Origin of the sequence: Allobosea sp. CCNWLY174 (assembly GCF_037120455.1) — a bacterium.
In the GTDB taxonomy this organism is placed as follows: domain Bacteria; phylum Pseudomonadota; class Alphaproteobacteria; order Rhizobiales; family Beijerinckiaceae; genus Allobosea; species Allobosea lupini.
The window spans coordinates 168,972-282,915 of record NZ_JBBBBQ010000007.1 but is presented as its reverse complement, the minus strand read 5'-3'; the positions used below and the strand labels follow the sequence as shown (position 1 = coordinate 282,915).

99 protein-coding genes and 1 tRNA gene (2 of these 100 only partly in view) are annotated in these 113,944 nt (G+C 67.2%); 54 read left to right on the top strand and 46 right to left on the bottom strand.

Going from position 1 to position 113,944, the window contains the following annotated elements:
* Positions 1-88, bottom strand: partial view of a branched-chain amino acid ABC transporter permease gene (locus V7S63_RS20670; protein ID WP_091833196.1) — the beginning only. The gene continues 785 nt to the left of window position 1, outside the view; the window shows 88 of its 873 coding nt (coding positions 1-88); its start codon is at positions 86-88; its stop codon lies beyond the left edge, outside the window.
* Positions 89-273: 185 nt separating this feature from the next.
* Positions 274-1,410, bottom strand: coding sequence for an ABC transporter substrate-binding protein (locus tag V7S63_RS20665; RefSeq protein ID WP_336531588.1), 1,137 nt, complete (start codon positions 1,408-1,410; stop codon positions 274-276).
* 223 nt (positions 1,411-1,633) lie between these two features.
* On the opposite strand from V7S63_RS20665, the gene paaG reads away from it, so the two are divergent.
* Genes paaG through V7S63_RS20645 form a run of 4 tightly spaced genes read left to right on the top strand, consistent with a single transcriptional unit; the run spans position 1,634 to position 4,829 of the window.
* The gene (paaG, locus tag V7S63_RS20660) at positions 1,634-2,434 is read left to right on the top strand and encodes a 2-(1,2-epoxy-1,2-dihydrophenyl)acetyl-CoA isomerase PaaG (protein ID WP_442896489.1); all 801 of its coding nucleotides are present in this window, start codon (positions 1,634-1,636) and stop codon (positions 2,432-2,434) included.
* Positions 2,431-2,877 carry a hydroxyphenylacetyl-CoA thioesterase PaaI gene (paaI, locus tag V7S63_RS20655; protein WP_336531586.1) on the top strand — a complete coding sequence of 149 codons (447 nt, stop codon included), beginning with the start codon at positions 2,431-2,433 and terminating at the stop codon, positions 2,875-2,877. The genes paaG and paaI overlap by 4 nt, the downstream gene beginning before the upstream one ends.
* Positions 2,878-2,915: 38 nt before the next feature.
* Positions 2,916-4,226: a phenylacetate--CoA ligase PaaK gene (gene paaK, locus V7S63_RS20650; RefSeq protein ID WP_336531585.1), complete on the top strand. Its 1,311-nt coding sequence runs from the start codon at positions 2,916-2,918 to the stop codon at positions 4,224-4,226.
* A 6-nt stretch (positions 4,227-4,232) separates the two neighbouring features.
* The gene (locus tag V7S63_RS20645) at positions 4,233-4,829 is read left to right on the top strand and encodes a TetR/AcrR family transcriptional regulator (RefSeq protein ID WP_336531584.1); all 597 of its coding nucleotides are present in this window, start codon (positions 4,233-4,235) and stop codon (positions 4,827-4,829) included.
* A 7-nt stretch (positions 4,830-4,836) separates the two neighbouring features.
* Here V7S63_RS20645 and paaZ read toward each other — a convergent pair whose 3' ends face one another.
* From paaZ to pcaF, 8 genes are all read right to left on the bottom strand, one after another.
* Positions 4,837-6,897: a phenylacetic acid degradation bifunctional protein PaaZ gene (paaZ, locus tag V7S63_RS20640; RefSeq protein ID WP_336531583.1), complete on the bottom strand. Its 2,061-nt coding sequence runs from the start codon at positions 6,895-6,897 to the stop codon at positions 4,837-4,839.
* Between the two features lie 63 nt (positions 6,898-6,960).
* Positions 6,961-7,728 carry a Phenylacetic acid catabolic protein gene (locus V7S63_RS20635; RefSeq protein ID WP_336531582.1) on the bottom strand — a complete coding sequence of 256 codons (768 nt, stop codon included), beginning with the start codon at positions 7,726-7,728 and terminating at the stop codon, positions 6,961-6,963.
* Positions 7,718-8,791, bottom strand: a complete 1,074-nt coding sequence (gene paaE / locus V7S63_RS20630; protein ID WP_336531581.1) for a 1,2-phenylacetyl-CoA epoxidase subunit PaaE — start codon at positions 8,789-8,791, stop codon at positions 7,718-7,720. Before paaE ends, V7S63_RS20635 begins: the two co-directional genes overlap by 11 nt.
* Entirely contained in the window at positions 8,791-9,294 is a 504-nt protein-coding gene (paaD, locus tag V7S63_RS20625) for a 1,2-phenylacetyl-CoA epoxidase subunit PaaD (RefSeq protein ID WP_091833171.1), read from the bottom strand. The genes paaE and paaD overlap by 1 nt, the downstream gene beginning before the upstream one ends.
* Positions 9,295-9,304: 10 nt before the next feature.
* Positions 9,305-10,084 carry a 1,2-phenylacetyl-CoA epoxidase subunit PaaC gene (gene paaC, locus V7S63_RS20620; RefSeq protein ID WP_336531580.1) on the bottom strand — a complete coding sequence of 260 codons (780 nt, stop codon included), beginning with the start codon at positions 10,082-10,084 and terminating at the stop codon, positions 9,305-9,307.
* The gene (gene paaB, locus V7S63_RS20615; RefSeq protein WP_038360406.1) at positions 10,084-10,368 is read right to left on the bottom strand and encodes a 1,2-phenylacetyl-CoA epoxidase subunit PaaB; all 285 of its coding nucleotides are present in this window, start codon (positions 10,366-10,368) and stop codon (positions 10,084-10,086) included. The genes paaC and paaB overlap by 1 nt, the downstream gene beginning before the upstream one ends.
* A gap of 25 nt (positions 10,369-10,393) precedes the next feature.
* Positions 10,394-11,398 carry a 1,2-phenylacetyl-CoA epoxidase subunit PaaA gene (paaA, locus tag V7S63_RS20610; protein WP_336531579.1) on the bottom strand — a complete coding sequence of 335 codons (1,005 nt, stop codon included), beginning with the start codon at positions 11,396-11,398 and terminating at the stop codon, positions 10,394-10,396.
* Positions 11,399-11,426: 28 nt separating this feature from the next.
* Complete coding sequence (gene pcaF / locus V7S63_RS20605; protein ID WP_336531578.1) at positions 11,427-12,632, bottom strand: 3-oxoadipyl-CoA thiolase; 1,206 nt, start codon at positions 12,630-12,632, stop codon at positions 11,427-11,429.
* Between the two features lie 432 nt (positions 12,633-13,064).
* On the opposite strand from pcaF, the gene V7S63_RS20600 reads away from it, so the two are divergent.
* On the top strand, positions 13,065-13,976 hold the full coding sequence (locus V7S63_RS20600) for a cell wall hydrolase (protein ID WP_336531577.1): 912 nt from the start codon (positions 13,065-13,067) through the stop codon (positions 13,974-13,976).
* A 38-nt stretch (positions 13,977-14,014) separates the two neighbouring features.
* On the opposite strand, the gene V7S63_RS20595 is transcribed toward V7S63_RS20600, so the two are convergent.
* The gene (locus V7S63_RS20595) at positions 14,015-14,353 is read right to left on the bottom strand and encodes an SDR family oxidoreductase (protein ID WP_336531576.1); all 339 of its coding nucleotides are present in this window, start codon (positions 14,351-14,353) and stop codon (positions 14,015-14,017) included.
* A gap of 185 nt (positions 14,354-14,538) precedes the next feature.
* Between V7S63_RS20595 and V7S63_RS20590 the strand changes: the two genes are divergently transcribed.
* Complete coding sequence (locus tag V7S63_RS20590; protein ID WP_336531575.1) at positions 14,539-15,303, top strand: HpcH/HpaI aldolase family protein; 765 nt, start codon at positions 14,539-14,541, stop codon at positions 15,301-15,303.
* Between the two features lie 89 nt (positions 15,304-15,392).
* A complete protein-coding gene (locus V7S63_RS20585) occupies positions 15,393-15,578 on the top strand; it encodes a hypothetical protein (protein WP_336531574.1) in 186 nt (61 codons plus the stop codon).
* A 51-nt stretch (positions 15,579-15,629) separates the two neighbouring features.
* On the opposite strand, the gene V7S63_RS20580 is transcribed toward V7S63_RS20585, so the two are convergent.
* On the bottom strand, positions 15,630-16,502 hold the full coding sequence (locus V7S63_RS20580) for a flagellar motor protein MotB (RefSeq protein ID WP_091833156.1): 873 nt from the start codon (positions 16,500-16,502) through the stop codon (positions 15,630-15,632).
* Between the two features lie 65 nt (positions 16,503-16,567).
* The gene (motA, locus tag V7S63_RS20575) at positions 16,568-17,425 is read right to left on the bottom strand and encodes a flagellar motor stator protein MotA (RefSeq protein WP_336531573.1); all 858 of its coding nucleotides are present in this window, start codon (positions 17,423-17,425) and stop codon (positions 16,568-16,570) included.
* Between the two features lie 358 nt (positions 17,426-17,783).
* Between motA and V7S63_RS20570 the strand changes: the two genes are divergently transcribed.
* Positions 17,784-18,347: an aromatic amino acid lyase gene (locus tag V7S63_RS20570; protein WP_336531613.1), complete on the top strand. Its 564-nt coding sequence runs from the start codon at positions 17,784-17,786 to the stop codon at positions 18,345-18,347.
* A gap of 4 nt (positions 18,348-18,351) precedes the next feature.
* Here V7S63_RS20570 and V7S63_RS20565 read toward each other — a convergent pair whose 3' ends face one another.
* The 7 genes from V7S63_RS20565 to V7S63_RS20535 form a co-directional block, all read right to left on the bottom strand.
* Positions 18,352-20,835 carry a glycosyl hydrolase 2 galactose-binding domain-containing protein gene (locus V7S63_RS20565; RefSeq protein ID WP_336531572.1) on the bottom strand — a complete coding sequence of 828 codons (2,484 nt, stop codon included), beginning with the start codon at positions 20,833-20,835 and terminating at the stop codon, positions 18,352-18,354.
* A gap of 3 nt (positions 20,836-20,838) precedes the next feature.
* A complete protein-coding gene (locus V7S63_RS20560; RefSeq protein ID WP_336531612.1) occupies positions 20,839-21,852 on the bottom strand; it encodes a DUF1839 family protein in 1,014 nt (337 codons plus the stop codon).
* Positions 21,853-21,857: 5 nt separating this feature from the next.
* On the bottom strand, positions 21,858-22,778 hold the full coding sequence (locus V7S63_RS20555; RefSeq protein WP_091833143.1) for an amino acid--[acyl-carrier-protein] ligase: 921 nt from the start codon (positions 22,776-22,778) through the stop codon (positions 21,858-21,860).
* Positions 22,779-22,782: 4 nt separating this feature from the next.
* The gene (locus V7S63_RS20550; protein WP_336531571.1) at positions 22,783-24,018 is read right to left on the bottom strand and encodes an acyl-CoA dehydrogenase family protein; all 1,236 of its coding nucleotides are present in this window, start codon (positions 24,016-24,018) and stop codon (positions 22,783-22,785) included.
* Positions 24,018-24,263: an acyl carrier protein gene (locus V7S63_RS20545; RefSeq protein WP_091833139.1), complete on the bottom strand. Its 246-nt coding sequence runs from the start codon at positions 24,261-24,263 to the stop codon at positions 24,018-24,020. The genes V7S63_RS20550 and V7S63_RS20545 overlap by 1 nt, the downstream gene beginning before the upstream one ends.
* 286 nt (positions 24,264-24,549) lie before the next feature.
* Entirely contained in the window at positions 24,550-25,806 is a 1,257-nt protein-coding gene (locus tag V7S63_RS20540; RefSeq protein ID WP_336531570.1) for a UDP-phosphate alpha N-acetylglucosaminyltransferase, read from the bottom strand.
* Positions 25,803-27,794, bottom strand: coding sequence for a GumC family protein (locus tag V7S63_RS20535; protein ID WP_336531569.1), 1,992 nt, complete (start codon positions 27,792-27,794; stop codon positions 25,803-25,805). Before V7S63_RS20535 ends, V7S63_RS20540 begins: the two co-directional genes overlap by 4 nt.
* A 425-nt stretch (positions 27,795-28,219) precedes the next feature.
* On the opposite strand from V7S63_RS20535, the gene V7S63_RS20530 reads away from it, so the two are divergent.
* The 9 genes from V7S63_RS20530 to V7S63_RS20490 all read left to right on the top strand — a co-directional run bounded on the left by V7S63_RS20530 (position 28,220) and on the right by V7S63_RS20490 (position 40,739).
* Positions 28,220-29,446: a glycosyltransferase family 4 protein gene (locus V7S63_RS20530; RefSeq protein ID WP_336531568.1), complete on the top strand. Its 1,227-nt coding sequence runs from the start codon at positions 28,220-28,222 to the stop codon at positions 29,444-29,446.
* Positions 29,443-30,825: a lipopolysaccharide biosynthesis protein gene (locus tag V7S63_RS20525; RefSeq protein ID WP_336531567.1), complete on the top strand. Its 1,383-nt coding sequence runs from the start codon at positions 29,443-29,445 to the stop codon at positions 30,823-30,825. The genes V7S63_RS20530 and V7S63_RS20525 overlap by 4 nt, the downstream gene beginning before the upstream one ends.
* Entirely contained in the window at positions 30,822-32,606 is a 1,785-nt protein-coding gene (locus V7S63_RS20520) for an alpha/beta fold hydrolase (protein ID WP_336531566.1), read from the top strand. Before V7S63_RS20525 ends, V7S63_RS20520 begins: the two co-directional genes overlap by 4 nt.
* Positions 32,603-33,631 (top strand): glycoside hydrolase family 5 protein, encoded by a 1,029-nt coding sequence (locus tag V7S63_RS20515; protein WP_336531565.1) that lies wholly within the window; start codon positions 32,603-32,605, stop codon positions 33,629-33,631. The genes V7S63_RS20520 and V7S63_RS20515 overlap by 4 nt, the downstream gene beginning before the upstream one ends.
* Positions 33,628-34,779: a glycosyltransferase family 4 protein gene (locus tag V7S63_RS20510; RefSeq protein ID WP_336531564.1), complete on the top strand. Its 1,152-nt coding sequence runs from the start codon at positions 33,628-33,630 to the stop codon at positions 34,777-34,779. Before V7S63_RS20515 ends, V7S63_RS20510 begins: the two co-directional genes overlap by 4 nt.
* A gap of 124 nt (positions 34,780-34,903) precedes the next feature.
* Positions 34,904-35,611, top strand: coding sequence for a GntR family transcriptional regulator (locus V7S63_RS20505; protein ID WP_336531563.1), 708 nt, complete (start codon positions 34,904-34,906; stop codon positions 35,609-35,611).
* Positions 35,612-35,693: 82 nt separating this feature from the next.
* The gene (locus V7S63_RS20500) at positions 35,694-37,277 is read left to right on the top strand and encodes an ABC transporter substrate-binding protein (protein WP_336531562.1); all 1,584 of its coding nucleotides are present in this window, start codon (positions 35,694-35,696) and stop codon (positions 37,275-37,277) included.
* Between the two features lie 66 nt (positions 37,278-37,343).
* Complete coding sequence (ggt, locus tag V7S63_RS20495; RefSeq protein ID WP_336531561.1) at positions 37,344-38,939, top strand: gamma-glutamyltransferase; 1,596 nt, start codon at positions 37,344-37,346, stop codon at positions 38,937-38,939.
* 96 nt (positions 38,940-39,035) lie between these two features.
* Complete coding sequence (locus V7S63_RS20490) at positions 39,036-40,739, top strand: IlvD/Edd family dehydratase (RefSeq protein ID WP_336531560.1); 1,704 nt, start codon at positions 39,036-39,038, stop codon at positions 40,737-40,739.
* Positions 40,740-40,842: 103 nt separating this feature from the next.
* Here V7S63_RS20490 and V7S63_RS20485 read toward each other — a convergent pair whose 3' ends face one another.
* From V7S63_RS20485 to V7S63_RS20455, 7 genes are all read right to left on the bottom strand, one after another.
* A complete protein-coding gene (locus V7S63_RS20485; RefSeq protein WP_336531559.1) occupies positions 40,843-41,811 on the bottom strand; it encodes an ABC transporter ATP-binding protein in 969 nt (322 codons plus the stop codon).
* Positions 41,804-42,787 carry an ABC transporter ATP-binding protein gene (locus tag V7S63_RS20480; protein ID WP_336531558.1) on the bottom strand — a complete coding sequence of 328 codons (984 nt, stop codon included), beginning with the start codon at positions 42,785-42,787 and terminating at the stop codon, positions 41,804-41,806. The genes V7S63_RS20485 and V7S63_RS20480 overlap by 8 nt, the downstream gene beginning before the upstream one ends.
* The gene (locus tag V7S63_RS20475; RefSeq protein WP_336531611.1) at positions 42,784-44,247 is read right to left on the bottom strand and encodes an amidohydrolase family protein; all 1,464 of its coding nucleotides are present in this window, start codon (positions 44,245-44,247) and stop codon (positions 42,784-42,786) included. Before V7S63_RS20475 ends, V7S63_RS20480 begins: the two co-directional genes overlap by 4 nt.
* Before the next feature lie 38 nt (positions 44,248-44,285).
* Positions 44,286-45,485 (bottom strand): amidohydrolase family protein, encoded by a 1,200-nt coding sequence (locus V7S63_RS20470; protein WP_336531557.1) that lies wholly within the window; start codon positions 45,483-45,485, stop codon positions 44,286-44,288.
* Positions 45,486-45,516: 31 nt separating this feature from the next.
* Positions 45,517-46,449 (bottom strand): ABC transporter permease, encoded by a 933-nt coding sequence (locus tag V7S63_RS20465; protein WP_100962892.1) that lies wholly within the window; start codon positions 46,447-46,449, stop codon positions 45,517-45,519.
* Positions 46,439-47,431, bottom strand: coding sequence for an ABC transporter permease (locus tag V7S63_RS20460; RefSeq protein WP_100962893.1), 993 nt, complete (start codon positions 47,429-47,431; stop codon positions 46,439-46,441). Before V7S63_RS20460 ends, V7S63_RS20465 begins: the two co-directional genes overlap by 11 nt.
* Positions 47,432-47,587: 156 nt before the next feature.
* Positions 47,588-49,156 carry an ABC transporter substrate-binding protein gene (locus V7S63_RS20455; protein ID WP_336531556.1) on the bottom strand — a complete coding sequence of 523 codons (1,569 nt, stop codon included), beginning with the start codon at positions 49,154-49,156 and terminating at the stop codon, positions 47,588-47,590.
* A gap of 242 nt (positions 49,157-49,398) precedes the next feature.
* On the opposite strand from V7S63_RS20455, the gene V7S63_RS20450 reads away from it, so the two are divergent.
* The 3 genes from V7S63_RS20450 to V7S63_RS20440 all read left to right on the top strand — a co-directional run bounded on the left by V7S63_RS20450 (position 49,399) and on the right by V7S63_RS20440 (position 52,141).
* Positions 49,399-50,106, top strand: a complete 708-nt coding sequence (locus V7S63_RS20450; RefSeq protein ID WP_336531610.1) for a GntR family transcriptional regulator — start codon at positions 49,399-49,401, stop codon at positions 50,104-50,106.
* Complete coding sequence (locus tag V7S63_RS20445) at positions 50,103-50,807, top strand: flavin reductase family protein (protein WP_336531555.1); 705 nt, start codon at positions 50,103-50,105, stop codon at positions 50,805-50,807. Before V7S63_RS20450 ends, V7S63_RS20445 begins: the two co-directional genes overlap by 4 nt.
* 89 nt (positions 50,808-50,896) lie before the next feature.
* Positions 50,897-52,141, top strand: coding sequence for an aminopeptidase (locus V7S63_RS20440; RefSeq protein WP_336531554.1), 1,245 nt, complete (start codon positions 50,897-50,899; stop codon positions 52,139-52,141).
* A gap of 128 nt (positions 52,142-52,269) precedes the next feature.
* On the opposite strand, the gene aptA is transcribed toward V7S63_RS20440, so the two are convergent.
* Together aptA and V7S63_RS20430 are read right to left on the bottom strand one after the other, a co-directional pair.
* Positions 52,270-53,610 (bottom strand): omega-aminotransferase AptA, encoded by a 1,341-nt coding sequence (gene aptA / locus V7S63_RS20435; RefSeq protein ID WP_336531553.1) that lies wholly within the window; start codon positions 53,608-53,610, stop codon positions 52,270-52,272.
* A gap of 77 nt (positions 53,611-53,687) precedes the next feature.
* The gene (locus V7S63_RS20430) at positions 53,688-54,569 is read right to left on the bottom strand and encodes a GntR family transcriptional regulator (protein WP_336531552.1); all 882 of its coding nucleotides are present in this window, start codon (positions 54,567-54,569) and stop codon (positions 53,688-53,690) included.
* Between the two features lie 84 nt (positions 54,570-54,653).
* On the opposite strand from V7S63_RS20430, the gene V7S63_RS20425 reads away from it, so the two are divergent.
* Positions 54,654-55,796 carry a C45 family peptidase gene (locus V7S63_RS20425; RefSeq protein WP_336531551.1) on the top strand — a complete coding sequence of 381 codons (1,143 nt, stop codon included), beginning with the start codon at positions 54,654-54,656 and terminating at the stop codon, positions 55,794-55,796.
* Between the two features lie 56 nt (positions 55,797-55,852).
* Positions 55,853-57,412, top strand: coding sequence for an ABC transporter substrate-binding protein (locus tag V7S63_RS20420; RefSeq protein WP_336531550.1), 1,560 nt, complete (start codon positions 55,853-55,855; stop codon positions 57,410-57,412).
* Here the strand turns inward: V7S63_RS20420 and V7S63_RS20415 are convergent.
* A complete protein-coding gene (locus tag V7S63_RS20415; protein ID WP_336531549.1) occupies positions 57,409-58,059 on the bottom strand; it encodes a GntR family transcriptional regulator in 651 nt (216 codons plus the stop codon). The genes V7S63_RS20420 and V7S63_RS20415 overlap by 4 nt on opposite strands.
* Before the next feature lie 152 nt (positions 58,060-58,211).
* Between V7S63_RS20415 and V7S63_RS20410 the strand changes: the two genes are divergently transcribed.
* The 6 genes from V7S63_RS20410 to ggt (V7S63_RS20385) all read left to right on the top strand — a co-directional run bounded on the left by V7S63_RS20410 (position 58,212) and on the right by ggt (V7S63_RS20385) (position 65,965).
* Positions 58,212-59,096 carry an alpha/beta hydrolase family protein gene (locus V7S63_RS20410; protein ID WP_336531548.1) on the top strand — a complete coding sequence of 295 codons (885 nt, stop codon included), beginning with the start codon at positions 58,212-58,214 and terminating at the stop codon, positions 59,094-59,096.
* A 60-nt stretch (positions 59,097-59,156) separates the two neighbouring features.
* Positions 59,157-60,701 carry an ABC transporter substrate-binding protein gene (locus tag V7S63_RS20405; protein WP_336531547.1) on the top strand — a complete coding sequence of 515 codons (1,545 nt, stop codon included), beginning with the start codon at positions 59,157-59,159 and terminating at the stop codon, positions 60,699-60,701.
* A 34-nt stretch (positions 60,702-60,735) separates the two neighbouring features.
* Complete coding sequence (locus V7S63_RS20400; protein WP_336531546.1) at positions 60,736-61,680, top strand: ABC transporter permease; 945 nt, start codon at positions 60,736-60,738, stop codon at positions 61,678-61,680.
* Positions 61,677-62,495, top strand: coding sequence for an ABC transporter permease (locus V7S63_RS20395; RefSeq protein WP_336531545.1), 819 nt, complete (start codon positions 61,677-61,679; stop codon positions 62,493-62,495). Before V7S63_RS20400 ends, V7S63_RS20395 begins: the two co-directional genes overlap by 4 nt.
* The gene (locus V7S63_RS20390; RefSeq protein ID WP_336531544.1) at positions 62,492-64,138 is read left to right on the top strand and encodes an ABC transporter ATP-binding protein; all 1,647 of its coding nucleotides are present in this window, start codon (positions 62,492-62,494) and stop codon (positions 64,136-64,138) included. Before V7S63_RS20395 ends, V7S63_RS20390 begins: the two co-directional genes overlap by 4 nt.
* A 213-nt stretch (positions 64,139-64,351) precedes the next feature.
* The gene (gene ggt / locus V7S63_RS20385; protein ID WP_336531543.1) at positions 64,352-65,965 is read left to right on the top strand and encodes a gamma-glutamyltransferase; all 1,614 of its coding nucleotides are present in this window, start codon (positions 64,352-64,354) and stop codon (positions 65,963-65,965) included.
* A gap of 6 nt (positions 65,966-65,971) precedes the next feature.
* On the opposite strand, the gene V7S63_RS20380 is transcribed toward ggt (V7S63_RS20385), so the two are convergent.
* Positions 65,972-66,472, bottom strand: a complete 501-nt coding sequence (locus tag V7S63_RS20380) for an Lrp/AsnC family transcriptional regulator (protein ID WP_091833046.1) — start codon at positions 66,470-66,472, stop codon at positions 65,972-65,974.
* Positions 66,473-66,680: 208 nt separating this feature from the next.
* On the opposite strand from V7S63_RS20380, the gene V7S63_RS20375 reads away from it, so the two are divergent.
* From V7S63_RS20375 to V7S63_RS20350, 6 genes are all read left to right on the top strand, one after another.
* Complete coding sequence (locus V7S63_RS20375) at positions 66,681-67,913, top strand: 3-methyl-2-oxobutanoate dehydrogenase (2-methylpropanoyl-transferring) subunit alpha (protein WP_091833043.1); 1,233 nt, start codon at positions 66,681-66,683, stop codon at positions 67,911-67,913.
* A gap of 2 nt (positions 67,914-67,915) precedes the next feature.
* The gene (locus V7S63_RS20370) at positions 67,916-68,932 is read left to right on the top strand and encodes an alpha-ketoacid dehydrogenase subunit beta (RefSeq protein WP_100962906.1); all 1,017 of its coding nucleotides are present in this window, start codon (positions 67,916-67,918) and stop codon (positions 68,930-68,932) included.
* The gene (locus tag V7S63_RS20365) at positions 68,932-70,245 is read left to right on the top strand and encodes a dihydrolipoamide acetyltransferase family protein (protein WP_336531542.1); all 1,314 of its coding nucleotides are present in this window, start codon (positions 68,932-68,934) and stop codon (positions 70,243-70,245) included. Before V7S63_RS20370 ends, V7S63_RS20365 begins: the two co-directional genes overlap by 1 nt.
* Before the next feature lie 16 nt (positions 70,246-70,261).
* The gene (gene lpdA / locus V7S63_RS20360; protein WP_336531541.1) at positions 70,262-71,659 is read left to right on the top strand and encodes a dihydrolipoyl dehydrogenase; all 1,398 of its coding nucleotides are present in this window, start codon (positions 70,262-70,264) and stop codon (positions 71,657-71,659) included.
* Between the two features lie 112 nt (positions 71,660-71,771).
* Positions 71,772-73,265 carry an amidase gene (locus tag V7S63_RS20355; protein WP_336531540.1) on the top strand — a complete coding sequence of 498 codons (1,494 nt, stop codon included), beginning with the start codon at positions 71,772-71,774 and terminating at the stop codon, positions 73,263-73,265.
* Between the two features lie 86 nt (positions 73,266-73,351).
* Complete coding sequence (locus tag V7S63_RS20350) at positions 73,352-74,938, top strand: ABC transporter substrate-binding protein (protein ID WP_100962909.1); 1,587 nt, start codon at positions 73,352-73,354, stop codon at positions 74,936-74,938.
* 122 nt (positions 74,939-75,060) lie between these two features.
* Here the strand turns inward: V7S63_RS20350 and V7S63_RS20345 are convergent, their stop codons facing one another.
* Both V7S63_RS20345 and V7S63_RS20340 read right to left on the bottom strand, forming a co-directional pair.
* Positions 75,061-76,662 carry a gamma-glutamyltransferase gene (locus V7S63_RS20345; protein WP_336531539.1) on the bottom strand — a complete coding sequence of 534 codons (1,602 nt, stop codon included), beginning with the start codon at positions 76,660-76,662 and terminating at the stop codon, positions 75,061-75,063.
* A 97-nt stretch (positions 76,663-76,759) separates the two neighbouring features.
* The gene (locus tag V7S63_RS20340) at positions 76,760-77,596 is read right to left on the bottom strand and encodes an endonuclease/exonuclease/phosphatase family protein (RefSeq protein WP_244543791.1); all 837 of its coding nucleotides are present in this window, start codon (positions 77,594-77,596) and stop codon (positions 76,760-76,762) included.
* Between the two features lie 188 nt (positions 77,597-77,784).
* Here V7S63_RS20340 and V7S63_RS20335 point away from each other — a divergent pair, with 188 nt between their 5' ends.
* Complete coding sequence (locus V7S63_RS20335; RefSeq protein WP_336531538.1) at positions 77,785-79,332, top strand: phospholipase D-like domain-containing protein; 1,548 nt, start codon at positions 77,785-77,787, stop codon at positions 79,330-79,332.
* Positions 79,333-79,356: 24 nt separating this feature from the next.
* On the opposite strand, the gene V7S63_RS20330 is transcribed toward V7S63_RS20335, so the two are convergent.
* Positions 79,357-80,607: an ROK family transcriptional regulator gene (locus V7S63_RS20330; RefSeq protein ID WP_336531537.1), complete on the bottom strand. Its 1,251-nt coding sequence runs from the start codon at positions 80,605-80,607 to the stop codon at positions 79,357-79,359.
* Positions 80,608-80,773: 166 nt separating this feature from the next.
* On the opposite strand from V7S63_RS20330, the gene V7S63_RS20325 reads away from it, so the two are divergent.
* The 7 genes from V7S63_RS20325 to V7S63_RS20295 are packed head-to-tail and all read left to right on the top strand — an operon-like array spanning position 80,774 to position 88,397.
* Positions 80,774-82,033 (top strand): extracellular solute-binding protein, encoded by a 1,260-nt coding sequence (locus V7S63_RS20325; protein ID WP_427362120.1) that lies wholly within the window; start codon positions 80,774-80,776, stop codon positions 82,031-82,033.
* A 55-nt stretch (positions 82,034-82,088) separates the two neighbouring features.
* Positions 82,089-83,015, top strand: coding sequence for a carbohydrate ABC transporter permease (locus tag V7S63_RS20320; RefSeq protein ID WP_336531536.1), 927 nt, complete (start codon positions 82,089-82,091; stop codon positions 83,013-83,015).
* The gene (locus V7S63_RS20315) at positions 83,015-83,851 is read left to right on the top strand and encodes a carbohydrate ABC transporter permease (protein WP_336531535.1); all 837 of its coding nucleotides are present in this window, start codon (positions 83,015-83,017) and stop codon (positions 83,849-83,851) included. The genes V7S63_RS20320 and V7S63_RS20315 overlap by 1 nt, the downstream gene beginning before the upstream one ends.
* 5 nt (positions 83,852-83,856) lie before the next feature.
* Positions 83,857-85,374: an argininosuccinate lyase gene (argH, locus tag V7S63_RS20310; RefSeq protein ID WP_336531534.1), complete on the top strand. Its 1,518-nt coding sequence runs from the start codon at positions 83,857-83,859 to the stop codon at positions 85,372-85,374.
* Complete coding sequence (locus V7S63_RS20305) at positions 85,374-86,429, top strand: ABC transporter ATP-binding protein (RefSeq protein WP_336531533.1); 1,056 nt, start codon at positions 85,374-85,376, stop codon at positions 86,427-86,429. The genes argH and V7S63_RS20305 overlap by 1 nt, the downstream gene beginning before the upstream one ends.
* Positions 86,426-87,385: a carbohydrate kinase family protein gene (locus V7S63_RS20300; protein ID WP_336531532.1), complete on the top strand. Its 960-nt coding sequence runs from the start codon at positions 86,426-86,428 to the stop codon at positions 87,383-87,385. The genes V7S63_RS20305 and V7S63_RS20300 overlap by 4 nt, the downstream gene beginning before the upstream one ends.
* A complete protein-coding gene (locus V7S63_RS20295) occupies positions 87,378-88,397 on the top strand; it encodes an SIS domain-containing protein (RefSeq protein ID WP_336531531.1) in 1,020 nt (339 codons plus the stop codon). Before V7S63_RS20300 ends, V7S63_RS20295 begins: the two co-directional genes overlap by 8 nt.
* A gap of 7 nt (positions 88,398-88,404) precedes the next feature.
* Here the strand turns inward: V7S63_RS20295 and V7S63_RS20290 are convergent, their stop codons facing one another.
* The 8 genes from V7S63_RS20290 to V7S63_RS20255 all read right to left on the bottom strand — a co-directional run bounded on the left by V7S63_RS20290 (position 88,405) and on the right by V7S63_RS20255 (position 96,343).
* Entirely contained in the window at positions 88,405-89,679 is a 1,275-nt protein-coding gene (locus tag V7S63_RS20290) for a TRAP transporter large permease (RefSeq protein WP_336531530.1), read from the bottom strand.
* Positions 89,680-89,687: 8 nt separating this feature from the next.
* Positions 89,688-90,185 carry a TRAP transporter small permease gene (locus V7S63_RS20285; RefSeq protein WP_336531529.1) on the bottom strand — a complete coding sequence of 166 codons (498 nt, stop codon included), beginning with the start codon at positions 90,183-90,185 and terminating at the stop codon, positions 89,688-89,690.
* A gap of 190 nt (positions 90,186-90,375) precedes the next feature.
* The gene (locus tag V7S63_RS20280; RefSeq protein ID WP_336531528.1) at positions 90,376-91,368 is read right to left on the bottom strand and encodes a sialic acid TRAP transporter substrate-binding protein SiaP; all 993 of its coding nucleotides are present in this window, start codon (positions 91,366-91,368) and stop codon (positions 90,376-90,378) included.
* 78 nt (positions 91,369-91,446) lie between these two features.
* Positions 91,447-92,121 (bottom strand): GntR family transcriptional regulator, encoded by a 675-nt coding sequence (locus tag V7S63_RS20275; protein WP_091832988.1) that lies wholly within the window; start codon positions 92,119-92,121, stop codon positions 91,447-91,449.
* 10 nt (positions 92,122-92,131) lie between these two features.
* Positions 92,132-93,028: a dihydrodipicolinate synthase family protein gene (locus V7S63_RS20270; protein ID WP_100962921.1), complete on the bottom strand. Its 897-nt coding sequence runs from the start codon at positions 93,026-93,028 to the stop codon at positions 92,132-92,134.
* A gap of 78 nt (positions 93,029-93,106) precedes the next feature.
* Positions 93,107-93,925: a carbohydrate ABC transporter permease gene (locus V7S63_RS20265; protein WP_336531527.1), complete on the bottom strand. Its 819-nt coding sequence runs from the start codon at positions 93,923-93,925 to the stop codon at positions 93,107-93,109.
* The gene (locus V7S63_RS20260; protein ID WP_091832977.1) at positions 93,925-94,854 is read right to left on the bottom strand and encodes a carbohydrate ABC transporter permease; all 930 of its coding nucleotides are present in this window, start codon (positions 94,852-94,854) and stop codon (positions 93,925-93,927) included. The genes V7S63_RS20265 and V7S63_RS20260 overlap by 1 nt, the downstream gene beginning before the upstream one ends.
* A 139-nt stretch (positions 94,855-94,993) precedes the next feature.
* Positions 94,994-96,343: an ABC transporter substrate-binding protein gene (locus V7S63_RS20255; RefSeq protein WP_336531526.1), complete on the bottom strand. Its 1,350-nt coding sequence runs from the start codon at positions 96,341-96,343 to the stop codon at positions 94,994-94,996.
* Positions 96,344-96,527: 184 nt separating this feature from the next.
* Between V7S63_RS20255 and V7S63_RS20250 the strand changes: the two genes are divergently transcribed.
* The 3 genes from V7S63_RS20250 (at position 96,528) to V7S63_RS20240 (ending at position 98,979) form a co-directional block, all read left to right on the top strand.
* On the top strand, positions 96,528-97,550 hold the full coding sequence (locus V7S63_RS20250; protein ID WP_336531525.1) for an aldo/keto reductase: 1,023 nt from the start codon (positions 96,528-96,530) through the stop codon (positions 97,548-97,550).
* Positions 97,551-97,554: 4 nt separating this feature from the next.
* Positions 97,555-98,394 carry an amidohydrolase family protein gene (locus tag V7S63_RS20245; protein WP_336531524.1) on the top strand — a complete coding sequence of 280 codons (840 nt, stop codon included), beginning with the start codon at positions 97,555-97,557 and terminating at the stop codon, positions 98,392-98,394.
* Between the two features lie 129 nt (positions 98,395-98,523).
* Positions 98,524-98,979, top strand: coding sequence for an RbsD/FucU family protein (locus V7S63_RS20240; protein ID WP_336531523.1), 456 nt, complete (start codon positions 98,524-98,526; stop codon positions 98,977-98,979).
* Positions 98,980-98,984: 5 nt separating this feature from the next.
* On the opposite strand, the gene V7S63_RS20235 is transcribed toward V7S63_RS20240, so the two are convergent.
* From V7S63_RS20235 to V7S63_RS20225, 3 genes are all read right to left on the bottom strand, one after another.
* Complete coding sequence (locus V7S63_RS20235) at positions 98,985-99,371, bottom strand: DoxX family protein (protein ID WP_336531522.1); 387 nt, start codon at positions 99,369-99,371, stop codon at positions 98,985-98,987.
* Between the two features lie 150 nt (positions 99,372-99,521).
* Entirely contained in the window at positions 99,522-100,013 is a 492-nt protein-coding gene (locus tag V7S63_RS20230; RefSeq protein ID WP_336531521.1) for a DUF3617 domain-containing protein, read from the bottom strand.
* A 119-nt stretch (positions 100,014-100,132) separates the two neighbouring features.
* Positions 100,133-100,217, bottom strand: a tRNA-Leu gene (locus V7S63_RS20225).
* Between the two features lie 220 nt (positions 100,218-100,437).
* On the opposite strand from V7S63_RS20225, the gene V7S63_RS20220 reads away from it, so the two are divergent.
* The 8 genes from V7S63_RS20220 to V7S63_RS20185 all read left to right on the top strand — a co-directional run bounded on the left by V7S63_RS20220 (position 100,438) and on the right by V7S63_RS20185 (position 112,374).
* Positions 100,438-101,049 (top strand): YqaA family protein, encoded by a 612-nt coding sequence (locus tag V7S63_RS20220; RefSeq protein ID WP_326872592.1) that lies wholly within the window; start codon positions 100,438-100,440, stop codon positions 101,047-101,049.
* Positions 101,050-101,057: 8 nt separating this feature from the next.
* Complete coding sequence (locus V7S63_RS20215) at positions 101,058-101,588, top strand: disulfide bond formation protein B (protein WP_336531520.1); 531 nt, start codon at positions 101,058-101,060, stop codon at positions 101,586-101,588.
* Between the two features lie 461 nt (positions 101,589-102,049).
* On the top strand, positions 102,050-102,826 hold the full coding sequence (gene bcsN / locus V7S63_RS20210) for a cellulose biosynthesis protein BcsN (protein ID WP_336531519.1): 777 nt from the start codon (positions 102,050-102,052) through the stop codon (positions 102,824-102,826).
* 22 nt (positions 102,827-102,848) lie between these two features.
* Positions 102,849-105,032, top strand: a complete 2,184-nt coding sequence (bcsA, locus tag V7S63_RS20205; protein ID WP_336531518.1) for a UDP-forming cellulose synthase catalytic subunit — start codon at positions 102,849-102,851, stop codon at positions 105,030-105,032.
* Entirely contained in the window at positions 105,029-107,485 is a 2,457-nt protein-coding gene (locus V7S63_RS20200) for a cellulose biosynthesis cyclic di-GMP-binding regulatory protein BcsB (RefSeq protein WP_336531517.1), read from the top strand. Before bcsA ends, V7S63_RS20200 begins: the two co-directional genes overlap by 4 nt.
* Positions 107,482-108,501, top strand: coding sequence for a family 8 glycosyl hydrolase (locus tag V7S63_RS20195; protein WP_336531516.1), 1,020 nt, complete (start codon positions 107,482-107,484; stop codon positions 108,499-108,501). Before V7S63_RS20200 ends, V7S63_RS20195 begins: the two co-directional genes overlap by 4 nt.
* Entirely contained in the window at positions 108,492-110,675 is a 2,184-nt protein-coding gene (locus V7S63_RS20190) for a tetratricopeptide repeat protein (protein WP_336531515.1), read from the top strand. Before V7S63_RS20195 ends, V7S63_RS20190 begins: the two co-directional genes overlap by 10 nt.
* 148 nt (positions 110,676-110,823) lie before the next feature.
* Entirely contained in the window at positions 110,824-112,374 is a 1,551-nt protein-coding gene (locus V7S63_RS20185) for an ABC transporter substrate-binding protein (protein WP_336531514.1), read from the top strand.
* Between the two features lie 170 nt (positions 112,375-112,544).
* Here V7S63_RS20185 and V7S63_RS20180 read toward each other — a convergent pair whose 3' ends face one another.
* Positions 112,545-113,468: a LysR substrate-binding domain-containing protein gene (locus tag V7S63_RS20180; protein WP_336531513.1), complete on the bottom strand. Its 924-nt coding sequence runs from the start codon at positions 113,466-113,468 to the stop codon at positions 112,545-112,547.
* Positions 113,469-113,558: 90 nt separating this feature from the next.
* Between V7S63_RS20180 and V7S63_RS20175 the strand changes: the two genes are divergently transcribed.
* Positions 113,559-113,944 carry the beginning of an NAD(P)/FAD-dependent oxidoreductase gene (locus tag V7S63_RS20175; RefSeq protein ID WP_336531512.1) on the top strand. 733 nt of this gene lie beyond the right edge of the window, so the window shows 386 of its 1,119 coding nt (coding positions 1-386); its start codon is at positions 113,559-113,561; its stop codon lies beyond the right edge, outside the window.

Below are 113,944 nucleotides of genomic sequence, written 5' to 3'. Positions count from 1 at the left end.
TGTAGATCAGGGTGAAGCCGAGCGCGACGAGCGCATAGACAGCCCCAACCGTCACGCCCGACAACAGGTATTGGAGAAGTTCGGGCACTCTAGGCTCCCCGTGGCGAGATCAGATGCTGAATGCCAGTCCAGCCCGTCATGCTCGCCCTTGTGGCGAGCATCCACGTCTTGAACGCCGCCTTGCCCGAGGGAAGACGTGGATGGTCGGGACAAGCCCGACCATGACGCAAAGGGCGTCGCTCAGCGACCGCAGACGCGCCCCATTCCGGCGCCCTACTGCACCAGTGCCCAGTTGCCGCCCTTGATCTCGAGCATACGGAAGGCGGAAAGGTCGAGGCCAAGATGGTCTGATGCCGCCATGTTGAAGGTGCCGGTGACGCCGACGAAGCCCTTGGTCCCCTCGAGCGCGTCGCGGATCGCCTTCGGCTCGGCCTTGCCGGCACGCTTGATCGCATCGACCAGCAGCCGCAGGCCGTCATGCGCATAGCCGCCGAAGGTGGAGGCGGGCTGGTTGAACTTCGCCTGATAGGCGTTCGTATAGGCCGAGACGACCGCCTTCTGCGGGTCGTTCGCCGGCAGGAGGCTAGCGACGAGGACGGCGGTGCCTGGCAGGCGCACGCCTTCCGAGGCCGGGCCGGCGAGGTCGATAAAGCTCTTCGAAGCGACGCCATGCGACTGGTAGAGCGGCGTCTTGATGCCGAGCTGGCCGTAATTGCGGGTCACGATCGCCGGGCCCTGGCCGAAGCCGGGATTGAGGATCGCCTGCACATCGGCCTTGGAGCGGATATTGGTGAGCTGCGGGGTCATGTCGGCGTCGTTCGGGCCATAGGTCTCCTCCGCCAGCACGGTGATGCCGAACTCGCCGATGACCTGCAGGCACTGCTTGCGCATCGAGGCGCCGAAGCCGTCAGAGCCTGAGATCAGCGCGATCTTGCTGAAGCCCTTGGCCTTCATGTCCTCAAAGATCTTGCGGCAGGCCATCCGGTCGGTATGCGGCGTCTTGAAGACGAAGGGCTTCACGGGATCGACGATCTCTATCGCACCCGCCAGCGAGATGAACGGGATCTTGGCGTTCTCGACGACCGAGATGATCGACATGGTGGTGCCGGTGGTCGAGCCGCCGACGATGGCGACGACCTCGTCGTCCTCGACCAGGCGGGTGGCGAAGGTGCGCGCCTTGTTCGGATCGCCGCCATCGTCATAGAGGACGAGCTTGAGCTTCTGGCCGAGCACGCCGCCGGCGGCATTGATCTCGTCGACCAGCAGCTTGAGGGTCTTGGCCTCGGGGTCGCCGAGCGAGGAGGCCGGGCCGGTCTCGGAGACCGAGGCGCCGATCTTGATGTCGGCGAAGGCCGGGCCAGCCAGGCCGAGCGTCAGCGCGAGCGCGCCGCCGATTAGTCCGAACTTCATCGTTTCCTCCACCGTCCCAGGCGCTTTTTTGTCGAAGCGCTTTGTGGCTGTCGCCGCGCCGCCGAAGGTTCGGAGCACAGTCCTTATCGTTCCCCGCAGACTCGATCGGCTTGGATCGGGCGGACCCATCCAGCTTGCTCGCGCCTGTGTTGAGTTAATAATTGACCGACCGTTCGGACTATGCAAGGAATTTTTTGGAGCGACGGCCCAAGGCCGCGACGATATGGGAGGACGGCGCGTGTCCGACACGGTCAAGATCGAGCTCGCCGACGGCCTGCTGCGGCTGACGCTCAACCGCCCCGACAAGCTCAACTCCTTCAATGACGAGATGCATCTGGCCCTGCGCGTCGGCTTCCAGCGTGCGCATGACGAGAGCGACATCCGCGCGGTGCTGCTCACCGGCGCCGGCCGCGGCTTCTGCGCCGGCCAGGACCTCGGCGATCGCGATCCGCGCAACGAGACGGCGCCGGATCTCGGCCGCACGATCGAAAGCTTCTATAATCCGCTGATCCGCCAGATCCGCAGTCTCGACAAGCCGGTCGTCTGCGCGGTCAACGGCGTCGCCGCCGGCGCCGGCGCCAATATCGCGATCGCCTGCGATATCGTGCTGGCGGCGCGGTCGGCGAAGTTCATCCAGGCCTTCTCGAAGATCGGCCTCATCCCCGATTCCGGCGGAACCTGGAGCCTCGCGCAACTGCTCGGCGAAGCCCGCGCCAAGGCGCTCGCCTTGACCGCGGAGCCGCTGACGGCGGAAACCGCTGCCGCCTGGGGCCTGATCTGGCGCGCCGTCGACGATGCAGAGCTGATGAGCGAGGCCGAGGCACTCGGCAAGAAGCTCGCCGCCGGCCCGACCTTCGGCCTCGGCCTGATCAAGCAGGCGATCCAGGCCGCGGCCGGCAACACCCTCAACCAGCAGCTCGATCTCGAGCGCGATTTGCAGCGCCGGGCCGGCCGCAGCGCCGACTATGCCGAGGGCGTGCTCGCCTTCCTCGACAAGCGCCAGCCGAAGTTCAGCGGACGATGAGCCTCGACTTCTCCGATCCGGTCGCCGTCGCCCGCGCCTCGGCCGCGGCGATGTGGGAAAAGGACCTCGCTTCCCGCAGCCTCGGCATGAGCCTCGATGCGGTCGGGCCGGGCGAGGCGCGGCTGTCGCTGACCGTCACCGCCGAAATGACCAACGGCCACAAGACCTGCCATGGCGGCTACATCTTCACTTTGGCGGACTCGGCCTTCGCCTTCGCCTGCAACAGCTACAACCAGAACACCGTCGCGCAGCATTGCTCGGTGACCTTCCTGCGCCCGGCCTTCGCGGGTGACCGGCTCAGCGCGAGCGCGCGCGAAGTCTCGCGCATCGGCCGCGGCGGCATCTACGACATCACGGTGACGAACCAGAACGGCGAGCATGTCGCGGAATTCCGCGGCCATTCCCGCACCGTCAAGGGCACGCCGATACCCGTACCGGACTGAACGCGCCGGCTGAAACAAGACTGAAGCGGAGGAGACCCATGGAAGACCTTTCGCCCCGCCCGGGCGAGCTCGACCCCATCGAAACGGCCTCCCGCGACGAGATCTCGGCGCTCCAGCTCAAGCGGCTGAAGACGACGCTCGACCATGCCTATCGCAACTCGGCGCATTACCGAGCGACGTTCGACGAGGCCGGCGTCCATCCGGATGATCTCAGGACGCTGTCCGATCTCGCCAAGTTCCCGTTCACGGTGAAGAAGGACCTGCGCGACACCTATCCGTTCGGGATGTTCGCGGTGCCTCGAGAAAAGGTCGTCCGCATCCACGCCTCCTCCGGCACGACCGGCAAGCCGACAGTCGTCGGCTACACCCAGAACGACATCGAGATGTGGGCGACTTGCGTTGCCCGCTCGATCCGGGCGGCGGGCGGCCGGGCCGGCGACATCTGCCATGTCGCCTATGGCTACGGCCTGTTCACCGGCGGGCTCGGCGCCCATTACGGCGCCGAGAAGCTCGGCTGCACGGTCATCCCGATCTCAGGCGGCATGACCGAGCGCCAGGTCTGCCTGATCCAGGATTTCAAGCCGCGCATCATCATGGTGACGCCGTCCTACATGCTGTCGATCCTCGACGAATTCCGCCGCCAGGGCATCGATCCGCGCAGCTCCTCGCTCGCCGTCGGCATCTTCGGCGCCGAGCCGTGGACCAATGCCATGCGCGCCGAGATCCAGCAGGATTTCGACATGCACGCCGTCGACATCTACGGCCTGTCCGAGGTGATCGGCCCGGGCGTCGCCAGCGAATGCGTCGAGACCAAGGACGGCCTGCATGTCTGGGAGGACCATTTCTACCCGGAGATCATCGATCCCGAGACCGGCGCGGTCCTGCCCGACGGCGAGATGGGCGAGTTGGTCTTCACCTCGCTGACCAAGGAAGCGCTGCCGATCATCCGCTATCGCACCCGCGACCTGACCCGGCTGCTGCCGGGCACGGCGCGGGCGATGCGCCGGATCGAGAAGATCACCGGCCGCACCGACGACATGATCATCCTGCGCGGCGTCAACATCTTCCCGACGCAGATCGAGGAGCAGTTGCTGAAATGCGGCGGGCTCGCCCCGCATTTCCAGATCGAGCTCGTGCGCGCCAGCCGCATGGACGACATGGTCGTGCATGTCGAGGCGATGCCGCACGCAGCCGATGCCGACGCGCGCGCTGCGTCAGCCAAGGAGCTTGCGCACCACATCAAAAGCGTGGTGGGGGTGAGCACCAGGATCGAGGTCGGCGACCCCGATTCGGTCGAGCGCTCGGCCGGCAAGGCCAGGCGCGTCGTCGACAACCGGCCGAAAGGATGACAGGCGATGGCCCGCACCAGGGCTGCGGATTTCGACGAGAAGCGGCGCAGCATCCTCGACAGCGCCGCAGCCGTCTTCGCCAAGCTCGGCATGGAGCGCGCCTCGATGGCGCAGATCGCCCAGGAGAACAACGTCTCCAAGGCGCTGCTCTACCATTACTATCCGAGCAAGGACCTGCTGATCTTCGATATCGGCCGGACCCATCTCGTCGAGCTGGAGGCGGCGATCATCGAGGCCGACCGGCCCGATCTCGAGCCAAGGGCGCGCCTGCGCCATCTGATCGGCGGCGTGCTCGAGAATTATCGCACGGCCTCGAACTTCCACCAGGTCCTGCTCAACGGCACCGGCTCGCTCACCGACGCCCAGAGGCTGGAACTGCGCGAGATGGAGCGCCGCATCGTCAAGGCGTTCTCGGACGTGCTGGTCGACATCAACCCGGCGCTGGCGAAAAGCAGCGCCGGTGTGACGCCGGTCACCATGTCGCTCTTCGGCATTCTGAACTGGGTCTACACCTGGTTCCGGCCGAGCGGCGCGCTCAGCCGCGAAGGCTATGCCGACATGGTCACCGCGCTGTTCCTCGACGGCGCCAGCGCGATGAAATAGACAGCGCTCACGCCGGCCAGGTCTTCGCCACCATGGTCAGCACATCGTATTGCGCGACGAGCTGAGCCTCCTGGTTGCTGACCGCACAGTCCCACCGTACCTCGCCATAGTTTTCCGTCTCGCGCGGATTGATCTGCTTGCAGGTCAGCGTCACCTGCAGCGTGTCGCCCGGATTGACCGGGGTGAGGAAGCGCAGCGCATCGACGCCGTAATTGGCGAGCACCGGGCCCGGCGCCGGATCGACGAAGAGGCCGGCGGCGAACGACACGATCAGGTAGCCGTGCGCAACGCGCCCGTCGAAGAACGGGTTCGCCTTGGCGGCGTCCTCGTCCATATGGGCGTAGAAGGTGTCGCCGGTGAAATGGGCGAAATGCTCGATGTCCTCCAGCGTCACCGTGCGCGAGGCCGTGACGAGCTGGTCGCCGATCTCCAGTTCGGCGAGCGACTTGCGGAAGGGATGGATGCCGTCCTGCCGTGTCTTTGCACCCTGCATCCAGCGCCCCGTCACCTTCGACAGCAGCCAGGGCGCGCCCTGCACGGCGGTGCGCTGCATATAGTGCTTGACCGAGCGCATGCCGCCCAGCTCCTCGCCGCCGCCGGCGCGCCCGGGGCCGCCATGGACCAGCACCGGCAAGGGCGAGCCATGGCCGGTCGAGGACTTGGCGCTGACGCGGTTGCCGAGCATGACGCGGCCATGCCAGGGGCCGAGCGCCTCGACGGCCTCGCGTGCGAAGCCGGCGTCATTGGTGAAGACGGAGGCGACGAGACTGCCCTTGCCGCGCCGTGCCAGCTCCGCGGCCTCCTCGGCAGTCTCGTAAGGGATGATCGTGCTGACCGGGCCGAAGGCCTCGACATCGTGCACGGCCTTGGCCAAGCCGGGCTTGTCGCAATAGAGCAGCACGGGGCTCAGGAAGGCGCCGGCCTCGGCATCGCCTGACGTCAGCTTCGGCTGGCTGGGATCGCCCGCGACGATCTCGGCATCCCCTTGCAGCTCCGCGATGCGGGCGCGCACCTCGTCGCGCTGCGCCAGGCTGGCGAGCGGACCCATGCGCGTCGCCTCCTCGCCGGGATTGCCGAGCGCGGTCTTGGCGAGCCGTTCGCCGAGCGCCTTGATCAGCGGCTCGACCGTGGCGCGCGGCGCGATCACGCGGCGGATCGCCGTGCATTTCTGCCCGGCCTTCACCGTCATCTCGCGGGCGACCTCCTTGACGAAGAGATCGAACTCCTCGGTGCCGGCGACCGCATCCGGCCCGAGGATCGCGGCGTTGAGCGAATCCGCCTCCATGGTGAAGCGCACGGAGTGCTCGATGATCGCCTTGTGCGCCCGAAGCTTGCGGCCGGTGGCGGCCGAGCCGGTGAAGGTCACGACATCCTGGCAGTCGACATGGTCGAGCAGGTCGCCAACCGAACCGCTGATCAATTGCAGCGCACCCTTGGGCAGGATGCCGGTGGCGATGATCCGGCGCACCATCAGTTCGGTCAGATAGGCGGTCTGGCTCGCCGGCTTGACGATCGCCGGCATGCCGGCGAGCAGCGTCGGCGCCAGCTTCTCCAGCATGCCCCAGCACGGGAAGTTGAAGGCGTTGATATGGATCGCGACGCCCTCCAGCGGCGTCAGGATGTGCTGGCCGGAGAAGCTGTTGTCACGCGAGAGCGCTTCGACATCGCCATCGACGAGCGTGCGCGTGTTCGGTAGCTCGCGCCGGCCCTTCGAGGCATAGGACAGCAAGGTGCCGATGCCGCCCTCGATGTCGATCCAGCTATCTGTGCGGGTCGCGCCGGTGGCGGTCGAAAGGGCGTAGAACTCCTCCTTCGCCTCCATCAGTGCCTGGCCGAGCGCCTTCAGCATCAGGGCGCGCTCATGGAAGCTGAGCTTGCGCAGCGCCGGCCCGCCCTCCTCGCGGCCATGGTTCAGGGCGCGCTTCATGTCGAGCCCGCTCGCATCGATCAGAGCGACCTCGGCGCCAGTCGCCGCATCGAGCAGCGGCACGGCCTTGCCGGCGCCGCGGACCCAGTCCCCGGCGATATAGGATTCGAGCTGGCGGACGGTCTTCACTGGCGCGTTCATCCCTTGAGATCCCTTGTCGATCGCGGTGTGCGGCTTGTCGCCGTCATCGGTTGAATGTGCTGGTCAGGCCATGCCGATGGCGTGCAGCAGCTTGCCGACCTGCCGCTCCCAGGCGGCGGCGAGTTCGGCATTGCCGGTATGGCGCAGGCCGAACTTCCTCTGCGTTTCGAAATGCGCCGAACTGCCGCGGCCGAAGCTCGCGGCGACGCGCGGGCGCCAATAGGCCAGCGCAGCGGCGACCTGCGGGCGGTTGCCTGCATCCTCAAGTAGCTTGCGCAAACCTTCCTCGCCCAGCTCGGTGTGCCGGCGCTCTCGCGGCAAGATGGCGCGGAAGATCTCGGCCAGCGGCTGGTAGGAAAGCCCGGCGAATTCCTCGATCTGGATCACCACGGCCTGGCCCATCAGCACGTTCATCACGACCGCGTCGAGCCAGCCCTGCAGCGGATAGTGCAGCACGGCAAGCCGCATGTCGGCGCCGTGGCGGGCAGCACCGAGATCGCTGTCGCGCGCCACGCGCTCGGCCCAGGGATGGTGGTTGGCATAGCGCGAGATATCGGCGCCGAACTCGCCCATCACGGCGAGCACGCGCTCGGCATGGTCGAGCTTTTCCAGCACGATGCGGGAGGCGGCGATGCGCTCCTTGATGCCGGGCCCCTGGTTGATGATGTCCGCGAAGCCGGCGGCGCCCGCGAGCTCGCTGTCGACGAAGGTCGCCATCAGCCTGAGCAGTTCGCCGCGATAGCGCGGCGGCGCGTTCTCGGGCGTGGTCAGCTTGCCGCCCTGCGCCAGATAGTCCTCGAGCGGCATGGTGTCGGTGGTGTCACTGGTCATAGGTCACCACCACCCGGTCGGAGAGCGGATAGCACTGGCAGCTCAGCACATAGCCCTGGCGGACCTCGTAATCCTCGAGGGCATGGTTGGTCGCCATCTCGACCTCGCCCTCGACGACCATGGCGCGGCAGGTCGAGCAGACGCCGGCCTTGCAGGCATAGGGGGCATCGAGGCTGGCACCGAGCGCCGCCTCCAGGATGGTCTGGCCGGTCTTGGCCATCTCGATCACCCGCGTCATGCCGTCGAGGGTGATCGTCGCGGTGCAGGTCGCGGCCTTGCCGTTGTCGACAGCACTCTTGACCACATGCTTGCCGCGGCGCGGGGCGGAGGCGAACAGCTCGAACTTGATCTGGTCGTCGCGCAGGCCGTGCTCGCGCAGCGCCGCCGCGATCGCCAGCATCATCGGCTCGGGCCCGCAGATGAAGGCCATGTCGATGGCGGCGATGTTGATCCAGCCCTTGAACAGCCTGGCGCATTTCTCGGCGTCGATGCGGCCGGAGAAGAGCTCGACCTCCTGCGCCTCGCTCTCCAGCACATGCACCACGTTGAAGCGGCCGAGATGGGTGTTCTTGATGTCCTCCAGCTCCTCGCGGAACATGATCGAGTTGATCGAGCGGTTGCCGTAGACCAGCGTGAAGCGCGAGCCCGGCTCGCGCGCCAAGGTCGTCTTGATCAGCGAGAGCACCGGTGTGATGCCGCTGCCGCCGGCGAAGCCGAGATAATGCCGCTTCTCCTCCGGCTTCAGCGGCACGTGGAAGGCACCCATGGGCGGCATCGTCTCGACCACATCGCCGGGCTTCAAATCCTCGTTGGCCCAGGTCGAGAAGGCGCCGCCATCGACGCGCTTGATACCGACCTTGAGCACGCCCTCGTCCTTGCCGGCGCAGATCGAATAGGAGCGGCGCAGCTCCTCGCCCTCGAACTCCCTTCGGAACGTCAGGTACTGGCCTTGGGTGAAATCGAAGGCGGCGCGGTCCTCAGGCCGCGGCGCGAGCGTGACGACGACCGCATCGCGCGTTTCGCGGCGGATATCGGCGACCTCCAATGGAAAGAAGCGTGCCATCAGATGCTCTTGAAGTAGTCGAAGGGTTCCAGGCAGTCGGTGCAGCGGAAATGCGCCTTGCAGGGCGTCGAGCCGAACTGGCTGATGCGCTCGGTCCTTTGCGAGCCGCAGCGTGGGCAGGAGACCTGAAGCGGCACCAGCGCGCCGGCGCAAGCGGCCGTGCCCTCGACTGGCGGAGCGATGCCGTAGTCGCGCAATTTGGCGCGGCCCTCAACGCTGATCCAGGCGGTGGTCCAGGCCGGCGACAATTGCCGCTTGAGCCTGAGCTTCTCGATGCCATGCTCGCGCAGGCCGCGCTCGATCTCGAAATTGATGACGCCGGTCGCCGGACAGCCGGAATAGGTCGGCGTCACCGTCACCTCCAGCAGGTCATCGACCCAAGCGACATCACGGATGATGCCGAGATCGACCAGCGAGATCACCGGGATCTCGGGATCGGGAATCTCGCCGAGCCAGGACCAGATCTCGGCGACGGCCGGGCGGGAGATGGTGGCGGCGTCCATCAGCGCCTCCTCACCAGCTGGCGCCGGGATAGGCGCGCTGCAGGAACTGCATCTCGGCGAGGATGTAGCCGAGATGCTCGGAATGGACGCCGCGCCGGCCGCCCTTCTGGACGAAGCTCTTCTCCGGCGCCTTCAGCGTCGCCTCGGCGAAGGTGCGCGTGACATGCTCCTGCCAGGCAGCCTTGAGCAAGCCCGGCTCCGGTGCGAGGCCCGCCGACGCCAGCTCGTCGTCGACCGCATCGGCGAGGAACATCTCGCCGGTATAGGGCCAGAGGAAATCAACGGCCGCCTGCATGCGGGCATGGCTTTCAGCCGTGCCGTCGCCGAGGCGCACGACCAGATCGGCGCTGCGCTCGAGATGATAGGCGACCTCCTTCGAGGCCTTCTCGGCTATCTCGGCGATGCGCCTGTCGGCCGAGCCGATCAGCGCCTTCAGCAGCGGCAGATGCCAGGCGTCGAACAGGTATTGCCGCATCAGCGTGCGGCCGAAATCGCCATTGGGCTGCTCGACCAGCAGGAGATTGCGGTAGCCGGAGACGTCGCGCAGGAAGGCGAGATTGTCGGGCGTGCGGCCTTTGCCCTCGGCCTCGCAGGCGAGCCCGAGCCAGAGCTGGGTCTGGCCGATCAGGTCGAGCGCCGTGTTGGCGAGCGCGATATCCTCTTCCAGCGCCGGGGCATGGCCGCACCATTCCGAATTGCGATGGCCGAGGATCAGGCAGCTGTCGCCCATGCGCAGCGCGAACTCGGCGACCGCCGCAGAAACCGCAGAGGAAGAGGCCGGGGCGCTCATCACATGTGCCCCACTTCGTCCGGCACGTCGAAGAAGGTCGGGTGCCGGTAGACCTTGGCGTTGGCGGGATCGAACAGCGGGCCCTTGTCGGAGGGCGCGCTGGCGACGATGTCGGCCGAACGCACCACCCAGATGCTGACGCCCTCGTTGCGGCGCGTATAGACATCGCGGGCATTGAGGATCGCCATTTCGGCATCCGGCGCATGCAGGCTGCCGACATGGCGGTGGTTGAGGCCGTGCTGGCCGCGGATGAAGACCTCCCAGAGGGGCCATTCGCTCGACATCATCAGCTCCTTCCGCTGCGGCGCGTTACTCGGCGGCGATCCTGGCGGCCTGACGCCGCGCCGCCTGCTTCTCCGCATGGGCGGTGAGCCCGTCGCGGAACCAGGCGCCGTCGTTCCAAGCCTTGCGGCGCGCTTCCAGCCGCTCGCGATTGCACGGGCCCTCGCCGGCGATCACAGCGAAGAACTCGGTCCAGTCCGGCTCGCCGAAATCATGGCCGCCCTTTGCCTCGTTCCACTTCAGCGCGGGATCGGGGACGGTGAGGCCGAGATACTTGGCCTGGGGCACGGTCTGGTCGACAAATTTCTGGCGCAGCTCGTCATTGGAATCCTGCTTGATGTTCCAGGCCATCGACTGCGCCGAATGCACCGAGGCGTCGTCCGAGGGGCCGAACATCATCAGCGACGGCCACCACCAGCGGTCGAGCGCGTCCTGCGCCATCGCCTTCTGCTCCGGCGTGCCCTTGCTGAGCACGGTCATGATGTCGAAGCCCTGGCGCTGGTGGAAACTCTCCTCCTTGCAGATGCGCACCATGGCGCGGGCGTAAGGGCCGTAGGAGCAGCGCTGCAGCGGCACCTGGTTCATGATCGCCGCGCCGTCGACCAGCCAGCCGATCGCGCCGATATCGGCCCAGCTCAGCGTCGGATAGTTGAAGATCGAGGAGTACTTGGCCTTGCCGGAATGTAGCTGCTCGTACATCTGGTCCCGGCTGATGCCGAGCGTCTCCGCCGCGCAGTAGAGATAGAGGCCATGACCGGCCTCGTCCTGGACCTTGGCGAGCAGGATCGCCTTGCGCTCCAGCGTCGGCGCGCGGGTGATCCAGTTGCCCTCGGGGAGTTGGCCGACGATCTCGGAATGGGCGTGCTGGCTGATCTGGCGGATCAGCGTCTTGCGATAGTCCTCCGGCATCCACTCCTTCGGCTCGATCTTCTGGCCGGCGTCGATGCGCTGCTGGAAGGCGCGCTCCTGCGGCTCCATCTCGTCGAGGCTGCGGACCCGCTTCGCCTCGGTCTTGACCATCTGGGCATACATCGGCTCGCCTCCTGTTCCGCCTCGCGCGTCAGACGCGCTCGAGGATCACTGCAATTCCCTGCCCCACCCCGACGCACATCGTGCAGAGGGCGTAACGCCCGCCGCTGCGTTGGAGCTGCCACATCGCCGTCGTCGCCAGGCGGGCGCCGCTCGCCCCCAGCGGATGGCCGAGCGCGATCGCGCCGCCATTCGGGTTCACCTGCGGAGCGTCGTCCGGCAGGCCGAGCTCGCGCAGCACCGCCAGCCCCTGCGCCGCAAAGGCCTCGTTCAGCTCGATAACGTCCATCTGGACGAGGTCCAGCTCGGCGCGCTGCAAGACCTTGCGCACTGCCGGCACTGGGCCGATGCCCATGATGCGCGGCGCAACGCCGGCGGCCGCCATGGCGACGACACGGGCGCGCGGCGTCAGGCCGTTGGCTTTCGCGGCTGCCTCGCTCGCGACAATCAGCGCCGCCGAGCCGTCGTTGACGCCCGAGGCATTGCCGGCAGTGACGCTGAGATCGGGGCCGTTGACGCCCTTGAGCTTGGCCAGTTGCTCCAGCGTTACATCCGGACGCGGATGCTCGTCGCGATCGACGATGAGTGGATCGCCCTTCTTCTGCGGCACGGAGACCGGCGCCATCTCCTCAGTGAAGCGGCCGGCGGCCTGGGCCGCGGCCCAGCGCTGCTGGCTGCGCAGCGCGAACGCGTCCTGGTCGGCGCGCGAGACGCCGAAATCGGCGGCGACATTGTCGGCCGTCTCGGGCATGGAATCGATACCGAAGGCCTTTTTCAGCTTCGGGTTGACGAAGCGCCAGCCGATCGTGGTGTCGTAGACCGCATTGGCCCGCGAGAAGGCAGACTCGGCTTTCGGCATGACGAAGGGCGCGCGCGACATGCTCTCGACGCCGCCGGCGAGCATCAGCCCGCAATCGCCGGCGCGGATCGAACGGGCGGCAAGCCCGAGCGCATCGAGGCCCGAGCCACAGAGCCGATTGACCGTGGTGCCGGGCACATCGACCGGCAGCCCGGAGAGGAGGACGGCCATGCGCGCGACATTGCGATTGTCCTCGCCGGCCTGGTTGGCGCAGCCGAGAATGACGTCGTCGACTTGGCTCCAGTCCACGGAGGGATTGCGCTGCATCAGCGCCGTGAGCGGGATGGCTGCGAGATCATCGGCACGGACGCCGGAAAGCGCCCCGCCATAACGGCCGACGGGCGTGCGAACCGCATCGCAAATGAAAGCGTCCGCCACAATGTCTCTCCCCGCGTTTCGCCGCTTTGTTTTTATCAACCGACCGGTCGGTCATTTAATTGCACGAATTCGAGGAGAGATCAACCGGCCGGACGGATTGCCGCAACAGCCCACGCTATAGGTCTAGAAGCCAGGCCCCGAGGCGCGACGTCGATGAGAGGCTGGCCGCCTGCCACCATGCCGGTAAAGCGCCGATGGGAACCGAGATCAATGCCCGTATCCTCGCCCACGGCGCGGAGAGCACGCAACGGGACAGGGCTCGGCTGCGCGCCGCTGAACGGCCTGCGGGGTCCACTGCCGCCACTTTCGGCCGTGTCATCTTTGCCTCTTCCGTCCGAAATTAACTTTCTGGTAAGAGGTTCGGGTTTCCTTGCCGGTGACGATGGCTCGCTGATTGCGGCAGCCGAGATCCCGTAATCAGGAGGTCACCGCATGAAGCGGACCGCGATCGCTGCAGATGCCGTTCGTTCTCTCGACAAGAGCCGCTACGGCCGCACAGCGATCCCGCTTCTGATGGCTCTGGCCGCGCCGGCGCTGGCCGCCTGCAGCACCGCCCCGGTCCAGACCGCTTCGACGACGACGGCCGGCCCCGGGACGACGACGAAGCAGGCCCACGAGACCCGCAAGCGCGCGATCGAGCTGGCCAAAGCCGACCCGCGCGAGCGCGAATGCCTTGTCCGCGCGATGTATTTCGAATCGAACCGGTCGAGCGAATCAGGCCTGCTTGGCGTCGGTACCGTCGTGATGAACCGGGTCGGGGCGCCGCGCTACCCCGAGACGATCTGCGGCGTCGTCGGCGCACCGCGCCAGTTCGCCCCGGGCGTGCTGACCCGCCAGATGGTGGCGCGCGACCTGCCCAAGGCCGAAGCCGCCGCCGACGCCATCCTCGCCGGCAAGCGCAACGAGGCTGTCGGCAATGCCAAGCATTTCCACATGGCCGGCCTGCGCTTCTCCTACGCCAACATGCATTACGTGACGGTGGCTGGCGGCAACGCCTTCTATGTCAAGGGCGAGCGTCCGGAGCGCCGCCGCATCGAGGAGCCGAGCTACCAGCTGGCCGCGGTCACAGCGCCGGCGCCAGTTGCCGCCAATGCCTCGTCCGTTCCGACCTCCTTCGCCAATGCGCCGCTGGCCTTCGCTCCGGAAGCCCCTGCTGCCGCCGAACATGCCAGCCAGTCCACACATATGGTCAGCAAGGCGACGTTGCCGCCGAGCCGGCCCTTCGATCTCGACATGCCCAAGAGGCTGGCGCGGACCTTCATCGCGCCGCCGAAGAGCGACGCCCGGATCGCGGCGCTAATGCCGAGCCCCCGCGGGCTGCGTGGCAGCGTGGCTCAGGACTGAGCTGTACTGCGGGTCTGGCAACCGACTGGCCGGCCGGATCACATCCGGCCCGCGTCGACCTTGATGCGCTCGGAGGTGATCGAGGAGGACTGGTCGCTCGCCAGGAACAGGGCGGCGCGCGCCACCTCCTCCGGCTCGACCCAGCGCTTCAGCGCCGCCTTGTCGGTGTAGTTTGCCCGGACGATCTCCTCCGCCGGCCGGTTCTCCTTGGCGGCGCGGGTGGCGATGACGCGCTGCATCAGTTCCCCATTGACCGCGCCTGGGCAGAGCGCGTTGACCCGGATCCCGTGGATGCCGACCTCCTGTGCGACGGCCTCGGTGATGCCGATCACTGCGAACTTCGTCGCGGCATAGGCGCTGCGCAGGCAAGTCTTCATTCGGATACCCTCCCCCGAGTGTCGTATCCGACGTTTCCCCGTCAGATCCCAGAGCGATCCTGACGGCTTTCTGACGCGGGGAGCGCGCGCCTCTGCTGATTTCGAGATGTGAAACGGCGGGACTTCCGGCCATATCCGGGAACGGGAGTGCCATCATCCGATGATCGACATCGGCACGGCAGACCATGCAGACATCCGCCCAGTCCAGCTTTCGCAAGCGCCTCGTCAGCGGCGCCTTCCTGGCGGGGAGCTTCGTCAAGACGCCGAGCCCGCATGCCACCGAGATCCTCGGCAATAGCGGCTTCGACTTCATCGTCGTCGACCAGGAGCACGCCCCCTTCGACCGCGTCACCACCGACCTCGTGCTGCGGGCGGCGCGGGCGGCCGGCATCGCCGGCGTCGTGCGCGTCCCGACGTTGACGAGCGACGCGATCCAGGCCTCGCTCGATTGCGGCGCGGTGGGGATCCTCGCCCCGCATGTCGCTAGCGTCGCGGATGCGCCGGCGCTGGTCGCCGCCTGCCGCCATGGCGGCAGTAAGATGTGGGATCTCGTCGACGCAGCCGATGCGGCAGTGGCAACGATCGCGATGATTGAGGATCCCCCGGCGCTGGCCGAGATCGACGCCATTCTCGCGGTCGAGGGGCTTGACGCCGTCTTCATCGGCCGCGGCGACCTCACCGTCGCGCTCAGTGCGCCGACCCGCGACGCGCTCGAAGTCCGCGACGCCGTCGATGCGATCCTGCGGGCCGCCAAGAAGGCCGGCAAGAAGGCCGGCAAGCCGGTCTGCGTAATGACCGACAATGGCGAGGAATCCGCGGGGTTCGCCGAGCGCGGCGCCAGCGCCTTCATCCTCTCGTCCGACCAGGGTTTTTTGCGCAAGGCGGCGAGCGAAGCTCTTGGGCAGATGCAGGCAGCCAGGAGCCGGGTCGAGAACCCCGGCGCGCGCTAGGAGAAACGGACGCGTGAGCTATCCCTCCAGCGATCCACGCTCAAAGCTCGCCGCTCCGGCCGCGGCGAAGGCCGCTCCGGTCAAGGCCTATGCCGGCGCCGACTATGAACACCGTGCTCTGCTCGGATCTCGGGCTGGTAGGCTCACCGCGCCCGATCGACGGCTATCGCAAAATCGTCGGCCATCTGCTCGACCTGCAGTTCACGGAGGCCGAGATCAAGCGGCTGACCGGCGGGCATGCGGCGGAGTTGCTCGGGTTGGAGACGGCCGCCTGATAGAAAGCCCACGGAACTGGTGGGGAAGTCCGCTCGCGCCCTTGCGGGCACTCAGCGAACGAGGTTCGGGGGCAATGGCGGCTCTTCGCTGAGCAGCGTGATCCTCACCCGTCGGTTCGGCGAGATGTAGGGATTGTCGGGGAAGACCGGCTCGGTGTCGGCGCGCCCCACCACGGAGGCGAAGCGGTCGTTGGGGAACCCTGCACCCGACAGGATTTCGCGCACGGCGAGCGCGCGCCCGGTGGTCAGGCTCCAGGGATCGACGCCAGCCACCGCGCCCGGGCGCGTGGCGGCCGTGTGGCCAGTGATGGCCAAGCGGTTGGGCAGGCGGCGCAGAGTGGGCGCGAGCGTCTCCAGCACGCGACGGGTGCTCGGATAGGGCTGGACGGAGCCCTCGGGGAACATGGAGCGGCCGGACTCGTCCATGAGGGCAACATCCAACCCCTCCTTGGTCGGCTCGATGACGATACTGCGCGACAGATCGGCGATTTCGGGCATGCTCTGGAGCGCCTGCCGGAGGCTGGCGATCGCGCTGTGGCTGGCCTGCTGGCCGGCGGCCGAGCGGTTGATCTCGCGGTCGCCGGCGCCGCCAGCGCTGGCCCGGCGCACCTTGTCGTCCGGCTTGGAGGTCCCTGTCGCCACCTCGCGCGGCGGCGACGGCTTGCTGCCCGATTTGTCGAGCGCGGTACCCCACAGCATGCCGCCGGCGCCACTGGTGCTGGGGCTCAACGACCCCGGCGCGAAATACTCCGCAAGGCCTTCCTTCTGCTCCTGCGTCGTCATGCTGATCAGCCACATCAGCAGAAAGAACGCCATCATCGCGGTCACGAAGTCCGCATAGGCGATCTTCCAGGCGCCGCCATGATGCGCATGAGCGGCCTTCTTGACCTTCTTGACGATGATCTGCTGGGCGGGCTTGCTCATCTAAGTCCCTGCTTGAGATTGGGCCGGTTCTAGAGACTGTTAGTGACCATGCGAACGAACAGGCTTTAGGCGGCCAGTTTGGCGGTTGCCGCTTCCACTTCGCTGAAGGTCGGGCGGACGTCGCTCATCAGGGCCTTGCGGGCAAACTCGACCGCCATCACCGGCGGCTGGCCGCTGATATGGGCGAGGAGACCCGCCTTGAGCGACTGGAAGTATTTGGCTTCCGCCTCGAAGGTGCTCTTGAGCGACGCCGCCATGGGCGCGAAAAAGCCGTACGCGACGAAGACGCCGAAGAAGGTGCCGACGAGCGCGCCGCCGATCAGATGTCCCAGTACCTCCGGCGGCTCCTTGATCGCCCCCATCGTCTTGATCACGCCGAGCACGGCGGCGACGATGCCGAGCGCCGGCGTTCCGTCGGCGAGCGACTGCATAGCCGAGACGAGACGCTCCTGCTCCTGGTGGTGCGTCTCCAGCTCCTCGTCCATGAGAGCGTCGATCTCGTGGGCGTTGTTGGCGCCCAGCGTCAGCATCCGCATGTAGTCGCAGACGAACTCGACCGCATGATGGTTCGCGGCGAATGTCGGGAAGGCGTTGAATAGCGTCGATTTCTCGGGATTATCGATGTGTTCCTCGACGGCGAGCATGCCCTTCTGCTTCACGAGCTTGTACAGGGAATACTGCATCCCCAGCAGCTCGACATAGCATTCCTGCTTGTACTTGGAGCCCTTCATGATCGTGCCGAGCATGGACGGCACGGCCTTGAGGACCGGCGCGGGATTGCCGATGACGAAGGCGCCGATCGCTGCACCGAGGATGATGACGAACTCGAACGGCTGCCAGAGGACCAGGACGTGTCCACCCATGGCCGCGTAACTGCCGAAGACGCAGACGAAGACAATGATTGCGCCGACGATCAGCCGCATGGTGTGTCACCCTCGCACCGCAGCAGCTACAGCCCGCGCGAAGCCACCACTCCCTTGAAGGAAATGACTGATCAAGGTTAAGGGCGAGTTAGGGGCATGGCAGGCTTGGGGCGACAAATTGGCCCAGGGGTGCAAATCGGTCCGATCGCGACATTCGTCACGTCAGGCAACCCGATCAGCCAAAGCCGAATGGAAGACGGGAGCACGGCCCAGGCGAACCCGGGCCAAGCTCTGCAGCGATTGTCCGGACACTAGGCAGGGGCGGTGCACCTCCCTCGGGAAAGCGCCGCCGATCTGCAGCGCAGCCTCGACCTCTGGAGCCTGATCGGCGCGTTCAGCATGGAGGGAGGAGCGCTCGCTGGTCTCGGTCGCCAATTTCGACACGGTCTCGCTCTCGATGGCGCTCGATATAGCCCGCCTCGCCTTCGCGCCGGTGGTGACGGCGTCAGCAGAGCGCGTCGCCAAGCAGGTCGATTCCTTCTGGTCGGGGCTGACGGTCGGGCTGATCGAAGAGGATGGCGTCGGCCTGCCAGGCTTCAACGGCCTCGCCCAGTTCCACAAGGCGATCACCTCGGAGGCGCGGCTGGCGACGGCTCCGGTGGTTCAGGAGCTCGCCAGCTCGAGCCATTCCAACGGCAATCTCGACCGGGCGGGCATGGCGACCTTCGCGGCGCGCAAGACGATGGAAGTGGCGGGCCTGTGCAAATCGATCGTCGGAGTCGAGCTGATGGTCGCGGCCCAGGCGACCCAGAGCCGCAAGGCGACGCCGCTCGGCGAGGCCACCGGCAAGCTCTTCGCCTTGGCGCGCGAGGCCGTCCCCTTCGCCGCGGCCGCCGACCGCGTGCCGCATCTCGATCCGCTGCTGCGGCATGTCGAGGCGAGGCGCAAAGAGATCGACGCCCTTGTCGGCGCGGATGGCTGAGCGTTCACGCCCCCACGGCGTAACTGGCGTGGTCGATCGCGTTGACGGCGCGAACCTCGCCGGAGGGCTCACTGCTGGTGCCCGGACGGCGATTTAGGCGGACCCGCCGCGGCTCGCCGGGCGCGAGATGGAACCAGCTGTGTTCCGGCCGCCAGCCGTGATCGACGATCTCGACCGATTGCGCGAAGCGCCGAGTCGAGAGCACGAGGCTCCAGTCGTCGCCTTCCCGCTCCAGCTGCGCGACGAGCCCGCAATGATGGCGTTCATGGCCGCGCCCGAGCGGGAAATGAAAAGCCTCGGCCAGGACCTTGCCACTCGCAGCATCGCGCAGCACCGCGGAGGTCACGTCATGGCCGGGCGGGCCGAAGCGATAGGCATAGGCGATGTCGAAGAAGCGGCCGATCAGCTCGAAGGCCGGGAGCGTCGTCGCCGCGCGTGGCGCGAGCGCGACCTCGCGCTTCGCCTGGACGACAGCAACTTCACCGGCACGCCAGCAAGTCAATTCGACGGTCGCAGTCAGCGGCTCCGGGCACTCGTTCAGGACATGCAGGCCGAGGCCGTTGACGCCCTCGTCGGTCAGCGCGAGCTGGACCGGGCGGAAGGCGCGGGCGAGCCCGTGCCAGGCCGATTTCGGTTCGCCGTCGCTGGCGATCACGCCCCAGCCGGCGCCAGGTTGCAGGTCCTGCAGGAGCCAGACCAGCGCACCCCGCGTGGGCGAGGCCGGCCGGCGCCATTCGGCGAAGGTTTCCTCCATCACCTCAGCGACGACCGCCCGCGACAGGGCGAAATAGCGCTCCGGGTCCTCTCGCCGCAAACGCGCCGGTTCAAGCCCGTAGAGCCGCTCGAGATAGTGGTCGCGCACATCCTCGAAATCCCAGGAGGCGCCGGCATCACGCGGGACGGCACGCTTCCAATCGGGATGATGGGTGATCGCCGGCGGCTTGCCGGCGCGCAACGAGACCTCCTCCGGCACATTGGCGAAGGCGAGACTCTCGGCGGCGAAGCGGACATTGGCGCGGCGGGCATCGTCGAGCCCGCGCATATAAGCGCCGACCCCGTAATAATGCGTCACGCCGTTGTCGGCGACGAAGGGCAGCGGCCCGCCAGAGGGTGAGTTCGGGACATAGGCGATGTCCGGCCTGAAAGTGGCGACCGCCTCCGGCAGGACCTCGTCGAAGACAGGGCCGGACCAGGCTTCGGGCGGCGCGCCCAGCATCGCCGACTGCTGGAAGACCTCGCTGCCGCCGCAGAGCACGGCGAGACTCGGCGAGCCCTGCGTCCGGCCGAGCAGCGCCTCGACCTCCGCCGCGATCGCGGCGCGGAAGCCGGCATCGCCCTGCGGATAGTCGAAATTGGCGAGCATCATCTCCTGCCAGACCATGATGCCGAGTTCGTCGCAGAGCGCGAAGAAGGCCTCGCCCTCATAGGTCATCACGCCGGGCACGCGGATCATGTTCATGCCGGCCTCGCGCGCCAGTCGGAGCCACGGCTCGTAGGCCGCGCGTCCGCCGGCCAGCGTGGTGACGTCGGCATTGCTCCAGCAGGCGCCACGGCAGAACACCGGCACGCCGTTGACGATCAGGCCGAAGCCCTCGCCATCATCGCCGCGATCGACTTCGAGCGAGCGGAAGCCGATGCGGCCGAGATCGACCGTCTCGCCATCGAGCGTCAGCGTGAGAGCATGCAGCGCCGGCTCGCCATGGGTATGCGGGAACCAGGGCGCGATGCCGGGCAAGGACAATGTGCCGGCTAATCGACTGTCACCATCGGCGTGCAAGGCCGCTTCGTCGCCGGCGCAGCGCATGATCGCCCGAGCCGGCAACGCCGCGTTCGTGGCCAGCGTGAGACTGAGCGTGATGGTGCCGGTCTGCCCATCATAGCGCGTGCGCAGATCGACGGCTTCGAACCTCGGCGCATTCGCCTCGCTCTCGATCCGCAGCACCGGACGATAGGGGCCGGTCGGAAGGCCGGGCGGGCACCAGCCCGGCATCGAGCCGAGTGCGCTGGTGCGGAACCAGCGCAGGCCATTGGGCTGGATCATCGCCGGGCGCCAGCGGGACCGGCGCGGCGCGACGGCCAGCTTCGGCGCAAGAGCACGGAAGCAAAGCGCGATCTCGGTTCCGGCCGGGCAATCGACGGCAAGCTCGACGGGCGCGAACATCGAGGCATTGTCGGCCTGCTTGACGCCGCTGACCCAGATCTCGGTAACGGTCGCCAGCCCCTCGAAACGCAAGCGTCCATTCAGGGCTTCCGTCAGCCGCGTGCGATACCAGTGATCCTGCTGGCCGATCGCATTGGCGCTGGCATCGTCGAGCCGGCCGAGGGCGCGCAGCGTCCCGGCGACCGTGCCGGGTACTGCGGCCTCCTGCCAATCGCCGGCCTCCGGCAGATCGGCGGGCGTTGCGGCGGCATCGGCAGCCGTCGCGAGCCAGGACCAGCCTGCGAGCGGCTCTAGCCGTTCACCGCTACGCGCGACGATGCGGGCCATGGCTCAGCCGGGGAAGCGCTGCCCGAGCGCCTCGCTGACCTGATCGTGCTCACCGACGAGGCCGGCGAGCGTCGCGTCGAAACGCTCGAAGCGCTTCTGCTTCATCGCCCTGGCGAGATGGAACTGCGCGACCTTGGCACCCTCGGCAATGCGCAGGGAACCATCGCGGGCGGCCTCCAGCCCATCGACCGACTGGCTGAGCCAAGTCAGATGGCTGGCGAGCAGTTCGAAATTGGCGCCGAGCTGGCGCAGCGTGTTGAAGGCGTAATGGTGAAACGCCGAGCCCGTCCGCTCGGCCAGCGCCTCGGCCTGCGCGGTCGCGACTGCCCGAAAGGCTGCGACGGGATTGTCGCTCGGCCGGCGCGCGACATGGCGGGCGAGCAGCTTCAGCGCTGTCGCGCGCAGGGCCGCTTCGTCCGGCCGGCGCTGCGGCAGGCGCACCATCTCGGCATAGGGGAAGAGGGTGTCGTCGCGCATCTGGCCGGGCAGCAGCCGGAACAGCCCGTCGAAATCCTCGCCTTCGGCACGATGCAGGCCGTCATTGTGGAAATAGTCGAGCTCGCGGGCGGCGCGGTCCAGCCGGTTCACCGCGATCGTCGTCTTGCCGTGGCTGTCGCGATAGGAGACGCCGCGGGTATCGGGCATGTAGAAGGAATCGAGTTCGAGCAGGACGAGACGGCCGAGCCCGATCTGCTGCTCGATATGGCCGATCAGATCGTCATAGAGCGCGAGTTCGGTCACCCTGAGGCCGTAGAGCGCCTCGAGGTCATCGAGCGGCGGCTTGAAGAAGGTGAACTGGTCGCCCTCGAAATCCTGCGTGATCGTGAAACCGAAGGCCGCCGCCGGCTCCAGCCCGAGCGCGTGAAGGATCTCAATCCAGAGGTCGGCATAGCAATTGGTCTGCGGCCAATGCCGCTCGCCGGCATGCATGGCATGCCTGTCATAGGCGAGCGGATCGACCGGCAGGAGCCGGCCCGCCATGCCGGCGGGCGCGGCGATCTTGTGCTGGGCCGTCATCGCGCTCACGGCCAGAGCACGTTGCGGACCGAAGCCGGCCAGCGCTCGACGTCGTAGCCATGGTGCTTGAACAGGGCGAGTGCGACCCGCTCCATGCCGAAGCCGACGCAGGCGGTGTGGGCGGTTTCGCCGGCGGCGGTCTCAATCCCCCAGGTCGTGCCGAAATGGTCCTGATGGTAGTTGAAGGAGAGGCAGGCGGTCGGCTTCTCCTCGCTCTCGATCGGGATCAGGAGCTCGAATTTCAGGCGCTGGTCGCGCTGGTTGTTGGCGAGCATGCGTCCGGCGCGGCCGAAGAACGGATCGTTGGCGACGTCGAGATTGAGCGGGACGCCGAGCGAAGCCATCATCGCCTGGCCACGGTCCAGCCAGGTCGCGCGGAATTCGGTGACCTGCTCGGGCGTGCCGAAGCGGACATATTCGCGCATCCGGAAGAGCTGCATCCGGGCCGGGTCCTTCGAAGGCTCGTGCCGGAAGCAATAGGACTGGAGATCGAACAGCGCGCCCTCGGTCTTGAGCGGGCCGCGCTTGGCGACGACCGGATAGAGGGGGTAGCAGGCGGCCGGGGTCAGCACGACCTCGGTCGAGATCTGCCCGTCGGTCCAGTCGACGCCGTCAGCCACATTGTGCAGCAACTGGGCATGCGCACGCTCGTCACCGGCAAAGGAATGCACGGTGCCGGCGAGTTGCGGGAAGCTCTTGAGATAGCCGCTCTTCTCGAAATGCTTGCGGCTCATTGCCGGCGGAAAGCGCACGATCTCGGCGCCGTCCTGCCCGCCATGGCGGGTGATCAGGTCGTCGAAGCGGGCGATCACCTCCTCGAACAGGCCGCTGCGGCCATAGAGGCCGTCGACGCCGGTGTCGATCAGCAGGCCGCTATCGATCAGTTCCGCGAGGAAACCCTGCGGCTGGGGGCAGTTCTGGCACATGCGATCACCTGGAAAGGCTGGGGTCGTGCTTGTAGACCGCCAGCAGGTTGGAGGTGTTGCCGAGGATTCGGTCGTTGTTGATCATGATCGGCGCCGAGAGCGCATCGCGCATCAGGCGCGCCAGGCTTGCCGGGCTGTCATTGCGATAGCCCTGGATGCCGCAGATCAGGAACGCCTGCATCACGATCTCGCCGACGCTCTGCGAGGCGACGACCTTGATGCTATTCATCGCCACGACGAAGCCCATCGAGGAGAGCTCGTCGGCATCGCTGCGAGCGCGCTCGTAGCGATCGAGCCCGGCGACGACCAGCGCCTTGAACTGCTGCAGGCGGGCGAGCAATTCGGCCAGGCGCAGCGCGCTCGGCGGGGTCGAGCCCGGGCGCTTGCGCGCCTCGCTGCGCACGAAGCCCTCGGCACGGGCGACGGCCTCGGCCGCGATGCCGTACCAGACCGAGGCCCAGAGCAGATGCGCGTTGGGGAGCATCGACTGCGCCGCGATCTCGGCGAAGGAGACCGGGATGATCTGCTCGGCAGGCGCGCGCCCGGAGAAGGTGAAGTTGTCGGAGCAGGTGCCGCGCATGCCCATGGTGTCCCAGGCGGCGCTGCGCTCCAGCGTGTACTGGTCCTTGGTCAGGACGGACATGACCTGGTCGGAGGGCGGGGCCTCTGGCGTGCGCCGCGAGGTGATCAGGATGGCGTCGGCCTGCGCGCCGTAGGAGATCAGGCAGCCTTCCTTGTCGAGGGTGAAGTCGTCGCCCTCACGCACCACGCCGCAGATCGACGAGCGCAGATCGCCACCGACCCCGCCGCCCTCGGTTGTGGCCGAGGCGAGCAGGAGCTGCTCGCGAGCAATGCGCGCCATGAAGCCGGCGTGCCAGGGATCGTCGTTGCAATGCACGACCAGGCTCGACGCCTTGATCTGATGCATCGCGTAGATCATGCCGGTCGAGGCGCAGGCCTGGGCCAGCACCGAGCAGATCTCGGCGATGGTCGCGTGGCTTGCCTGCTCGCCGCCATGGGCCGCCGGGATCATGATGCCGAGAAGGCGCTCGCGCTTCAGCGCCTCGAAGGCCTCGTGCGGGAAGCGCGACTTGGCATCGACATCGCCGGCATGCTCGGCCGCGATCTTGGCGATCTTGCGCGCCTTGGCGATCATCGCCTTCTGCGCCTCGGCGCTGGCGCCGGACGCCTCCGACGTGAGCTGGTAGCCGGCTTCGGCCAGGCGGGCGAGCGTCGTCATCAGACGTGCTCGCTCTGGATGGTGCGGATCGCGCTCTCGATCGCGGCGATCGAGGCGAAGTTGCGACGGTTCATCATGTTGTCGGGGAATTCGACCTCGAAGGCCTCTTCGAGCGCCATCATCAGCTCGACCGTGCCGAAGGAGGTCAGGCCGGCATTATAGAGATCTGCCTCGTCGGCGAGGGTTGCGACATCGACCGGCAGCTTGCCGGTGGTCTTGAGGATTTCGCGGATCCTGGTCTTCATCTTTCGGTCCTGCCCTGTCTGATGCCATCGCTGCTGCGGTGCAGCCCCGTCTTGGCTCCGTCCTCGGCGTGCGGCGGCAAACGCTGGCGCAGGGCGCTCGCGATCACCGTATGGACGCTTAGGTCGGTTGGTTTGACGCCGTGTTGTTCGTTGCGTCAGGCCTAACGCATAAAATTTAAAGTTACCTTGCGCCTGCCGTAGAATGACTGGCGGAAGCGTCGCACAGCCCGACGTCTGGAGATGTGGTAAACGGTGGATTGCCGCGAATACTCGATTTCCAGTGAATTCAGCCGGGCGCTGCCGCGGAATAGTTGGCAACCATGCTGCGCTCGGCGACCGGTGCGGGCTCAGGCCCGGCAGCGGCATCACTCGACCCCGTCATGAACCAGAGCAGGGCCGCGGTCTTGATCGAGTAGACGGAGTCGCTGACGATCATCAAAAGGCAGATATAGGTCGCGACACAGACCTTGAAGCGCCAGGCTCGCGGCGACTTCTCCGGCGCGAAGATGAACAGACTCCAGAAGCCGATGACGCCGAAGAGCCCGATCTGGTTCAGCGAATAGGCATAGCCAGAATCCGACAGGAAGGGCTTGTCGGGCGACAGGCCGAAGACCGCGGCCGGCGAGAGCGAGGTGATCAGGCGCGACGTCCAGAGCATGCGGCCGGCGAAGTTGTTCTGCCAGTTCACCTCGGCGCTGACGAAGCCGTAGATCGCAAAGCCGATCAGCATGACGAAGGGCGCCACCAGCCAGACGAAGCGCGGCGTGATCGGCGCGGCGAGATAGGCGACGGTCGCGACGATGCAGACATTGGCGCCGAAGCGTGAATCGCTGAGCACGATCGCGGTCATTCCCGCGACCATGGTCAGCCAGCGTTTGGCCATCTGCGGACGATTCAGCGCCCAGATATAGAGGATCGCGCCGAAATTGCCGGTCGAGATCGGCTCCAGGAAGACCGAGGAGGCCCGGTGCGGCCCGAGGAATGGCAGCAGCGTCCGTGAATCGGGTCTCAGGCCGCTGGCGAAAAGCGCGCCGGTCTGGCTGCTGACATCGCTCGGCGCGACCGTGCCGCGCGCGACATAGTATTTGATGATGTTGAAATAGGTGACGTAGAGGTCGAGGGCGAGGAACTCGAACAGGCCGAAGACGACGACGATGAGCCCGCTGATCAGGGCAGCACGATCGGCCAGGCGCGGATCGCTGCAGCTCTTGCCGAGCAGATAGAAGGCGACCGGAATCAGGAAGTCGCGCACCGCCTTGGGGTCGATAAGCGGCCGCATCGCCATCAGCAGCACGGCATAGGAGAAGAACACCGCCAGCAGCAGATAGGGCGCGGCGTTGCGGCCGAGGCCGAGATAGAGCGCGGTCGCGACCAGCACGACCTCGCACCCCATCACCATGGTGTCGTTGATGCCCATGACGTTGGTGTTGATGAAGCACAACGCCATGTTGAAGGTGAGCGCGCCGATCAGCAGGGCGAGCGGCAGGACCGGCATCGGGCGGGCGGGATCGAGGCCACCGGCCATCGCCGCCTGCCTGCTCACGCGGCCGCCTGCGCCGGGCGGCGCAGCCAACGCGACGCCAGGCCCCGCACGCCGGTTCCGGAATCCTCGGGGACGACGAGTGCGACGATATGCTCGCCCACCGGATCGATCGCCGCGGCCTGATCGACGAGGCTGCGCGGCGTCTCGCCTGCGAGGGACGAGGCGAGGACGATCGCATCCGGGCGCGCGCCTGCCTTGCCGTCCGAAGGAGAGGTTTGCCGCATGATGATGAAATTGCGCCGCCGCCCGGGCCTGGCCGTCGCCGCCGCAGCCGGCTCGATCCGGCGGATGTTCATGTCGCGGCCCGAGCCGTCCTGGCAGAGCAGAACGCTCTCGCCATGCGCCGCCAGGCTGTTGGCGAGATGCTCGGCGAGCGCTGCCTGCGTCGCATCGTCGACCGAGCCCGCGATCATCACGGAGGCCGGCAGATGCGGGCCGAGCGTCCGCTGCAGCAGGCGTGTCACAGGTATGAGCGCATCCTCGCGACGGGCGGCAGCGGCCGGCAGCGACACCACCGTGCCGACCCCGATCGCCCGACCGGCGGCTTCCGGCGTCAACGCTGCCATCGGCTTCAGCCGCTCGGGGATGATCCGCGAGGATGGCAGCCATTCCAGCAGATAGGCGATGCCGAGGCCGGCGCAGGCGCCGAACAGCAGGGCTGCGGCGAGCACGATGGGAGCGGGCGGCTTCGTCGGCTGCGCCGGCGCGACCGCTTCCGACAGCATGCGCGAATTGTTGGTCTCGATCCGCTTCTGCTGCTCCAGCTCCTTGGCGCGCTGCAGCGAGGCGCTGTAGACGACGCGCACCGCCTCGGCCTCGCTCTCGAGCTGGCGCAGCTTGATCTGCGCGGCGCCGCTGACCTCCTGCGATTTTGTCAGCTCGGTCGCCCGTTTCCTGAGATTGGCGAGATTGGCCTCGCTCTGGCGATAGCTTTCCTGCACGGTCGAGCGCAGGCGGGCGAGCTCTCCGGACAGCAGCCTGCGCGTTTCGGCGAGCTCGGCCCGGATCTCGATCAGGCGCGGATGCTGCGGCGCGAGCGTCTGGGCAAGGCTCGCCGCCTCGCGCGCGCTCTGGGCGTATTGCCCCCTGAGCGAGGTCACCACCGAGGAGGTGAGCGCCTCCGGCAGGGTGTCGGACAAGGGATCGCGGCTCTGATAGCGGGCGAGCTGGTCGCGCCTTGCCTGCTGGCGCGCGAGCTCGGCCTCCGCCTGGCTGATCTGGCCATAGAGGTCGCGCAATTGCTGGGAGACGATGAGCCCGCCCTCGCCCGTGCTGACGAGGCTGTGCTGGCTGCGGAAGCTCTGGACGGCGCGCTCGGCTTCGTCGAGCTGCGTGCGCAGGCCGGCGATCTGGCCGATCAGCGAGATGTTGGCGCGCTCGACGACAGCACGGCGGCCATCATTGCCCTGGCGGAAATAGGCCTGGGCCAGCCCATTGGCGATGTCGGCCGCCTTTTGCGCCTGCGGATGCGAGACGGTGATGCGGAAGACCAGCGAGTTGTCGACGCGCTGGATCACGATCGCCTTCTTGAGCGCATCGACCGCCTGGGCCAGGCGCTGCTCCGGCGTCGGCTGCACGAGCTTGCCGAGCAGGCGCGAGACCAGCCCCGGCGGCCGGACGAAAGCGGGATCGTTCTCGAGGTCGAGCTCCTCGATCAGCTGGCGCAGCACGCCGGTGGAGGTCATCACCAGCGCCTGGCTGTCGACATTGGCGAAGTCGATCGAGGCCGAGGTGTCGGTGCGCACGATGTCCTTGCCGACGACCTGCAGCGCCTGCGGGTCGACGAGCAGTTCGGCGGTCGCGCGATAGACCGGGACCTGCACCGCAAGATAAGCGAGCGCGAACAGCAGGCAGATCGCGGCACTGGCGATCACCAGCCAGCGGCGGCGGCGCAGCAACTGGAGCAATTCGGACAGACTGAAAGCGGCGGAGTCGCGGTCCTTCGCCGGCGCCTCCTCCCGTCTCCCCGCCTCGAACGCAGCCGACACCACAAGCCTCCTCGATCCGGCCCGGCACGGCGCATCCACGGCCGGACGCGCCGACGGCTCGGCTGGAATTCCACCGCGCATCCTGCCGAGGCGTAGTTAACATTTCGGCAACAGACTCAGGGCGATTTGATTCAAGTATTCAATCAATCAGCCCGCCAAAAATTAACTACGGGGCCAAAGCATTTTCAAAGAGCTGTTCCGCTCCGGGGACGCCGATGATAGTTCAACATTTACGAAAATCAGCGTGACCGGAACGATTTTTCGACCGCCCTACCTGTGGCCTGCGCGATCCCGTTCACGCCTCGTTTACAACACGAAGAAATCCCCCGGGCACGCCAACCTTTGCTTAGCCCGCGCCGGGTATTGCTGCCCTTGGGAAAGGCCGCCCCGGCAAACGCGCCGTGACGAGGACGAGTCCAGACAGCATGCGTATCCTGATGGCCTGTGCAGCGTTCCCGCCCTTCATCGACGGCGGCGGGCCAATCTCGGCGATGATCGTCGCCAAGCTGCTGCTCGCGGCCGGCCATGACCTGACCGTTGTCAACGTCTCCGGCGAGGACAGGCACGAGACCTATGACGGCGTGCCGGTGCACCGCCTGCGCTCGCTCAACATCGACTGGAACTACCGGCTGCCTCGGCCAGGCTGGAAGAAAGCGATCTGGCACGCACTGGAGAACTTCAATCCGCGCGCCTTTTTTGTCATGCGTCGCGAGATCAGGCGCCTACGCCCCGACATCGTGCTGACCGACTCGATCGAGAACATCAATGTCGCGACCTGGGCGGCGGCGAAGAGCTGCGGCGTGCCGGTGGCGCATATCCTGCGCAGCACCTTCCTGCTCTGCTGGAAGGGAAGCATGTGGAAGGGTAACGACAATTGCGGGCGCGCCTGCGGCTCCTGCCAGGCCACGTCCTATGGCAAGAAGCTGAATTCGCGCTTCGTCGATGCGGTGATCGGCGAGACCGACTTCATCATCGGCCGCCACACCGAGCACGGCTATTTCCCGAACGCGACGACGCATGCCATTCCCGGCGCGATCGCGCCCGTCCCCGGTGCCCTGCCCCGTACGGCGCCGCCAACGGAGCGCCCGCTGCGCATCGGCTTCATCGGCGTCCACGACCCGATCAAGGGCCTGGACACGCTCGCCGCAGCCGCACAGCGGCTGGTGGGCGCACCGGTCGAGTTCCTGATCGCCGGCACCGGCCAGAGCGACTATGCCAAGGCCCTGCCCGAGCGCTTCCCGGCGCAGAACACCCGTTTCCTCGGCTGGACCAAGCCCGACGCATTCCTGCCCGAGATCGACATCCTCGCCGTCCCCTCGCTGTTCCGCGAGCCGTTCGGGCGGGTGGTGATCGAGGCCTTCGCCCATGGTGTGCCGGTGATCGGCGCCAGATCCGGCGGCATCCCCGAGACGATCCAGCCCGGCGTCAACGGAGCCCTGTTCGCGCCGGGCGACGATGCCGCGTTGGCAGAACAGATCATGGCGTTCGCCCGGGATCGTCAGCTCGTCGCGGCGCAGTCGGCCGGCGCGCTCGCCGCCGCCGGCCGCTACAGCCCGGAGCGGATCGCCGCCGCCTATGGCGCCGTCTTCGATGGTCTCATCGGCAAGCCGACCGCGGACGCCTTCCTGCAGCCGCGGGAGGCACGGCCGTGAGGGAGCTGCTCGATCTCGCCTGGACCGGCGCCGGCCGCTTCCTGCCGGCCTTCTCCTCGCGCTTCAGCAGCACGCTGCTCAGCTTCCTCGTGCTACTGGCCGCCAGCCATTTCCTGCCGACCTCGGAATACGGACTCTATGTCTTCCTGTTCTCGATCGGCAGCGCGCTCGGGCTGATCGCCGTGCTCGGCCAGCAGATCCTGGTGGTGAAGCATTATCGCCGGGCCGAAGCGAGCGGCCATCCGCTCAACCAGGCCCTGCTCGGCGTCAATGCGCGCTGGCTCGCGCTCGGCTGCTTCGTGCTGCTGGCGGCGGCGCTGCCGCTCTGGCTCTTCGCCGACCGGCTGCCGCCGACCTACCACTATCTCTGGCTCGCCTTCGTCTTCGCCGCGATCTTCGCGCTGAGCGAGTACCTGCAGAACTATTTCCGCATCCATGGCCGCATCAACATGTCACTGGTGCCGCGCGAGATCGTCTGGCGCGGCAGCTCGATCCTGTTGATCGCCGGTGCCGGGTTCGTCGGCCTCCTCGGCGGCGGCGCGGGCGCCATGGCGATCATCACCGGCCTGCTCGCCGCCACGACGCTCTATCAGAGCGTCTGCTTCCTCCAGGACGAGGGGGTGGGTTGGCTCAAGGCGCGTGACCAGGTGCCGGCGGAGACCCATGACGAGTGGCGCCGGGAAAGCGGCTATTTCATCGCCAACAACGTGCTGAACTCGGCCTCGGCCTATCTCGAGACGATCCTGATCGGCGCGCTGCTCGGGCTGAACGAAGCCGGATTCTATTTCGTCGCGCTGCGGATTTCGATGCTGCTGCTGCTGCCGCTGGCAGCGATCGATACGGTCGGCATCCCGATGATCGCCGCCCGCTTCCAGAAATCCGACACGGCCGGGGCGCAACTGCTGATCGGGCGGCTCTCCTTCGCCAGCTTCTGCATCTCGCTGCTGGGTGCGCTGGCGCTCGCCGTGGTGGCGCCCTTCATCCTGCATCTGTTCAATCCGGAGTTCGTCCAGCACGAGAACGTTCTGGTCGCGCTCTGCGTGATGTCGGTCTCGCTCGCCTTCTTCGGCCCCGGTTCCTGGCTGCTGATGATCGGCGGCGGCGAGCGCTTCTTCCTGATCGCGCGGGCGATCATGTTCGTCCTCTATCTCGGCCTGCTCTATGCGCTGGCGCGGGTCGGCGGGCTGATGGGCATCGCCATCGCCGGGCTGGTCTTCAGCACCGCCTCCAGCCTCGCCGCCTGGTACTGGATCAAGCAGAAATGGCGGATCGACAACATGGCGACCGCCTTCTTCCGGCCCTTCCTGTTCGGCGGCGCGCCGCAGGACCAGCCAGACCCGCTGCCGCCCGGCCGCGCCAGCGAAGGAGCCGGCCGATGACGGCAGCTGCAGCCTATCGTATCGATCCGGCCGGCGAGGCGAGGACGGCCCCATCGCCTTTCGGCACGCCCGTGACCTTCGGCGGCAGCATGGGCATGCTCCATGCCGGCCGTGCCCCGGTCGCAGTGCTGATGCTCGGCGCCATCGGCTATGAGGAGCTCTGCCTGCGCGCGACCTGGCGCAGCCTGGCGCAGGCGATCTCCGACAGAGGCATCGCCTGCCTGCGCTTCGACTATCCCGGCCAGGGCGACGCCCATGAAGCCGCCGATGTGCAGGGGCTGGACGACTGGTTCGAGACCATCCGCGCCGCCGCCGACCTGCTGCGGCGCGCCAGCGGCTGCGAGCGCCTCGTGCTGCTCGGCCAGGGGCTCGGCGGGACGCTGGCGCTCAAGCTCGCCGAGCAGCTCGCTCCGGTCGCGGCCAGCGTGCTGATGGCGCCGGTCGGCAACGGCAAGCGCTATCTGCGCGAGCTTTCGGCCTGGACGCGCATCGTCTCGGACCGGATCGGCATCGGCACCGACCCCGACGACGATACGCGCTGCGCCGTGGCGGGCCTGCGCATCGCGCCCGGCCGCCTGCCCGCGATCGCGACGCTCGGCACGGCAGCGCTCCGACAGGCGCCGTCCGAGCAGATTCTGCTGCTGTCGCGGCCGGGCCATGGTGGCGACGCGGCACTCGCCGAGACACTCACCGGTCTCGGCGCCGCCGTGACGCAGCGCGACTATGACGGCTATGAGACGCTGACGACCGACCCGACCGCGGCGCGCCCGCCAATGGCGACCATAGCCGGGATCGTCGACTGGATCGCCGAGCGGGCGGCGGCTGCCGGCTCTGCTCGCGCCGACATCGGGACGCCGCAATTGCCCGGCCCGGCGGAAGGCCTGCTCGGCGACGGCTTCATCGAACAGCCGATCCGCTTCGGCCCGGATGGCCGGCTCTTCGGCGTGCTCTGCAAGCCGCTCGGGCCGGCGGCCCGCGAAACCATCGTCTTCGTCAATGCCGGCCGCGACTACCATATCGGCTGGGCCCGGGTCAGCGTCAGCCAGGCTCGCGCCTTCGCCCAGCGCGGCGTCGCCTCATTGCGCTTCGATGCCAGCAGCGTCGGCGACAGCGGCGTTGCAGCTGACGGGCCGGAGGAGATCCTCTACTCGCAGGCGCAGATCGACGATGTCCGCCTCGCCATCGATGCCATGCAGGCGCGCGGCTTCGACGCACCCGTCCTGATCGGGCGCTGCAGCGGCGCCTATGCCGCCTTCCATGCCGCCGTCGTCGACGAGCGCATCCGCCGCCTCGTCATCGTCAACAATGAGCGCTTCGTCTGGGATCCCGACGAGAGCGTCGAGGATGCGATCCGCTATGCCCATCGCAGCGCCGGCGACCTCGGCGCGACATTGGCCCGCAAGGACGGCTTGCGCCGCCTGCTCACCGGCAAGCTCCGGGTCGGACCGGCCGGGCGCTATCTGATCTGGCGCTATCGCAAACGGCTCTCGGTCAAGCTCGCGCCACTGCTCGGGCGCCTCACCAAGCATGGCCGGCTCCACCACCAGTGCCATCGCCATTTCGCGACGCTCGCGGCACGCAATGTCGAGCTCTCGCTGCTCTATGCCGATGGCGATGTCGGCCTCGCCGAGCTCGAGACCTATTTCGGCGAAGCCGGCAAGGGGCTTGCCGCCTATCCGAACACCTCGCTGACCATGCTCGCCGACGCCGACCACAATTTCACGCATCTCGCCGCCGGCCGCCGGCTGCTCGATGCGCTCATCCGGATCGTCACGCCGTGAGACTGACTGTTCTTGCCCTGGCCCTGCTCGCCACCTTGCCGGCGCGGGCCGAGACCTGTCTGCGCGGCGTCAACCTGTCTGGCGCCGAGTTCGGCGACACCCCCGGCAAGGTCGACACCGACTATACCTATCCGAGCGAAGAGGCGATCCAGCGGCTCGGCAAGCTCGGCGCCAGCGCCATCCGCCTGCCATTCCGCTGGGAACGCATCCAGCCTGACCTCAAGGGCGGGCTCGACATCATGGAGCTGGCCTATCTCGACCAGACGGTCCGCCGGATCAACGAGGCTGGGCTGATCGCCATCATCGACCTCCACAATTACGGCTATTACGCCAAGAAGCAGCTCGGCTCGAAGGAGCTGCCGGCCGAAGCGCTCGCGGATGTCTGGCGCCGGCTCGCCGAGCATTATCGCGAACGGCCCAAGCTCGTCTTCTCGCTGATGAACGAGCCCTACGACATCACCAGCGCAAACTGGGCGAAGATCCAGAACGTCGCCATCGCCGCGATCCGCAAGGCCGGCGCCAAGCAGCTCCTGCTGGTCACCGGCACGGCCTTCGGCGGCGCCCATAGCTGGACCTCCGACCTGCCGGTCGGCAACAACGGCCGCGACCTCCTCGGCGTCGTCGACCCGCTCGATCGCTACGCCTACGACTTCCATCAATATCTCGACGCCGACTATTCCGGCCGTGCAGCGGAATGCTCGGCCGCGGCCGGTGCGCTGAAAGCGATCGACGACGTCACCGCCTGGCTCAAGGCCAATGACCGCCGCGGCTTCCTCGGCGAGTTCGCGGCCTCGAACAAGCCGGAATGCCTGACCGCGCTCCGGCAGATGGTGGCGAAGGTCGACGCCAGCCCGCAGCAATGGCTGGGCTGGACCGCCTGGGGCGCCGGACCCTGGTGGCCGACGGACTACATCTTCAACCTCGAGCCGACCAAGGCGGGTGAGCGCCCGCAGATGAGGGTGCTGCTCGAACGCCTGAAGGTGAAGCGCCCCAGCGCCGTCTGCGGCCGGGAGGCCAAGCCGTGACCGCTCCATTCTCCCATCGCGCCGCGCCCGCTCTGCCGGCCGGCTCGCGCGTCGTCCATGTTGTGCGCCAGTTCCTGCCCAATCGCGGCGGGCTGGAAGACGTCGTCGCCAATCTCTGCCGGGCGCAGCTGGCGCTCGGCCTCAAGCCCTCGGTTGTGACGCTCGACCGCCTGTTCTCGCGGCCGGAGCTCGTCCTGCCGGCGAGCGAGGTGATCGACGGCATCCCGATCACCCGCATCCCGTTCCGCGGCTCGACGCGCTATCCGCTCGCTCCCGAGGTGTTCAAGCACCTGCGCGAGGCCGATCTCGTCCATGTTCACGCGATCGACTTCTTCTTCGATGCGCTCGCTCTGGGCTGGCTGCTGCACCGCAAGCCGCTCGTCGCCACCACCCATGGCGGCTTCTTCCACACCAGCGACTTTGCCGGTCTGAAGAAGCTCTGGTTCAACGGCCCGACCCGGCTCTCGGCACAGGTCTATCGCGGTATCGCCGGCTGCAGCACGAACGATGCCCGCATGTTCGAGCGGCTCGCGCCCGGCAAGGTCCGGGTGATCGAGAACGGCGTCGACCTCGACAAGTTCGCCGGCGCCTCCAGTCCCGACCCGCAAAGGCGCCTGGTCAGCATCGGCCGCTTCTCCAAGAACAAGCGGCCGGACCGGCTGATCGCGACGATGGCGGCCCTGGCGCGGCGCGATCCATCCTGGCATCTCGACATGCTCGGCGTCGCCTCGGATTGGACCGAAGAAGCGCTGCACAAGGCGATCGCAGACGCCGGCATGGAGCAGAACGTCACCCTTCATCTCGGCCTCGACGATGCCGCGGCAAGACAGGTGATGAGCCGCGCCTCGCTCTTCGTCTCGGCTTCGGAGTTCGAGGGTTTCGGCCTTGCCCTGGTCGAGGCGATGAGCGCCGGCCTGGTGCCGGTCGTCCAGCCCAATGCGGCCTTCGCTGGCCTCGCCAGCAAGTTCCCGGTTGTCCGCACCGTCGATTTCGCCGATGCGGAGGAGGCTGCCCTGGCCGTCGAGCAGGCTCATGCCGATCTCGTCCGCTATCCCGGCAATACGCGCCCGCGTCTTTCGAACCTCGCATCCTATTCCTGGCACGAGGTCGCCCGCCGCTATCTCGAATTCTACACCGCCGCGCTCTAATCCCGACGCCATCGCGCTGTCGCCGCGCAAGCCCCCTTGCGTGTCGTCTGATTCTAGCTTTGTAATAGTGGATACACTCATACAAAGCGGCTGACCGAGTGCAGATGGCTTGCGGGGAAACGGGATGAGCTTCGCCTCGAAAGGCATGGCTGCGACGGCGCAGGACGAGGCCTATCGCGCCATCCTCCAGGACATCCGCAGCGGCCGCTATCAGCCTGGCGAGCGCCTGATCCCGGAAACGATCGCGCGCGAGCTGGCCATGAGCCGCATGCCGGTGCGAGAAGCCTTCCAGCGCCTCGCCAATGAAGGCCTCGTCGTGATCCGCCCCAATCGCGGTTGCGTCGTCTCCGGCCTGACGATCGACGAGATCTACGAGCTCTTCGAAATCCGCTCCGTGCTGGAGGGTCTCGCGGTTCGCCTCGCCATGCCGCGTTTCGATGCAGCGGCGCTCGCCGAGCTCGACGACCACGTCGCCCGCATGCACCGCGCCGGTGCGGCCGGCGGCGGCGACTGGCTCGGCCGTCACCAGGAATTCCACGCCTATATCTGCGGCCTCAGCCGGCGGCCCAAGCTGATCGCCCAGATCGCAGCGCTGCATATCGCCGTCGAGCCCTATATGCGCGTCTGGCTCCACCATGTCGCCCAACCCGCCCACGCGACCGAGCGCCAGGACGAGGTCGTCGAGGCGATCAGGACCGGCGACGCCGAGCATGCCGAGGCGGTGATGCGCGAGCACGTCCTGCGCACCGCGCCGCGCCTCGCCGAGTTCCTGCGCAAACGCAGTCAGGCTGCCGGAGCGTCTTCGGCGCTTCCGGCGAGCACCCAGCCCTGAACTGAATGATCGAGCGGCTCGCCAGAAGGCCGCTCCGACGAGGGACACCCAAGGCTCAACCAAAACAACGAGGGGGTCCACAATGGATCGACGCCAGTTCCTGAAAGCCTCGGCCGCGGCCGCCTTCCTGCCGGCCGCGCCGCATCTCGCCAGCGCGCAGGATGCCAAGACCTTGCGCTTCGTGCCCTATTCCGACGTCGCGATCATCGATCCGATCTGGACCAACGGCTATTCGACCCGCACCCATGCCCTGCTGGTCTGGGACACGCTCTACGGGCTCGACGACCAGTTCCAGCCGCAGCCGCAAATGGTCGAGGGCCATGTCGTCGAGGGGGACGGCAAGCGCTGGACGCTGACGCTGCGGCCCGGCCTCGTCTTCCATGACGGCAGCAAGGTGCTGGCGCGCGACGCCGTCGCCTCGATCAAGCGCTGGGGCGCCCGCGACACCTTCGGCCAGGCGCTGATGGCCGCGACCGACGAGCTTTCCGCGCCCGATGATCGCACCATCGTCTTCCGGCTGAAGGCGCCCTTCCCGCATCTGCCGGCGGCGCTCGCCCGCCCGAGCGCGCTCGTCGCCGCGATCATGCCAGAGCGCCTCGCCGCAACAGATCCGTTCAAGCAGATCCCGGAGGCGATCGGCAGCGGCCCCTATCGCTATCTCACTGCCGAGCGCATCGCCGGCGCCCGCCATGTCTATGCCAGGCACGAGGGTTACGTGCCGCGCCAGGGCACGCCGAGCTTCACCGCCGGCCCACGCACGCCCTATCTCGACCGCATCGAGTTCACCGTCATGCCCGACGCCGCGACTGCGGTCGCAGCGCTGCAGACCGGCGCGGTCGACTGGGTCGAGCAGCCGATCATCGACCTTTTGCCGCTGCTGCGGAAGGACCCGAACATCACCGTCGAGGTCAAGGACCGGACCGGAATGGCCGGGCAGCTCAGGCTCAACCATCTGCAGCCGCCCTTCAACAATCCGGCGGTGCGCCGCGTCATCCTCCAGGCGATCGACCAGGAGGACTGCATGAACGCGGTCTGCGGCGGCGATCCGCAGGTCGAACGCGGCAGCATCGGCTTCTTCCCGAACAACTCGCCGATGGCGTCCGACGTCGCCGCCAAGGCGCTCAAGGGCCCCAAGGATTTCGGCAAACTCAAGCAGGAGCTCGCTGCGGCCGGCTACAAGGGCGAGCGCGCCGTCTTCCTTGCGGCGCAGGACGTGCCTCGCATCGCCCTGGTCTGCGACGTCGCGGCGGATGCGCTGCGCAAGATCGGCGTCAATGTCGACTTCGTCGCCGCCGACTGGGGCACCGTCCTCCAGCGCATCAGCAGCCGCAACCCGGTCGAGCAGGGCGGCTGGAGCTGCTATGTCACCTATTGGGCCGGGCTCGATCTCGGCTCGCCGGCGACGAGCTCGCCGTTGCGTGGCAACGGCGCCAAGGGCAGCCCGGGCTGGCCCGACAGCCCCCAGATCGAGGCACTTCGCGCCCGCTTCCTGACCGCTGCCGACTCGGCGCAGCAGAAGACGCTCGCCCGCGAGATCGAGCTGCAGGCGATGCAGGACGTGCCTTACGTCCCGACCGGGCAGTACCTCCAGCCGGTTGCCTATCGCAAAAACCTGACGGGCATGCTGAACGGCGTCCCGGTCTTCACCAATCTGCGCAAGGGCTGAGCGCCCTTCGCCTCCTTCCCCATGGCCGGCGACCAGCGCCGGCCAGATTTCCACGAAAGCCAGCCTATGCGTGATCTCGAGCTTCCCGGCCGCTCCCTCGCAATCAGCCGCAATGCGATGGCGGCGACCTCACATCCTGCCTCCACGCTCACCGCGCTCGACATCATGAAGGCCGGCGGCAACGCGATCGATGCGGCGATTGCCGCCTGCGCCGTGCAATGCGTCGTCGAGGCCGGCTCGACCGGCGTCGGCGGCGACTGCTTTGTGCTGTATTCGCAGGGCGGATCGACCGATGTCATCGCCTATAACGGCTCGGGCCGCACGCCCGCCGCCGCGACGCTGGATTGGTACGCGAAGGCCGGCATCACCACGCTGGAGCGGCACTCCCCGCATGCCGTTACCGTGCCTGGCGCGATCGACGCCTGGACGCGGCTCAACAAGGATCATGGCCGCCTGCCGCTGGCCGAGGTCCTCGCGCCCGCCATCGCCTATGCCCGCGACGGCTATGCGCTGACACCGCGCGTCGCCTACGATCTCGCCGCCCAGCACGAGCTGCTGATCAAGGACGCCAACGCCGCCGCGACCTTCCTGGTCGACGGCAAGGCTCCGCTGGCCGGCAAGGTCCAGCGTCAGCCGGCTCTCGCCGAGACGCTCGAAGCGATCGGCCGCGAGGGCCGCGACGCCTTCTATCGCGGCGAGATCGCCAGAGAGATGGTCGACTATCTCCAGGCCGCCGGCGGCCTGCATACGGCGGACGATTTCGCCGCCGCCGAGGGCGAGTACGTCACGCCCATCAGCGCGACCTTCCGTGGCCGCACCGTCTATGAGTGCCCGCCGAACGGCCAGGGCGTGATCGCACTACTGATCATGAAGATCCTCGAGCGCTTCAAGCCGAAGGGTGGCCCGCTCGCGGTCGAGAACCTGCATATCGAGCTGGAGGCGACCCGGCTCGCCTATGCCGCGCGCGACCGCTTCCTGGCAGACGCCGCCAAAGCCGAGGTGCCGGTCGAGCACCTGCTCTCGGATGCGCTCGCCGACGAACTCGCCGGGATGATCGATCCCGATCGCGCCCTAGATCCGTTGCCGGTCATCCCGGGCGGGGCCGAGCACAAGGACACCGTCTATATCAGCGTCGTCGACAAGGACCGCAACGCGGTCTCCTTCATCAACTCGATCTTTTCGCCCTATGGCAGCGGGCTGATGACCAAAAAGTCCGGCGTGCTCTTCCACAATCGCGGCCAGAGCTTCGTGCTGAAGCAGGGTCACCCGAACGCGATCGCCCCGCGCAAGCGTCCGATGCACACGATCATCCCCGGCATGCTCGCCGAGAACGGCCGCGTCGTCATGCCCTTCGGCGTGATGGGCGGGCACTACCAGGCGATGGGCCATGCCCATTTCCTGGCGAAGCTGTTCGACCACGGCCTCGATTTGCAGGAGGCGATCGACCTGCCGCGCCTCTTCCCCCTGCCGGGCACGAACACGGTGGAGGCGGAGGCACGCCTGCGCGAGAGCGTCGGCGCGGCCCTGACCGGACGCGGCTTCAAGGTCGAGGTGCCGAAATCGCCGATGGGCGGCGCCCAGGCGATCTGGATCGACTGGGAGAAGGGCACGCTGACCGGCGGCTCCGATCCGCGCAAGGACGGCTGCGCCCTCGGCTACTGAGTGTCCAGTGCGAGGCCGCCCTGCATGAGGCGGCCTCGACAGCGCCCGCAATCCCGGCAAGCTTCTTCTTCAGAACAGGTCGAGGGAGGAGCACGCATGGCGGGCGAGGAACCGAAGGCGCGCGGCATCGCCGGCGGGCTGACCAATTACGGCGACCCGGACTTCGCCGCCTATCTGCGCCGCTCCTTCGCCCGCTCGATGGGCTACTCCGACGAAGCGCTGGCGCGGCCGATCGTCGGCATCGCCAATACCTATAGCGGTTTCAACAACTGCCACCGTCACTTCCTCGAACTGCTGGAGGCGGTGAAGCGCGGCGTGCTGATGGCCGGCGGCCTGCCCGTCGAGTTCCCGACCATCTCGCTCGGCGAGGTCTTCCTCAACCCGACCAGCCTGAAATTCCGCAATCTGATGGCGATGGGTACGGAGGAAATGATCCGGGCCCAGCCGATCGATGCCGTCGTGCTGATGGGCGGTTGCGACAAGACCGTGCCGGCGCAGTTGATGGCGGCGCTCTCGGCCAATATCCCGACCGTCCAGCTCGTCGGCGGGCCGATGTCGACCGGCCGCCACAAGGGCGAGCGCCTGGGCGCCTGCACCGATTGCCGCCGCTTCTGGGCCCGTTTCCGCGCCGGCGAAATCGACCAGGAGGAGATCGACGTGGTCGAAGGCCGGCTCGCCACCACGGCCGGCACCTGCGCGGTGATGGGCACCGCCTCGACCATGGCCTGCATCGCCGAGACTCTGGGGCTCGCTTTGCCGCGCTCGGCCGCGATCCCCGCCGTCCATGCCGACCGGCTGCGTTGCGCCGAAGCAAGCGGCAAGCGCGCCGTCGAATTGATCGGCACGCAAACGCTGCTGCCGCGCCGGATCGTCACCGAGCAGGCGATCGAGAACGCCTGGCGCGTGCTGCTGGCCATCTCCGGCTCGACCAATGCCGTCGTCCATCTCACGGCGATCGCCCGCCGCGCCGGGATCAAGGTCGACCTCAACCGCCTCAACCGGCTCTCCGACGAGACGCCGGTTCTGGTGAACCTGAAGCCAGTCGGGAACAACTACATGGAGGATTTCTTCGCCGGTGGCGGCGTGCCGGCCGTGCTGAAGGAGTTGCGCGACCTGCTCCATCTCGACTGCCTGAGCGTGACCGGGCAGACGCTGCGCGAATTGATCGACGCTCCCCTCGTCGACCAGGTCGATCGCGCCATCATCCACCCGCGCGAAGACCCGGTCGATCCCGATGGCGGCCTCGTCGCCGTGTTCGGCTCGCTCGCCCCGCGCGGCGCCATCGTCAAGCGCGCCGCGGCCGAGAAGCGGCTGCTGGAGCATGAGGGCCGGGCGGTCGTGTTCTCATCACTGGAGGACCTCTCGGCCCGCATCGACGATCCCGATCTCGATGTCGGTCCGGACGATATCCTCGTCCTGCAGAACGCCGGCCCGAAGAGCGCCGCCGCCATGCCGGAAGCCGGCTATCTGCCGATCCCGCGCAAGCTCGCGGCCAAGGGCGTCAAGGACATGGTCCGCATCTCCGATGCCCGCATGTCCGGCACCGCCTATGGCGCGATCGTGTTGCATGTCGCGCCGGAGGCGGCGGTCGGCGGCCCGCTGGCGCTGGTCCGGGATGGCGACCGCATCCGGCTCAGCGTCGCAGAGCGGAAGCTCGACTTTCTGGTCGACGAGGCCGAGCTCGAAGCGCGCCGGGCTGCCTTGCCGCAGCCCCCGGCCAGAGAACGGCGCGGCTATGATCGGCTCTATGACGAGCACGTGCTCCAGGCCGACGAAGGCGTCGATTTCGACTTCTGCTGAGCGCTGCCGTCATCGCGAGCGCAGCGAAGCGATCTATGGGGAACAAGCCACTTCGCCCTGCCGCTACTGGGTTGCTTCGCAGCGCTCGCCATGACGGGAACGTTCAAGCCAAATGGCAGGCGATCTCCAGCTCGCCCTCGCGCCGCAGCGCCGGCGCCTCGGTGCGACAGCGCTCGACCGCCTGTACGCAGCGCGGATTGAAGGCGCAGCCCGGCGGTGGCGCGATCGGGCTCGGCACTTCGCCCGACATCGGCCGCCGCTCTCGGTTCGGCTTCTCGACATCGGGGATCGTGTCGAGGAGGAGCCGCGTATAGGGATGGCGCGGCCGGCCGAACACGTCCTCCGCTGGCCCGCTCTCGACGAAGCGGCCGAGATACATGATGGCGAGATGGTCCGACATATGCCGAACCACCGAGAGATTATGGCTGATGAAGAGATAGGTCAGCCCGAACTCCTTTTGCAGCCGGACCATCAGGTTGAGGATCTGCGCCTGAACTGACACGTCGAGCGCCGAGGTCGGCTCGTCGCAGACCAGGAAATCCGCCTCGGTCGCCAGTGCGCGGGCGATCGAGATGCGCTGGCGCTGGCCGCCGGAGAACTCATGCGGGAAGCGGCTCGCATCCGCCCGCGAAAGGCCGACGATCTCCAGGAGGTCGCCGACGCGGGTCGCGGTCTCAGCTTCGTCCTTGCGCAGCTTCAGTTCCCGGATCGGCTCGGCGATGATGTCGCCGACGCGCCAGCGCGGATTGAGCGAGGCGTAAGGGTCCTGGAAGATCATCTGCACCCGCGGCGGCCCGAAGGAGCCGTCGGCGCGCTTGATGTCCTTGAAATCGAGCAGGCCCTGCGTCGGCCTTTGCAAGCCGACGACCATGCGCGCCAGCGTCGACTTCCCGCAGCCGGACTCTCCGACGATGCTGAAGGTGGTCCCGCGCTCAACACTGAACGAGACGTTCTCGACCGCGCGCAGGATGCGGCGCGGCTCAGCTGAGAACAGCCGCGACAGCGCCGGCGCCGAGACGTCGAAGCGGCAGGAGGCGGCGTTGACCTCGAGGATGGTGTTCGCCTCAGCCATGGGCGATCTCCCGCAGCGGGAAATGGCAGGCGGCGGCATGATCGGATGCCGGCAGGCCGGGCTTGGTCTGCCGGCAGAGATCGGTGGCAAAGCCGCAGCGCGGATTGAAGGCGCAGCCGGTCGGGATCGCGTTCAAACGCGGCATCGAGCCGTCGATCTGGTTTAGCGCGGCGTTACGGCGGTGAACGCTCGGGATCGAGGCCATCAAGCCGGCGGTGTAGGGATGATGCGGCCGGCGCGTCACCTCCTCGACCGGGCCGATCTCGACGACGCGCCCGGCATACATCACCGCGACCCGATCGGCGGTCTCGGCGATCACGCCCATATCGTGCGTCACCAGCATGATCGCGGTGCCGTGCTCGCGGCAGAGCCGCTTCAACAAGGTGGTGATCTGCGCCTGAATCGAGACGTCGAGCGCCGTCGTCGGCTCGTCGGCGATGATCAGCGTCGGCTCGGCGCATAGCGCCAGCGCGATGACGACGCGCTGGCGCATGCCGCCGGAGAACTGGTGCGGGTAATGGTCGATCCGCGTCTCGGCGGCGGGGATGCCGACCTCCTTCAGAAGGTCGAGCGCCCGCTTGTGCGCCTCGGCCTTGCCGACCGGCAGATGCGTCGTGATCGTCTCGACCAGTTGCTCGCCGACGGTCAGCAGCGGATGCAGCGAGGTCAGCGGGTCCTGGAAGATCGCGCCGATCCGGCGGCCGCGCAATTTGCGCATCGTCTCGGCCGGCAGATTGTCGATGCGCTGGCCCGACAGCCTGATCTCGCCGCCGGCCAGGCGCCCGGGCGGATCGAGCAGGCCGATCACCGCCGTGCCGGTCAGCGACTTGCCGGCGCCGGATTCGCCGACCACGCCGAGGATTTCGCCCGGCGCGATCTCGAAGGAGACGCCGTCGAGCGCCGTCAGCGGGCCACGCCGCCCGTCGAAGACGATGCGCAGGTCGCGGACCGAGAGCAGCGCTGGCTGGGCGTTCACGCGGCGTCTCCCTTGCGTTCGATCGGGTAGCTCGACGAGAAGATCTTGTTCATCGGCGGATGACCCAAAGTGCGCTGCGGATAGCGCGCCATCACGCCCTCGAACTGCTTCTGGGCACGAATGTTGTCGGCGGCCTCGTCCTGGCCCGGAATGGCGCGGTCCTCCATGACGAAGCGGCCGTCGATCACCACCGTCGAGAAATCACGCCCATGGCCGGTCAGCATCATCGTCTGGATGGGGTCGATGACCTGGCCGCTATGCGGCCGGTCGAAATCGAAGACGGTGATGTCGGCACGGGAGCCGGGCTGGAGGCGGCCGAGATCGGGCCGCCGCAGCGCATCCGCGCCACCGATCGTGGCAGCATCATAGTAGTCCTCGGAGCGCACGGCGCCGACATTGCCGGCCATGGTGCGGGAGAGGATCATGCCGACTTGCAGGTTCATGATCATGTCCGGCGGGGCGGTATCGGTCCCCATGGCGATGTTAAGGCCCATGGCACGGTAGCTGCCGAAATGGTTGATCGCGTTGCCGTGCCGGCCCGAGACCAGCGGGCAATGGACAATGCTCGCGCCGGAATCGCGGATGATCTCGAGGTCGCGGCCAGGACGCTCGATCAGGCGACTGCCGGAGACCACCGTGCCATGCGGCAGCAGGCAGCGCTGGTCGAGGAAGCCGAGGCTCGCCAGCCATTCCGGCGGGCTCATGCCGTGCTGGGCGAGAACGAGATCGTACTCGATCTTCGACTGGCAGCAGTGCAGGCGGACGGGGATATCGAGCTCGCGCGCCGCGGCGGCGGTGCGGCGCAGCAGCTCGGCCGTCGCGGTCTCGATGCGGTCGGGCGCGAGCATCGCCCGGATCAGGCCACCGGCCGCGCCGTCGTGACGCCGGGCGAAATCGATGGCGGCGTCGAGCTCGGCGAGGCCGCGGGGCTCGTCGTAATGGGTGACGATGCGCCCGTCGGCTTCGACCAGCTGGTTGCCGGTCCGGTAGGCGGGGCCGAGATAGGCGCGCAGGCCGAGATCGGCGGCCGCTTTCGCGGCGTCCTCGAACTCCTGCACCGTCTCGCCCCAGGCCCGGTAGAACAGCGAGGCGATTGGCAGCGCCGTGGTGATGCCGTTGCGGATCAGCTGGGAGAAGGCATAGCGCTTCTGAAAGGCGAGTTCCTCACGCGTGTACATCTCGTAGGGGCCGGCCTCGAGATAGCTGCGCGGCCAGACGCGCCCCTTCTTCCAGGCCGGCTGGTTGTCATAGCCGAGAATGGTGGTGTCCAGGTCGGAGAGGGCATCGCAATCGATGAAGCCTGGCCCGATCAGGGCGTAGCCGTAGTCGAGGCGGCGGGCGACGTCGCCCGGAAAGCCATGCCCGACGAAGACGACTTCGCCGTCCTCGAACACGACCTCGCCGTGCTCATAGAGGCGGTGGCGGCCGTCCTTGTGGCCGACCACCCAGCGCGCGGTCATCAGGATGCGGCCCTCCGGCCGCTTCTTGGCTCGCTGGGTCACGGCGCGGTCCTGATCGAGACGCCGTCGCGCGCGACGATGTTGCCGCGCTTGATCACGCGGCGCTGCGGCGGACGGGTCGCGACGGCTTCGGCGATCGACTCGGTCGGCAGCAGGACGAGATCGGCGACGCAGCCGACCTCGAGCCCGTAGCCCTCGATCTCCATAACCTTGGCGCCCTCGGTGGTGCAGACGTCGAGCGCCAGCCTGACCTCGTCGTCGCGACGGAAATTGTTGCGCAGGCCGACGAACATCGCCCGCTCCAGCATGTCGGCGTTGCCATAGGGGCTCCAGGTGTCGCGGATGCCGTCGGAGCCGGAGCAGACGCGCACGCCCGCCTGCAGCAGCTTCTTGACCGGGGGAGCCGGGCGGCTCGCCGGCGCGGTCGTCATGATCGCGATGTCGAGCGCGGCGAGTTCCTCGATCAACGGATCGATCAGGGCCGGATCTGGCGTGCCCAGACAGAAGGCGTGGCTGACAGTGACCTTGCCGGTCATGCCGAGCGCGCGGGTCCGCTCGATGATCAGGTCGAGCGAGAAGGCACCGACTTCGCCGGGCTCGTGCAGATGGATGTCGAGCGGCTTGCCGTAGCGCTCACAGAGCCCGAAGACGGCGTCGAGATGGCCCTTGGGATCGCGGTCGATCGTGCAGGGGTCGAGCCCGCCGACGATCTCGCAGCCGGCCTGCATCGCCTGGTCCATCAGTTCGAGCGTGCCCGGCCGGCGCAGCAGGCCCGATTGCGGGAAGGCGACGAGCTCGATGTCGACGATGTCGCGATAGGCGTCACGCGTCTGCATCACGCCCTCGACACCCCACATCCCATGCTCGGTATCGACATCGACATGGCTGCGGATATGGGTCGTGCCCTTGAGCGAGGAGAGGATGCTCTGGCGGGCTGACTGGCGCGCGGGATCGATGTCGAGCCGCCTCTTGTTCTCCCGCTCGTTGTCGATCTTGTCGAGCAGCTTCGGGCCGACTTCGTTGGTGTACCAGGGCAGGCCGAGCAGGCTCTTGTCGAGATGGGTGTGAGCCTCGACCAAGCCGGGGATGACGATCTCCCCCTTGCCGTCCTCGATCGCGACGCCGGCGGGCGCGGCAAGGTTGGCGCCGATCTGGGCGATCCTGCCGTTCTCGATCAGGAGATCGACGGCCTTGCCGGCATAGGGACGGACATTGCGGAGCAGCAGGGAGGCGTTCATCGCAGGCGTATCCTCGTTTGGTTTCTTTTCGTCAGCGCAGCTTCGGGTTCAGCGCGTCACGCAACCAGTCGCCGAGGAGGTTGACCGAGAGGACGATCAGTCCGAGCTGCAGCGAGGGGAAGACGACGAGCCACCAGGAGCCGGAGAACAGATACTGGTTGCCGATGCGGATCAGCGTGCCGAGGGATGGCTGGGTGATCGGCATGCCGACGCCTAGAAAAGAGAGGGTCGCTTCCGACAGGATGGCGAGACCGAGATTGAGCGTGGCCGCGACCATCACCGGGGTCAGCGTGTTCGGCAGGATGTGCCGGCGCATGATCCGCCCGGCCGGCACCTTGATGATCCGCGCCGCCAGCACATATTCCTTGCGCCGCTCGACCATTGTCGAGGCGCGCACGGTGCGGGCGTACTGCACCCAGCTGGTCAGCGCGATCGAGACCACCAGCACGGCGGCGGCGAAGGGATCGCGCAGCGCTGGCGGCAGCAATTCCCGGAAGATCGCCGAGACCAGGATCGCCATCAGCAGCGTCGGGATCGACAGAACGGTATCGCCGAGCCGCATCAGGAGATTATCGATACGCCCGCCATAGAAGCCGGCGGCAAGGCCGAGCGAGACGCCGATCGCCATCGAGACCAGCACGGCCGAGAAGCCGATGATCAGCGAGACCCGCGTGCCGTAGAGGATGGCGGAGAGCACGTCGCGCCCCTGCGGGTCGGTGCCGAGCAGGAAGGGCCATTCGCCATCCGCCGACCAGATCGGCGGGATCTCGGCCTTGTCGATAAACACCTGCGCCAGGTCGTGCGGGTTCTGCGGCGCGATCAGCGGGCAGAACAACGCGGTCAGGATCAGGATCGACAGCACCAGCGTCGAGAGCCAGGCGGCCGGCGTGCGCCGGAAGCTCCAGCCGATGTCGCTGTCGAGGAAGCGGCGCAGGCGGCCGGGTTTGGCGGCTTCAGCGGGCATTGGCGCCTCCCGAAAGCGCGTCCTCGCGCAGGCGCGGATCGACCCAGGCATAGGTCAGGTCGACCACCGTGTTGAGCGAGACGAAGATGAAGGAGACGACGATCAGATAGGCCGCCATCACCGGGATATCGACGAAGGTGACGGCCTGGACGAAGAGCATGCCCATGCCCGGCCACTGGAACACCGTCTCGGTGACCAGCGCGAAGGCGATCAGGTTGCCGATCTGCAGGCCGGTCACCGTGATCACCGGCATCAGGCAATTGCGCAGCGCGTGCCGGAAATTCACGACGCGGGCCGGCAGGCCGCGCGCCCTGGCGAAACGGATGAAATCGGTCCGCATCGTCTCCAGCATCTCGGCCCGCACCAGCCGCATCACCAGCGTGATCTGGAAGAGCGAGAGCGTGATGCCGGGCAGGATCAGCGCCTTGCGGCCCGACGCCGTCAGGAAGCCGGTGCTCCACCAGCCGAGCTGGACGACCTCACCGCGACCGAAGGCGGGCAGCCATTGCAGGTTCACCGAGAAGACCAGGATGAAGAGGATGCCGAGCGCGAAGCTCGGCAGGGAGACGCCGAGCACCGAGATGAATTGTAGTGCCTTGGCGAGGACGCTCTCTCGTCGGATCGCCGTGTAGACGCCGAGCGGGATGCCGACCGCCAGCGACAGGAAGGTCGCGACCAGCACCAGCTCGAAGGTCGCCGGGAAGCGCTCGGCGATCAGCGTGAACACCTCCTGCTGGTTGCGGTAGGAGATGCCGAAATCGCCGCGCACGGCATTGCCGACGAAGGTCGCGAACTGCAGCACGAAGCCCTTGTCGAGCCCGAGCCTGGTCCGCAGTTCGTCGCGCTGCTGCTGGCTCGCCTGCTCGTTGAGCATCAGTTCGACGGGATCGCCGACGAAGCGGAAGGTCAGGAAGGCGAGGAACGCCACCGCCAGCATGACGCCGGCGGCATTGACGAAGCGCTTGAACAGGAAGGCGGGCATTGGGGGACTCCGCTGCCGACTTGATGTCTGGTCCTCCCGGGCGATCGAAGGGAGACCCGGGATCCATTCCGGAACGGTTCAGGCATGGGTCCCGGCTCTGCGCCGCTACGCGGCTCCGGCCGGGACGACCTCACACCAGAAGCGCTATGCGCGCCTTCACTTCATCATGGTGAGCCACAGCCGCGGCTTGTTGTCCGAGGCCTGAACCGTGGAGGCGACGGTGCTGCGCATCGCCCAGGCCATCGGCTGCTGGTGCAGCGGAATGAAGAGCTGCTCGGCCTTGGCGATCTTCAGCGCCTCCTGCATCAGCGCGATGCGCTTTGGCGTATCGAGCTCGACGCCGGCCTTGTCGACCAGCGCGTCGATGCGCGGATCGCCCCAATTGCCCCAGTTGAACACGCCGCCCGTGCCGCTCTTGGAGCGCAGCACCTGCACCAGGATCGAATAGGCGTCGATCATCGGCTCATTGGCCCAGCCGAAGGAGATCACGTCGAAATCGCCCTTGACCCGCTTCGGCGTCTGCTGGCTGCGCGGCGCCAGGCTGAGGTTCGGCTTGAACCCGGCGCGCGACCACATCGCCGCCACCGCCTGGCAGAACTCCTCCTCGTTGACGAGCGAGTCGCTCTGGCAGTTCATCAGGAAGGAGAAACCGTTGGGATAGCCGGCCTCGGCGAGCAGCTTCTTGGCGCCGGCGAGGTCGAAGGGCAGGCGCTCATCCTGCGAGGGCTCATAGCCGGGGATCGCCGGGGCTACGAGCGCGCCGGTATTGCGCGAGAGGCCGCGCATCGCGCGCTTCTGCACGGCGTCGATGTCGATGGCGCGGTAGAGCGCCTCGCGCACCTTGATGTCCTTGAGGGGGTTCTTGTCCTTGACGTCGCTCTCGACCAGCTTGTCGGTCAGGTTGAAAGCGAAGAAGACCGAGCGCAACTCGTTGGTCTGCAGCACTTTGACCTCGGGCGAGGCCGAGAGGCGCGGCAGGTCCTGCAGCGGCGCGACATTGGTATAGTCGATCTCGCCGGAGAGCAGCGCCGCCACGCGCGTCGAGGACGAGGTGATCGGCGTGAACTCGATCACGTCGATATTGTGCTGCGGCTTGTCCCACCAGTCGGGATTCCTGGCGAAGACCGTCTTGGCGTCGACGCGGCGGCTCTCGATCTTGAACGGGCCGGTGCCGTTGGCGTTGTCGGTTGCATAACCCTTCACGCCCTTGCCGGAATCGGTGGGAAGCAGCGAATTGTTCGCCTCCATCCACTCCTTGTCGAAGATGAAGATGTTGGTGAGGTCGTTGAGCAGCAGCGGATAGGGGCCGTTGACCTCGAGCTCGACCGTGTAATCGTCGATCTTCTTCGAGCTCTTATAGGCTGGCAGGTTGCCCTTGAGCGGCGATGTGTCGTGGGTGACGCGCGCCAGCGAGGCGATGACGTCGTCGGCCGTGAACGGGTTGCCGTTGTGGAACTTGACGTTCTTGCGCAGCTTGAAGCGCCAGGTCGTCGGCGTCACCGTCTCCCAGGATTCCGCCAGCGCCGGCTCGATCTTGAGATCGCCGGTATAGCGCACCAGACCTTCATAGACGTGGTTCAGCACGGCGAGCGTGAAGGTCTCGCCATAGGAATAGGGGTCGAGCGAGGCGATCTCGCGCGACGCGCCCCATTTCAGCGTCTTCGCTTCGACCGCGCCATTCAGCGCAAAGGCGGCGACGGCCGCCAGCAGCCAGGCCTTCTTCATCGAACTCTCCCCTTTGTCGTTGCTCGCCGCCGGCCCGCGCTGCGTACCGGGGGAATGCCGTTTCGTTGCCGCCTCTGTGACCATCGTGGCGCTTTCCGCGCCATCTCGTGTGCGATAATTCATCAACTTGCATACGATACAATAACCGTATTGTATGCGATTATTGAAGACAAGCGGAAACTCGATTCATGCCGCGCCCTGCCCGCCCGCTCGCTGCGAACAAGTCGAACTCCAACGTCAGGATGCCCGAGAAGGGCGCGCCGGTGCCGCGCGCGCAGGCGGTCTACAAGGCGCTGCGGCGTGCCATCATCGAGCAGGCGCTGAAGCCAGGTGTGAAGCTGCCGGAGGATGCGATCGGCGAACAGCTCGGCGTCAGCCGCACGCTGGTGCGCGAAGCCTTCGGACGGCTGGCCGTCGAGGGCCTGGTCGAGCTCAAGCCCAATCGCGGCGCCAATGTCGCCTATCCGACGCTGGAGGAAGCGCGCGACGTCTTCGAGGTCCGCCGCGGGCTGGAGCGGCTCGTCGCCGAGAACCTTGCGGGTCGGCTGACCGCGGTACAATCGGCCGAGCTCGAGGCGCATGTGCGGCTGGAAGAAAAGGCACATGAGCAGGACGGGCCGGAATCGATCCGGCTGTCCGGCGAATTCCACATCAAGCTCGCCGAGATGACCGGCAACGCGCTGCTGCTGCGCTATGTCCAGGAAGCCTCGTCGCGCTGCTCGCTGATCCTCGCCATCTACGGCCGCCCGCACTCCTCCGAATGCGCCGTCTCCGAGCATCGCCAACTGATCGAAGCGCTGCGCGCCGGCGACGCCGCCCGCGCCGCCGCGCTGATGGACCACCACCTGCAATCGGTCGTCACCCGCGCCTTGCTGGCGCCGCGCGGCGAACGCGACATCCGCGACGTGCTCGCACCCTATGCCTTGAGTGAAGGATTGACCCCATCGTGACCCAGACGCTGACGCAGGACCGGTCGGCCGCCGCCGAGATCGTCACCTTCGACTTCGCCGCGCTGACGCCGCGCGAGCGCTACAAGCTGCTGATCGGCGCGGTGGTGCCGCGTCCGATCGCACTGGTGACCACGATCGACGCCAATGGCGTCGTCAACGCCGCCCCCTTCTCCTTCTTCAACTGTCTCTCGGCCGATCCGGCGATCCTGGCGCTTGGCGTCGAATACCGCCAGACCGGTGGGCAGAAGGACACCGGCCGCAATGTCCGCGAGACACTCGCCTTCACCGTTAACATCGTCTCGGATGCGCTGGTCGACGGCATGAATGCCTGCGCCGTGCCGTTCGAGCCGGGCACGGACGAACTGGCCGAGGCCGGCCTTTCAGCCATGCCCGGGGTCAAGGTGCCCTGCCCCTGGATCGGCCAGTCGCCGGCCGCCTTCGAATGCCGCCACCACACCACGCTCGGTATCGGCAATTCGCGCGAGATCATCCTGGGTGAGGTCGTCTACGCGCATTTCCGCGCCGACACCGTCGACCAGGTGAAGCACTATGTCGACCCGGTCGCACTCGACGCGATCGGCCGCATGGGCGGGCATGGCTATGCCACGACGCGCGACTATTTCGACCTGCCGACCATGTCCGTCGCCGATTGGCGCGGCGATCGTTCCAAGGCGAGGCGCACACGGCCCGACCGGCGCTGAACGAATGCGTCCTCTGCTCAGGAACGGTTGACCCCGACAGGATTTCCGCCAGCAATGCGGCCTCTTAAAATCAGTTCGACGAGGCCCCCATGAACAAGCACGTCTCCGGGATCGATGCCAACAAGCTCGACAAGCTGGCGCAGGTCGCGATCAAGGTGGGCCTCAACCTGCAGCCGGGACAGGACCTGTTCCTGACCGCCCCGGTCGCGGCGCTGCCGCTGGTACGGCGCATCGCCGAGCACGCCTACAAGGCGGGCGCCGGCCTCGTCACGCCGATCCTCTCCGACGAGGCGCTGACGCTGGCGCGCTATCGTTTCGGGCAGGATGCCAGCTTCGACCGCGCCCCGTCCTGGCTCTATGAGGGCGTCGGCAAGGCCTTCGCCGCCAACACGGCGCGCCTCGCCATCGTCGGCGACAATCCGATGCTGCTCGCCGAGCAGGACCCGGCCAAGGTCGCCCGCGCCAACAAAGCGAACTCGATCGCCTACCAGCCGGCGCTGGAGAAGATCGCCAATTTCGACATCAACTGGAACATCGTCTCCTATCCCGGCACGGCCTGGGCCCAGCAGGTGTTTCCGGGAGATGCCGAAGAGGTCGCGGTCGCCCGTCTCGCCGAGGCGATCTTCGCGGCCTCGCGCGTCGATCGTGACGACCCGATCGCGGCCTGGGCGGAGCACAATGCGGCCCTAGCGCAGCGCACCAAATGGCTGAACGGCCAGCGCTTCTCGGCGCTGCATTTCACCGGCCCGGGCACGAATCTGACCATCGGCCTCGCCGACGGCCATGAATGGGAGGGCGGCGCCTCGACCGCCAAGAATGGCATTACCTGCAACGCCAACATCCCGACCGAAGAGGTCTTCACCACCCCGCATGCCCGCCGTGTCGAGGGCCATGTCTCCTCGACCAAGCCACTCTCCTATCAGGGCACGCTGATCGACAACATCCAGGTGCGCTTCGAGGAAGGCCGGATCGTCGAGGCCAAGGCGAGCCGCGGCGAAGAGGTGCTGAACAAGGTGCTCGACACCGACGAGGGCGCGCGCCGTCTCGGCGAGGTCGCGCTGGTGCCGCACTCATCGCCGATCTCGCAGAGCGGTATCCTGTTCTACAATACGCTCTTCGACGAGAACGCCTCCTGCCACATCGCGCTCGGCCAGTGCTATTCGAAGTGCTTCATCGACGGCACCAAGCTGACGCCGGAGCAGATCGCGGCGCAGGGCGGCAACAAGAGCCTGATCCATATCGACTGGATGATCGGCTCCGGGGAGATCGACATCGACGGAATCAAGCCCGATGGCAGCCGCGTTGCGGTCTTCCGCAAGGGCGAGTGGGCCTGAGAAGCACCGCTCCCGTCATTGCGAGCGCTGCGAAGCAATCCAGGGAGACGTAGAGCGCTGCCGCTCCTGGATTGCTTCGTCGCTACGCTTCTCGCAACGACGGGGAGCGCAGCCTCGCAGCACACCCCTTAACCGATCCGCCCCAGCGCCCGCTCGATCGTCGTGAATATCTCCTCGATCTGCGCGGGCGCGATGACCAATGGCGGCGACAGCACCAGCGTGTCGCCGGCATTGCGGACCAGCACGCCGGCGTCGAGGCAGAGCGCATTCGCCTCCCCGCCCCTGGCGCCATCGGCACCGGGACGTGGCGCAAGATCGATCGCGCAGAGCAGGCCCGCGGTGCGGATGTCGACGACATGGGCCGCGCCCTTCAGCCGGTGCGCCCGCTCCTCCCAGAGCGGCAGCACCTTGGCGAGGCTACCCAGGATGTCCTGCTCGGCAAAGACGTCGAGCGTCGCGAGGCCGGCTGCACAGGCGAGCGGATGGGCCGAATAGGTATAACCGTGGAAGAGCTCGATCGCCTCGGGCGGGCCGGCCATGAAGGCCTCGTAGACGTGGCCGGCGACGAGGACGCCGCCCATCGGCACCGCGCCATTGGTCATGCCCTTGGCGCAGCTCATCAGGTCGGGCCTGACGCCATAGGCCTGCGCCGCGAACGGACTGCCCAGCCGGCCGAAGCCGGTGATGACCTCGTCGAAGATCAGCAGGATGCCGTGCCGGTCGCAGATCGCGCGCAGGCATTCGAGATAACCCTTTGGCGGCGGATAGACCCCGCCCGAGCCGGTCACCGGCTCGACGATGACGGCCGCGACGGTCGCGGGATCATGGATCTGCAGCAGGGTCTCCAGCGCCTCGGCCTCGACGAGACCGCCTTCCGGCCGGCCGCGTGAGAACGCCATCGTCGCTCGATCATAGGGCAAGGGTAGATGCGCGACATCGGGCAGCAACGGCCCGAAGGCGGCTTTGTGCCGGCCGATGCCTGAGACCGAGAGCCCGCCCCAGCCCATGCCGTGATAACCCTTGGCCCGGCCGATAAGCTTGGTCCGCCCGGCCTGGCCGCGCGCCTGATGGTAGGCGCGCGCGATCTTCAAGGCGGTATCGACCGCCTCCGAGCCGGAATTGACGAAGAAGACGTGGTCGATGCCCTCCGGCGCGAAGTCGCAGAGCCTGGCAGCATAGGCCTGCGCGTCGGGATGGCTCATCTTGAACGACGAGACGAAATCGAGCCGGCCGGCGGCCGCGCGGATCGCCTCCGTGATCTTCGCCTGGCCATGACCGGCGTTGACGCACCAGAGCCCGGCCATGCCGTCGAGCACCCGCCGCCCGTTCGGGGTGATGTAGTGCATGCCTTCCGCCCGCTCGAACAGCAGCGGCGCCTGCCGGAAAGCGCGCATCGGCGTAAACGGCATCCAGAATGCGTCGGGAGCGTTGTCGCGGCGGCTTTCGGGGGCAAGTGCATGAGCGGTCATCAGCGGGTCCTCGCTATCAATGACCGCATGATGTATTTTGTAAATTCAAAAGACAATAGCGAGAATGCCGGGCAGTCTCAGTCCAGCCCGTCCGGCCTGCGCAACTGCATGGCGCGCTGGAGATGGCTGCGCATCAGCGCACTGGCGAGCTGAAGATCGCCGGCCTCGATCGTCTCGAGCATCTGCAGATGCTCGCGGCTGTTCACCACAACGCGCTCATAGCCATAGGTCCAATCGTAATTGGAGAGCCGGCGCATCTGGTTCTGGCGGCGGATGGCGGAGTGGATGAAGCGGTTGCCGGAGGCGGCCGCCAGCCCCTCATGGAAATCGGCGTTCATCTCGTAGAAGCCGATCGCCGAGCTTTCCTTCCAGGGCTGCGACAGGGTCAGCTCGTGCCGGGCCCTCATCTCGTCGATCCAGCCTTGGTCGAGCGCAAAGCCTGGCTCCAGAAAGACCATCGGCTCGATCAGCAGGCGAAAGCGATAGCGCTCGTCATGGGCAGACTGATCGCGCGCCTCGTGCAGGAAGCGCCAGCCATAGCCGCGCTTGCGCTCGACCATGTCGAGATCGGCGAGCCGCGCCATCAGGCGCTGCACCTCGGGCCGGCCGAGCTCGTAGCGCCGCATCAGTTCGAGCTCGGAAATCTCATCGGGCAAGTGCCCGCCATGGCGATCCTGCGCAACCTTGACCATGACGAGCTCGGTCGCATCGGCGCTGGCGCCTTGATCGGCAGGCGCCTCCGGCGCGCTGAGCAGCTCGACGCCCTTGTTCGGATGCCGGCGCACCAGTCCTTGCCGGGCAAGGTGGTCGATCGCGGCGCGCACCGGCGTGCGCGAGACGTTGAGGCGGCGCGCCGCGCTGTTCTCGTTGAGCCAGGCGCCAACCTGAAGTCCATCCTCCCGCACCATTTGCATGATGCGTTCGGCGATCTCCTGCTGCAATCGCGTCGGTGCCGTCATGAGAAGACTCTTGATTGTCTTAGTTTGAAATGAAATACATTATAGCCAGACACATCACCAGCGCGAACCCGCGGAGATCCGGCCATGGTCGAACCCTTTCCCTTCGTCGATGTCGCCGGCACGCCCTATGAGCGCGGCCGCCAGCATGGTGCGGCGGTGCCGAAGCGCGTCAAGCGCTCGATCGAACTCTATGGCGGACAGCTCGGCGAGCTCGGCTATGACGCCGCCGCCAAGTCGCGACTGATCGGCGAGTTCGCCCGCGAGATCGAAGCCTTCGGCGCTCATTATGTCGAGGAAATGCGCGGCATCGCCGATGGAGCCGGCGTCACGCTCGAAGACGTCATCATGATCAATGCCCGCACCGAGGTGATCGCCAAGGCGAAGCTGGAGAAGAACAGGCCGGTCGGGGCTGAGGAGGAGCTCGACGACGGCTGCACCGGCGCGATCATCCTGCCCGAGCGCAGTGCCTCGGGCGAGCTGATCCACGGCCAGAACTGGGACTGGAAGGCCGAATGCGCGGAGACGGCGATCGTGCTGCGCGTGCGCCGCAATGACGGCCCCGATTTCCTGACCTTCGTCGAGGCCGGTGGCCTCGCCCGTTGCGGCATGAACGCAGCCGGCATCTCGATCACCGCCAATTATCTCGAAAGCGAGCGCGACTTCACCCAGACCGGCGTGCCGCTCGCCCTGATCCGTCGCAAGGTGCTGGAGCAGGAGCATTTCGCCTACGCGATCAAGGCGGTCGCGACGACGCCGAAAGCCTGCTCGAACAACATGATGCTCTCGACGATCGCCGGCTTCGGCATCGACTTCGAATGCGCGCCCGACGCCGCCTTCCCGCTCTATCCCGAGGACGGGCTCATCGTGCACGCCAATCACTGGGTCGGCCAGGTCGCGCTGACCAAGCTCACCGACACCGGCATCCCGCGCGTGCCCGAGAGCTTCTACCGCGACTGGCGCGTCAGGAAGCTGCTGAACGAGGCCGGTCGCAAGCTCACAGCGGACGATCTCAAGGAGGCCTTCTTCGACGATTTCCTGACGCCGCATTCGGTCTGCCGGCCGCCGCGCCTCAACGACACCGGCAATCTCTCCGCCACCGTCTCGATGGTGATCATGCAGCCGGCCAAGGGCACCATGGAGGTCGCACCGCTCCCGGCCCTCAACCGCATATTCACCCGCTACAGCCTGACCGACGAGCCGGTGACGCTGGCGCAGGCCGCCGAATAGGGCGGCCAAGCCAGACAGCATCCAAGCCAAAACCAAAAGACAAGGGGAACCCGCCGATGCACAACCGACGCCGCCTTTCCCTAGCCCTCGCCGGATTGGGCCTTGCAACCGCTGCCGCCCTGCCGGCTGCGGCCGCGACGTTGCGGGTCCACCTGAATGCCGACATCCGCGGCATCAATCCGGGTATCAACCGCGACGACAACACTGACGCCGTGATGCTGCATGTCGTCGAGGGGCTCGTCGCCTATGGCGAGGATTCGGAGGTGAAGCCGCTGCTCGCCGAAAAGGTCGAGGTTTCACCAGACGGGCTCAGCTACACCTTCACCCTGCGCAAGGGCCTCAAATTCCACAACGGGGCCGAGGTGACGTCGGCCGACATGGTCTGGAGCTGGAACCACTATATGAACGCCAAGGCCGACTGGCGCTGCCTGTCGGAATTCGATGGGCGCGGCCGCGTCAAGGTCGAGGCGGTGACGGCGCCCGATCCAGCGACCGTCGTCTTCAAGCTGGACAAGCCGAGCTCGCTCTTTCTCGCCAATCTCGCCCGCACCGACTGCGCGATGACGGCGATCCTGCACAAGGATTCGCTGAAAGCCGACGGTTCCTTCGACAAGCCGATCGGCACCGGCCCCTACAAGTTCGCCGAGTGGAAGCGCGGCGAGTTCGTCCGCCTGACCCGCAACGAGGCCTATGCCAGCCTGCCGGGCGCGCCCAACGGCTATACCGGCGGCAAGCGCCCGCTCGTCGACGAAATCCGCTTCATGGTCATCCCGGACGGCGCCACCGCCAAGGCGGCGCTGCTGCGCGGCGATGTCGATGTGATCCCGGACGTCGCCAATGCCGAGGTCAAGGAGCTCAAGAAGGACCAGCGCATCGGACTTTCGATCACGCCGAACATGGGCCTGGTCGGCATCCTCCTGCAGACCCGCGACCCGCTGCTGGGAAACGTCAAGCTGCGCCAGGCGATCGCGGCGGCAATCGACACCGAGGAACTCGTGGCGCAGGTCACGGACGGGCTCGGCAAGCGCAACAACTCGATCGTGCCGTCGATGTCGTCCTATTACGGCCCGGTCCAGGCTAAAGGCTATACCTACGACCTCGCCGCGGCCAGGAAGCTGCTGCAGGAAGCCGGCTACAAGGGCGAGCCGCTGGTGATGATCGCCAACAAGCGCTACCCGCAGAGCTTCGACGCCGCCGTCGTTTCGCAGCAGATGCTGCAGGCTGCCGGCATCAACGTCCAGATCGAGGTGCTCGAATGGGCGACGCAGCTCGACCGCTATACCAAGGGCAACTACCAGCTCCAGGCCTTCCCTTATTCGGCCAGGCTCGACCCCGCTCTCAGCTTCGAATCGATGACCGGCCCGAAGGCGACGCAGCCGCGCAAGGTCTGGGACACCCCGGAATCACAGGCGCTGCTCGACAAGTCGATGGTCGTCTCCGACAAGGCCGAGCGCCAGAAGCTGTTCGACGAACTGCACCAGCGCTTCATCGCCGAGGTGCCGATGGTGATGCTCTATAACGGCATCGACGCCGGCGCCTATGGCAAGCGGGTCAAGGGCTACAAATCCTCGATCCTGTCGAAACCGCGACTCTGGGAAGTCACGGTCGCGGACTAGGCCGCACCACCGGCCTCGATCAGGTCCTTGAGGATGTGCTGGCTGATCAGCTCGGCCAGACGCTCTCCATCCCCGGCGCGAATCGCCGCGACCATGGCGTGGTGGTCCGCATCACTGGCGAGCAGGGCCTGATGCGAGGCCCAGACCGTGACCGCCGAACCGCGCGAGCGGTCGCGCAGGCTCCAGATCGTCTCCGCCAGCACCGGATTGCCGCAATGGGCATAGATCAGGCTATGGAAGGCGCGGTTGATCTCGCTCTGCTCGACGCGCGTACCGCTCTGCACGGCACGGCTGAACTCGTGGGCGAGTGCATTGAGCCTCGCAACGGCGGCATCATCGATCCTGCCGATCACCAGGCGGGAGGCCGCACTCTCCAGGATGATGCGGGTGTCGCGGATCGCGCGGTAGGTGGCGAGATCGATCTCGACAACGCGGTAGCCGCGATTGGGCACGTGCTCGATCGTCTTGCGTATGGCGAGCTCGTCGAGCGCCGTGCGGACATCGAAGCGCGTCGCCTGGAAGGCTTCTTCCAGATCGATCTGGCGCAGCCATTCGCCCGGACGATAGGCGCGGATATGGATCGCCTTGGCGATCTCGTTGGCCAGTTCGCCCTTGGCGCGCTGGCGGGTTTTCGGACGGCTGGCCATGACGGGTCTCTAGAGCATTGCAATGACGCTTGCGAGCCGGCTCGCACGTCTCGCGCACAGGCCACTCAGCATCGGTCGAATCCGGCTTGCGGCTCCATCCGTATCATGCAACAAAATTGGCGCCAATCTTATAGCCAATCAGGACCCGCCGTATGACCGCTCCCGCTGCAAAGCCCGCCAAGCAGGACGACGCGGCGGCGATCGCCCGCGCGCTCTACGACCTCGGCCCGACCCCGGTGATCGCCTGCAAGGCCGATCCCCGCTTCAGCTATTGCCTCTATGTGCCAAAGAGCCTCGGCAAGGGCGGCCAGCCTCCCGAGCTCGTCGTCACCATGCACGGCACCGGGCGCGGCTTCACCGGCTATCGCGACGCCTTCGAGGCCTTCGGCCGCTGGAACAACTGCGTCATCCTCGCCCCGCTCTTCCCGATCGGCGTGATGGGCGACGGCAACCGCAACGGCTTCAAATACATGCGCGAAGGCGAGGTCCGTTACGACCACATCCTGCTCGCCATGGTCGAGGAGGTCGCCCAGCATTACGGCCTGCGCTTCGACCGCTTCGCCCTGTTCGGCTATTCCGGCGGCGGCCACTTTGCGCACCGCTTCCTGATGCTTCAGCCGCACAAGCTCTGGGCCGCCTCGATCGGTGCGCCAGGCTCGGTGACGCTGCTCGACCCGACGCGCGACTGGTGGGTCGGCACCCGCAACATGGCCGAGCTCTTCGGCAGCGCGCCCGATGTCGAGGCGATGCGGAAGGTCGCGGTCCAGATGATCGTCGGTGCCGCCGATCTCGAGACCTGGGAGATCACCCACAAGCCCGGCGACCGAAGCTGGATGCCGGACGCCAATCGCGCCGGCACGAACCGCCCGGAACGGCTCGACAGCCTGCGTCGCAATTTCGAGGAGCACGGCATCGACGTGCGCTTCGATCTCGTGCCGAACATGCCGCATGACGGGCTGAAGGCGGTCTCGCGAGTCGAGGACTTCTTCGCCGAGGAGCTCGCCAAGCGCCGATCCGGCGCGGCCAGGGCAGCCTGACGCCAGCAATCGCACGTACGAGACAAAACCAAGACAACAAGACAAAGAGGGGAATTGCCGATGAACCGCCTGCTCGCCTCCGCCTTCGCTTTGCTGGCGCTCGCCAGCCCCGCCGCGGCGCAGTCCATCACGGTGGCGGTTGCCGCCGACATCCGCAGCAACAATCCCGGCGTCAATCGCGACGACAACACCGACGATTTCGCGCTGCAATTGGTCGAGGGCCTCGTCGGCTACAATGAGGGCGGCGTCGCGACGCCATTGCTCGCCGAGAAGGTCGACCTCTCCGCCGACGGCAAGACCTACACCTTCACGCTGCGCCAGGGCGTCAAGTTCCACAACGGCGCCGAGCTGACCTCGGCCGACGTGCTGTGGAACTGGACGCGCTACATGGACGCCAAGACCGACTGGCGCTGCACCTCGGAATTCGACGGCCGCTCCGGCCTCAAGGTCGAGGCGGTGACCGCGCCCGATGCCCGCACCGTCGTCATGCAGATCGACAAGCCGAACGCGCTCTTCCTCGACACGCTCGCCCGCACCGACTGCGCGATGACCGCGATCCTGCACAAGGATTCGGTCAAGGCCGACGGCTCCTGGGACAAGCCGATCGGCACCGGCCCCTACAAGTTCGGCGAGTGGAAGCGCGGCGAGTACTTCACCATGACCGCTTTCGACGGCTACAAGTCGCCGAAGGACGGCGGCAAGGCCGACGGCTATGTCGGCTCCAAGCGGCCGCTGCTCAAGGAGGTCAAGTTCCTGGTCGTCAAGGACCCGGCAACGGTCAAGGCCGGCCTGATCTCCGGCGCTCTCGACATGGCCGAGATCCTGCCGAGCGACGCGGCCGAGCTGAAGAAGAATTCGAAGCTCTCGGTCGCGGCCGAACCCAATGCCGTCAGGCACGTCTTCCTGATCCAGACCAGGGACGCGGTGATGGGCAACCAGAAGCTGCGCCAGGCGATCGCCGCCTCGCTCGACATGGATGAGATCGTCGCCTCCTTCTACAACGACCTTGGCAAGCCCAACACGTCGCCGATCTATTCCGGCTCGAGCTATTTCGGCGAGGTCGAGAAGAAGGGCCATGTCTACGACGCGGCCCGCGCCAAAGTCCTGCTCAAGGAGGCCGGCTACAAGGGCGAGAAGATCGTCATCCTCGCCAACAAGCGCCCGGTCGTGCCGAGCTTCCCGGCCGCTGTGGTGGCGCAGCAGATGCTGCAATCCGTCGGCGTCAACGCCGAGATCGAAGTGCTCGACTGGGCGACCCAGCTCGACCGCTTCAACAAGGGCAACTACCAGATGCAGTCCTTCTCCTTCTCGGCCCGCTTCGATCCCGCCATCGCCTTCGAGCAGTTCTCGGGGCCGAAGGACAAGCAGCCGCGCAAGACCTGGGACAATCCGGAGGCGCAAAAGCTGATCGACAAGCTCTACGTCACCTCCGACCGGGGCGAACGGCAGAAGCTCGTCGACGAGCTGCACAGGCGCGTCATCGACGAAGTCCCGATGATCTTCGCCTTCAACGGCCTCGACATCATCGCCCATGCCAAGCGCGTCCAGGGCTTCAAGCCGTGGCAGTCGAAGCTGCGCATGTGGGAAGTGACGCTGGCGAACTGACGCCAACTGCCACCGCGCATCCGGGAGGAAACCGATGCTGCGCTTCGCGCTGACGCGCATTCTCATGTCCGTGCCGACACTGTTGATCGTGTCGGTCTCGGTCTTCGCGCTGATCAGGCTGATCCCTGGCGATCCGGCCTCGCTGATGCTGGGGGATCTGGCTACGCCGGCTTCGATCGCCGACCTGCAGGCGCGGCTCGGCCTCGACCAGAGCCTGCCGGTGCAGTTCGGCATCTGGTTCGGGAACCTGCTCAAGGGCGATCTCGGCCAGTCGATCAACTCGCAGCAGGCGGTTCTGCCGCTGATCCTGCAGCGCTTCTGGATCTCGGCCCAGATCGTGCTGGTCGCGGTCGCGCTCGCCAGCCTCGTCGCGGTTCCCGCAGGCGTGCTCGCCGCCTGGAAGCAGGACACCTCGCTCGACTTCAGCCTCGTCGCCGTCGCGACGCTGCTGCTCTCGATCCCGACCTTCTGGCTCGGCCTGCTGCTGCTGCTGTTCTTCGGGCTGAAGCTCGAATGGCTGCCGGTGGTCGGCTACGTCTCGATCGCCGAAAGCCCCCTGGCCGGCATCCTCTATCTGATCATGCCGATCATGACGCTGTTCCTGCACGAGATCGGCGTGATCCTGCGTATGGCGCGCGCCTCGACGCTGGAGGTGCTGCGGCTCGACTACATCACCCATGCCCGCGCCAAGGGCCTGACCGAGAGCGCCGTGCTCTGGAACCACGCCTTCAAGAACGCCTTCGGGCCGACCTGGACGCTGATCGGCCTCGTGCTCGGCAATCTGTTAGGGGGCATCGCGGTGGTCGAGACAGTCTTCACCATCCCCGGCCTCGGCCGCCTGCTGGTCGATTCGATCTTCGCCCGCGACTACCCAGTGATCCAGGGGTGCATGCTCTTCGTCGCCTTCACCTATGTGCTGGTCAATCTGGTGATCGACCTCTGCTATCCGATCTTCGATCCCCGGGTGGCGGCGCAATGAGGCTCCCTGCTCCCAACGCCCTGGTCGGCGGCACTCTGATCGGCTTCCTCGGCCTCGTCGCCGCGGTCAGCGCGCTCTGGACGCCGTACGATCCCTTGCGGCTCTCCTTCCGCGCCAAGCTCGCGGCGCCCTCCGCCATGCACTGGCTCGGCACCGATGAATTCGGCCGCGACGTGCTCTCGCGATTGATGGCGGGCGCCGCGACCTCGGTCTGGATCAGCCTGCTGACGGTCGCACTCGCCGTCTCGCTCGGCACGGTGATCGGCCTGTTCTCCGGCTATGTCCGCGGCTGGGTCGACCGCACCATCATGGCCTTCAACGACGCGCTGCTGGCCTTCCCCGGGATCCTGCTGGCACTCGGCCTGCTCGCCGTGGTCGGCGCCAACAAATACGGCATCATCCTGGCGCTCGGCATCGCCTATGCGCCCTCCGTCGCCCGCATCGTCCGCGGCACTGTGCTCTCGCTGCGCGAGCGCGAGTTCATCTCGGCCTCGCGGGTGATGGGCAATTCGGAGGCCTTCACCATGGCCCGCCACATCCTGCCCAACTGCATCGCGCCGCTGACCGTGCTGGCGACCTCGATGTTCGGCTGGGTGCTGCTGGCGGAGAGCTCGCTCTCCTTCCTCGGCCTCGGCGTGCCGCCGCCGGCCCCGACCTGGGGCAATATGCTGGCGGGCTCGCGGCCCTATATCGGCCAGGCGGTCTGGCTCGGCATCTTCCCGGGCCTCTGCATCTCGCTGACCCTGCTCGGCATCAACCTGCTCGGCGACGCCCTGCGCGACAAGCTCGACCCGCGGATGAGGGGTGCGCGATGACCTCCACCAAGCCCCTGCTAGAGGTCGACGGCCTGACGCTGCGGATCGGTTCATCCGGCCGCACCGTCGTCAACAATGTCAGCTTCTCGGTCTCGCCCGGCGAGATCGTCGGCATCGTCGGCGAATCCGGATCGGGCAAGACGCTCGCCGCCCGCGCCGTGATGGGCTTCATCCCACCGGCGGTGCGCCTGATCTCGGGTTCGATCCGCTTCGACGGCGAGGAGGTCACGACCATGGCGCCAAAGCGCCTGCGGGCGATCCGCGGCGCCAAGGTCGGCATGGTCTTCCAGGAGCCGATGACCTCGCTCAACCCCTCCATGCTGATCGGGCGCCAGCTGGAGGAAGGCCTGGCGCTGCATCGCAAGCTCGACGCAAACGGCCGGCGCGAACTCATCCTCGACATGCTCCGGCGTGTCGGCATCCGCGATCCCGAGGGCGCGTTCAACGCCTATCCGCACCAGTATTCCGGCGGAATGCGCCAGCGCATCATGCTGGCCTCGGTGATGCTGCTGAAACCGGCCCTACTCCTCGCCGACGAGCCGACCACCGCGCTCGACGCTGTCGTCCAGCGCGACGTGATGGAGCTGATGGTCGACCTGACCAAGGAAAACGGCACCGCCGTGCTGCTGATCTCGCATGATCTCGGCATGGTCGCGCGCTATTGCAGCCGCATCGTCGTGATGTGCCAGGGCGACGTCGTCGAGCAGGGTAAGAGCGAAGACATCCTCGCCCGGCCGCAGCACCCCTATACCCGCAAGCTCCTCGCTGCGATGCCGCATCGCGAGCCGGCACGTGACCTGCCGGAAGCGGCGACGCCGCTGGTTTCGGTCGACGGTCTCGTCGTCGATTACGGCGGGCGCCAGGGCTTCTTCCGCAAGGAGCAGCCCAAGCGCGCCCTGCACGGCATCAGCCTCTCGGTGAAGCCGGGCGAGGTCGTCTCGGTCGTCGGCGGCTCGGGCTCCGGCAAGACCACCCTCGGCCACGCCATTGCCGGGCTGATCAAGCCGAGCGAGGGAGCGATCCTGTTCAACGGCAAGCCGATCGACAAGAGCGAGACGGCCTATTGGGACTATCGGCTGAACTGCCAGATGGTCTTCCAGGATCCCTATTCCTCGCTCGACCCGCGCATGACCATCGGAGAGCTCGTCGGCGAGCCGCTGCGGCTGGTCAAGGGCATGGGTGCTGCCGAGAAGAAGGCGCGGCTTGCCGAAGTTCTGGGCGAGGTCGGCCTCGGCGACGGCTTCGCCGAGCGCTATCCGCACGAGCTCTCCGGCGGCCAGCGTCAGCGCGTCGCCATCGCCCGCGCCATCATCCGGCGGCCGAGCTTCGTCATCGCCGACGAGCCGGTCTCGGCCCTCGATGTGACGGTGCGCGCGCAGGTGCTGGAGCTCTTCGCGCAGCTGCAGAAGAAGCACGGCTTCTCCTGCCTGTTCATCAGCCATGATCTCGGCGTGGTCGAGCAGGTCTCCGACCGCGTCGTCGTCATGCAGGACGGCCGCATCGTCGAAGAAGGCACGCGCGACCAGATCTTCGACGCCCCGCAGCACGACTACACCCGCAAGCTGCTCTCGGCCGTGCCCGGGCTGGAGAGTACCGAGGATGGTGGGGTGAGGCTGTTCTGGAGATTGAGCGAGCCGGCGTGATAAAGATCGCGGCCTCCCCTTCTCCCCTTGCGGGAGAAGGTGGCTCGGCGAAGCCGAGACGGATGAGGGGTCGCGCGACCTGCCCTCTTTGCCCCGTTGCTCGTCGCCAGTGATTCAGCGCAGCGCGACCCCTCATCCGCCTGCCGGCACCTTCTCCCGCAAGGGGAGAAGGGAAGCCTTCCGGCCACGCCGCGCCAATGAAAGGCCTTTGCCATGAAGAACGGAATGATCGTCGCCCCGCAGCCGGAGGCGGTCGAGGCTGGCGCGGCCGTGCTGGAGCGTGGTGGCAATGCGATCGACGCGGCGATCGCCTGCGCCTTCATGCAGGGGGTGGTCGATCCGCTGATGTCCGGCATCGGCGGCTTCGGCTCGATGCAGCTCTACATGCCCGGCAGGGGCGTGCATGAGATCGTCGAGTTCTATGCCCGCGCCTCCTACTCGGCGAAGCCGGACATGTGGCAGGACAAGCTGCGCGGCCAGTCACGCGACGGCTTCGCCTTCCTGCTCGAGGGCGGGATCAACGAATTCGGCCATCTCTCGGTCTGCACGCCCGGCAGCGTCAAGGGCTATGACTATGTGCTGTCGCGCTTCGGCACGATGGACTGGGCCGATGTCATGGCGCCGGCGATCAAGCAGGCGCGCGAGGGCGTGCTGGTGCGCCCGCACATGCACTGGTTCTGGACCCAGGACCAGAGCGGCTCCGGCCAGGTCAACACATCGGACAAGCTGCGCTACAGCGAGACCGGCAAAAAGCTCTATTTCCGCCCCGACGGCAGCGCGAAGCGCCCGGGCGACATCATCGTCAACGCCGACATGGCCAACACGCTGGAGCGGCTCGCCAGGGGCGGCGCGGACCTGTTCTATCATGGCGAGCTCGCGCAGGAGATCGCCGCCGACTTCGCAACGCATGGCGGGCTGATCTCACGCGAGGACCTCGCCCGCTACGAGCTTTCGGTCGCCGAGCCGATCTGGGGCTCCTATCGCGGCCATCGCATCTCGACCTCGCCGCCGCCGGCGAGCGGCATGTCGATGCTGCAGATCCTCCACATGCTGGAGGCCTTCGACATCGGCGCGCTCAGCCATGGCAGCGCCGAGCATGTCCGCCTGCTCGCCGAGGCGATGAAGCGCATGACCATCGACAAGGACCAGTTCATGGGCGACCCCGCCTATGTCGACGTGCCCGTCGCGCATTTGATCTCGAAGGAGCATGCGGCAAGCCAAGCCGAGAGCATCCGCCGCGGCGAGCGTGCCGACGTCAAGCGGCTGGAGCGCTCCTCCTCGCGCGAGACGACCCATGTCACCGTGGTCGACCGCCACGGCAACGCCGTCGCACTGACCCATACGCTCGGCAGCCCATCGGGAGCGATCACCGAGGGCCTCGGCTTCATCTACAACGGCACGATGAGCCGTTTCGACCCGCGCCCCGGCCGCGCCGGCTCGATCGCGCCCGGCAAGCGCCGCTCGTCCTCCGCCGCGCCGACCATCGTCTTCAAGGGCGACAAGCCCTTCATCGTCATGGGCGCGCCGGGCGGCAGCTATATCGCCCCGGCGATGGCGCAGGGCATCATGAACGTCATCGATTTCGAGATGTCGATGCTGGAGGCGGTGGCGGCGCCGCGCGTGATGGGCGTCTCCAACTCGATCGACATCAGTAACCGCATCCGCCGCAGCGTCGAGGCGCAGCTCAAGGCCGAGGGCTATGACGTCAAGCGCTCGGCGCAGAGCTATCCCTTCGCCGCGCTGCACGGCGTCAAGATCGAGGACGGGCTCGCGACCGGCGGCGCCGACCCGCAGCGCGACGGCATGGCGATCTCGGTGCCGGCGTAGAACAGGTCAAACCGGCGCGATCTGCAGCGGGTCGACCGAGATCGCTCGCTTCAGCGCGCGCAGGCCGAAGGTCGTGCGCGACTGCCGCATGCCGGGCAGGCGGTAGATCTTCTCGCGCAGGAAGCGCTCATAGTGCTCGGTGCCGCTGACCACGGCCTTGACCAGATAGTCGTAGTCGCCGGTGACGAGATGCGCCTCGACCACCTCGGGAATGCGCGCCAGCGCCTCGCCGAAGCGGTCGAGCAGCTTGTCGTCATGCTTATCGAGCGTGATCTCGATGAAGACGACATTGTCGAGCCCGAGCGCGCGATGGTTCAGCACCGCGACATATTTCTCGATCGCGCCGCTCTCCTCCAGCCGCTTCACCCGCGTCCAGCACGGCGAGGGTGAGAGGCCGACCTTCTCGGCCAGCGCATTGATCGTCAGTCGGCCGTCCTCGTTCAGGGCCGAGAGGATGCGCCGGTCGATCTGGTCGAGCTCCTCGCCGCGCCTTGCCTTGATCGCCATAGAGTGAATTTTCCGCCAGAGATCGAGATGACAGAAAGATCGTCTGAGCAGGAGCAAATCACAAGGCCATTTCGGTAAGAAATAGGCATTTCACAGCCCTAACATGCCCGAATAAGGATGGCGTCCTTCGGATGCCCCCGCAGACACGGCTTGCGGCGATGGCCGTGGCGCGGAATGCTGGGTCGGACAGAGCCTAGGGAGCGTGGACATGACAGACCCCTCACCGCTTCGGTTCCATGTTCCCGTCCCCGCCAGTCGCCCCGGTGAAAAACCCGACTTCTCCCATGTCGTGATCCCCAAGGCCGGCTCGGTGCAGCGCCCGCCGGTCGATGTCGATCCCAAGGAAATCCGAGACCTCGCCTATTCGATCATCCGCGTGCTCAACCGCGAGGGCGAGGCGGTCGGCCCCTGGGTGCCGGAGCTCTCCAAGGACGAGCTGGTCCGCGGCCTGCGCCACATGCTGACGCTGCGTGCCTTCGACGCCCGCATGCAGATGGCACAGCGCCAGGGCAAGACCTCGTTCTACATGCAGCACACCGGCGAGGAGGCTGTCTCCTGCGCCTTCCGCATCGCGCTCGGCAAGGGCGACATGAACTTCCCGACCTATCGCCAGGCCGGGCTCTTGATCGCGCACGACTACCCGCTCGTCGAGATGATGTGCCAGATCTACTCGAACGAGCGCGACCCGATGAAGGGCCGGCAATTGCCGGTGATGTACTCCTCCAAGGAGAACGGCTTCTTCTCGATCTCGGGCAACCTCACCACCCAGTACATCCAGGCGGTGGGCTGGGCGATGGCTTCCGCGATCAAGGGCGACACCAAGATCGCGGCCGCCTGGGTCGGCGACGGCTCGACCGCCGAATCCGACTTCCACGCCGCATTGGTCTTCGCCTCGACCTACAAGGCCCCCGTCGTCCTCAACGTCGTCAACAACCAGTGGGCGATCTCGACCTTCCAGGGCATCGCGCGCGGCGGCTCCGGCACCTTCGCCGCGCGCGGCCTCGGCTTCGGTATCCCGGCGCTGCGCGTCGACGGCAACGACTACCTCGCCACCTATGCCGTGGCGCAATGGGCGATCGAGCGGGCCCGCCGCAATCTCGGGCCGACCCTGGTCGAATACGTCACCTATCGTGCCGGCGCGCATTCGACCTCGGACGACCCCTCCGCCTACCGGCCCAAGCACGAATCCGACGACTGGCCGCTGGGCGACCCGATCGTCCGGCTGAAGCAGCATCTGATCGCGATCGGCGCCTGGACCGAAGAGCGCCACAAGCAGGCCGAGGCCGAGATTCTGGCAACCGTCATCGCCGCGCAGAAGGAAGCCGAGAGCTTCGGCACGCTGCATGCCGGCGGCAAGCCCTCCTCGCGCGACATGTTCGAGGACGTCTATGCCGAGCTGCCGCCGCATCTGCGCCGCCAGCGCCAGCAGATCGGAGTCTGACCATGGCCCGCATGACCATGATCGAGGCGATCCGCTCCGCCCTCGACGTCTCGATGGGCCGCGACGACAATGTCGTCGTCTATGGCGAGGATGTCGGCTATTTCGGCGGCGTCTTCCGCTGCACCCACGGCCTGCAGCAGAAATACGGCGTCAACCGCTGCTTCGACGCGCCGATCAGCGAGCTCGGCATCGTCGGCACCGCGATCGGCATGGCGGCCTATGGCCTGCGCCCCTGCGTCGAGATCCAGTTCGCCGACTACATGTACCCGGCCTATGACCAGATCGTCTCCGAGGCCGCGCGCCTGCGCTACCGCTCGGCCGGCGACTTCACCTGCCCGATGGTCATCCGGATGCCGACCGGCGGCGGCATCTTCGGCGGCCAGACCCACAGCCAGAGCCCGGAAGCGCTGTTCACCCACGTCTCCGGCTTGAAAACGGTCGTGCCGTCCAATCCGCGCGACGCCAAGGGCCTGCTGATCGCGGCGATCGAGGATCCCGATCCGGTGATCTTCCTCGAGCCGAAGCGGCTCTATAACGGCCCGTTCGACGGCCATCACGACCGCCCGGTAACGCCCTGGTCGAAGCACGAGCTCGGCGAGGTCGAGGAGGGCCACTACACCATCCCGCTCGGCAAGGCAGCGATCCGCCGCGAAGGCTCGGCCGTCACCATCGTCACCTACGGCACGATGGTCCACGTCGCGCAGGCCGCAGTCGAGGAAACCGGCATCGACGCGGAGATCATCGACCTGCGCACCCTGCTGCCGCTCGACCTCGACGCGATCGTGGCTTCGGTCAGCAAGACCGGCCGCTGCATCGTCCTGCACGAGGCGACGCTGACGTCAGGCTTCGGTGCGGAGCTGGCCGCGCTTATCCAGCAGCACTGCTTCTACCATCTGGAGGCGCCGATCATGCGCGTCACCGGCTGGGATACGCCTTACCCGCACGCCCAGGAATGGGACTACTTCCCCGGCCCCGCCCGTCTTGGTCGGGCGCTGCGCGACATCATGGAGGCACGCTGATGGCCGAGCGCATCATCAAGCTGCCCGATGTCGGCGAGGGCATCGCCGAGGCGGAGCTGGTCGAGTGGCACGTCAAGGTCGGCGACATCGTCCGCGAGGACGATCTCATCGCCGCGGTGATGACCGACAAGGCGACCGTCGAGATTCCCTCCCCCGTCGAGGGCGAGGTCACCTGGGTCGGCGCCGAGATCGGCGACACCGTCGCGATCGGCTCGGCGCTGGTCAAGCTGAAGGTCTCGGGTGATGGCGCCGCGAGCGAGGCGCCGGCCGAGGCTGAGGCCCCTGCCGAGCCGCCGAAGGAAAAGCCTGCTGCTGCGCCTCCTCCGGCCGCACCGGTCGCGGCTGCGGAGCCCGCTCCCAAGCAGTTGCCGACGCCGAAGCCCGCGGCTCCGGCCCGCCCTGCCCCCGCCATCACCACGCCGGCGCCGCGCCGCCCGGTCGGCGAGAAGCCGCTGGCTTCGCCTGCCGTCAGGCTGAAGGCGCGCGAAGCGGGCATCGACCTGCGCCAGGTCCAGGGCTCCGGCCCGGCCGGCCGCGTCACCCATGAGGACATCGACGCCTTCATCCTGCGCGGCCCCGAGGCTCCGGCCAAAAGCGGGCTCGTCGCCAGGACAGGGATCACCGATGTCAAGATCGTCGGCCTGCGCCGCCGCATCGCCGAGAAGATGGCGCTGTCGAAGTCGCGCATCCCGCACATCACGATCGTTGAAGAAGTCGATGTCTCCGCGCTCGAAGACCTGCGCGCCGCGCTCAACAAGAAGCCGACGGCCGAGCGGCCGAAGCTGACGATCTTGCCCTTCCTGATGCGGGCGATGGTCAAGGCGCTCGGCGAGCAGCCCAATCTCAACGCGATCTATGACGACGAAGCCGGCATCGTCCACCAGCATGCCGGCATCGATATCGGCATCGCCACGCAGGCGCCGTCCGGTCTGATGGTGCCGGTGGTCAAGCATGCCGAAGCGCGCGATCTCTGGGGCTGCGCGATCGAGCTCTCTCGCCTGGCGGAACGGGCCCGCGACGGCTCGGCGACACGGGACGAGCTCACCGGCTCGACCATCACCATCACCTCGCTCGGCGCGCTCGGCGGCATCGCCACGACCCCGGTGATCAACCATCCCGAGGTCGCGATCGTCGGCGTGAACAAGATGGTGGTCCGCCCGGTCTGGGACGGCACGACCTTCGTGCCGCGCAAGATGATGAACCTCTCCTCCAGCTTCGACCACCGCGTCATCGACGGCTGGGACGCGGCGGTCTTCGTGCAGCGGCTGAAAGAGCTGCTGGAGACGCCGGCGACGCTGTTCGTGGATATGTGAGCGGCGGGAACGAGCCATGACCGACATCACCTGCAAGCTCCTCGTCATCGGCGCCGGTCCCGGCGGCTATGTCTGCGCCATCCGCGCCGGCCAGCTCGGCATCGACACCGTCATCGTCGAGAGCGCCAAGCTGGGCGGCACCTGCCTCAACATCGGCTGCATTCCGTCCAAGGCGATGATCCATGTCGCCGAGGAATTCGAGAAGGCGGCCCATGCCGCCGCCGGCAAGACTCCGTTCGGCTTGACCGCTGCCGAGCCGAAGCTGGATCTGAAGCAGGCGGTCGCCTGGAAGGACGGCATCGTCCAGCGCCTCAACAACGGCGTCGCCGGCCTGCTGCGCAAGGCCAAGGTCAAGATCGTCCATGGCCAGGCCCGCTTCCGCGACGGCAAGACCGTGGCGGTCGAGACCGAGACCGGTCCCAAGACCATCACGGCCGAGACCATCGTGATCGCGACCGGCTCGCTCCCGGTCGAGCTGCCCTTCCTGCCCTTCGGCGGAAACGTCATCTCCTCGACCGGCGCGCTGGCGCTGACCGAGCTGCCGAAGCGCCTCGTCGTGGTCGGCGGCGGCTATATCGGGCTCGAGCTCGGCACCGCCTTCGCCAAGCTCGGCAGCAAGGTCACCGTGGTCGAGGCCCAGGAGAAGATCCTGCCGCTCTACGATGCCGAACTGACCGCGCCCGTCGCCAAGAGTCTCTCGACGCTCGGCGTCGAGGTCCTGCTCGGGGCCAAGGCGCTCGGCCAGACCGCCAAGGGCGACGGTTTGCGCATCGAGACGGCCGACGGCAAGGAGCGCGAGCTGCCGGCGGACAAGATCCTGGTCACGGTCGGCCGCGCGCCTGCGACGAGCAAGCTCGGTCTCGACGAACTCGTGCTCGACATGGACGGGCGCTTCATCCGCATCGGCGAGCGCTGCGAGACCTCGATGCGCGGCATCTACGCCATCGGCGACGTCACCGGCGAACCGATGCTGGCCCATCGCGCCATGGCGCAGGGCGAGATGGTCGCCGAGATCGTCGCCGGCGAGCCGCGGATCTGGGACAAGGCCTGCATCCCGGCGATCTGCTTCACCGATCCCGAGATCGTCTCGGCCGGCCTGTCGCCGGCGGAGGCCAAGGCCGCCGGCTACGAGACCAAGATCGGGCTCTTCCCGTTCCAGGCCAATGGCCGCGCCATGACCCGCCATGGCGAGGCCGGGTTCGTCCGCATCGTCGCGCGGGCCGACAATCATCTCGTGCTGGGCATCCAGGCGGTCGGTCAGGGCGTCTCGGAGCTCTCCGCCGCCTTCGGCCTCGCCATCGAGATGGGGGCGCGGCTGGAAGACGTCGCCGGCACGATCCACGCTCATCCGACGCTGGGCGAGGCCTTCGAGGAATCGGCGCTGAAGGCGCTGGGCCACGCCTTGCACATCTGAGGCGAACGCAGGCCGGCACTCGACCCAGCGAGGGTTGACGTAGCGGCTCAGGCCGCTTCGACTGGCAGGACGGGTCAGGATGGACCCGCCCCGACTGCCGGAGCTTCCTGCCGTGAGCGAACCCTGCGACCTCGATGCCGTCACCGCCCGCCGCCTGATCGGCGAGAAGAAGCTCTCGGCGACCGAGCTGCTCGAAAGCTGCCTCGCCCGGATCGACGCCGTCGATCCCGCCGTCAACGCCATGGTGGCCCGCGACGACGAACGGGCGCGGGCCACGGCGAAGGCGGCAGACGCCGCCACGATGCGCGGCGACGACCTGCCGGCGCTGCATGGCTTGCCGATCGGCATCAAGGACCTGGAGGACGTCGCGGGCCTGCGCACCACCTATGGCAGCCCGCTCTTCGCCGACCATGTGCCGACAAAGGACCAGGGCATCGTCGCCTCCGTGCGCAAGGCCGGCGCCGTCATCGTTGGCAAGACCAACACGCCCGAATGGGGCGCCGGAGCCAACACCCGCAATGCCGTCTACGGCGTCACCGGCAATCCGTTCGATCCCTCGCGTTCCGCGGCCGGCTCCTCCGGCGGCTCGGGCGTCGTGCTCGCGACTAATATGGTGCCGATCGCGACCGGCTCGGACACCGGTGGCTCGCTGCGCAACCCGGCCGCCTTCAACGGTATCGTCGGCTTTCGCCCTTCGCCGGGCGTGGTGCCGAGCGACAAGCGCCCGCTCGGCTGGAATCCGCTCTCGGTGCTCGGCCCGATGGCGCGCACCGTGCCCGATCTCTGCCTACTGCTCTCGACCATGGTCGGCGACGACGCGGTCGACCCGCTGGCGACGACGATCCATGGCAGGCAGGTCCGGCGCGCGGAAGACTTCGCCCGGCCCGATCACTGCGACCTCGCCTCGCTGAAAGTCGCGATCACCCCAGATTTCGGCTTCGCCCCGACCGAGAAGCACATCCGTGAAGTCTTCGCCGACAAGGTCGGCCGCTTCAGCAAGGTATTCGGTCGCGCGGTCGAGGCGAGCCCGAACTGCGCGGGTACCGATGAGAGCTTCGAGGTGCTGCGCGCCGTCTCCTTCCTCGCCAGCCATCACGACCGCGCGACCAGGGCGCCCGACAAGGTCGGTCCCAATGTCCGCGCCAATGTCGAGGAAGGCCTGCGCTACAGCGCGCTCGACGTCACCCGCGCCCTCAAGCAGCAGACCGTGCTCTACCATGAGTGGCAGCGCTTCTTCGAGACCTACGACGTCATCCTCTCGCCGGCGATGACGCTGTCGCCGCGGCCCTGGTCGGAACTCTATCCCGCCGAGATCGACGGCAAGCCGACGCGCACTTATTTCCACTGGCTCGCCATGGCCTATGCAGTGACGATCGTCGGCCATCCCGCGATCTCGCTGCCGGTCGGGCTCGACCGCAACGGCATGCCCTTCGGCCTGCAGATCGTCGGCCCGCGCGGTGGCGACGCCAAGGTCCTTGCCGTCGCGGCGGCGCTCGAGTCACTCTTGGCCGGCGATCCGCTGACGGCGCGCCCCGTGCCGGATATCGCCAGGCTGAAGGCCGCGCCGAGGCTCGCGGACAGCCCGAATTTCCTTGGCTTCGACTAGTCGAAGCCCGCAACCTTCCAGATCACGACAGCAGGACAAGCAGAGTTTGTAGGCGCACGATCCAATCATAAAAGGGGAGAGACCATATGAAGCGTCGTCAGTTCCTGCAGGGCACGGCAGCCGCAGCCCTGTTCGCTCCAACACTCGCCCGGGAGGCTTGGGCGCAGGCACCGAGCGCGACCGTGCTCAAGATGGCGCCGCAAGCCAACCTCACCTCGCTCGATCCGATCTGGACGACGGCGACCGTGACCAACAATCACGGCTACTACGTCTTCGACACGCTCTATGGCGGCGATCTCGACCTGAAGCCGCAGCCGCAAATGGCCGAGGGCCACGAGGTCTCCGCCGACGGCAAGGTCTGGAAGATCAAGCTGCGCGAGGGCCTCGCCTTCCATGACGGCCAGCCCGTCCGCCCGGCCGACTGCATCGAGAGCCTGAAGCGCTGGTGCCAGCGCGACCCCTACGGCCAGCTCATGATCAAGGCCGTCGAGGCCTGGGGCGCGCCGGACGAGCGCACCATCGAGATCAAGCTGACCCGGCCCTTCCCGATGATGCTCGACTGCATGGCCAAGGCCGACAACCCGCCCTTCATCATGCCCGAGCGCCTGGCCAAGACCGAGGCGACCAAGCAGGTCACCGAGATGACCGGCTCGGGCCCCTACAAGTTCGTCGCCAGCGAGTATGTCTCGGGCAGCCGCGTCGTCTACGAGAAGAACGAGGCCTACAAGCCGCGCAGCGAGCCGCCGAGCCGCAACGCGGGCGGCAAGGTCGCGCATTTCAAGCGGATCGAATGGCCGATCCTGCCCGATCCGGCGACTGCCGCCGCCGCACTGACCAAGGGCGAGATCGACTGGTGGGAGCGCCCGCTCGCCGACCTCCAGCCACTGCTCGCGCGGAGCCCGGACGTCGTCCGCGAGGTCATCGACAAGAACGGCCGCGGCTCGATCATGCGGCTGAACCATCTCCAGCCGCCCTTCAACAATCCCAAGGTCCGCGCCGCGATCCGCCTCGGCGTCAACCAAGAAGACTATATGCGGGCGTCGCAGGGCGACGACACCACGACCTGGCAGGTCTGCCGAAACCTGTGGTGGCGCGGCACGCCCTATTACACCGGCGAACTCGAGGACCTGATGCCGCAGAGCCTCGACAAGGCCAAGGCGGCGCTGAAGGAGTCCGGCTACAACGGCGAGAAGGTCGTCATCATCAACCCGACCGACTTCCCCGATATCGGGCCGCTCGGCGACGTCACCTACGAGCTGCTGAAGTCGATGGGCATGAATGTCGAGATGGCGGCGAGCGACTGGGGCACCGTGATTCAGCGCCGCAACAGCCGCGAGCCGGTCGAGAAGGGCGGCTGGAGCATCTTCCATACCACCGGCGCGGCCGTCGGCTGGGGCAACCCGGCCCTGTCCAACCTCGTGCGCGGCCCCGGCGACAAGGGCTGGTTCGGCTGGTGGACCAACGCCAAGGCCGAGGAGATGGCCGAGGAATGGCTCTACGCGCCGGACGAGGCCAAGCAGAAGCAGGTGGCGGTCGCGCTCGGCCGGCTGGCGCTCGAGGAATGCGCCACCATCCCGCTCGGCCAGTTCGTGATCAAGACGGCCTATCGCAAGGGCCTGACCGGCATGCTGCCGGGCTCGGCGCCGTATCCTTGGGGGCTGAAGCGAGGGTGAGATTTCGCCGTCATTCTCGGGCGGCGCGCAGCGCCGACCCGAGAAACTCATGACGGTAAGACGCTAGCAGACGACCTCTCCGGCCTGAGATGCTCGGGTCAGGCCAGAGCATGACGCCTGCCTCAATTAGCCGCCACCGCCGCCGACCAGGGCGAGGCGGCGTCACTGATGCCTTCCTGCCCGTCCTGCCCGCTCCGCACCATGTTCGGGCAGGCGAAGTTGAGCGGCAGCACGCCATGCTCGACCACCGTCAGCGGGCCAGCCGCTGCCAGCGCATCGAGCGTGCCCTCCGGCAGGCGCGCGTCGGCGCTGGTGCCGTCGGGGCCGGAGACGTCGATGCGCGGCTGGTGGGCCGCATCCTCCAGGCTCATGCCGCTGTCGAGGGTGAAGGCCAGCATCTGGTAGACGCTTGCGAGAATGCGCCGCCCGCCGGAGGCGCCGGCGCCATGGCGGGGATAGCCGCCATCGGCAGGTGTCACCACCACCGGGCACATATTGCACAAGGGGCGGGCTCCCGGCGCGATGGCATTGGCGCTGCCCGGGCGCGGGTCGAACCACATCATGCCGTTATTCATCAGCACGCCGGTCTCGGGCAGGACGAGGCGGCTGCCCATCGAGGACAGCAGGGTCGTGGTCAGCGCGACGATGGTGCCCTCGCCGTCGACGACAGTGAGATGCGTGGTGCAGGTCTCGCCCGGCTCCTTCGCCATCTGTGCGGCACCGAGCCCCTCGAGCCGGCTGGCATAGGCCTCGCGCATCACCTGCGAAAGCCTGGCGAACCAGGCCGAGTCCGGCCCGCCCTCCGGCGGCGGACTTGCCGCCATGCCCTCGACCACCGCCTGCAGGGTCGGCGCCGCCGTCAAGCCGCCGGCCGTATGGATCCGGTGCGTGCCGCGCCAGTCGATCACCGGCGCCTCGCGCACGGTCGCGCGGCAATCGGCGAGATCCTGCGCATCGACAACGCCGCCAACTGCGGCGATGTCGGCTGCCAATCGCCTGGCGAGGTCGCCGCGATAGAAATCGTCGAGCCCGGCTTTGGCGAGGTGTTCCAGCGTCGCGCCGAGATTGCCGAGCGTCCGGAAGCCCGGCACGCCCTGATAAGGTGGCACCGGCGGCAGGCCGCCGGGCAGATAGATGCGCGCGCTCTCCTCATAGAGCCTGAGCACCGCGGCCGAGGAGGCGATCTTGAGCGTCGTGTACCAGTCCTGCGCCAGGCCGCGCTTGGCCAGGGCGATCGCGGGCTGAAGCAGCTCGGCAACGGGCATGCTCGTTCCGAATGTCTCCTTCAGCCTGGCGTAGCCGGCGACGGAAGACGGGACGCAGAACGACAGCGGCCCATGGATGTTGCGATCGCCTTCGACCTCCGGCCAGGCGAACAGGTCGAACTTCATCGCACCGGTCAGCGGGTAGTCGGCCGGATCGGCGCGGCGCGGCGCGACAGGGCCGAAATCGACGACCTGCGCCCGGCTCTCGCCGGCCTTGAGCACGACGCCGAAGCCGATACCGCCGAGTCCGCTGTTCCAGGGCTCGATCGCCGCCAAGGCGAAAGCGGTGGCGACTGCGGCGTCGGCAGCGTTGCCGCCGGCTTCGAGGATCGCCGCGCCGGCGGCGGCGGCCTCATGGTTCTGCGAGACGACGACGCCCTTGCGCCCGCGTGCCGACGGCTTGGCCAGGCTCCAGTTCTGGGTGCGGTAGGCAGGGGCGCGGCGCGGCTCGGTCGTCATTGGGCATGATCCGGTCTGATGGGGCTGCCATCGTGGCATGCCCCCATCGACGCGTCACTTGAGGATGCCTCAAGCCTGTCCCGCGGCCGGCGCCGGATCAGTGCGCCTGGCGCTCCTCGCCCGGGAGATGCACCACCGCCTTGATTGGCAGATGATCTGAGGCCAGCCGCGACAAATCGGTGTCGTGCAGCTGGACCTGCGTGATCGTCTCGGCGGGATAGGCGACGATGCGGTCGAGCGCCCAGATCGGGAAGCGCGCCGGGAAACTCGGGATCGCCGCCTGTAGCGGGCCGAATTTCGGCGCCAGCCCGTGCAGGCTCGATTTCTTGCCGATCCGCCATTCGTTGAGGTCGCCCATCAGGAAGATCGGCCGCCCATCCGTCGGCTTCGAAGCGTTGATTAGCGTCTCGACCTGGCGCGAGCGCGAATGGCGCAGCAGCCCGAGATGTGCCGCGACGACCCGGATCGGCGAGCCGCAGACGGTGAGATCAGCGATCAGCGCTCCGCGCGGCTCGACGCCGGGCAGGACAAGCTGCCGAGTCGCGGTGACCGCGCCATCCCGAAAGAGCACGACATTGCCGTGCCAGCCATGACCCTGCCAGGCGCTTTGCACCGGCACCGGCTTCAGGCCGGTGCGGCGTTCGAGGCGCGCGAGGTCGAGCAGCCCGGAGCGTTCGCCGAAGCGCTGGTCGGCCTCCTGCAGCGCCACGACATCGGCGTCGATCTGCCGGATCACCTCGATGATCCGGTCGGGATCGAAGCGGCGATCGCGGCCCACCGCCTTGTGGATGTTGTAGGAGGCGATCCTGAGTTCGGTCGCCGGCGGCGTGCTGGCGAACGCCGGCTGGCCAGTGGCTTCGCGCGTCCAGCTCGACATCTGCGGCGGCCGCAGCACCCTGATCCGGCGCAGGCCGCGCCCTTCGAATTCCAGCATCCGGCCGGCATCTCCACGAAGGCCCGCTCGATCGAACGGGCTCCAGCACAAGGGCTCTCAGCAAGAAGGCCCTTAGCAAGAGCCTTGCCATGATCAATTCCCCAAAGCGGCAACGGTTCGATCTGGATGGAACGAACGACTCGCGGAGATAGGGGTTATAGGAAAAACGGAGTTCCGGCAGTCGCTGAATGTCATTTCTCGAAGTCTTGATCGCGGCCCTTGCCTTGATCGCGCTGACCGCGGTGACGGCCGCCTATTCCTATGGCCGCTTCGCTCGCCACACCAGCGCTCCGCCGTCGCATGCGCTGTCGCCGGCCGATGCCGACACCGCGATCGACCGGGCGCTCGGCCCGCTGCTGACGGCCCATCCCGGACTCGACGGCCTCGTCCTGCTCTCGGAGGGCGCGCAAGCCTTTGCCGCACGGGCCCTCACCGCCCGCAGCGCCGGCCGGAGCCTCGACCTGCAATATTACTACTGGCGCAAGGATACCGCCGGCCGCCTGCTCATGCGCGAGATCGTCGCTGCGGCCGATCGCGGCGTGCGCGTCCGACTGCTGATCGACGACATCAACACTCGCGGCAACGATTCGAGCTATCTCCAGCTCGATGCGCATCCCGGCATCGAGGTCCGGCTGTTCAATCCGAGCCGGAACCGCGCGAACGGCATCCGCCGCGGCCTCGAGCTCGCCTTGCGCGCCTTCCGCGTGACGCGCCGCATGCACAACAAGGCCTGGATCGCCGATGGCCGCCTCGCCATCATCGGCGGCAGGAACATCGGCAACGCCTATTTCAACGCGGCGCAGACGAGCAACTTCCACGATCTCGACCTGCTCGTCGCCGGCGAGGCGGTCGCTCAGGCCGAGACGATCTTCGATCGCTTCTGGAACAGTCCGACCGCGGTCCCGATCGCCTCGCTCAGCCGCCCTATCGCCCGGCGCCTGCCGAGCCGTGCGATACCGCCGACGGCCCGAGACCGCGCCAATGTGGCCGCCTTGCCGCGCATCGTCGAAACGCTCGACGCGGACGCGGCGCTGGCCGAGGTCCTGGGCCGGCTGCGCTGGGTCGCCGAGGTCCAGATCCTCTCCGATCCGCCGGAGAAGGCCCTCGGCGCCGGAGCGGAGGGCTGGCTCGCCCGCCGGCTCTACCGGGCGATCGCCGAGACGCGGAGCGAACTGCAGATCACCTCGCCCTATTTCATCCCCGGCGAACGCGGTCTCAAGGCGCTCTCGGCCCTCGTCGCACGCGGCGCGAAGGTCACGGTCCTCACCAACTCGCTCGCCGCCACCGACGTCGTCGCCGTGCACGGCGCGTATGCCGGCTATCGCAAGCGCCTGCTGCAGCTCGGCGTCGAACTGTACGAACTGCGCCCGGAGCTCATGCCGGCGGGCGTCTCGCTCTTCGGCTCGAAGGGCGCGAGCCTCCATACCAAGGCCTTCACGGTCGACCGGCACACCGGCTTCATCGGCTCCTTCAATTTCGACCCGCGCTCGGTCTCGCTGAACACGGAAATGGGCGTGGTCGTCGTCGATGACGGCCTCGTCGCCCAGATGCGCGAGATCTTTGCACAGGAGACCGCGCCGCATTGCTCGTTCCGGCTCGGCCTCGATCGTGACCGCCTGTGCTGGCACGCAGGGTCGCAACGCGACGGCCATCTGCAGCAGGAGCCCGTAGCGGGTTTCGGACGCCGGCTTACGGCGGCCCTTGTCCGCTTCCTGCCGATCGAATCGCAATTGTGAAAGGTCCGCGCCAGCCGGGCACCATCACGCCAAGGCAGCCTGCTCGGTCTCGACCGGCTCGCCTGCTGCCGGATTGCGTACCAGCCGAGGTGCGATCGCGTCGAGCAGCGGCAGCGCCGCCGCGCCGAGCGCCGCCGTGAACTGGCCGGTCGTACCACGCTGGATGCGCGGGATGATGCGGCCATCACGCCTTGCGACGGAGAGCGGCAAGGGCTCGGCCGCCAAGATCAGCGCATCGATGACGGTGTCCGGCAGCCCGCCGCCGAGAATGATCGTCTCCGGATCGAACAGGTTCTCCAGCATGGCGAGCACCGGCGCGAGCAGCGGCCCGGCCTCGGCGATCCAGCCTGCGATCGCCGGGTGTCCTTCGGCGTGAAGCCTGGCGATGCTCGTCGCGTCGACCTCGGCGATTCCCTCCCGACGCAACCTGTCCTGCAACGCCGGCGGCGAGACGTAGCGTTCGAGGCACCCCTGGCGGCCGCAGATGCAAGGCGCGCCCTGCGGAACGGCCGGGACGTGGCCGAGTTCGCCGGCATTGCCATGGGCGCCGCGAAAGGGCTCTCCGCCTAGCATCAGCCCGAGGCCCAGGCCGAGCCCGAAATAGACCAGGCAGAAATGCCGGAGATTGCGGCCGACACCATAGAGATGCTCGCCGACCGCCGCCGCCGTCGCATCGTTCTCCACCGTCACCGAGGTCGCGAGCGCGGCGCTCATCAGGGCTGTTACGTCACGCCCGGTCCATCCGGGGAGAGCCGTGGAGCCGACGGTGATCGTGCCCTCGAAATCGAACGGGCCAGGCATGACGACGCCGCAGCCGAGCAGGCGTTCCGGCAGACCCCTCGTCGCTCGCGCTTGCTCGAGCTCGGCCGCCGCCAGCGCCTGCACCGCTTCAACCGAGAGATCCGGCAACGGCACGACGCGCCGGGCCCTGACCTCGCCGGTGAGGTCGACCAGCACGGTGGTGATGTGGTCGGCGGCGATCTCCAGGCCGGCGGTGACGCCGCCATCGGCATTGAGCGCGAACTCGACCGGCGGCTGACCGCGCGCCGTGCGCCGGCGGCCAAGCTCCACCAGAAAGCCTTCCTCCAGCAATTCGGCGACGATGTTGGAGACGGCTTGCGCCGTCAGCCGTGTCAGGCTGGCCATGTCGGAGCGGCCGAGCCGGCCATGCTGACGCAGCGTCTCGAGCACGACCCGCCGGTTATGGCGGCGCGCCCGCTCCGGATTGGTGCCGAGGGCGGCGCTGGGCGCGGCCGGGAGCTTGCGATGCGGCATGATGGGCAGCCTCTTTCGTGCCGCAGGCTGCGCTGGCCATTAATCAAACTCAAGTGAATTAATCTGTTGACAACAAGCAAGCTGCGGGAAAGCATGCCCGCCGAACGTCCGGCAGCCGGGAGCGAGCATGCGGGCGGGCGTCGCAACCAGACGGGGAGGAAGACCCATGCGCGGCTTTCGCGGACTAGTCCTGGGCATTGCCATGTCGATCGGCGCCATTGCCGGCGCGCGCGCCCAGGCCGTCGAGATCGAGTACTGGCAATATGTGTTCGACGCCCGCATCAAGGCGATGAACGAGCTGATCAAGCGCTTCGAGGCCGCCAATCCCGGCATCAAGGTCAAGCACACGACCTTCCCCTATGCCGACTACCAGACCAAGATCGCCGCCGCCGTCCCGGCCGGCCAGGGGCCGGACGTGGTCCAGCTCTATTATGGCTGGCTCGACAATTTCGTCGGCGCCAAGTTCATCCAGCCGCTGCCGCGCGACGCCTTCCCGCACGACGTGATCGAGAAGGAATTCTACCCCATCGTCCAGACGATGAAGCGCGACGGCGAGTATTACGGCCTGCCGACGGCGGTGCGCACGCTGGCGCTGTTCTATAATAAAAAGCTGTTCCAGGAGGCCGGGCTCGACCCGAACAAGCCGCCGCAGACGCTCGACGAGTATCTCGAGGCCGCCAAGAAGACGGTGAAGCGCGACGCTGCCGGCAACATGCTCTCGGCCGGCGCCGTGATCGACATGCCCGGCCAGGACCTGCACTGGTGGCGCGAGGTGCTGCTGCGCCAGATGGGGGGCAAGCCCTATTCCGACGACAACAAGACCGTCGCCTATGACAGCGAGGCCGGCGCCAAGGCGCTGAACTGGTATGCCGACCTGCAGCGCGTCCACAAGGTCGGCCAGGCCGGCTTCATGGACGAGGGCCAGGCTGCCTTCCGCGCCGGGCGCGCCGCGATGACGGTCGACGGCTCGTTCCGCCTCGGCGCCTTCGGCGGCATCAAGAACTTCGAATGGGGCGTCGCCGAGCTGCCGGCGAGCGCCGACGGCAAGCGCTCGAACTTCGCCAGCTACTGGGTCAACGCCATCACCGCCAAGCCGACCGGCGCCAAGCTCGAGGCGGCCAAGAAGTTCATGGCCTTCACCACCTCGCCGGAAGCGATGCAGGTCTGGCTCGACATGGTCGGCGAGCTCCCGGCCCGCAAGGCCGCGGCCGAGACAGAGAAGAACCTCGCCCACCCGATCTACGGCCCCTTCCTCAAGGCACTGAACTACTCGCAGGCGACGGTCTTCGTCGACGAATTGGCGCAGCGCCAGGTCGGGCTCGACATGGCCAACCGGGTGTTCATCCAGAACCAGGACGCCAAGGCCTCGCTGGCCGAGGCGGCCAAGGCCGAGCAGGCGATCCTCGACCGCTTCTACAAGAAGTGATGGCGCAGGACGCGATCGCGACAGCCTGAAGCATCCCGACACGGCAGGACGCGCCATGACCGCCGACACCGACGTCGCCCGCTCCGGCGGGCGCCTCTGGCAGGGCCTCACCTTGCAGCAGAAGCAGGTGGTCTGGGCCTGGGGCTTCCTTGCCGTGCCGATCCTGTTCTACGGCCTGATCCGCTTCTACCCGACGGTCGAGGGTTTCATCATCTCGACCACGAACTGGAACCTGATGAATTCGCCCTCCTATGTCGGGCTGGCGAACTTCAAGCGGCTGATGGCCGACCCGGTGTTCTGGCAGGTGTTCCGCAACACCTTCCTCTATCTGATCATCGGCACGCCGCTCAGCCTCGTGCTCGCCTTCACCATCGCCTACCATCTCGACCGCGTCCGCTTCATGCATGGCTTCATCCGGGCGCTGTACTTCCTGCCCTTCCTGACCACGGCGACGGCGATGGCCTGGGTCTGGCGCTGGTTCTACCAGCCGGTGCCGATCGGCCTGATCAACGACCTGCTCTCGTCCGTCGGCCTGCCGCAGCAGCCCTTCCTGCGCTCGACCACGCAGGCGCTGCCGGCAGTGCTGGCACCGGCGATCTGGGCCGGGCTCGGCTTCCAGGTCGTGATCTTCCTCGCCGGCCTGCGCGCCATCCCGACGACCTATTACGAAGCCGCCCGCATCGACGGCGTCTCCGACTTCGCCATCCTCAGGAAGATCACGCTGCCCCTACTCAAGCCGACGATCATCTTCCTCGTCGTCTTCTCCTCTATCGGCTTCCTGCGCATCTTCGACCAGGTCTACAACATGACCAGCGGCGATCCCGGCGGCCCGCTCAACGCGACCAAGCCGCTGGTTCTGATGATCTATCAGACCGCGTTCTCCTCCTTCGACATGGGCTATGCGGCAGCGCAGACCGTCGTGCTCTTCCTCGTCCTGCTCAGCATCTCGCTGGTGCAGCTGCGTCTGCTGAGGGACCGTTGATGACCGGCGCCGCCCTCTCCCCGCGCTTCGCCCCGGGGCGCGTCATCGCCTGGCTGCTGCTGCTCGCCGGCGGCCTCCTGATGCTGACGCCGCTGCTTTTCATGTTCTCGACCTCGCTGAAGGACTCGGCCGACATCTACGACCTCCGCCTGATTCCGGCGACGCCGACGCTCGACAACTACCGGACCGTGCTCTCGGACGGCCGCTTCCTGCGCTGGTTCTGGAATTCGCTGGCGATCGCGACGATCGTCACCCTGTCAAACGTCTTCTTCGACAGCCTGGTCGGCTACACGCTCGCCAAATTCCAGTTCCGCGGCCGCTATCTTGTCTTCCTGGCGATCCTCTCGACCCTGATGATCCCGACCGAGATGCTGGTCATCCCCTGGTACGTCATGGCCAAGAACTTCGGCTGGCTCGACAGCTACTGGGGCATCATGTTCCCGGGCATGATGACGGCCTTCGGCACCTTCCTCATGAAGCAGTTCTTCGAGACCGTGCCGACCGACTTCCTCGAAGCGGCGCGCGTCGACGGGCTCAACGAGTTCACGATCTTCTGGCGCATCGCCCTGCCGCTGGTCACGCCGGCGCTCTCGGCCCTGGCGATCTTCACCTTCCTGAGCAACTGGACCGCCTTCATCTGGCCGCTGATCGTCACGACCAGCAAGGAACTCTACACGCTCCCGGTCGGGCTAGCCTCCTTCGCGGTCGAATCGCAGATCCAGTGGGAGCTGATCATGACCGGCGCCGCGCTCGCGACGCTGCCGACGCTCGCCATCTTCCTGCTGCTGCAGCGCTACATCGTCCGCGGCGTCGTGCTCGCCGGGCTCAAGGGATGAACACGATGACCGCCCATACCGATCCGCGCACGACCGATAAGTCCGTCTTCCCCGATCCGGTCTACAAGGAGACGGTGCTGCGCCCGCTCTTCGACGCGGTGAAGACGCATCATGTCGCGGGTTTCCGCGCCGTCGACCGCGCCCATCTCGTCATGCTGGCCGAGACTGGCATCCTGTCGCGCGAGACGGCATCCGGCATCGCCCGCGCCCTGAGCGAGATCGAGCGAGAGATCGACCCGGCGACGCTGAGCTATACCGGCGAGGTCGAGGATTATTTCTTCCTGGTCGAGGCCGAGCTACGCAAGCGCCTGAAGCCCGACGACAATGGCCGCCTGCACACCGGCCGCTCGCGCAACGACATCGAGCACACCTTGTTCAAGCTGGCGCTGAAGCCGAGGCTCGACAGGCTCGCGGCGCAGCTGCGCGCCCTGATCGCGGCGGCGCTGACGCTGGCCGAGCGCGAGAAGGAAACCCTGATCGTCGCCTATACGCATGGCCAGCCGGCCCAGCCCTCGACGCTCGGGCATTACCTCTCCGCCGCGATCGAGGTGATGCTGCGCGACCACCAGCGCCTGATGCAGGCGCGCGAGCTCATCGATCTCTGCCCGCTCGGGGCCGCCGCGATCACGACCTCCGGCTTCCCGCTCGACCGTCACCGCACCGCCCATCTCCTCGGTTTCAAGGCGCCGCTGCAGAATTCCTATGGCTGCATCGCCGCGGTCGATTACGTCACCGGCGTCTTCGGCGCGGTCGAGCTGGTCTTCCTGCATCTCGGCCGGCTGATCCAGGACCTCCAGTTCTGGACCGCCTTCGAGGTCGGGCAGGTCTATGTGCCCAATGCTTTCGTGCAGATCTCATCGATCATGCCGCAGAAGCGCAATCCGGTGCCGATCGAGCATCTGCGCCACCTCGCCTCGCAGAGCGTCAGTCGCGCCCGCATGGTCCGCGACATCGTCCACAACACGCCGTTCACCGACATGAACGACTCGGAGGGCGAGACCCAGGAAGCCGGCTACCAGACCTTCGAGAGCGGCGGACGCGTGCTCGACCTGCTCGCGGCGCTGCTGCCGGCGCTCTCGGTCGACAGCCGCCGCGTCGCCGAGACGATCCGGCGCTCCTGCATCACCATCACCGAGCTCGCCGACACGCTGGTGCGCCAGGAAGGGCTCTCCTTCCGTGCAGCGCACGAGGTCGCCTCCGCCGTGGCGCGTGCGGTCGTCGCTGCAGATGGCGACCTGCCGCGCGACGGCTACGCGCCTTTCGCCGACGCCTTCCGCCATGCCGCCGGCCGCGAGCCTGCTCTCAGCCGCGAGGACTTCGCCATCGCCGTCTCGCCGGAGAACTTCGTCGCCCTGCGCGAGCGCTTCGGCGGGCCGGGGCCGAAGGCGCTCGGCGAGGCCCTCGCCGGCTATCGCGCCGAACTCGCCACAGCCGAGGATGCCGCCACCGCGATCGCCAGGCGCGAGGAGGCAGCTCGCCGCGAACTGGACGCCGCCTTCACCGCCCTCGCAGGAGCCGCCTGATGGCCGGGATCGCGATCGACAAGCTGGTCAAGCGCTACGGCACGACGCAGGTCGTGCACGGCATCGACCTCGACATCCAGGACGGCGAGTTCGTCGTCTTCGTCGGCCCCTCCGGCTGCGGCAAGTCGACGACCCTGCGCATGATCGCCGGGCTCGAGGAGATCAACGACGGCACGATTTCGATCGGCGGCCGCGTCGTGAACCGGCTCGAGCCGAAAGAGCGGAACATCGCCATGGTGTTCCAGAACTATGCGATCTACCCGCATATGAGCGTCGCCGAAAACATCGCCTTCGGCCTCTACACCTCCCAGCTCGACAAGGCAGCCAAGCGCAAGCGCGTCGAGGAGGTCGCCGAGGTGCTCGGCCTGACCAAGCTGCTGGAGCGCCGGCCCTCCGCCCTCTCCGGCGGCCAGCGCCAGCGCGTCGCCATCGGCCGCGCCATGGTGCGCAACCCCGCCGTCTTCCTGTTCGACGAGCCGCTCTCCAATCTCGATGCGCAATTGCGCGCGCAGATGCGGCTCGAGATCAAGCGCCTGCACCAGCGGCTGGGGACCACCATCGTCTTCGTCACCCATGACCAGGTCGAGGCGATGACGCTGGCCGACCGGATCGTGGTGATGCGCGACGGCCATATCCTCCAGGTCGGCGCGCCGATGGAGCTCTACGAGAAGCCGGCCGATGTCTTCACCGCCCGCTTCATCGGCTCGCCGACGATGAACATCATGCCGGCGAAAGCGACCGAAGGCACGCTGCAGCTCGGGGAGACGCCGATGGCTTGGCCTGCCGCGCTCCCGGCCGATGTGCTCGTCGGCGTCCGGCCGCAGGAACTGCGCGTGCTGGGCGAGGGCGAAGCCGCCGATCTCACCCTCGCCGGCACGGTGGCCGTGGTCGAGCCGCTGGGGCCCGAGACCTTCGTCCATGTCGAGGCCGAGGGCAGCTTGCTGCTCGCCTCGGCCCCGGCCAAGCATCCGCCCGCCGTCGGCAGCGCCGTCCGGCTCGGCGCCTCGGCCGCGGGCTTGCGCCTGTTCGACGCCAAGAGCGAGCGCGCTCTGTGACCTCGCGGCGGTCACGACCGGACGGGCTCGTCCTCAGCACCGGCCGGCTCTATTGCGACCTCGTCTTCCGCGGGCTCACGGCAATGCCGCACCTCGGCGAGGAGCGCTTCGCCGACGATCTCGCGATCGTGCCCGGAGGCGGCGGCTTCATCACCGCAGCCCATCTTGTCGGGCTGGGCCGGCCTGCCGCCTTGCTGGCGCGCCTCGGCGAAGACCCGCTCTCGCAATCGCTCCTGCCGGCTCTCGCGCGCAGCGGCGTCGAGCTCGGCTTCCTGGAGCGCGCTCTTGACGCCGGGCCGCAACTCACCGTCGCGATGGTGCAGGATGGCGAGCGCGCCTTCCTCTCGCGCCGCGCCGGATCGGCTCGCCCGGCGACGATGCCCGCCGCGCTCGGCGATGTCCGCGTGGCCCATCTCCATATCGCCGAATTCGCGACCTTGGCCGAGATCCCGCATCTGGTCACCGATGCCAGGCATCACGGCCTCACCGTCTCGCTCGACCCGAGCTGGGACGATGCGCTAATCCGCTCTCCCGATCTCGTCGCACTCTGCAACGGCGTCGACATCTTCCTGCCGAACGCCTCCGAAGCGCGTGCGATCGCCGATTGCGACGATCTCGACACGGCTGGCCGGCGGCTCGCCCAGCACTTCGCACTGGTCGTGATCAAGGATGGCGGCGACGGCGCCCGCCTTTACGAAGGGCGAGAGAGCCTCGCGCTTCCAGCTGCGCCCTGCGAGGGCGTGCTCGACACCACCGGCGCGGGCGATGCCTTCAACGCCGGCTTCCTCGCGGCCTGGCTCGGTGGGAGCTCCCTCGAACGCGCCCTCGCCGAAGGTATCGCCTGTGGTACGCTCTCGGTCCAGAGTGTCGGCGGCGCCGGCCATGAGCTCGATCCGCGCCAGGTCGCCGCTGTCGCCGACCAACTGCTTGAAGAGCCTCTGCGCCGCCATGGTTGAAGCCCTGCTCACTCGCGAGGCGGCCGAAGCCGCCGCCGTCGCACGCCGCCAGCGCGCGGAAAATGGCGCAATCATCGCCGATCTCGTCACACGCCTGCGCATCAAGCGCCCGGCCTTCGTCGCGACCTGCGCGCGTGGCTCCTCCGACCATGCCGCGAGCTATGGCAAATACCTGATCGAGCGCACGCTCGGCCTGCCCGTCGCCTCGCTCGGCCCCAGCCTCGCCTCGGTCTATGGCGGTGAGCTCGACCTCTCTCGCGCCGTGTTCATCGCCGCCTCGCAATCCGGCCGCAGCCCCGATGCCCTGCTGCTGACCGAGGCGGCGAAGCGGGCCGGAGCGCTCGTCGTCGGCTTCGTCAACGACGAAGCCTCGCCCCTCGCCGGCATGGTCGACGTGATCGTACCGCTGCGGGCCGGGACAGAACGGAGCGTCGCCGCGACCAAGAGCTTCCTCGCCACCTGCCTCGCCTTCCTGCATCTCGCGGCGGAATGGGCGCAGGACGAAGCCCTGTACGCCGCCCTGGCAAAGGCACCCGCGGCCTTCGATGCCGCCGGGCGCTGCAACTGGACGCCGGCCCTGCTCTCCTGGCGCGAGGCCAGCAGCCTCTATGTGATCGGCCGGGGGTTGTCCTTCGGCATCGCCCAGGAGATCGCGCTCAAGTTCAAGGAAACCTGCCGGATCCATGCCGAGGCCTTCAGCGCCGCAGAGGTGCTGCACGGGCCGCTCGCTCTGGTCGGACAGGGGTTCCCGGCGCTGGCGCTCGATCCCGGCGACGAAGGCAGCGAGAGCGTGCGCGCCGCGGCCACGGCCTTCTCTAGCCTTGGTGCCGATCTGGCCTATGCCGGCGGCGGCGCGGGACAGAATCTGCCTCTGCCGCCGGACTTGCCGACCGCCTTGCTGCCTCTGGCGCAGGTTCGCGCCTTCTATGGCGCGCTCGCGACGCTCGCTGAAAGCCGCGGCCTCGATCCCGACCGCCCGCCTCACCTCTCCAAGGTGACGCGGACGGTCTGATCAGTTCTCATTTGCCGAGCACCAGGTTGGGCAGCCAGGTCGTCAGCGGCGGCCAGAGCGTGATCGCGGCGAGCACCGCCAAGAGCGGCAGCAGCCAAGGCACGATCGCCCGCGACATCGCCTCGAAGGAGATCTTGGCGATCTTCGACGTGACGAAGAGCACCACGCCGACCGGCGGCGTGATCGTGCCGATCATCAGGTTGAGCACGAAGATCAGGCCGAACTGGATCGGATCGATGCCGAACTGCGCCGCAGCCGGCGTCAGGATCGGGATCAGGATCAGCATCGCCGCCAGCGCTTCCATGAAGCAGCCGACGAAGAGCAGCAGCAGGTTGACGATCAGCAGGAAGACCAGCGGATTGCCGGCGAGGTCGACCAGCATCGGCCCGACCGTCTGCGGGATGCGCGAGATCGACAGGCACCAGCCGAGCGCCGCCGCCGTCATCACCAGCGCCAGCACGACGCCGGTGGTCTCGACCGTCTGAACCACCAGCTCCGGCAGGTCGTTCAACGAGAAGCTGCGGTAGACGAACAGGCCGAGCACGATCGCATAGGCGGTCGCGACCGCGGCCGCCTCGGTGGGCGTGAAGATGCCCGCCATCATCCCGCCGAACAGGATGACGGGCGTCATCAGCGCCCAATGCGCCTCCTTGTAGGCGACCCAGAGCTGCGCCGCGCCGGGAAAGGGATGGCGCGGCAGGTCGCGCTTCCTCGCGACATAGACCACCATCGCCATCAGCGCGCCGGCCATGAGCAGGCCAGGGATCACGCCGGCGAGGAAGAGCCCGCCGATCGAGACGTCTGCCGAAACGCCATAGATCACCATCGGCAGGGAGGGCGGGATGATCGGCCCGATCGTGGCGGAAGCGGCGGTGATCGCCGCTGCCGTCTCCGGATCATAGCCCTCGTCCTGCATCGCCTTGATCTCGAGCGTGCCGACGCCGCCGGCATCGGCCACCGCCGAGCCCGACATGCCGGCGAAGATCACGCTGGCGAGGATGTTGGCGTGGCAGAGCCCGCCGCGCAGCCAGCCGACGCAGGCCGTGGCGAAGGCGAAGATCCGGTCGGTGATCCCCGCCGAATTCATGATGTTGCCCATCAGGATGAAGAGCGGGGCCGCCAATAGCGGGAAGGAATTGGCGGACTGCGCGATCTTCTGCGGCACGATGCCGAGCGGGAAGCCACCGAAGAAGGCGAAGGCCGCCGCCGCCAGCCCCATCGAGACGAAGAGCGGCACGCCCATCAGCAGGGCGATGAACCATACCGGGAGGATCTGCAGCATCAGGGTGCTCATAGCGGCTGCGTCCCGGGTTCAGCGGTGTCGACCTTGCGGCCGGCAAGGACGTCGCCGATCTCGGCCAGCGCCTGCAGGATGAGGGCGAGGCCGGCGAGCGGCATCACCACGTATAGCGCCGCGCTCGACACCGGCAGCGCAATCGAGTCGACATCCCAGGTCCGCTCGATCAGCCCGAAGGAATAGCGGATCAGGATGGCGGCGAAGAGGATGATCGATCCTTGCGTCACGAGTTCCAGCAGCCGCCCGGCCGGCTTCGGCAGCAGGTCGGCGAAGACAGTGATGCGGATATGCGAGCGCCGCCTCGCCGCGATGATCCAGCCGGTGAAGCCGGTCCAGACGAGAAGGTATTGCGCAAGCTCATCGGTCCAGGCCAATGGGGCATTGAGCTGGCGCGAGGCGACGCCGAGCAGGACCGCGATGAGCAGCGCCAGCAAGAGCCCGACGGCTGCGGCGCGGACGAGGCGGTCGGTGAAGGCGACGAGGGATTTCATGAGCGTCCACCATGGGGGCGCGGCGTCCCCTCTCCCGGATGGGAGAGGGGTAGGGGTGAGGGACCGCCGCTGATTGCTGGGGTACGAAGGTGCCGCGGCGCCTTCTGCGGTGAGGGCAGGCCCTCATCCCTGCCCTTCTCCCACACGGGAGAAGGGTTCCCTGCGCCTATCACGCCTGTCGAAGCGCCCGTCACAGCGCCGCGAGCGCGTCCCAGGTGCCCTTGCCCCATTTGCTCTCGAACTGCTTGGGCAGGCTCGCCAGCACCGGCTTGCTGAAGCTTTCGAGATCGGGCTCGGTGACGCTCATACCTGCCGCCTTCAGCGTCGCGACGAGGCTGCCCTCCTGGCTCGCCAGCTCGGCATCCTGCCAGGCGACGCCGTTGGCGATCGCCGCTTCCAGGATCGTCCGGTCGGCGTCCTTCAGCCCCTTCCAGAAGTCCTGATTGATGACGATCAGCCGCGGCGTGATGATATGGCCGGTCAGGATCAGGTGTTTCTGCACCTCCTGCAATTTGGCGCTGTGAATGGTCGGCAGCGGATTCTCCTGCCCGTCGACCGCGCCCTGGCTCAGCGCCAGATAGAGCTCGTTGAAGTTGACCGGCGTCGCCTTGGCGCCCCAGGCCTCGACCATCGCGCGGAAGGTGTCGACCGGCGGGACGCGCAGCTTGAGGCCGGCGACATCCGCCGCGCTCTTCACCGCCTTGGAGCCGGTGGTCAGGTGGCGCTTACCGTAATAGGTCACCGCCGCCATGCGCAGGCCGCGTTTCTTGATCAGCTCCTCGTTCATCTGGGTGAAGACCGGCGCCTTGGCGACCTTGGCCATATGCGCCGGGTCGCGCCACAGATAGGGCGCCTCGACCACCGAGAGCTGCGGCAGGAACGAGCCGAGCGCCGCGGCGCCGTCCGTCGTCATGGTCAGCGCGCCAGAGGCGACCGACTCCATCATGTCCTTGCCGGAGCCGAGCTGGCCGGCGGGGAAGGACTGGATGTCGACGCGGCCGGAGGTCTTCTCCTTCACCTCCTTGGCGATCCGGTCGACCATCTGCACCTGCGGATGCGTGGTCGGCAGCATCTCGCCCCAGCGCAGCATGGTGGCCTGCGCGCGCAGCACGGTCGGCATCGCGATCATGGCGCCGGCTGCAGCCGAGCCGGCGAGAAAGGCACGTTTCGTCAGCTTGGTCATCGTTGCTCTCCTCCCTGAGCGGCCGGTTTTCCGGCTCGCCGTTCCAGCGCCTGGTTTCGATCGGCGCCTGATCGCTGGTCAGTAGCTCATCGCCCGCGTCCGGGCGTTGTTGATATGGGTGCTCATCTCGGCCGCAGCCGCCTCGGGATCGCGCGATTCGATCGCGGCGATGATCTTGAGATGGTCCTGCATCACCGGGATCAGGATATGGTTCTGGATCCGCGTCTCGTATTGCCGGATCAGCCTGATCTTCAGCCAGGTGACGCGGAAGGCCTGGCTGACGATATCGTTGTCGAGATGATCGATGATCGCCTCGTGCATCAGCCGGTCGACATCCTCGGCATCCTCGATCAGCGTCTCGTCGCCGCCGGCCTCGGCGCGGCCGATGATCGCCTCGTGGCGCCGGCGCTGCTCGGCAATCTCTTCGTCGGTCGCGGTCCGGGTATAGGCGGCCGTCGCCTCCTTCTCGAGGAAGAGGCGGAACTGGAAGGCGTTGCGGATCAGGTTGAGGTCGACATGGGCGACCTGCATGCCGCGCTGCGGCACGGTCTTGATCAGCCCTTCCGCCTCCAGCCGCGGGATCAGCTCGCGGATCGCCCCGAGCGGGAAGCCCGTCATGGCGACGAGCTCGCGCTGGGTGACGAACTGGCCCGGCCGGATCTCGCGCGCGAGCAGCCGCTCGGTGAAGCTGGCATAAGCCCGCTCCCTGAGCTTCAGCGGCTCGCCGTCGCGGTCCGGCTCGGACTGGCTCATCGCGTCCTCCTCAGGCCGCCTTGGCGCGGGTGATGCGGTCGAAGGCGGCGAACAGCGCCTTGCGCTGGCCTTCGTCGAGCGCAACCAGCGGCGCCCGCATCGGGCCATAGCCGGCGTCGCCGTGGAGATGGCCGACCAGCGCCTTGACCGCCGGCAGCACCGGATAGGAGCAGATTTCGTCGACGAGCGCGTTCACCGTGGCGTCCTCGGCGCCCTCGTAGACGACCGGGCGCAGCAGATGCGGCACCAGATTGGCGACGCCGCAGATCGAGCCCTGCGCGCCATTGCGCACGGCCCGGCCGAGCAGGCGCTCGTCGCCGACCAGGATGGCGAGTTCGCCATGCGCCTTCAGGAAGGCTTCCGTCGTCGCATAGTCGCCGGAGGAATCCTTGATGCCGGTGACGATGCCCGGGAAGGCCTTCTTGAGCCGCTCGACCAGGCCGATCGAGATCTCGACCGCCGTCACCGAGGGGATGTGATAGAGGATGGTGTCGCGGGCGGAGCTCCCCAGCTTCTCGAAGAACTGCGAGAACCAGGCATAGAGCCCCTCATCGCCGACGCCCTTGAAGTAGAAGGGCGGGGCGACCAGCAGGCCCTTGGCGCCGACATTGAGCGCGGTCTGCGCCTGGTCGACCGCCTCGTGCAGCGAGGCGGCGGCGACGCCGGCATAGATCTGCCTGGCCGGGTCGATGCCGGCGCCGACCAGAGCGCCGAGCATGGCGGTGCGGGCCGGGCTGCCGAGCGCCGCGCCTTCGCCGGTCGTGCCGAACAGTGTGACGCTGTCGCAGCCATTGGCGAGGACATGCCTGGCGTGGTGGACGAGCCGCGGCAGGTCGATGGCGCCGCCTTCCCGCATCGGCGTGGTGATGGCGCAGGAGAGGCCGAAGCGGTTGGGGTTCAGAGCCATTGCAAAGTGTCTTTCCGTGAGATGAGCGATCGAGGCGTTGAAGGGGTCGGGCGCGCAGCAAGATCGGCGCCAGCGATGTCAGCCATCCTTGAGCCCTCCGGCGGAAAGGCCGGCGACGATCTCGCGCTGGGCGAGGACTGTCAGCAGCAGGACGGGCAAGGTCACGAGCAGAGCGGCGGCCGCGAGCGGGCCCCAGGAGATCTGCTCGAAGGTCAGCGAGTTGTAGACGGCGGACGGGAGCGTGCGGCTGGCCTTGCCGCCGAGCACCACCGAGAAGATGAAGTTGTTCCAGGAGAAGATGAAGGCGAGGATGCCGCCGACGACAATGCCGGGCCGCGCCAGCGGCAGCGCGACATGGCGGAAGGCCTGCCAGGTGGTGGCGCCGTCGATGCGGGCGGCGTCCTCCAGCTCCATCGGCACGTTCTCGAAGTACCCGATCATGATCCAGACGATGATCGGGATGGTGATGACGAGATGGGTGATCACCAGCGCCGTCACCGTGCCGACGAGGCCGGTGATCTGGAAGAGCAGGAAGAGCGGGATCAGGTAGGACAGCGCCGGCGTCATCCGCGCGACCAGGATCAGGATCGCGAACTTGTGGGCCTTGCCGCGGGCGATGCCGTAGCCTGCCGGCACGCCGACGGCGAGGCCGACCAGCACCGCCCCGCCCGTCACCAGGATCGAGTTCCAGAGATAGAGCGCGAAATTGTTCTTCTCGAACACGTCGAGATAGTTGGCGAAGGTCGGCGGGTTCGGGATGAACACCGGCGGGAAGGCGGTGTTGTCGAGCTCGTTCTTCAGCGAGAGCGAGATCATCCAGAGGAAGACCAGTACCGCCGGCGAGACCAGCACGAAGACCGAAGCGTAGAAGCCGAATTTGGAGAGGAACCGCCTCATCACGCGTTCCACTTCGACTTCTGGCGCGCATAGAGCAGCAGCAGCGACAGCATGATGATGATCACGAAGAAGATCACCACGACCGCGGAGGCGTAGCCGATCTTGTAGAACTGGAAGGCCTGCAGATAGAGGAAGATGTTGAGCGTCTCGGACGCCGTCCCGGGGCCGCCCTGGGTGATCACGAAGATCGTGTCGAAGGCCTTCAGCGCGTCGATGGTGCGGATCACGATCGCGACCATGATGAACGGCCAGACCAGCGGCAGCGTGATGTGCCGGAACATGTGCCAGGCATTGGCGCCGTCGATCAGCGCGGATTCGTAAGGCTCGCGCGGCAGGCCCGCGAGGCCGCCGAGCACGATCAGCATGACCAGCGGCGTCCAGTGCCAGACCTCGACCAGGATCAGCGTCGGGATCACCGTGTTCGGCGAATAGACCCAGGCCTGCGGACCGATTCCGACGAGCGAGAGCAGGTAGTTCAGCACGCCAAGCTGGGGGTGGAACATCATCGTCCAGACCAGCGCGACCGCGACCGGCGTCGCCATCATCGGCATGACGAAGATGGTGCGCAGCAGCCCACGGAACGGGAATTCGCGATGGAAGACCAGCGCCGCGGCGGTGCCGAACAGGATCGGCAGCACGACTGCGAGCACCGTGTAGTAGAAAGTGTGCCCCATCGACTCGATGAAGCGCGCATCGCGGAAGAGCTCGGCGAAGTTCTGCAGGCCGACAAATTCCGGCCCGCCGCCGATCTTCCAGTCCTGCGTCGACATATAGAGCGTGAACAGCCAGGGGAAGACGATCACGCCGGCGACGATCAACACCGCCGGCAGAGAGAACAGCCAGTAGCGCGGGGTGAAATCCCGCGAGTCGGCCGCAGGAGCTTGCGCCGGGCTCGTCAGGCTACTGGCTGGCAAGGTTGTGCTGGTCATTATCTGCTCTGGAAACTCACGCCGTCATGCTCGCCCTTGTGGCGAGCATCCACGTCTTGAACTCAGGCCAGCCCGCAGGAAGACGTGGATGGTCGGGACAGGCCCGACCATGACGCGTCTCATGGCTGGCCGGCCAGCCTCAGCCCTGCTCGCTCTTGGCCAGCACCGGTGCGAAGGCTTCCGTCGCTTTCTTCAGCTCGGCCGCGACATCGGCGCCGCCGATCGCATTGGTCAGCGCCACCCCGAAGACGTCGCGGAACTCGGTGACCGGGACGATCTGCGGCAGCGCGGCCCGGGCGATCTTGGCGGAGTTCAGCAGGCAGTCGAAATACTGCTTGCCGAATTTCGAGGCCTCGATCGTCGCCGTGTCGAGATAGGCCGAGGAGCGGGCCGGAGCGCCGGCGCCGGCCTTCAGCATGGCGAGCTGCTGCGCCTTGTTGGTGATGAACTGGATATAGAGCCAGGCCGCCTCCTTCTTGGCGGAGCCGCGCGAGATGCCGATGCCGTCGCCGAACATGCCGGCATGATGCGCCTTCGGCCCGGGCGGCGTGACGCCATAGCCGACCTTGCCGACGATGCGCGACTTGCTGGGATCCTCAAGCGGTGTCGCAAAGCCGATGCCGTCGAGCCACATCGCGGCGCGGCCCTGCATGAAGGTCGTCTGGCATTCGTTCCAGTTGAAGCCGACGGAGCCGACCGGGCCGGTGTCCTTGTTGAGCTTCTTGTAGAGCTCGGCGGCCCAGATCGCCTCGGGCGTATCGGTCAGGAGCTTGCCCTCGGCCGAGGTGGTCTCGATGCCCTGGCCGAGCACCAAGCAGGCCCAGACCGGGACATTGGCATTCTTCAGGCCGCGAGAGACGAAGCCTGCGACGCCCTTGGCCGGGTCGTGCAGCTTGGCGGCGGCAACCGCCATCTCGTCCATGCTCTTGGGATAGGCGACGCCCTTCGCGTCGAACAGTTCCTTGTTGTAGTAGAGCATCCAGTAGTCGACGAAATAGGGCAGCGTATCGAGCGCCCCATCGGCCTGGCGGGCATAGGCCACGGCGCCGGCGCCGAAATCCTCGAAATTGAAATCGGGCGAGGTCAGCGAGGCGTCCTTGATCATCGGCGAGAGGTCGGCGAACCATTTGCCCTTGGCGGCCATGCGCTTTTGCACATGCAGCGAGATCGCGCTGACGTCGAAGCTCGGCTTGCCGGAGGCGAACTCGATCACCGCCTTCTGGCGCTGCTGCTGCTCCGGCACCTGCTCGGAGGAGACCTTGATGCCGGTGAGCTCGGTGAACTCCTTCTCGGCGGCCTGGAACAGGTCCGAGCGCGGGTTCTTGACGAGCAGGACGTCGATAGACTGGCCGGAGAAGCGCTTCCAGTTGAAGGCGGCCTGGGCGTGCGCCTCGCGCAGGACCAGCGGCGAGGCGATGGCGCCGGTGGCGCCGAGCGCGGCAGCACCGCGCAGCAGGCCACGCCGTGTGGGCTTCAAGATCTCGGTCATGGATGTCCTCCCCTGGACTGAATGCGCGGCCGTTTCAGGCCGTCTTGATCCGGTTCCGGCAGGTGAGCTCAGCATGGCCACGCCTACCGGAATGGTGTGCACGCTAGTCCGGAACGAATGCGGTTGCAAGCTAACATGTTGACGTGCACATAGTCATGCACCACGACCGTAAACCCGAGCTTCGATGACGACTTCCACGCTTCCCGTTCGACCGCTCGGCCGCTCCGGCCTGAAGGTCACGACGCTCGGTTTCGGCGGTGCACCGCTCGGCGATCTCTATGCCCATCTCGACGAAGCCGGCGCGATCGCGACGGTCGAGACGGCGCTCGCCTCCGGCATCAATCTGATCGACACCTCGCCGCTCTATGGCCATGGCCTTTCCGAGCACCGGATCGGCGCGGCGCTCCGGCGCTCCGGCCGCAAGGACGTGGTGATCTCGACCAAGGTCGGCCGCGTCGCCGAGCCCTTCGCCGGGCGCGGCAACGGTTCCGGCTATCTCGGCGGCCTGCCGCACGGCCTGCGCTTCGACTATTCCCATGACGGCACCATGCGCTCGCTGGAACAGTCGGCGCTGCGCCTCGGTGTCGACCGCATCGATGTCGTGCTGATCCACGACGTCGACGTCTGGACCCATGGCAAGGACGCAATCGACGCCCGCTTTGCCCAGGCGATGGACGGCGCCTATCGCGCCCTCGACACACTGCGCGCTGCCGGTGCGGTCAAGGCGATCGGCGTCGGCGTCAACGAAGCCGAGATGTGCGAGAGCTTCGCCCGCGCCGGCGATTTCGACACTATGCTGCTCGCCGGGCGCTATTCTCTTCTGGAACAGCCGGGGCTCGCCTCCTTCATGCCGCTGGCGCGGGAGAAGGGCATCGGCCTGATGCTCGGCGGCGTCTTCAACTCCGGCATTCTCGCCACTGGCCCGATCGCCGGTGCCAAGTACAACTACCAGCCGGCACCGCCCGCGGTCCTCGCCCGCGTCGCGGCGATCGAGGCGGTCTGCGCCCGCCATGGCGTGCCGCTGCGCCGCGCCGCGCTGCAATTCCCGCTCGGCCACCCGGCGGTGGCGAGCCTGGTCATGGGCGCCGTCAAGCCGGAAGAGGTCGCCGATCAGGTCGCCGAGCTCGCGGCGCCTGTTCCGGGCGCGCTCTGGACAGAGTTGAAGGCAGAAGGTCTGCTCGGCGCCGATGTCCCGGTTCCGGTCTAACCTCATGCGCATCGACGCCCATCAGCATTTCTGGAGCCTCGCCCGCGGCGATTATAGCTGGCTGACGCCGGCGCTGGGCGTCATCCATCGTGACTTCGGCCCCGCCGACCTCGCACCGCTCCTTGCCGTCCACGACATCGAACGCTCCATCCTGGTGCAGGCGGCGCCGACCGAGGCCGAGACCGCCCATCTGCTCGACATCGCCGAGAAGACGCCCTTCGTCGCCGGCGTCGTCGGCTGGACCGATTTCGATGCGCCTGATGCAGCGGAGCGTATCGCCACCTTGGCGGCCGACCCGCTGCTCGTCGGCCTGCGGCCCATGGTGCAGGATATCCCTGACGACGGCTGGCTGGCGCGTCCTGAGCTGACATCGGCCTTCGAGGCGATGATCGCGAACGGGCTCGTCTTCGACGCGCTGCTGAAGCCTCGCCATATCGCGGCGATGCTCACCGTATTGGAGCGGCATCCCGATCTCGCTTGCGTCATAGACCATGGCGCCAAGCCAGATCTCGTCAGCGGCGACCTCACGGCTTGGCGCGACAGCATCGGCGCCCTCGCGAGGCACCCCGGCCTGACCTGCAAGCTCTCCGGGCTGGTCACCGAGGCCGGCCCTGACTGGACGCTGGAAACGCTCCGGCCGGTCGTCGAGCACCTGCTAGCGACCTTCGGTCCGGAGCGCTTGATCTTCGGCAGCGACTGGCCGGTGGTGACGCTGCGTGCCTCCTATGCGCAATGGGTCGAGGCGGCGGAAACGCTGCTCGCCGGCCTCACGGAAGCGCGGCGCATTGCCGTCTTCGGCGGCAATGCCGCAAAGCTCTATCTCTCGCAGCGCGGACGCAACTGATGCTGATCGTCATTGCAAGGAGCGTCAGCGACGAAGCAATCCAGGGGCGGCAGGGCGCCGCGCCAAGTCTTCCTGGATTGCTTCGCTGCGCTCGCAACGACGGTGAAGCGTACCGAGGGTGACAGTCACATGCTGAAGAATATCGACCCGGTCCTCTCCGCCGACCTGCTCTGGGTGCTCGCGGCGATGGGCCATGGCGATGACCTCGCCCTGGTCGACGCCAACCACCCAGCCGAAAAGATCGCCCGGGCCACCACCAGCGGTCGGCTGGTGCGCCTGCCCGGTCTTTCCATGGCGCGGGCAGCGCGCGCCATCCTCTCGGTGCTGCCGATCGACGATTTCGAGCCACAGCCGGCACGGCGCATGCTGGTGGTCGGCGATGCCGCAGCGGTCCCCGAAGTGCAGCGCCAGGTCCAGGCCGAGCTCGACCGGGTGCTCGGCCGCCCCGAGCCGCTCGCCGGCATCGAGCGCTTCGCCTTCTACGAAGCGGCCAAGCAGGCCTTCGCGGTGGTGCAGGTCGGCGATCCCCGCCCCTATGGCTGCTTCCTGTTCCGCAAAGGCGTGATCGCCGGCGAGCCCGGCTGAGCGGCTCAGGCCTGGCCGATCAGGCCGAGGATGCCGCCGGCGATTGCGATATTGGCGACGAAGCCGTTGATGCGGTTGGCCCGGTCCAGGCCCTGATGATCCCAGAAATTGTTGAACATCGGCGTCGCCACCACCAGGAAGGCGAGCAGCATCAGCGCGGCCAGCGAGACCTTGATGCCACAGACGATCATCAGCCCGGCGATGATCTGCAAGACGATGCCGAGCCACAGGGTGACGGCCGGCAACGGCACGCGGCGCGCGCCGATCAGGCTCGCCAGCAGGCTCCTGTTGACGATATTGCGCAGGCCGGCGAAGGCGAAGGCTCCGCCCAGAAGCAGCCGCCCGGCGACGGCGGCGCTCTCTGCGCCAGCCAGAATGATGTCCGTTGCCATGTCCGTCCTCGTCCGGTGAAGCGCGCTTCACAGGACGGCATGGCCGCTGCAGCGCTCTCCAGCAGGACGAACCGGCTCGGCGAGATGTGACATGCCAGCCGAATTTTTTGTTCGGCGAATGCGAGTTATCGTTTCGGCCGGCAACGGGAGCTAGGGCTTCGCGCCGGCCGCTCCCGGCAGCGAGATGACCTTGCCGTCTGGCATGATGATGTCGCCAGGCTTCTGGCCCGGTCCGCAATCGCCCACACGCTTGGCCTCGACCACGAGCTTGCGCTCGACCGGCCCGACCTGTCCAGGCATGCCGGTGAGCGTGGTGGTGCCTTCGGTGCGCACGGTCGCCTGGAAGTCACCGGTGACGGTACTGCTACCGACCGCCTTGATCTGGCCGATCGCGCACTCGGTCGCAACCGCGTAGCCGGTCGCGGTCTTCGTAACCTCCATCTTCGAGCAGGCGGCGCCTGCCATGCCGCCAACCATGGCGCGGTCAGTGCCAGCACCGACACATTGCTTGGCGCTGGTCTCGCCCTCGGCACTCGTCGACTTGCTTTCCCAGAGACCCGGCTTGCGCTGCGGAAGCTCGTCGGCGAACGCCGGAACGGCCCCGAGAATGCTGGCTGCGACGGTGATGGCAATTGCCCTCATGCTGAGACTCCTCGGCTGCCCGTAAGGATCGATTCGGCGGCAAGACAGAGCGGCAGCGAGAGGCGATTTTAGGGCGGCGGGCCTAGCGCATCGAGCAGCCGGCAAGCTGCCGTCGACAATGGTGCCCCTGGCCGGGATCGAACCAGCACTCCTTGCGGAACTCGATTTTGAGTCGAGCGCGTCTACCAATTCCGCCACAGGGGCCCTTTTCAGGCGGGGCGGACTATAGCGATAGCCGAAGGCCGGTCAATCTCGCGTGAACGGCTTTTCCAACGACGTCGCGGCCATGGACGGAAGGCCCGGCGCCCGCTAGATCGCCGTGCGTCCTTTCGGACGCGAAATGGCGATGTATCACTTTGTCATGCATCGGATTGCCTCCGAAAAGCGGTTTCCGTTTTTCGGTCCGATGCTCTAAGGGCCGGCGATGTTCGAACGCCTCTATCTCTGGACGCTCTCGCTTGCCGCCCGCCGCAGCGCGCAGGTCTGGCTCGCCGTCGTCGCCTTCATCGAGAGCTCCTTCTTCCTGATCCCGGCCGACGTGCTGTTCGTGCCGATGGCGCTGGCCAAGCCGCAGCGGGCCTATCGCCTCGCCTTGATCGCGACGGTGTTCTCGACGCTCGGCGGCATCGCCGGCTATGCGCTCGGCTATTACGCCTTCGACGCGCTGGCGCGGCCGGTGCTCGCCTTCTACGGCAAGCTCGGCGCCTTCGAGCAACTGCGCGCCTGTGCCACCCCGGACATGACTCTGCTGCTGCTCACCACCTCGGGCCTGGCACATCTGCCGCCGATCAAGGTGGTAACGATCCTGGCCGGCGCCGTCCATATCGGGCTCGGCTTCTTCGTGCTGTCCTGCGTCATCGCCCGCGGCGCCCGCTTCTTCGCCCTCGCCTTCCTGCTGCGCCGCTATGGCGAGACGATCCGCCACTTCATCGAGAAGCGGCTGAAGCTGATCGCGCTCGGCGGTGCCGCCCTCCTGATCCTGCTCTATTTCGGCCTCAAGCTGCTGACAGGCTCGGGCCAGCTCCTCTCCTGCTGAGTGTCGCCATGACCGGCCCTGCCTCGCGCCTCCTCGCCGATCCCCGCCGCCTGATCGCACTGATCGGCCTGGTGAGCCTCGCTTTGATCGGGGGTGCCTGGTTCTTCGAGCTCGTCCTGCACCTGCGCCCTTGCAAGCTCTGCCTCGAACAGCGGGCGCCGCATTACGCCGTGATCGGCCTCACGACGCTCGCACTGATCTTCGCCCGCTCGCGCCGGCTGCAGATCGCGGTGCTGATCGTCCTCGCCCTGCTGATGGCCTGGAGCACCGGGCTCGGTGTCTATCACGCCGGCGTGGAGTGGGGGATTTTCGCCGGTCCGAACGATTGTGGCGGCACACCCGCCCCGGCGGCCGCCGGCGTCCAGGACCTGATGAAGCAGCTGCAGACGACCCGGATCGTCTCCTGCACGGAGGCCGCCTGGCGTTTCCTTGGCCTCTCCCTCGCCGGCTGGAATGCGCTCGCCTCCCTCGGGCTGCTGGCCGTCGCCCTGCTGGGACTGAGGAATGCTGTGCAACGCCCGGATCGATCGCCGGCCTGAGTCGGCCCAACGATCTCGTCAAGGCCCCGGCGACCGGACGCCGTCATCCCCAGCAAACTGCAGGGCAGCCGTTTTCCCGCCTAAAGGTCGCGTCCTGCCTCGATTTTTTCGGTCGCCGGAAGAGCGTCGGCGGATCGCCGTGCGACGATCTCGTACGATCAGCGGTTGGAATAGCCGCGCGAATCATCTGTATTGCCGACAGGATTCAGATGCTCGGACCGCATTGTTGATGCGCAGCGGACGGTAGGCTCGCGTTAACCTGTATTAATCGATGGTCACCATATGACGATGCCGACCAGACATGGACCGGCGCGCCGATGAACGTCGCAGGACAGGGTCCAGCCATACGTTCCGCGCGGCGCCATCCGCCACGGAAGCGCGCGGCGATATCTGTCGCGACCGTTGGCCTGTGCCTGGCCATAGCTGGATGCGGCGAGCAGAGACTTGCCGATTCGGAACTGGTGACGGCGACGCGCTCGCTCTCCGTCGACCCGGGCCGGGCGATGATCGTGCTGCCGCCGGGCAGCCAGCCGGTGATCGGTATCACCCAGCGCACCTATGAGAATGCGATCGCGCAGACGATCTCGCTGGCGACGCGCGGCCAAACGCCCGGCGAGAACAGGATCGAGGTCGCCTTCTTCACAGCGGCCGATCTGCCGGATAGTGCCGGCGTCGAGGGCAACCTGCTCAAGCTGCCGGGGATCGACGACTTTTCCGTCGCGCAGGACATGGAGGAGCGCCTGCCGGGCGTCGCCATGGCGCCCTCCGCCGTCTTCGTCCAGAACAAGTACGGGCCGTTCGGCTACGCCTTCGGCCGTGGCACCGGCGGCGAGGCCTGCCTCTACGCCTGGCAGCGCATCGCCGATGGCGACAGCATCTTCCGGCCGAAATCGGGCGCGGTCTCGGTCCGCATGCGCATCTGCGACCCCAAGGCGCGCGAAGCCGCGCTGCTGCGTCTCGCCTATGACTATTCGCTCAACGCCTCCTTGCGACGCAGCGGCTGGGGCCCGGCAGGGGATGCGCCGGCGCCCGCACCCGGCCTCGGCCAGGCGGGCGCGCCGATTTACCCGCTGCCGCAGGCCTCGACCGACGACACGCCGGCCCCTCGGCGGGTTGCCCGTACGCGACCGGCAAGGCAGCCCCGGATCGAAGCCGAGCGTCTCCCGGAAACGCAGCCTGTCCCGGACAGGCCGCTGGCAGGATACCCGACCGTTCCACCGCCGCCCACGACACCCTGAGAGCCGAGCGCGCCGAGAGCCGATGCGAACCGCGATCTACGTCTTCTTCTGGGCGATCGCCACGGCAGTGGTCGTGGCGCTGATTACGCTGCCGATCAGCCTGCAGGCGCATCTGATCGCCGGGACGATCGTGGTGGGGGCGATGATCCTGCTCAAATTCCTGCGCCCCTACGGCGTCTGGCGGTTGATCGCGCTCGGCCTCGGCACGGCGATGGTCTTGCGCTACATCTACTGGCGCACGACGAGCACGTTGCCGCCGGTGAACCAGCTCGAGGATTTCATCCCCGGGCTGATCCTCTATCTCGCCGAGCTCTACAACATCGGCATGCTGTTTCTCAGCCTGTTCGTCGTGGCGATGCCGCTGCCGCGACGCACGAGCGCGCCGCCCATCCCAGCCGACGCTCCGAGCGTCGATGTCTTCGTGCCGTCCTACAACGAGGAGCCCGAACTCCTGGCGACGACGCTCTCGGCCGCGCTCGCCATGGATTATCCGGCGGATCGTCTCACCGTCTATCTGCTCGACGATGGCGGCACCGACGAGAAATGCAATGCCGACAATTTCGTCGCGGCCAGCGCCGCGCGGGAACGCCGGGCGCAATTGCAGAAGCTCTGCGCCGGGCTCGGCTGCACCTATCTGACGCGCGAGCGCAACATTAGCGCCAAGGCCGGCAACCTCAACAACGGCCTCGCCAATTCCAGCGGCGACCTCGTCGTCGTCTTCGACGCCGACCATGCGCCGGCGCGCAATTTCCTGACCGAGACGATCGGCTATTTCGGCGAGGATCCGAAGCTGTTCCTCGTCCAGACCCCGCACTTCTTCATCAATCCCGATCCGCTCGAGCGCAATCTCAAGACCTTCAAGGCGATGCCGTCCGAGAACGAGATGTTCTACGGCATCATCCAGCGCGGTCTCGACAAGTGGAACGCCTCGTTCTTCTGCGGCTCGGCCGCGGTGCTGCGCCGCACGGCCCTGCAGACGACCAGCGGCTTCTCAGGCCGCAGCATCACCGAGGATGCCGAGACCGCGATCACCCTGCACGCCACCGGCTGGAACAGCATCTATGTCGACAAGCCGCTGATCGCCGGGCTCCAGCCGGCGACCTTCGCGAGCTTCATCGGCCAGCGCTCGCGCTGGGCGCAGGGCATGATGCAGATCCTGATCTACCACCGCCCGATGCTGAAAAGCGGCCTCTCGCTGCCGCAGCGCCTGTGCTACTCGTCCTCGGCCCTGTTCTGGCTGTTCCCCTTCGTGCGCCTGACCTTCCTGGTGGCGCCGCTGTTCTACCTGTTCTTCGGGCTGGAGATCTTCACCGCCTCGGGCGCCGAGTTCATCGCCTACGTGTTCAGCTACATGGCGGTGAACCTGATGATGCAGAACTATCTCTATGGCCGCTATCGCTGGCCCTGGATCTCCGAGCTCTACGAATTCATCCAGTCGGTCTACCTGTTGCCGGCAGTGATCTCGGTCATCCTCAATCCCGGCAAGCCGACTTTCAAGGTCACCGCCAAGAGCGAGGAGCTCGGAACGCGTCGTGTCTCCGAGCTCGGCCTGCCCTTCTTCATCATCTTTGCCGTGCTGGCGCTCGGCGTCGTCGCCACCTATTGGCGCATCATCACCCAGCCCTACAATGCCGACACCACCCTCGTGGTCGGGCTCTGGAACATCCTCAACCTGCTGATGGCGGGCTGCGCCCTCGGCGTGGTCTCGGAGCGGCCGGAAGGCCGCGGCGCCCGGCGTTTCCCGGTCAAGCGCCGCGGGCAAATCAGCATCGATGGCAAGACAGCGCCCGTTGTCACCGAGAACGTCTCCGTCGACGGCGTCGCCATCCGGGTGCTTTCCAAGGAGTTCGACAGGCTGCCAGTGAACAGCATCGGCGAGATCGCGTTCGAAACGTCGATCGCGATGCCGGCGGGCACCCTGCCCGTACGCGTCGTGCGCCTCGCTCCCGACGCAAAAGGCCTGGTGCTCGGCTGCCGCTACGAGCCGAGCGAGCCGCTGCACAGCCGCATCATCGCGGACCTCGCCTTCTCGGATGCCGGGATCTGGAGCAGCTTCCAGAAGGCGCGGCGCCAGAACATGGGCGTGATCTACGGCACCTTGCGCTTCCTGCGCCTCGCCGTGTTCCAGACCAGCCGCGGCCTGTCCTATTTCTTCGGCCTCGCCCGCTTTGCCCGTTCCAATCCGACGCGGGGAGCGGCGGAATGAGGACGCGCCTCCTGCCCATATTGGCCGCGGCGGCAGCTCTTCCGATCCTGAACACGGGCTCAGCGCCCTGGGCGCAGGAGGCCCAACCGACGCCGCCGAACGAGCCGGCGCCGTTCATGATCGCCCCACCTGCCCAGCAACCTGCGGCCGCCCGCCCGGCGGAACCCAAACCGCAGGCAGAGCCGGCACCGGCAGCAGCAACGCCCGCCATTCCCGCCAGCTTCGCCTTCAAGCCGCTGCTGCCGGCCGCCCGCGTCATGCTCGAAGGCGAAGGCGATGCACGCAGCTGGGCCTTCTACCTGACCCAGGACGAGGCCGGCGCCGACCTCAATCTCGACATCGCCTTCCAGAATGCGCTGGTCGTGATGCCGGAGGCCTCGCGCCTGACAGTGCGCATCAATGGCGAGCGCATCATGGAAGCGCCGATCGCCTCCTCCGATCGCCTGAAGCGAACCTCCACCGCGATCCGCAAAGGGCTTCTCCGGCCCGGCCAGAACACGATCCGCTTCGAAGCGGTGCAGCGCCATCGCACCGATTGCACGATCGCCTCAACCTATGAGTTGTGGACGCGCATCGACGGCGCCGGCACGCGGCTCAGCTTCAGGAATCCGGCGCAGCAATCGCGGCTACGCAGCATCGACGACCTGCCAGCCGTCGGCGCCGACGAGACCGGACAGACAACGATCCAGATCGTCGCGCCGAGCGCAGCGAGCGCCGTTGCCGCGAACAGCATTCTTGCCGTGGCTCAAGGCGTTGCGCTACGCGGCCGCTACAGTCAGGCAGCCATTCGAATCTCCGAGAAACTGCCCGACAGGGTCCGCCCGGGCATGCTGACCGTGCTGCTCGGGACGGGCAAGGAACTGCGCGACCTCATCGGCACTTTGCCGGCGGAGGCTGGCGTCGGCAGCTTCGTCGGCTTCACCACGCACCCGAAGCTCGGACCTGCCGCCCTGCTCGTCACCGGCGAGAGCTGGCAGGATCTCGAGGCCACCATCGCCAGGCTCCTGACCGGGCCGGTCTCCCGGCCGACCAACATCAACCGCAAGACGATGGCCACGGCGAGCTGGCATGTCCCCGACGCGCCGTTCGTCTCCGACAGTCAGGTGCTGCGCTTCTCGGAACTCGGCGTTCCGACGCAGGAATCCTCGGGACGGCGCATGCGCGTGCGCGCCATCCTCGCGATGCCGGGCGATTTCTACGCCAACGCCTATGGCGAGGCCACGCTCTATCTCGACGGCGCCTATTCCGAGGTTCTGCCGGGCGACAGCCATATCGAGATCTTCGTCAACGGCAACGTCGCGGCGACCGTCCCGCTCAATACGACGAGCGGGGGCCTCTTCCAGCAAACCCCGATCACGATACCGCTCAGGCATTTCCGGCCCGGCATCAATGAGATCTGGCTCGAGGCGGTGACGCCAGCCAGGTCCGACCTCGCCTGCGGGCCGGGCGCGACATTGCCCGGCAAGAACCGCTTCGCGCTGTTCGACACCACGGCCCTGGCGATCCCGAACTTCGCCAAGATCGGCGTCAGCCCGAATCTGGCGGCCGTAGCGGGAACCGGTTTCCCCTATTCGATCACCTCCCAGATCGCCCTGCTCGTCGGCCGCCTGGACGTTCCCAATCTGGGCGCCGCCGCGACGCTGCTCGCAAGGCTCGCCCAGCGCGCCGACCGGCCGTTCCCGGTCGATGTCATCGGCAGCGCCGCCGCCATCGGCAACCGCCCCGCCCTGATCGTCGGCGCCGCCGGCCAATTGCCCGCCGGATTGCTGCCGCGCGTCGGCATCGCCGACAACGTCCGCAACACCTGGCCGCAGCGCGCCGATGCCGTCGTCCTCGTGCCGGAAACCGAAGGCACGGCCGTGTTCGACGCGGTGATCAACCGGTTCCAGGGGCGGCAGACGACGCCCGAAGATTCCGGCGGCGTCGCACCGAGCACCGAGGCGACCCGCGATCGCTGGCGTGGCTCGTTCGGCGGTCCCCTCGCACGCTATTTCATCAGCTTCGACCGATGGCTGCAGCGGACCTTCGATCTGTCCTTCGCGCAACTGCGCTCACCCACACGCGCACCAACGCTCTATGAGCCGGCGGAAGGGGCCGAGTTGATCGCCGCCCAAGCGACAGACCCCGATACGCGCCAGGTCTGGACCGCCTTCGTCGTGCGCCAGGAAGAGGCACTGGAGAAGACCGTCGACAGGCTCGTCACCCCCGGCAACTGGGCCGGGATGGCCGGCAAGCTCACGGCCTTCCGCAGCGGGCAGGACAACCACATCCTCTCGGCGGACAGCACGACGTTCGTCATGACCCGGGCGTTCAGCCTGGCCAATATGCGCCTCGTCTTCGCCAACTGGATGTCGAGCAATATCGGCATCTATGCGTTGACCCTGCTGGGAGCCTGCATCGGACTCGGCATCGGAACCTTTCTGATGCTCGGCCGGCTGGGGAGGCGTTCATGAAACGGCTTCGCGCAACCCTGACCGCCATGCTGCTCAGCCTGACCTCCGGCGCTCAGGCTGCCCTCCCCGCCGGCGCCTGGGAGCTCTACCGGCAGAAATTCGTCACCGCCGAGGGCCGCGTCGTCGATGACGCCAATGGCGGCATCAGCCACAGCGAAAGCCAGGGCTATGGGCTGCTGCTGGCCTGCCTCGCCGGCGATCGCGGCAGCTTCGCCAGCATCCTTTCCTTCACCCGGACTGAATTCCTGATCCGTGACGACGGCCTGGCGGCCTGGCGCTGGGACCCGAAGGCCACGCCGCGCATCAGCGACATCAACAACGCCAGCGACGGCGACCTCCTGATCGCAGATGCCCTCGCCTGCGCCGGGACGCGCTGGTCAATGCCAGCCTACACCACCGCGGCCCGCCAGATCGCCCGGTCATTGGCCAAGGTTGCACTCCTGAAGCGTGGCGGCGAAACCTGGCTGATGCCTGCGGCGAAGGGCTTCTCGGAGCAGGAGCGACCGGACGGGCCGGTGATAAACCCGTCGTACTGGGTGTTCGAGAGCTTCCCCATCCTCGCCCGCCTCACCGGCGATCAGAGCTGGCTGCAGGTACAGGCCAGCGGACTGAAGCTGCTGGACGAGCTCGCCAGGCGGAAGATCCCGGCGGCCGACTGGCTCTCGCTCAAGGGCGAGCCGAAGCCCGCCGGCGGCTTCCCGCCGCAGTTCGGCTATAACGCGCTGCGCATCCCGCTCTATCTCCTGCGGGCCGGCCTTGCCGACAAGCAGCGCCTCGAACCTTTCCGCCAGGCCTGGGCCAATGGCACGGCGGTGATCGACGTGCCGAGCGGCAAGGTGGCCGAGCCGCTGCCCGATGCCGGCTATCGCATCCTGAACGCCGCGATGGCCTGTGCGCTAGACCGCACGCCGATCCCGGCCGAGCTCAAGACCTTCCAGCCGACGCTCTACTATCCGTCGACCCTGCATCTGCTTGCTCTCTCGATGCTCAGCGAGAGGTATCCGCAATGCATGTGAAATCCGTGCTGATCGCCGTCGCAGCCTCGAGCGCCGCCTTCTACGGGCTGGGCCGCTATGGCCATGACCTCAGCTGGCCGGCGGCATCTGTGCCGGCCGTGCGCCAGGCGCAGGCCGAGACGCAGATCGAGCCGACGCCGCCGTCGCAACCGGCCCCTGCGGGTCAGTTGGAGACCGAACTGGCTCAAGCTCCTGCAGCGCCGGGGCGGCCGGCACCGCCACCCGGGCCAGCGCAGAAGGTCGATGAGACGGCATTGCGCTATTTCGCCAGCCAGGGCGACACTCGCCGTTACGAGGCGGAACTTGCCAGGCTGCGCGCGCTCTATCCGGAATGGAAGCCGCCGACCGATCTGAATTCGCCACTGCCGGCCGGCGATCCCGAGCTGGAGCGAGTCTGGAAGCTGTTCGCCGAGGGCAAGTTCGGCGAGGCGCGCGCGGCAATCGCCCAGCGCAGCAGCACCGATGCGACCTGGCAGGCTCCGGCCGATCTCCTCGCCCAGCTCGACCGGGCCGAGGCCGGTCTGCGCCTGGTCAATGCCTCCAACGCCAGGCAATGGGAGCAGGTGATCAGGATCGGCACCGAGATTCCGGCGCTGCTCACCTGCACCAATGTCGACGCGCTCTGGCGCGTGGCCGAGGCCTTCGTCCAGACCGGCGCGCCCGAGCGCGCGCGCGACGCCTATGCCTATGTGCTGACCAACTGCACCACCCCGGCCGAGCGGGTCGGCACCATGCAGAAGGCGCTCGCCAGCCTGCCCGAGGCGTTGGTCGGTCCCTTGCTGGCGCAGGAGAAGCAGAGCGAGTTCTCGAGCATTCGCGACGAGATCGCGCGGCGCCGTATCGGCAAGGCCGCGGAAGAGCCGGCTCTGACCGCGACGCCCGAGGAGCTCCGCCGCATCGAGACGCTCGCCAATGCGGCGACGACGCCGGACGATGCGATCCTGCTCGGCTTCTACAGTTTCCACCACAACGACGCGGCCAAGGCCGTGACCTGGTTCCAGACTGCGCTGGCGCGCAATGGGGGCGCCAAGGCGGCGGAAGGCGCCGTGCTCGCCCTCGGCGCCCAGCAGAAGTACCAGGAGGCGGAGACGCTCGGTGCGCAATGGCTCGACGCCGGCGCGGCCAACCGAAAGGCCTATCTCGATGTCGCGACCGCGCTGATCGCGCAGGAGCCGGCGCCGCGGCTCGAGCGCGCCGTCGTCGAGCGTATCGCCAAGACGGTCGGCGTCGATCGCTATGCGCCAGGCGGCGCCGGGCTCGGCTGGTACGCCTATAATTCCGGCCAGATCGCCCCGGCCGAAACCTGGTTCGAGACCGCCCTCTCCTGGGATCGCAATTACGAACCGGCCGCCTATGGGCTCGCTTTGGTTCATCAGCGCCTGCGCGACCTGGCCGGAGTGCGTGCCATCATCGCCGAATGGCGCAATCGCTCGCCGCGCATCGCCGATCTGCTGAACCCGGCGCGCAGGCGCTCCCCAGCGCAGGAGCGGGAAGTCCGACCGCTCCCGGAAACAACCCCGACCGCGCGGACAGCCCAGATACCCGAGCCAGCAGAGCGGGCGCCACGCCGCGTCGTTCGGGCCGAGCCCGCGCCGGCGATGCGTCACGAAGACGACATTGCCGCTGCGACGGCGACGCGGCGCCCGGCAGCCGAGCGCCCGCGCAGCGGCTCCTGCGGCGCGGGCGCCAGCGGGGCGGCGGCGCTGCAGCGCGGCTGGTGCCTGCTCAACCTGAAGCGGCCGGCCGCCGCGGCCGAAGCCTTCGACGCCGCCCAGCGCAGCGGCAATGCCCAGATCGCCGCGGATGCCGCCGCGGGCAAGGCCTATGCGAAGCTGCAGCAGGGACTGACGGCGGAGGCGGGCGCCGCGGCCGCCAGCTCCAACCTGCCCCCGGCACGTCGCAAGGAGCTGCAGAGCCTGCTGCTCTCCGAACGCTTCTATGCCCAGTACGATGCCAAGGACTTCAACGGTGCGCTGATCACGCTCGGCGAACGGGCGCGCTATGCCTCCGAGAGCACCGACCTGATGCTGATGCGCGGCTGGTCCTATTTCAATCTCGGCCGCTTCGACGATGCCGCACAGGTCTTCCAGGCGCTCTACCGCGCCAATGGCTCGCCACAGGCGATGTCCGGCCTGACCGCGATCCGCGACATCACCCAGCGCAATCGCTACTGAACTCCAGCCCGCTTCGTGGCCTGGCGATGGTGCAGCGAGCGCACGCCTCGCCATAACCCTGCAGAATACCTCATCCCCGATTTCGACTTGGACAGACTGGGTTGGCCGTCCCCACTATCGCTCCAACAAGCAAAGAGGGGACAGAGCGATGAAGATGCATGCCACCGGGCTTGCGGGCCTGATGCTGGTTGCCGGCCTGCACGGTCAGGCGCTGGCGCAGGAGACCGTCCTCCGGGTCAGCTCGGGCGCCAGCAATGTCTCGACGCTCGATGCCCACCGCGCCAGCGCGACCGACGACAAGGCGCTGGTCGGCTGGCTCTATAACGGCCTGGTGCGCTTCAAGCCCGGCAGCGCCGATCCCAAGGACCTCGAACCCGACCTCGCCGAGCGCTGGGAAATCTCGCCGGATGGCAAGGTCTGGACCTTCCACCTGCGCAAGGGCGTCAAGTTCCATGGCGACTGGGGTACGCTCGATGCCGACGACGTCGTCTATTCCCTGCAGCGCGCCGGCGATCCGAAGCGCTCGACCTTCTCCTCCGACTTCTCGGCGATCGACAAGGTTGAGAAGGTCGACAACCTCACCGTCCGGATCGCCCTGAAATACCCGGACGTGAATTTCCTCGGCCGCGTCTCCAACTACCATGGCGGCAACATCGTCAGCCGCAAGGCCGGCGAGGAACTGGGCGACCGCTATGGCGCAAAACCTGTCGGCACCGGCCCCTTCACCTTCGTCGAGCAGGTAACCCAGCAATATGTGAAGCTCGCCGCCAATCCCGATTATTTCCGCGGCAAGCCCAAGATCGACACGATCATGATGCGCGCCATCCCGTCCGACAGCGCGCGCGAGCTCGCCTTCACCTCCGGCGAGCTCGACCTTTTCTACGGCAAGCGCGAGCAGCGCTGGGTCGATTCCGCCCGCAAGCGTCGCGGCTTCAATGTCGAGATCTTCCAGCCCGGTGAATACCGGCTGCTGCACATCAACCGCAGCCAGCCGCCGCTCGACGACATCCGCGTGCGCCGCGCCATCGCCGCCGCGGTCAATGTCGACGACCTCGTGCGCTTCGTCGGCAAGGATGTCGGCCCCAAGGGTTGCTCGATCGTACCGCCCGGCTATCTCGGCGAGGATTGCACGGTGCGCTATGGCTTCGATCTCGCCAGGGCCAAGGCCCTGCTGGCCGAGGCCGGCCACAAGGACGGCATCACCATCAAGACAATCGTTTCCAACATCTCGGCGCAGCAGCCGTTCATGGAGATCATCCAGGCACAGCTCGCCAAGGCCGGGATCAAGCTGGAAATGCAGGTCGTCGACCACGCGACCTATCAGAGCCAGAGCCGCAAGGACCTGAGCGGACTCGTCTTCTACGGCGCAGCGCGCTTCCCGATCGCCGACACCTATCTCAGCGAGTTCTTCCACTCACGCGCGACAGTGGGCACCCCGACCGCGGCGACGAACTTCTCGCACTGCGCCATCGCCGACAAGGAGATCGAGGAGGCCAGGGTTGCGCCGAACGCGGATGCGCAGAAGGCGCTGTGGAAGGAGGCCCAGCGCAAGATCATGGACGATGTCTGCGCGATTCCCCTGTTCGAACTGCGTCAGGTCTGGGCCCGCAGCGACAAGCTCGACTTCGGCTACGAGCTGAAGGGCGCGCTCAACCTCGCCCCGCCGATCACCGAGCAGACCACGCTGAAGGCGCGCTGAGGCCTCAGCAATTTCGATCAAATCCGATCGCCGTTTGGGCGAGAGTTCGTCATTGCGAGGAGCGGAGCGACGAAGCAATCCAGGGCGGCAATGCTCTACGTCCCCTGGATTGCTTCGCTGCGCTCGCAATGACGCTTCAGCCAGATCGAAGCGTCGCCGCTACCCAATGATCAGGCCGGATTCGGCGTCAGGATCGTCCGCGAGATTTCCGCCGCCGCCTCGCGCGCGCTTTCCAGGAAGGCCGCGACCAACCTGGCATTGCGACTGTCGCGGTTGCGGCAGAGCTGGAAATCGAGCTGGAACTCCGGCTCGAAGCGGCGGATCGCGATCTTGTCGCGCAGGCCGCCGACGATCAGCGGATGCACCAGCGAGACGCCGACGCCGGCCGCGACGAACTCGCAGAGGGTCGGCGAGACATTCGCGACCATCACCACCTCCGGCATGACGCCATGGCCTTCCAGCACCCGGCTGATGCTGCGATGGGTGTGGCTCTCCGGATCGAAGGAGATGAAGGGGACACCGGCGAGATCGCGCGGCGTGATCACGTCCTTCGCCGTCAGCGGATGGCCGAGCGGCAGGATGCAGACAACGGGATGGCCCATCATCGGCTCGGCGGCGACATAGGGGTTGTCGACCGGGGCGATGATCAGGCCGACATCGAGCCTGTGCGTGACCAGCGCATCGGAAATCCATTGCGAGCTGCGCGACTGGACCGAGCAGAACACGCCGGGCTGCCTGGCTAGGAAGCGCGAGGTCGCCTCCTGGATGAAGGAGCCGGAGAGCGCCGGCATCACGCCGATCAGCAGACGGCTCTGCTCGTCGCGGCGGATCGCCTCGACCGCATTCTCGACCTGGCGCACGCCGGCAAAAATCCGGTCGATCTCCTCGTAGAGCCGCATGCCGCGCCGCGTCGCGACGAGCCTGCCTTTCACGCGGTCGAACAGGCGTAAAGCCGTATCCTCTTCGAGATGGGCGATCAGCTTGCTCATCGCCGGCTGCGAGACGTTCATCATCTCCGCGGCGCGACTGACGGTGCCGTATTCGATCACCGCCTTGAAGGCCTCGACCTGGCGCAGATTGAGCCGCCTCACCATGGCATAACCCCAGGGAATAGAGTGCAGAGAAAAACGACTTTGACGAAATACAATGTCGCTCCCTAACGTCAAAGGGCGAAAGGGATTTTCATGCGGCCGGACATCGTCGTCATCGGGGGAGGAACGGTCGGGGCCGCCATTGCCTACGGCCTCGCCCGCAAACAGCAGAAGGTGCTGCTGCTCGACGGCGACGATGGCGATTTCCGCGCGGCGCGGGCGAATTTCGGGCTGGTCTGGTTGCAGGGCAAGGGCCTGGGCATGCCGGCCTACCAGGCCCTGACCCGCGACAGCATCGCGCTCTGGCGCGGCTTCACCGGAGAATTGGAGACAGAGACGGCGATCGACCTCGCCTATGAGCAGAATGGCGGCCTCGCCTTCTGCCTCGGCGAAGAAGGCTATGAGAAGCGCCGCGTCGACCTGCTGCGTCTCCATAACCAGCGCGGCGACGACGAGCCGGATTGGGAGATGCTGGATCG

Excerpts from the sequence above, each read along its gene's own strand:
- V7S63_RS20665 (WP_336531588.1), bottom strand. The coding sequence starts at position 1,410 with ATGAAGTTCGGACTAATCGGCGGCGCGCTCGCGCTGACGCTCGGCCTG.
- paaG (WP_442896489.1), top strand. The coding sequence starts at position 1,634 with ATGGGAGGACGGCGCGTGTCCGACACGGTCAAGATCGAGCTCGCCGAC.
- paaI (WP_336531586.1), top strand. The coding sequence starts at position 2,431 with ATGAGCCTCGACTTCTCCGATCCGGTCGCCGTCGCCCGCGCCTCGGCC.
- paaK (WP_336531585.1), top strand. The coding sequence starts at position 2,916 with ATGGAAGACCTTTCGCCCCGCCCGGGCGAGCTCGACCCCATCGAAACG.
- V7S63_RS20645 (WP_336531584.1), top strand. The coding sequence starts at position 4,233 with ATGGCCCGCACCAGGGCTGCGGATTTCGACGAGAAGCGGCGCAGCATC.
- paaZ (WP_336531583.1), bottom strand. The coding sequence starts at position 6,897 with ATGAACGCGCCAGTGAAGACCGTCCGCCAGCTCGAATCCTATATCGCC.
- V7S63_RS20635 (WP_336531582.1), bottom strand. The coding sequence starts at position 7,728 with ATGACCAGTGACACCACCGACACCATGCCGCTCGAGGACTATCTGGCG.
- paaE (WP_336531581.1), bottom strand. The coding sequence starts at position 8,791 with ATGGCACGCTTCTTTCCATTGGAGGTCGCCGATATCCGCCGCGAAACG.
- paaD (WP_091833171.1), bottom strand. The coding sequence starts at position 9,294 with ATGGACGCCGCCACCATCTCCCGCCCGGCCGTCGCCGAGATCTGGTCC.
- paaC (WP_336531580.1), bottom strand. The coding sequence starts at position 10,084 with ATGAGCGCCCCGGCCTCTTCCTCTGCGGTTTCTGCGGCGGTCGCCGAG.
- paaB (WP_038360406.1), bottom strand. The coding sequence starts at position 10,368 with ATGTCGAGCGAATGGCCCCTCTGGGAGGTCTTCATCCGCGGCCAGCAC.
- paaA (WP_336531579.1), bottom strand. The coding sequence starts at position 11,398 with ATGTATGCCCAGATGGTCAAGACCGAGGCGAAGCGGGTCCGCAGCCTC.
- V7S63_RS20600 (WP_336531577.1), top strand. The coding sequence starts at position 13,065 with ATGAAGCGGACCGCGATCGCTGCAGATGCCGTTCGTTCTCTCGACAAG.
- V7S63_RS20595 (WP_336531576.1), bottom strand. The coding sequence starts at position 14,353 with ATGAAGACTTGCCTGCGCAGCGCCTATGCCGCGACGAAGTTCGCAGTG.
- V7S63_RS20590 (WP_336531575.1), top strand. The coding sequence starts at position 14,539 with ATGCAGACATCCGCCCAGTCCAGCTTTCGCAAGCGCCTCGTCAGCGGC.
- V7S63_RS20585 (WP_336531574.1), top strand. The coding sequence starts at position 15,393 with ATGCCGGCGCCGACTATGAACACCGTGCTCTGCTCGGATCTCGGGCTG.
- V7S63_RS20580 (WP_091833156.1), bottom strand. The coding sequence starts at position 16,502 with ATGAGCAAGCCCGCCCAGCAGATCATCGTCAAGAAGGTCAAGAAGGCC.
- motA (WP_336531573.1), bottom strand. The coding sequence starts at position 17,425 with ATGCGGCTGATCGTCGGCGCAATCATTGTCTTCGTCTGCGTCTTCGGC.
- V7S63_RS20565 (WP_336531572.1), bottom strand. The coding sequence starts at position 20,835 with ATGGCCCGCATCGTCGCGCGTAGCGGTGAACGGCTAGAGCCGCTCGCA.
- V7S63_RS20560 (WP_336531612.1), bottom strand. The coding sequence starts at position 21,852 with ATGACGGCCCAGCACAAGATCGCCGCGCCCGCCGGCATGGCGGGCCGG.
- V7S63_RS20555 (WP_091833143.1), bottom strand. The coding sequence starts at position 22,778 with ATGTGCCAGAACTGCCCCCAGCCGCAGGGTTTCCTCGCGGAACTGATC.
- V7S63_RS20550 (WP_336531571.1), bottom strand. The coding sequence starts at position 24,018 with ATGACGACGCTCGCCCGCCTGGCCGAAGCCGGCTACCAGCTCACGTCG.
- V7S63_RS20545 (WP_091833139.1), bottom strand. The coding sequence starts at position 24,263 with ATGAAGACCAGGATCCGCGAAATCCTCAAGACCACCGGCAAGCTGCCG.
- V7S63_RS20530 (WP_336531568.1), top strand. The coding sequence starts at position 28,220 with ATGCGTATCCTGATGGCCTGTGCAGCGTTCCCGCCCTTCATCGACGGC.
- V7S63_RS20520 (WP_336531566.1), top strand. The coding sequence starts at position 30,822 with ATGACGGCAGCTGCAGCCTATCGTATCGATCCGGCCGGCGAGGCGAGG.
- V7S63_RS20505 (WP_336531563.1), top strand. The coding sequence starts at position 34,904 with ATGAGCTTCGCCTCGAAAGGCATGGCTGCGACGGCGCAGGACGAGGCC.
- V7S63_RS20500 (WP_336531562.1), top strand. The coding sequence starts at position 35,694 with ATGGATCGACGCCAGTTCCTGAAAGCCTCGGCCGCGGCCGCCTTCCTG.
- ggt (WP_336531561.1), top strand. The coding sequence starts at position 37,344 with ATGCGTGATCTCGAGCTTCCCGGCCGCTCCCTCGCAATCAGCCGCAAT.
- V7S63_RS20490 (WP_336531560.1), top strand. The coding sequence starts at position 39,036 with ATGGCGGGCGAGGAACCGAAGGCGCGCGGCATCGCCGGCGGGCTGACC.
- V7S63_RS20485 (WP_336531559.1), bottom strand. The coding sequence starts at position 41,811 with ATGGCTGAGGCGAACACCATCCTCGAGGTCAACGCCGCCTCCTGCCGC.
- V7S63_RS20475 (WP_336531611.1), bottom strand. The coding sequence starts at position 44,247 with ATGACCGCGCGCTGGGTGGTCGGCCACAAGGACGGCCGCCACCGCCTC.
- V7S63_RS20470 (WP_336531557.1), bottom strand. The coding sequence starts at position 45,485 with ATGAACGCCTCCCTGCTGCTCCGCAATGTCCGTCCCTATGCCGGCAAG.
- V7S63_RS20465 (WP_100962892.1), bottom strand. The coding sequence starts at position 46,449 with ATGCCCGCTGAAGCCGCCAAACCCGGCCGCCTGCGCCGCTTCCTCGAC.
- V7S63_RS20460 (WP_100962893.1), bottom strand. The coding sequence starts at position 47,431 with ATGCCCGCCTTCCTGTTCAAGCGCTTCGTCAATGCCGCCGGCGTCATG.
- V7S63_RS20455 (WP_336531556.1), bottom strand. The coding sequence starts at position 49,156 with ATGAAGAAGGCCTGGCTGCTGGCGGCCGTCGCCGCCTTTGCGCTGAAT.
- V7S63_RS20450 (WP_336531610.1), top strand. The coding sequence starts at position 49,399 with ATGCCCGAGAAGGGCGCGCCGGTGCCGCGCGCGCAGGCGGTCTACAAG.
- V7S63_RS20440 (WP_336531554.1), top strand. The coding sequence starts at position 50,897 with ATGAACAAGCACGTCTCCGGGATCGATGCCAACAAGCTCGACAAGCTG.
- aptA (WP_336531553.1), bottom strand. The coding sequence starts at position 53,610 with ATGACCGCTCATGCACTTGCCCCCGAAAGCCGCCGCGACAACGCTCCC.
- V7S63_RS20430 (WP_336531552.1), bottom strand. The coding sequence starts at position 54,569 with ATGACGGCACCGACGCGATTGCAGCAGGAGATCGCCGAACGCATCATG.
- V7S63_RS20425 (WP_336531551.1), top strand. The coding sequence starts at position 54,654 with ATGGTCGAACCCTTTCCCTTCGTCGATGTCGCCGGCACGCCCTATGAG.
- V7S63_RS20420 (WP_336531550.1), top strand. The coding sequence starts at position 55,853 with ATGCACAACCGACGCCGCCTTTCCCTAGCCCTCGCCGGATTGGGCCTT.
- V7S63_RS20415 (WP_336531549.1), bottom strand. The coding sequence starts at position 58,059 with ATGGCCAGCCGTCCGAAAACCCGCCAGCGCGCCAAGGGCGAACTGGCC.
- V7S63_RS20410 (WP_336531548.1), top strand. The coding sequence starts at position 58,212 with ATGACCGCTCCCGCTGCAAAGCCCGCCAAGCAGGACGACGCGGCGGCG.
- V7S63_RS20405 (WP_336531547.1), top strand. The coding sequence starts at position 59,157 with ATGAACCGCCTGCTCGCCTCCGCCTTCGCTTTGCTGGCGCTCGCCAGC.
- V7S63_RS20400 (WP_336531546.1), top strand. The coding sequence starts at position 60,736 with ATGCTGCGCTTCGCGCTGACGCGCATTCTCATGTCCGTGCCGACACTG.
- V7S63_RS20395 (WP_336531545.1), top strand. The coding sequence starts at position 61,677 with ATGAGGCTCCCTGCTCCCAACGCCCTGGTCGGCGGCACTCTGATCGGC.
- V7S63_RS20390 (WP_336531544.1), top strand. The coding sequence starts at position 62,492 with ATGACCTCCACCAAGCCCCTGCTAGAGGTCGACGGCCTGACGCTGCGG.
- ggt (WP_336531543.1), top strand. The coding sequence starts at position 64,352 with ATGAAGAACGGAATGATCGTCGCCCCGCAGCCGGAGGCGGTCGAGGCT.
- V7S63_RS20380 (WP_091833046.1), bottom strand. The coding sequence starts at position 66,472 with ATGGCGATCAAGGCAAGGCGCGGCGAGGAGCTCGACCAGATCGACCGG.
- V7S63_RS20375 (WP_091833043.1), top strand. The coding sequence starts at position 66,681 with ATGACAGACCCCTCACCGCTTCGGTTCCATGTTCCCGTCCCCGCCAGT.
- V7S63_RS20370 (WP_100962906.1), top strand. The coding sequence starts at position 67,916 with ATGGCCCGCATGACCATGATCGAGGCGATCCGCTCCGCCCTCGACGTC.
- V7S63_RS20365 (WP_336531542.1), top strand. The coding sequence starts at position 68,932 with ATGGCCGAGCGCATCATCAAGCTGCCCGATGTCGGCGAGGGCATCGCC.
- lpdA (WP_336531541.1), top strand. The coding sequence starts at position 70,262 with ATGACCGACATCACCTGCAAGCTCCTCGTCATCGGCGCCGGTCCCGGC.
- V7S63_RS20350 (WP_100962909.1), top strand. The coding sequence starts at position 73,352 with ATGAAGCGTCGTCAGTTCCTGCAGGGCACGGCAGCCGCAGCCCTGTTC.
- V7S63_RS20345 (WP_336531539.1), bottom strand. The coding sequence starts at position 76,662 with ATGACGACCGAGCCGCGCCGCGCCCCTGCCTACCGCACCCAGAACTGG.
- V7S63_RS20340 (WP_244543791.1), bottom strand. The coding sequence starts at position 77,596 with ATGCTGGAATTCGAAGGGCGCGGCCTGCGCCGGATCAGGGTGCTGCGG.
- V7S63_RS20335 (WP_336531538.1), top strand. The coding sequence starts at position 77,785 with ATGTCATTTCTCGAAGTCTTGATCGCGGCCCTTGCCTTGATCGCGCTG.
- V7S63_RS20330 (WP_336531537.1), bottom strand. The coding sequence starts at position 80,607 with ATGCCGCATCGCAAGCTCCCGGCCGCGCCCAGCGCCGCCCTCGGCACC.
- V7S63_RS20325 (WP_427362120.1), top strand. The coding sequence starts at position 80,774 with ATGCGCGGCTTTCGCGGACTAGTCCTGGGCATTGCCATGTCGATCGGC.
- V7S63_RS20320 (WP_336531536.1), top strand. The coding sequence starts at position 82,089 with ATGACCGCCGACACCGACGTCGCCCGCTCCGGCGGGCGCCTCTGGCAG.
- V7S63_RS20315 (WP_336531535.1), top strand. The coding sequence starts at position 83,015 with ATGACCGGCGCCGCCCTCTCCCCGCGCTTCGCCCCGGGGCGCGTCATC.
- argH (WP_336531534.1), top strand. The coding sequence starts at position 83,857 with ATGACCGCCCATACCGATCCGCGCACGACCGATAAGTCCGTCTTCCCC.
- V7S63_RS20305 (WP_336531533.1), top strand. The coding sequence starts at position 85,374 with ATGGCCGGGATCGCGATCGACAAGCTGGTCAAGCGCTACGGCACGACG.
- V7S63_RS20295 (WP_336531531.1), top strand. The coding sequence starts at position 87,378 with ATGGTTGAAGCCCTGCTCACTCGCGAGGCGGCCGAAGCCGCCGCCGTC.
- V7S63_RS20290 (WP_336531530.1), bottom strand. The coding sequence starts at position 89,679 with ATGCTGCAGATCCTCCCGGTATGGTTCATCGCCCTGCTGATGGGCGTG.
- V7S63_RS20285 (WP_336531529.1), bottom strand. The coding sequence starts at position 90,185 with ATGAAATCCCTCGTCGCCTTCACCGACCGCCTCGTCCGCGCCGCAGCC.
- V7S63_RS20280 (WP_336531528.1), bottom strand. The coding sequence starts at position 91,368 with ATGACCAAGCTGACGAAACGTGCCTTTCTCGCCGGCTCGGCTGCAGCC.
- V7S63_RS20275 (WP_091832988.1), bottom strand. The coding sequence starts at position 92,121 with ATGAGCCAGTCCGAGCCGGACCGCGACGGCGAGCCGCTGAAGCTCAGG.
- V7S63_RS20270 (WP_100962921.1), bottom strand. The coding sequence starts at position 93,028 with ATGGCTCTGAACCCCAACCGCTTCGGCCTCTCCTGCGCCATCACCACG.
- V7S63_RS20265 (WP_336531527.1), bottom strand. The coding sequence starts at position 93,925 with ATGAGGCGGTTCCTCTCCAAATTCGGCTTCTACGCTTCGGTCTTCGTG.
- V7S63_RS20260 (WP_091832977.1), bottom strand. The coding sequence starts at position 94,854 with ATGACCAGCACAACCTTGCCAGCCAGTAGCCTGACGAGCCCGGCGCAA.
- V7S63_RS20255 (WP_336531526.1), bottom strand. The coding sequence starts at position 96,343 with ATGACCGAGATCTTGAAGCCCACACGGCGTGGCCTGCTGCGCGGTGCT.
- V7S63_RS20250 (WP_336531525.1), top strand. The coding sequence starts at position 96,528 with ATGACGACTTCCACGCTTCCCGTTCGACCGCTCGGCCGCTCCGGCCTG.
- V7S63_RS20245 (WP_336531524.1), top strand. The coding sequence starts at position 97,555 with ATGCGCATCGACGCCCATCAGCATTTCTGGAGCCTCGCCCGCGGCGAT.
- V7S63_RS20240 (WP_336531523.1), top strand. The coding sequence starts at position 98,524 with ATGCTGAAGAATATCGACCCGGTCCTCTCCGCCGACCTGCTCTGGGTG.
- V7S63_RS20235 (WP_336531522.1), bottom strand. The coding sequence starts at position 99,371 with ATGGCAACGGACATCATTCTGGCTGGCGCAGAGAGCGCCGCCGTCGCC.
- V7S63_RS20230 (WP_336531521.1), bottom strand. The coding sequence starts at position 100,013 with ATGAGGGCAATTGCCATCACCGTCGCAGCCAGCATTCTCGGGGCCGTT.
- V7S63_RS20220 (WP_326872592.1), top strand. The coding sequence starts at position 100,438 with ATGTTCGAACGCCTCTATCTCTGGACGCTCTCGCTTGCCGCCCGCCGC.
- V7S63_RS20215 (WP_336531520.1), top strand. The coding sequence starts at position 101,058 with ATGACCGGCCCTGCCTCGCGCCTCCTCGCCGATCCCCGCCGCCTGATC.
- bcsA (WP_336531518.1), top strand. The coding sequence starts at position 102,849 with ATGCGAACCGCGATCTACGTCTTCTTCTGGGCGATCGCCACGGCAGTG.
- V7S63_RS20200 (WP_336531517.1), top strand. The coding sequence starts at position 105,029 with ATGAGGACGCGCCTCCTGCCCATATTGGCCGCGGCGGCAGCTCTTCCG.
- V7S63_RS20195 (WP_336531516.1), top strand. The coding sequence starts at position 107,482 with ATGAAACGGCTTCGCGCAACCCTGACCGCCATGCTGCTCAGCCTGACC.
- V7S63_RS20190 (WP_336531515.1), top strand. The coding sequence starts at position 108,492 with ATGCATGTGAAATCCGTGCTGATCGCCGTCGCAGCCTCGAGCGCCGCC.
- V7S63_RS20185 (WP_336531514.1), top strand. The coding sequence starts at position 110,824 with ATGAAGATGCATGCCACCGGGCTTGCGGGCCTGATGCTGGTTGCCGGC.
- V7S63_RS20180 (WP_336531513.1), bottom strand. The coding sequence starts at position 113,468 with ATGGTGAGGCGGCTCAATCTGCGCCAGGTCGAGGCCTTCAAGGCGGTG.